Below are 102,937 nucleotides of genomic sequence, written 5' to 3'. Positions count from 1 at the left end.
TCTTTGCGACGAAGCTAGCGCAGCGATGCAGGAGCATTGGTCTAGTCTTTGCGACGAAGCTGGCGCAGCGATGCAACGCACTTTCATGTTTCGAAGCTAGCGCAGCGATGCAACGCACTTTCATGTTTCGAAGCTAGCGCAGCGATGCAGGAGCAGATGTTTATAGATGATTCCCTTACTGATTAACAATATCGTTAAACAGAACCAATTTACTAAATGACAACTGCCGATTTTCGCTGGGTAAGAGAAGCGATGAAGAAGCAAACAATCAATATAAGCGTGCCAGCCATATAAGGGAAGTTCATGTTGATGTCGAACAAAATTCCAGCCAAGGCCGGACCGACCATATTTCCTAAGCTCATATAAGCATTATTCATACCTGCTGCAAAACCTTGTTCAGTGCCAGCCTGTTTCGAAATCAGTGTATTCAATGCAGGTCTCAACAATGAAGCGGCTGTAAAGAATACACTCGACACAATCAAAATCGGCCAGAAACCATCAACAAATAGCACGGAAATCATAGCAAGAGCAGACACAAGTAGATTCACTAGAATCACTTTCAATTCGCCATACTTCACGAATAGTTTATTGATGACAAATGTCTGAACAATAACACCTACAAAGCCGCCTGCTGTAATTAATACGGCAATTTCACCTGGGGTAAATGCATATTTTTTATCCACATATAAAGCTATCGTTGACTGAAAATTTGCTAGACCAAATGAAAATACAAACATTACGATTAACATGACAAAATACGGTGTGGTCGTTGAATGTTTCATTTGTTTGAATAAGTTCTCTCGTTTAGTTGGCTTACCAGTTTGAACAGCTGGTGCTGTCTTAGGTAACACAAACATTGATATGACTGCTGCCACTAATGCTGCGCTAGTTGCCACATAAAAAGGAAAACGAAGGCTTACTTCTGCCAATAAGCCACCGATTGCTGGCCCAATCATAAAGCCAAGGGACATTGAAGCACCAAGCAATCCCATTCCTTTTCCACGCTCTTCTTCAGTCGTAATATCCGCGACGAATGCCATCATTGGCGGAACGATAAACGCCGAACCGACACCGCTAAAGAACCTTGCCAAATACAAAATCCATAAATCTGACGCTAATCCGAACATCAGTTGAGACAAACCGAATATGACAAGTCCAACAATAATTAAATACTTACGACCATATTTATCTGATAAGTCTCCGGCTAAAGGAGAAAATAAAAATTGGGAAAAGGCAAACATGGCGATCAAAAATCCAAGTGCCTGACCAGCCACACCAAAGGTTTCCAAGTAATCTGGCATTATTGGAATAATTAAGCCAATTCCTGACATGGCAATGAACATATTAAACATCAGCACAAAAAGTGCAAAGCGATTTGATTTACCTGCCATTATACATCCTACTTTCTTGCTCAAACTGTTTCGAGTATCTAAAATTTTAACACACAATTAATAAAAAGCCATTACAAAAACCTGCCCAAAAATGAGCAGGTTTCGTATAGCAAATAGAGGTTTTATCTCTATAAAAGGGAGTTGATTTAATGATTACTGGGCATCCATCTTAAATTCCAAGAACAACTCATTGTACCTACCGAGAGTTTCCAATCCCAGGTTTTTATAGACTTCCAAACGCTCCCGCATCTCCTTAGTTGGATAAAAACGCTCATCCCCAGTTACTTCAGGATCCATCAGTGGAATGGCATTTTCATTAGGTGTCGAGTATCCTACATAATCTGCATTTTGCGCAGCTACTTCTGGATCAAGCATGAAATTGATAAATTTATGAGCACCTTCTACGTTCGCTGCCGTTTTCGGAATAACCATATTATCAAACCATAAGTTTGATCCTTCTTTAGGAACAGCATAGTCAATATCTTCATTGACATACATAATGTCAGCAGCCTGTCCTGACCACACCAGAGCTACAGCTGCTTCACTGCGTCGCATCGTTTCCACAATTTCATCACCAAGAATGGCTTTAATATTGGGGGATAGGGTTTTTAATTTATCCGTAGCTTCTTGAAGTTGGTGCTCATCTTTTGTATTGAGTGAATATCCCAAAGTATTCAAACCCATACCCATTACTTCACGTGCACCGTCAACTAAAATGACTTCCTGCTTTAAAGATGGATCCCACAGATCTTCCCAACTTTCAAATGTTTGACCATCCAACAGTTTTGGATTGAAGGCGATTCCAACTGTTCCCCAAAAATAAGGAATGGAATATTCATTGCCAGGATCAAAAGGTAAGTCAAGGAAGTAAGGGTCTATGTTTGATAAATTAGGTATTTTACTATGATCTATCGGAATTAATAAATCGTTTTCTTTCATTTTTTCAATCGTATATTCGGAAGGCATGGCCACATCATAAGAAGTACCACCTTGTTCGATTTTGGTCATCATCGCTTCGTTCGATTCAAATGTTTCATAAACAACTGTGATACCTGTTTCTTTTTCAAATCGTTTGATGAGTTCAGGGTCAATATATTCTCCCCAGTTGTAAACGCTGATTGTATCGCTTCCAGCTCTTCCTGTGGATTTGTTCAGTTGGTTATTGACATAAAATAAAACTGTGCAAATGATGAGTATCGCTATAACTGCACGAATGATATCTTTCATTTAGAAACCCCCGTTCTAAGCGGGTTTTTTGTGCGATTCGTCACGAAGTAATAACCTAGTACCAATAGTAGTGTAACGATAAACAAAAGACCCGATAATGCATTAATCGTTAATGTGATGCCTGCACGTGCCATGGAATATATTTCAACGGACAGGGTGGAAAAACCATTCCCCGTTACAAAGAAGGTCACGGCAAAATCATCCAGTGAATATGTCAGGGCCAAAAAGAATCCCGCAAATATCCCGGGTTTAATATATGGAATGATTACACGGCTCAATACATCACGTTTTGAAGCGCCAAGATCGAGTGCTGCATCAATCAAAGTGCTGCTCATTTCCTGTAATTTTGGCAAGACCATAATGACCACAATTGGGACACTAAACGCGATATGTGATATCAATACCGAAGCAAAGCCCAATTTCACTCCGACCATTGTAAATAAGATCAAGAATGATGCCCCTATGATTACGTCAGGGCTGACAACCAGCACATTGTTAAGGGACAACAGTGCATTACGGGATTTACGGTTTTTTAAAAATATTATACCGATAGCACCGATTACCCCAATTGCAGTGGAAAGGAGTGCAGATAATAATGCAACAATAACCGTATTAATCAGAATCATGATGAGTCGTGTATCGGCAAAAACTGCCTTATAGTGTTCAAAGGTAAAGGATTTAAAACTTGACATGGTACCACCACTATTAAATGAGTAAAAGATCAAGTAAAAGATAGGCGTATACAGAATGACAAAAACAAGTGCTAAATAAACTTTTGATAATTTACTTGATCTGTCCATTTGAAAGCGCCCCCTTCTCTTTTTGACCAGTTAAAATCATGATGATAACCATAAATAAAATCAAGAATACGGCAATGGTCGAACCCATTCCCCAATTTTGAGTCACTAAAAATTGTTGTTCGATCGCTGTGCCAAGCGTAATGACCTTGTTACCAGCTATCAGTCTGGTAATCATAAATAACGATAGGGAAGGAATAAATACAGCCTGAATTCCAGATTTCACACCATTGATTGTTAATGGGAAAATCACTTTCGTAAATGTTGTCCATGTAGATGAGCCTAGGTCGCGGGCGGCATCTATCAGCGAATGATTCATTTTATCGAGAGAGTTAAAAATCGGTAAAATCATGAATGGAATAAAAATATAGACTGAAACGAAAATGAAACTGAAATCAGTATAGAGAATTTGTTTTGTGCCAATCCCCAATGTATCGAACAGTTGATTTATAGGGCCAATTACACCAAAAATACCAATAAAGGCATATGTTTTTAACAACAGATTAATCCATGAAGGAATAATGATAAGCAGTAACCATAATTGTTTATGTTTTGTTTTGGTCAACCAGTAAGCAGTGGGATATGCAATGACTAAGGTGAAAGCAGTAATAAGAAAAGCATACCAAAACGAGCTTAAGGTCATTTTCAAATATACAGAAGTAAAGAAATTCTGATAATTTACGAATGAAAAATTCCCATGTAAATCAAACAACGAAAAATAAACAACAAGTACAATTGGTGCAATGACAAAGAGCAGCATCCAGCCAATATAAGGAACTAAATAAAAGGAACGATTTGTGTTATTTTGCATGGTGCTCTTCTCCATACGATTCTAGACGCTTGTCGAATTCTTCTTCTGTTTCGTTCAAACGCATGACATGAATCGCTTCCGGTTCGAAATCCAAGCCGATTTCTTCCCCTACTGCTGCCTTTTTAGTCGAATGGACGAGCCATTCGTTGCCTTCTTTATCGAAGGTAGATAATTCATAGTGAACTCCCCGGAATAATTGTGTGTCTACTTTAACGGTCATTTTTCCTCGATCAACAGTAGTAATTTCCAAGTCTTCCGGACGGATGACGATATCTACTTTCTCGTTCGACGACAAACCTTTGTCCGCACATTCAAATTCTTTTCCGCCAAATTGTACATGGTAATCGGAAATCATCACTCCTGGAACGATATTGGATTCTCCAATGAAATCTGCCACGAATCTGTTGATAGGTTCATCATAAATATCCATGGGTGTACCGCTTTGTTGAATGACTCCTGCATTCATAACAAAAATTTCATCTGACATAGCCAAGGCTTCTTCCTGATCATGTGTAACAAATATAAAGGTCTTGCCGAGTCGCTGTTGCAATTCACGAAGTTCATATTGCATTTCCGTTCTCAACTTCAAATCAAGTGCAGACAATGGTTCGTCGAGTAAGATAACTTCCGGATCATTTACAATAGCGCGTGCGATTGCGACACGTTGTTTTTGTCCGCCAGACATTTCGATAATTTCACGGTTCTCATATCCTACTAAATTAACAAACTTAAGAGCTTCTAATACTCGACGATTAATCTCGTCTTTTTTTAACTTCTTGATACGTAATCCAAATGCCACATTCTCAAATACATTTAAGTGAGGGAAGAGGGCATAGTCTTGGAAAACCGTGTTGACTTGTCGTTCATTTGCGGGCACATGGTTGATTTTTTTGCCATTGAAATATATTTCGCCGCTGGTCGGTTCCATGAATCCGGCAATCAATCGCAATATCGTCGTTTTTCCACAGCCGGAAGGACCGAGTAATGTATAAAATTTTCCGCGTTCAATCTCAAAGCTCACATTGTTTAACACAGGTGTCGCGCTGTCGTATGATTTTGTGACGTTGTCAAAGCGGATAATCGTAGTGTCTGTCATGATTGACCTCCTGATTTATAAGTAAGAATGTGTAACAACAATTAATATTTCTGATTCCCCGTTGTGGTGATTGGATAATTGATGATGATCTGAAGCTTCAAAGTATAGGGATTGTCCTTCTTTTGCGTAAAATTCATGCGATCCAAGAACGAGACGTACATTGCCTGTTAAGACATACATAAAAGTTTCTGATAAAGAAGGTTCGAATTGCTTATATTCCCCTGCTTCAAAAAATTTCACGAGAACCGGTTCCATTTCTTTGTCGTTTGATTCAGGGACAAGCCACCGAATTTGATACTTCTTGTCTTCATCGCAATAAACGGTTTGGTCTTCTTCCAAATACACAACGCGTTGATTTTTTTCATCATCAAAGAAATCTTTCGGTTTAGTTCCGAGCACTTCCAGTAAAGTAAAAAGCGTTTCAATTGATGGGGAATTCAAATTTCGCTCCAGTTGTGAAATGTAGCCTTTACTCAAATCGGTACGTTCACCTAATTCTTCCTGAGTTAACCTTTTCTTGATGCGCAAACTCTTAATTTTGTTTCCAATTTGCATAAAGAGATGCTCCTCGCAGGTGTGATTAATAGCAACCAATGTTTATGTAAGTTTACTATCACAATACTTTAAGTTTACTATAAACGTCTTTTATTATACAAAATCCACCAATTTTTTCAAGTCTATTTATAAAAAAACTTCCCATCATAAGATGAGAAGTGAATTAATGCGTTATCTGTATTGATCGCGTTTCCATTTTCTGAATTTCTTCCAAAGACCTTTTCCGCCTGTTGTAGCCAATAAGATTGCTGATAGTGAAATACCAGCCAAAGCGGTAATGAGTGAGATCCATTCGAAAAATGAGTAGCCAGGGACCTTCGACCAATCTGTTTTTCCTTTCCAATCTTCGATGACCAAGTTCATTCCGTAAATACCGGAAACTACTGTAAAGACGGTAAGCATGAATAACAACATATTATGGCGTTTATTTGATTGATTTTCTTGGGCACGATAAAGCTCGTGCAATGTTTGTTTAACTTCTTCATATAAAGAATTCAAATGAAACGTATCACGGTATGTCCTGGTTAATTCTTTTCCTTCTGTACGTGCAGAAACTTCTCCAAAATAATACCTAGAGGAGAACTTTGATATCAGTTCAATCAACTCTTCCACATAATCTCCGTCCTGTTCCCACTGTACCTCACTATACTCAAATGACATACGCAACAACATGATTTTGTAAAAATAATGAAGTAGTAAATTATAGTGATGCGTTCCCATGAATTGGGATAGTGGTCTCGCCAGTTGTTCTCGTGATTTATTTGAAACCGTGATTTGGGCATGATCTGAAGTAACCGTATAAGAATCGGGTGCCCAACGGTCGTGCACATGATTTTGTACGTAACGCTCGATATACTCGGCATTTGTACTCGACATGAAGGGACGCCCTTCCGGATTTTTACCATCCAACTGACCCATTCGAAATAAGTGGTCCCCACTTATCGGATCTTCACCGTCCGTAATGAAAAAACCTGAAGAAAGCATTCGTTCATCTTCAAAGAAGGGAAGGCTTCCGAAGTAACCTGCACGTTTATCGTCATGAATGATGTAGGCTTTAAGGGAAGGACAGAGGTAGCTAAATACAAATTCATTTGTCGTGTTGAATTCACGATCACCTTTTCGAATTGTAGCCCCTTTTTCTTCATCGAGCTTCGGTTCCAACACTCGAAAATGATTCATATAATCTAGCACTTCACATAATTCTTCTAGTTCTTTATTCATCTCTGTCCGAATGGTTATGAGACCTATACCAAAAGGGCAAATCATGACATCAATACTGTTCACCAAAAAAGAAAACGATGTGTCATGAACATCCAAATTGAACGATTCATTGACTTTCTTCGAGAATCGAAGAAATCCTTGTTGATCAGTGCGTTTGGGAAATAGTTTTCGTTCAAGAAACGGTAAAAAATATTGATCCAGTTCTTCATGTTTTACTTCAATACCTTCACCATAAAACCCACTCTGTAAGTCTTTTTGATTTAATGAAAAGAAGGTGAAATGGTTTTTTCGTAAATGATCCGCAAGATTTTCCCGCTCTTTTTCATGGAATGAGAATGGAAAAAGAAAAGACATGTAAGCCTGCTTCAAAGTTAGAGGCTGTATTTTGGCAGTTGAATCCATTTTCAAGACCTCCACTATTTTTTCTTTCATATATATATGTTAACATGAAACACGGAAGGAGTGACGTTTATGGGAAGAACCATGATGTTATTTTTGGATCCTAAAGCAAGACAAAATAAAAAATCACAAAAACAAATTGAAGGCACCTTTCTATTGGTGAAAAACCGTGTTATTGCCAATGATGAAATCGTGGATTATTGTAATGATTGTTTTGAACCGTTGTCCTATCATGATGAATATGATGCTTGTTACTGCGAATCTTGCAATGCATGGAGAGAAGAAGCATGCACAGATCCAACTTGTGAATATTGTGAATTGCGACCTAAACGACCTTTAACATAAGGTTGCTGAGGGTCTTTTTTTTTGACTAAACCTGTTGATACTTTGAATGAAAAACGCAGTGTGCATTTGCACCTAGCGCAAATATAGGATAAACAACCGTATATGCTATAAAGAAGGATAGATCCTTAATTTAAGATAAAGATATTAAAGGTTTCTACTTTCTTCTTTGAATAGATTATCTCAAGGTGAACATACTAAGCATTCGACACGAATTAGACGAAAAAATTTTTTCCTAGTGCTAGTTGAAAGCCGATAAATTGATTTGCAGCAGGGACTTTGTTATCCTTTAAATTGTGCTAATAACGAATACAATTCGTTAGCAGATAAATATTTCTTGGAGGTTTTCACATGACTGAACGTATGGTAGGTAAACAAGCACCCCATTTTACAATGGACGCAGTGCTAGCAGATAAGTCTTTCGGTAAAGTAAGCTTGGAAGAAAACATGAAGCAAGACAAATGGACAGTTTTGTTCTTTTATCCAATGGATTTCACTTTTGTATGTCCAACTGAAATCACAGCAATGTCAGACCGCTATGATGAATTTGAAGATTTAGACGCTGAAATTATCGGTGTTTCTACAGATACTATCCACACTCATTTAGCTTGGATTAACACAGCTCGTCAAGACAACGGTTTAGGCGAATTGAAATATCCATTGGCTGCAGACACTAACCATGTGGTATCACGTGAATATGGTGTATTGATTGAAGAAGAAGGTATTGCTCTTCGTGGATTATTCATCGTAAACCCTGAAGGTGAAATGCAATATCAAACAGTGTTCCACAATAACATTGGTCGCGACGTGGATGAAACTCTTCGCGTATTACAAGCTCTTCAAACTGGTGGTCTTTGCCCAGCAAACTGGCGTCCAGGACAAAAAACTCTTTAATTGATTGAATGGGGCTCATGAATTTTGCCTTTGTCAATGCACTAGATTAATTAGACACCCACGATTCCCCACGCATACGATACGCAGTGGGGAATTTTTACATGTATCATTGAGGAGGAAATACAATGAAATTACGTTCACCAATGCCTGACTTAACAGGCGCAACTGCATGGCTCAATGGAAAAGTTGCTAAAAAACAATTGATTGGCGACAAGCCAACACTTATTCATTTCTGGTCTGTAAGCTGTGGACTATGTAAAGAGGCAATGCCAGAAGTAAATGCTTTCCGTGATCAATATAAAGGTGAATTGAATGTACTAGCAGTCCATATGCCACGTTCAGAGAAAGATATGGACCTGGAAGATATCAAGAAGAATGCTGCAGAACACGATATCACACAACCAATTTTTGTCGATAGTGACATGAAATTAACCGATGCTTTTGATAATCAATATGTACCTGCATACTACGTATTTGATAAATCTGGTCAACTGCGTCATTTCCAAGCGGGTGGTAGTGGAATGAAAATGCTTGAAAAACGTGTCAACCGCGTGTTAGATGAAATGCGTAATTCATAATCCATTTTAATTGAATGAAGAAGTGCTCAGCATAATCGAATTCAGGGATGTAAAGATCCTGGTAATTCTTTTATGTTGAGCACTTTTTTTATTGGGGATGATGTCCAATTTCGAAGATTTGATAATAAAAACCAGACAATAAAAAAGAAAATTTAAAGTTTTGTAAAATATCAGTCAAAAGGGGGTAGTCATTTATTTCGGAATCCGATATATTAAATACTATGTCTTTCGAATTAGGGGGAAACAGCTTGGGAATTTTCAAAAAATTGAAAGAGTATTACTGGCCAAATAAACATTTATTCTTTTGGTCCTTGTTCATGCTCTTGGTCACCTTGTTAATTACAGTTGCCTATCCAATCATCTTGCAACAAACCATTGACCGTGTAATTAAGGGGCAAGAATATGATTTGGCATGGAAACTTGCTGGGATTTTCATGGGTCTTATGATTATCAAAGGAATTGCCACGTACATTGGGCAATACACGGGGGATATGTTCGGAATTCGCTCGGTCTATGAATTGCGAAATGCGTTATATGCTAAATTGCAACGTTTGCCATTCTCGTATTACGATAATGCAAAAACGGGAGACTTAATGTCCCGACTGACAGCTGACGTAGAAGGATTCAGGTTCTTCTTATCGTTCGGATTCGTTGAGTTGTTCCGTTTGGTGTTTTTAGTATCCGTTTCGCTTTGCGTTATGTTTTATTATTCAGTTTCATTAACATTTGTGTCGATGGCCGCCATGCCTTTATTAGTTGTAGCAGTGCTACGATTCGATAAATTGGTGCATCCGGCTTTCAGGGACATCCGTAAATCATTCGGTAAATTAAATACGAATGTTCAAGAAAACATTAGCGGGATTCATACAGTGAAATCACTTTCCCGTGAATCGTTCCAAATTAACAAATTTAACAATTCAAACGGTGACTATAAAGATCGATATTTATTTACAACTGAAATCTGGGCAAAGTACTTTCCTGTGATGGAATTCCTCGGAAATATCAGCGTGGTCTTCTTATTCGGCTACGGGGGCTTCCTAGTTATGGAAGGTCAATTAAGTGTTGGGCGCTTAGTGGCATTCTACAGCTTATTGGGTTACATTATTTTTCCGATTATGAACTTAGGTTTCACGGTCAATCTTTTCTCTCAATCAAAAGCATCCGGAGAGCGTTTACTGGAAGTGCTGGAAGCACCCGAACCGATTACATCCAAAGAAAATGCAATCGATGGTTCAAGAATGAAAGGACATGTAGCGTTTGAAAATGTCACTCTTCAATATCGTGAAGAAGATCAATTAGCTCTTGAAGAAGTGAATTTGAAAGTGGAAGCTGGAAAACGGGTTGGGTTAATAGGTGCAACGGGTTCAGGTAAAACGAGTTTAACACAACTGTTAACGCGTTTTTACGAACCGACAACGGGAACAGTTAAAATTGATGGCATTGCTGTCGATGAATATTCGCTTACCTCACTGCGCTCTAACATTGGCTTTGTTCTTCAAGAATCATTTTTATTTTCATCTTCGATTAAAGCCAATATTTCATATGGTCGTCCTGATGCAACGATGGATGAAATTATCGATGCAGCTAAACGTGCCAATGCCCATGATTTTATAATGGAGCTACCTGAAACCTATGACACGATGTTAGGGGAGCGGGGACTCGGTTTATCAGGCGGGCAAAAACAAAGAATTGCAATCGCTCGGGCATTATGCCAGAATCCTGCAATTTTGGTGCTAGATGATGCAACAAGTGCTGTAGACATGAAAACGGAACTTCACATTCAAAAGGCTTTGGAAGAAGTGATGAAAGGCCGTACAACGTTTATTATTGCTCACAGGATTTCATCTGTGAAACATGCAGATGAGTTGATTGTATTTGAGCATGGGAAGATTGTTCAAAGAGGTACGCATGATCAATTGATAAAACAACAAGGTTTGTATAAGCGGATTTATGAAATTCAATACAAAGACCAACTTGAAAATATTTATGCATAGAAAGGCGGAATCACAATGACTAAACAAATCAATCCTAGTGTATTAAAACGATTCCGCTACTCTTCGGATGATGTAATTGATGCACCGTTTAACTGGTACCAACTCGCGCGACTCTTTACGTATGTGAAACCTTATGCAAAAACATTATTGCCAAAGGCTTTTATTGCTGTAACAATTACCACGCTGATTCGGCTTATCATCCCTATTTTGATAGGTGAGTATGCCATTGACCAAGCATTGGAAAACAAAGATGCTCAAATGCTATGGGTGGTGGTTGGTACTATTGCAGGATTATATATTGTCAACACTGTTGCGAATCGTTTCAGAATAAGGTGGATGAATGAACTCGGTCAAAATGTAATATACGATTTGCGTAAACATTTGTTTACGCATGTTCAATGGCTATCGCATCGTTTCTTCGATCAACGTTCAGCCGGCTCAATACTCGTCAGGATTATGAACGATATAAACTCGCTGCAAGAGTTGTTTACAAATGGTGTTATCAATCTATTGATGGATTTGCTACTTCTTATAGGGGTACTTATCATCCTGTTTACGCTCAGTCCACCACTTGCTTTAGCAGTTCTGGTCATCTTGCCCCTGATGTTTTTCATCTCGACGACGCTGCGTAAAAACATCCGTCGCTCATGGCAGGATGTGCGGATGAAACAAGCGAAAATCAACTCCCATCTGAATGAAAGTATTCAAGGAATGCGAATTACTCAATCATTCACACAGGAAAATGAAAACATGGCGTTCTTTAATGGAATTAATGAAGAAAGTTTTGAGTCTTGGCGTGTAGCCACTAAAAAGAATTCTATGTTCCGACCGTTCGTAGAAATGACGAATGCCGTTGGTTCGGTTGTTCTGATTTTGTACGGTGCATATTTAATCCAAAATGACCAGCTTGACCTTGGTGCATTCGTCGCATTTGCCTTTTACCTCGGCATGTTCTGGGAGCCAATTTCACGTTTAGGCCAGATATATAACCAATTACTGATGGGGATGGCGTCCTCTGAAAGAATTTTCGAATTCTTGGATGAGCAGCCTTTGGTACATGAAAAAGCAAATCCAACTAAAATTAATCAATTACAAGGTCATATCGAATTTGAAAATGTTCAATTCGGTTATGAAAAAGACCGTTTAGCTTTAAAAGGAATCTCTCTTGAAATGAATGCAGGGGAGACGGTTGCCCTGGTTGGTCATACGGGATCTGGTAAAACGACAATTGCCAATCTGGTTTCACGTTTTTACGATCCAACTTCTGGTGTGGTGAAAATGGATGGAATGGATATCCGTGATTTATCACTGAGTGCATTGCGTGAACAAATCAGCATTGTACTTCAGGAAACGTTTATTTTCTCAGGCTCCATCATGGATAATATTCGATTCGGCAATCCACAAGCTACGGATGAAGAAGTAATCAATGCAGCCGAAGCTGTTGGTGCAAACCGTTTCATCGAGCGTTTATCGAATGGGTATGATACCGAAGTGGAAGAGCGAGGGAATATTTTATCCGTTGGTGAACGACAACTGTTATCTTTTGCACGGGCACTTCTTGCAAATCCAAGAATTATCATTCTGGATGAGGCAACAGCTTCCATTGATACGGAAACAGAACTTCAAATTCAACAAGCGTTAAGAACGCTGTTGAAAAACCGGACAGCGATCATGATTGCTCATCGACTTTCTACCATCCGTGAAGCAAATCAGATTATTGTTTTGGAAAATGGACGTGTTTTGGAATCGGGGAATCATGATTCTTTAATGAAAGATCGTGGTCATTATCACCAGTTGGTGATGTCCCAATTTGGAGAAGCGTAAAAACATTTTGAGCGTCTATTAAAGTTGTGATACACTATGACCATTCGTTCCGCAACGGAGGTTGAAAGATGAAGAAAGAATTCGTAGTTATTGGGTTAGGTCGATTTGGTGGAAGTATAGTTCGTGAGCTGATTGAACAAGGTGCAGATGTTATGGCCATCGATAAGTTTTCAGACCGTGTCGATGAATTTGCATCAATCGCAACACAAGCTATTGTTGCAGATACGACAGATGAATCTGTCTTGAAATCACTTGGGATACGTAATTTTGAACATGTAATCGTTGCGATTGGAGAGGACATTCAATCCAGTATTTTAACAACGTTGATGTTGAAGGAAATTGGTGTCAATAAAATCACGGTAAAAGCTCAAAATGACTATCATGAAAAAGTATTACGTAAAATCGGTGCCGATCAAGTGGTCCATCCTGAACGCGATATGGGTATTCGAATTGCCAACAACATAATGACAAATAATGTACTTGATTATTTGGAGTTATCGGAAGAACATTCAATTATGGAGATAAAAGCGAATGAAATATTGGCTGGCTCTACTTTAATTGATCTAGATATCCGTGCGAAATATGGAATAAATATTGTTGCGATTAAACGGGGAGCTGATATTCTCGTTTCTCCGCAAGCAGATGAAGAAATCAAAATCAATGATGTACTGATCGTAATCGGTGCAGACGCAGATATTATCCGCTTTGAAAAGAAAGCAATGCATTAAAGAAAAGCGGAGAAGCCTGCGCTAGCTCGACTCCGGTGCTGGAAGGCTCGAAACGAAAGCTTGCTTTCGCTTGAGAGACTGAAGCTAAGGAGCGAGCTGGGCTTTGGAGCTTGACATGACGAAAAGCGGAAAGCGCTGGAAGAAAATAGCCTTCTAAAACAAAAGCTGTGCCACTAACACATTATGTGTTGGTGGCACAGCTTTTTGAATAGTATTAAACTTCCATTATAATTGGTAGAATCATTGGACGACGTTTTGTTTTTTCGTATAAATACGGTCCTAATACGTCGGTTATTTCATTTTTCAATTCTGACCAAGGGGTTGCCTTGGATTGAATTGTTTTTTGTAAATGGCGATTTAACATATGTTGTGCTTCATTGATCATCGCACCTGATTCACGCATGTAAACAAAACCACGAGAAATAATATCTGGACCAGAAACAATCTTCTGACGTTCTTGGTCTGTGCTTACAACAACAATGACTAAGCCTTCTTCTGAAAGAATTCGGCGATCGCGTAAAACAATATTACCGATATCACCAATGCCGCTACCATCGATATAAACATCACCTGAAGGAATGCGACCAGCGACTGCTGCTTGGTTTTGGCTAAGTGCCAATACATCACCGTTTTCCATGATGAAAGTATTTTCCGGCTCCACGTCACAATCAACAGCAAGTTCCGTATGCATTTTCAACATACGATACTCACCATGAATCGGCATAAAGAATTTAGGTTTCATTAAACGTAACATCAATTTCTGTTCTTCTTGAGAACCATGACCTGAAGTGTGAATGTTATTCAATGAACCATGAATAACATCTGCTCCTGCACGGAACAATAAGTTGATTGTTCGATTGACGCTTGTACGATTACCAGGAATCGGTGAAGAAGAGAAAATTACCGTATCCGCTGGTTGAATTTGAATTTGTCGGTGTGTACCGTTTGCAATTCTCGATAACGCTGCCATCGGTTCACCTTGGCTACCTGTACATAAAATCATAACTTCATTCGCAGGCAAACGATTTAATGATTGCGCATCGACGAATGTTTCTTTCGGTGCAGTAATATAGCCAAGTTCACGTCCGATTGTAATGGCGTTATCCATACTACGTCCAAAAACAGCAATTTTACGTCCGTGATGGACAGCCGCTTCCGTTACTTGTTGTAAGCGATGAATGTTTGACGCAAAAGTTGCGAAAATGATGCGACCATCAACTTTACGGAAAATTTCCGACAAGCTTTCGCCAACTTTTCGCTCTGACATTGTGAAATTTGGTACTTCTGCATTTGTACTATCAGAAAGCAAACACAGCACGCCGTCTCGGCCAATTTCAGCCATTTTGGTTAAGTTAGCTGGTTCACCAACGGGTGTGAAATCGAATTTAAAATCTCCTGTATGTACAACATTGCCGGGTGGTGTTTTAACTACGATGCCGTATGCATCCGGAATACTGTGCGTTGTACGGAAGAAACTCACTGAAGTTTTTCTGAATTTAATCACGTCTTCTTCAGCGATTACATGCATTTTAGTTGTACGCAATAAACCATGTTCTTCTAATTTATTTCGCAATAAACCTAGTGCAAGTTTGCCTCCGTAAACAGGGATATTTAATTGTTTCAGCAAATAGGGAATACCACCGATGTGATCTTCGTGACCGTGTGTAATAAATAGACCTTTAATCTTGTCTACATTTTTCACAAGGTACGTGTAATCAGGAATAACGTAATCAATCCCGAGTAAATCATCTTCAGGGAATTTAATACCTGCATCAATTAAAATTATTTCATCTTGGAATTGAACACCATAAGTGTTTTTACCGATTTCGCCCAGTCCGCCGAGTGCGAAAACCGCTGTTTGATCATTCTTAACAAATTTCATGTGGATTAAAGTTTCTCCACTTTGTAGTTTTCGCTAGCTTGTTCGTAAGATAAATGATTACCTTCTAGTAGCTGAACGAATTCGATATTATACTTGCGATCCTTTAAAGCGTAACGAACTTCACGTTCAGAGGATGCTTCGATATAAAGGCTTTTTGTGTTTTCGCGAACTGGCACTTCAAGCACGTTTTCTTGATAATAAACTTTGTAAATCATGTTTTGCTCTCCTTTTTCACGTTCAAAATAATTACATTCTCTTTATATTATCACGAGCGCCTTTTAAAATAAAGAAAAGCCCTACTATAAATAGCAGGGCAAAAAATTAAGCGATCGATTTTTTCCCGAGTATGCCGCCCAACCGTCTCAATAATTTCTTTTTTAGACGCTTTAACATGGCAAATCACTCCTTATACATCATTATACAGAAAATTGCAACTTTTGTAAAGGGTTCCCGTCTTTAGTAGACTGGAGGACAAAAGAAAGGATGAAAGTTTTGAGAAAAGTATTGTTTTTTGATATTGACGGAACCTTATATAATTCCGATAAAAAGTTACCAATCAAAGCGAAAGAAGCAGTATTTGAAGCTCGAAAAAACGGGCATGAAGTTTTTATCGCTACTGGACGAGCACCTTTTATGATTCAGGATGTTCTAAAAGAATTAGAGATTGACTCGTACATATGTTTTAACGGTCAATATATTGTCTATAAAGGTGAAGTGTTGTCCAAAACACAAATTGATCTTGAACTACTCAAGTCGGTATCGGCCTACGCGGAAATCAAAAATCATCCGATGGTATATATGAATGCCGAAAAAATGATTGCCTCTAGTACATATCATCCTCATGTGGAAGAAAGCATCAGTACCCTGAAGTTTCCTCATCCTGCTTTCGAGAAAGATTTTTATCTTAATCAAAAAATTTATCAAGCGCTTTTATTTTGCTCTTTAGAAGAAGAAAAGGCATACAAAGAAAATTTCCCGCTATTGAAATTCGTCAGATGGCATCGTGTATCTACGGATATTTTGCCAAAAGGGGCTTCAAAAGCCAATGCTGTATATTTTTTATGTGAAAAACTTCATATCGCAGTTGAAGACACGATTGCTTTCGGAGACGGGCTGAATGATATCGAAATGTTGGAGGCGGTAGGTTTTGGCGTTTGTATGGGGAATGGACATGAAGAAGCGTTGAAACGTGCTAAATATGTTACCACCCATGTTGACGAAGACGGTTTAGTAAATGCCATGAGATATTTAAAGCTTATTTAATTCAAATAAACAGCAAAAAGGTTCCCAAAATTTTTGGGAACCTTTATTATTTTCGTTCATAAGGAACGGCATCAGGGATTTCTTCAAATGGATTTTTCTTGTTGATGTGATCGAAAAACATAATCCCGTTCAAGTGATCCAACTCGTGTTGAAAAGCGATTGCTGGTAAACCTTTTAAACGCAGTTTGAATTCTTTTCCATCTGGATAAATACCTTTGGCGGTTATGCGTGCATATCTAGGAACATAACCTTCTATTGCACGGTCAACAGATAAACAACCTTCTCCAACAGTAATATACGTTTTTTCAACTGAGTGACTGATTATTTTTGGATTTATGGCAACTAGACTTAATTCATCGTCCGGTAAGTGAAGTGCAAACATACGCTTCGATACATTGACTTGGGGTGCAGCTATTCCGATTCCAGGACGCAAGTCATATCGTCCCACCATTTCCGAATCTTGACTGTTTTTCACATAGTCCAATAAGTCCTGTGCCAATTTGGCATCTTCAGCGGATAGCGGGAAATCTACTTCCTGCGCTTTTTTTCGCAAAGTTGGATGTCCTTCGCGGATAATATCTTTCATTACAAACATCGTGGTCTTCCTTTCCTACTTTCAGTCTTTAATTAGTATAGCGAAGGTTAGCCCTTGTGCAAACGAAAATGACGAATTTAGTGAAGTTGAAATTTTTCACTTGAAGGTCTATAGTAAAAAAAGATTTGGGAGGTTATGAAATGAAAAAAATTGTAATTGGTACCGTTTTGTCTACTTCACTATTACTTTCTGCATGTTCAATAGGAACATCTGTTGAGCAGCAATTATCCGATTCATTAACTAAAATATATGAAGAAGAACAAGGATATCGTGACGCACAAGCAAAATTGGCTGAATTAGAAAAGAAAGAACAACTGACTTTTAACCAAACGATGGAACTTACTCAAGAACAGAAAGAAAAAGTCGGTGCAAAAGTTGAAGAAATGAAATTATCATTAACTGAAAGATTAACTCTATTAAAAGAAGAGAATGATTCGATTAAAAGCGCTCAAGAATCACTTTCTTCATTAGATAAAATAGTAGAAGAGGCAAAAGAAGATCAAATCAAATCTTCGGTATCTGAATTACAAGCTACAATGGATGCGCGATATGAAGCACATGATGTCGTAAGTGATGAATATCAAAAATTAACTGACTTACAAAGTGATTTATATGAAATGCTAGCGAATGAAGAAACTCAACAAGAAGAACTTCAGGAACATGTAACGAAAGTCAATGTGCAAAACGAACTTGTTCAATCAGCGATTAATGCTTTCAATGATGCAACAAAAAAAATAAATGAACAGAAAGAGTCTGTATATGATTCATTACAAGAAGAAAAGTAAAACGACCTCGAGCTGAGGTCGTTTTAGCTTGTTGACAAAAGAATAATAATTAATATAAAGGTATAAAAATTGAGTTCTTATTTTTTGCACTCTATCGAAATAGATTGTGGTCGGCTATTTCTTTCGCTTTCCACGGACGAAACGCAAGCCTCCTCGGCTCAGCTGTCTATGACAGCTGAGCCTGTGGGGTCTAGCTTATTTCGTTTTTCCGCAGGAGTCTTCAGAAATAGCCGACCATCATCTTACTATTGAAATAAGTATGAAGAGATACGCAAACGGAAGCGAAATCCGTTGATTGGAGTGGAGGCGGCGGAAAACAACTGCTCCTGCGGTTACTCGTCGCAAAGATTAGGACCAAATTGCCTTTGGTCCCAATCTTTTCAGGGGGAACAGAACGAACTGAAGGCCCCGCAGGAAACGAATAGTGCAAATGTAGTTTGGACTATTTGTTTGCGACGAAGCTAGCGAAGCGATGCAACGCACTTTCATGTTTCGAAGCTAGCAGAGCGATGCAGAAACAGGAGCACCGGTTTTTCTAGTGACGAGGAGACTAAAGCCGTGCCCGCGAAACGCGTCCGCCGCAAAGGAAATCAACATTTTCTTGCATACTCTCTTTTTCATTAGTATACAGTTATATTCACTCTTTTTATTTTTTGTCTACAGTATGAAACGACCTCGAGCTGAGGTCGTTTTTTTGTGCGATATAGAGGTTTACAGTTGATTCTGTTTTATAATACAGAGTTTTATTTGTACTAGTACAGATTTAAGGAATGTGAATAGTCCGTCATTGGTAAGTTCATATTTCACTAGAGTTTCCAATGATTGACCACGAAAATAAAGTTGAGTATACTAGGAAAGAATGAACATTGTATCACTCGATTTTTATACTTGCTTTAATACAGTTACTTAAGGAGAGGTGTTAACATGGCTGCAAAAAATGCCAAGCAATTAGGACCAGTAGAAACACTTCAAGCGATCGAAGAAAAATTTGAAATGTTTCAGATTTTGAATGAAGAAGGCGAAATTGTTAACAAAGACGCAGATCCAAATTTATCAAATGATGAATTAGTCGAGTTAATGCGCCGCATGGTGTATACACGTATTCTTGACCAACGTTCTATTTCTTTAAACAGACAAGGTCGTTTAGGTTTCTATGCACCAACAGCTGGGCAAGAAGCTTCTCAATTAGCTTCTCATTATGCTCTTGAAAAAGAAGATTTCATCCTACCAGGGTACCGCGATGTACCTCAAATGATCTGGCACGGATTGCCACTTTCACAAGCGTTCCTATTCTCAAGAGGACACTTCATGGGGAATCAGATTCCTGAAAACGTGAAAGTATTCCCACCACAAATCATTATTGGTGCTCAAATCATCCAAGCTGCAGGTGTTGCTCTTGGTATGCAAAAACGCGGGAAAAAATCAGTTGCTGTGACTTATACAGGTGACGGTGGTTCTTCGCAAGGTGACTTCTACGAAGGTATTAACTTTGCAGGTGCTTTCCGCTCTCCAGCTATATTCATTGTTCAAAATAACCAATATGCAATCTCAACTCCACGTGAATTGCAAACTGCTGCTAAAACAATCGCTCAAAAAGGGATTGCAGCAGGTATTCCAAGTATCCTAGTTGATGGAATGGATCCATTGGCAGTTTATGTTGCAACACGCGACGCTCGTGAACGTGCAGTAAATGGTGAAGGCCCAACATTAATTGAAACATTATGTTACCGTTATGGACCACATACGATGGCTGGGGATGACCCGACACGTTACCGTACATCTGATACGGATTCAGAGTGGGAAAAGAAAGATCCATTAGTTCGATTCCGTGCTTATTTAGAAGCAAAAGATCTTTGGAATGAAGAAAAAGAAAATGAAGTGATCGAACAAGCTAAAGAAGAAATCAAAGATGCCATTAAAACAGCTGATGCTGCTCCGAAACAAAAAGTGACGGATCTAATGGAAATTATGTATGATCCAAACGTAGAAATGCCATATCACTTAAAAGAACAATATGAACTTTACAAAGAGAAGGAGTCGAAGTAACCGATGGCACAAATGACGATGATTCAAGCAATTACGGATGCACTCCGTACAGAGCTAAAGAATGATGAAAACGTCCTCGTCTTCGGTGAAGACGTTGGAAATAACGGCGGTGTATTCCGTGCAACTGAAGGTTTACAAAAAGAATTCGGTGAAGACCGTGTATTTGATACACCTCTTGCTGAATCAGGAATCGGTGGCTTAGCGGTTGGTCTTTCACTTGAAGGCTTCCGTCCAGTACCGGAAATCCAATTCTTCGGTTTCGTTTATGAAGTAATGGATTCAATCAGTGGTCAATTGGCTCGTATGCGTTTCCGCAGTGGAGGCAAATACAATGCGCCGGTAACTATCCGATCTCCATTTGGTGGAGGCGTTCATACTCCTGAAATGCATGCTGACAGCTTAGAGGGTCTAGTTGCTTCTCAACCTGGTTTGAAAGTAGTTATTCCATCTTCTCCTTACGATGCAAAAGGATTATTAATTTCTGCAATCCGTGATAATGACCCAGTTATTTTCTTGGAGCACATGAAATTATACCGTTCATTCCGTGAAGAAGTACCTGAAGAAGAATACACAATTCCTTTGGGTAAAGCGGAAGTAAAACGTGAAGGTACAGACTTAACAATTATTGCTTATGGTGCAATGGTACACGATAGCTTGAAAGCTGCAGAAGAACTTGAAAAAGAAAACTACTCAGTAGAAGTCATCGATTTACGTACTGTGCAACCTTTGGATATTGAAACAATCATTGCATCTGTTGAAAAAACAGGTCGAGCGGTTGTCGTTCAAGAAGCACAAAAACAAGCAGGTATTGCTGCTAACGTTGTAGCTGAAATTAACGAACGTGCAATCTTAAGTCTAGAAGCGCCAGTATTACGAGTATTTGCACCTGATACAATCTTCCCATTCGCTCAAGCGGAATCAGTTTGGTTACCAAACTCGAAGGATATTGTACTAACAGCAAAAAAAGTACTTACATTCTAATAAGAAGTTCAAAAAGTCGGTACAAGTTAGCACATAGAATTTCTTGACCGTCTTTTGGAATTGAAGATGATAGACACTCACAACTGAAAGGGTGAATTTTGTGGCATTTGAATTTCGATTACCGGATATCGGTGAAGGTATACACGAAGGCGAAATAGTGAAATGGTTTGTCAAAGCAGGCGACACCATTGGCGAAGATGATATTTTATGTGAAGTTCAAAACGATAAAGCAGTCGTTGAAATCCCTTCTCCTGTAGCAGGAAAAGTGGAGGAAGTGCTGATTGAAGAGAGTACAGTAGCGACTGTAGGCCAAGTCTTGATTCGCATCGACGCACCTGGCTATGAAGATCTTCAGTTTAAAGGTGATCACGAAGACGAACCGAAAGCAGAAGAGAAAACAGAATCTCAGGTTCAAGCAACTGCTGAAGCTGGACAAGCTGTAGCGAAAGATCAAGCTTCTGAAAAAGCATCTGCAGAACCAACGAAAGCTGCACCTAAAACAGAAGCAGCTCCTAAGGCTGAAAAAAATCCAAATGGTCGTGTAATTGCGATGCCATCAGTACGTAAATTTGCACGAGATAACGATGTTGAAATTTCTCTAGTCAACGGTTCAGGTAAAAACGGCCGTGTGATGAAAGAAGATATTGAAGCATATATGAATGGTGGGCAAACTTCTGAAGCAACTCCACAAGATGAAGTTGTTGCAAATGAAGAAACAACAAGCACTGAAAAAGTAGCGAAACCTGCAGCTCCAGCTTTAGAAGGCGAATTCCCTGAAACTCGTGAGAAGATGTCAGGAATCCGTAAAGCAATTGCTAAAGCAATGGTTCACTCGAAACATACTGCTCCACACGTTACATTAATGGATGAAGTAGATGTAACTGAACTTGTTGCACATCGTAAGAAATTCAAAGATTTAGCTGCTGAGAAGAATGTGAAATTAACGTATTTACCATACGTAGTTAAAGCGTTGGTAAGCACATTGCGTGAGTTCCCAGACTTCAATCGTTCACTTGATGACGAAGCTGGCGAAATCATTCAAAAACATTACTTCAATATCGGAATTGCAGCGGATACTGAAAAAGGCTTGTTAGTACCAGTCATCAAACATGCAGACCGTAAATCAGTATTTGCGATTTCAGATGAAATCAACACACTTGCAGGTAAAGCTCGCGATGGAAAATTATCACCTTCTGAAATGAAAGGTGCTTCTTGTTCAATCACGAATATTGGCTCTGCTGGTGGACAATGGTTCACGCCAGTTATCAATCATCCTGAAGTTGCAATTCTAGGAATTGGTCGTATTGCAGAGAAACCTGTCATAAAAAATGGTGAAATTGTAGCCGCTCCTGTGTTAGCATTATCATTGAGCTTTGATCATCGCATGATCGACGGTGCGACTGCTCAGCACGCATTAAATAACATTAAGCGTTTGCTTAGCAATCCAGAACTTTTATTAATGGAGGCGTAAAAACATGGTAGTAGGAGATTTCCCAATCGAAACAGATACGCTCGTCATCGGCTCAGGCCCTGGCGGATATGTTGCAGCCATCCGTGCTGCACAAACTGGTCAAAAAGTAACGATCGTTGAAAAAGAACACTTAGGCGGCGTTTGTTTAAACGTTGGTTGTATCCCATCTAAGGCGTTAATTTCAGTCGGTCACCGTTTTGAACAAGCAAAACATTCAGATGACATGGGTATTACGGCTTCTGAAGTAACAATAGACTTTTCTAAAGCGCAAGCTTTCAAAGACAGTGTCGTTAAGAAATTAACTGGTGGCGTTGAAGGTTTATTAAAAGGTAATAAAGTTGAAATCGTTCGCGGCGAAGCTTACTTTGTTGATACAAACACAGTTCGTGTAATGGACGAAAACTCAGCACAAACTTATAAATTCAAACATGCGATTATTGCAACTGGCTCACGTCCAGTTGAGATTCCATCATTCAAGTTCTCTAAACGTGTATTAAGTTCAACAAGCGCTTTAGCTCTTGAAGAGATCCCTGGTAAATTAGTCGTTATCGGTGGCGGTTATATCGGAACTGAATTAGGAACTGCTTTTGCAAACCTAGGTTCTGAAGTAACAATCATTGAAGGTGGCGGCGATATTTTAGCTGGTTTCGAAAAACAAATGACTCAAATCGTTAAAAAAGGCTTGAAGAAAAAAGGTGTCAATGTTGTTGTAAAAGCATCAGCAAAAGGCGTTGAAGAATCAGATTCAGGCGTAACAGTTACGTACGAAGCGGGCGGAGAAGAGAAAAAAGTCGAAGCTGATTATGTATTGGTAACAGTTGGCCGTCGTCCAAACACGGATGAAATGGGTCTTGAAGAAATCGGCCTTAAAATGGGCGAACGCGGCTTGATCGAAGTTGACAAGCAAGTTCGTACAAACATCGAAAACATTTTTGCAATTGGAGACGTAGTTTCAGGACCTCAACTTGCACACAAAGCTTCTTATGAAGGTAAAGTGGCAGCTGAAGTTATCGCTGGGCAAACTTCTGTAGTGGATTATTTAGCAATCCCTGCTGTATGTTTCACAGATCCTGAACTTGCAACAGTTGGTTTAAATGAAGAACAAGCTAAAAAAGAAGGCTTTGAAGTAACGGCTGGGAAATTCCCATTCGGTGCTAACGGTCGTGCTTTGGCATTGAACGCAACAGACGGTTTCGTGAAGCTTGTTTCACGTAAATCTGATGGCTTGTTGTTAGGTGCTCAAATTGTCGGACAGGGCGCTTCTGATATGATTGCTGAACTTGGTTTGGCAATTGAAGCCGGTATGACGGTAGAAGACATTGCTATGACTATTCATGCACATCCAACATTGGGCGAAATCTCAATGGAAGCTGCTGAAGTAGTAATGGGTCACCCAATTCATATCATTACGAAATAAGGTAATACTAGAGTCGTACAGGGCAACCTGTACGGCTTTTTTTGTCGTTTATGGAAAGATAGTGGGAAAACATGCTAAAATTACAATTGAAAGGGTCACGGTGATACATCATGAAATACACAAAATTAATGAGTATGAGTTTATTAGTATTAATGTTGGCAGCATGTGGTGACGTAGAAACGAAGACACCTACCTCAGCGCCGACACAACAGGAAGTCGATGAAGAAGTTGATGATGATAAAGGTACTGAAGAAGTTAATGAAGCAAATGAAGCAGAAGTTTCTGGGGAAGAAACTGCACCAGCAAAACCGCTCTATACATTGAATGAAGCCAATTGGTCGTTCAAACCAATTGCTAATGCGCCTTCCAAAGTTGTACTTTTGACCATTGATGACGCACCAGACAAGCGTTCACTTGAAATGGCAAAAACATTGAAATCTTTGAATGCACCTGCCATTTTCTTTGTGAATGGACACTTTTTGGATAGTGATGAAAAGAAAGCGGTATTAAAAGAAATACATAACATGGGCTTTGCTATTGGAAATCATACGCAAACGCATGCAGATTTGAAAAAACTCACTGAAGAAGAACAGCGTGCAGAAATCATGCAAGTAAGTGAAACTATCGAAGCTATTATCGGGGAGAAACCTAAGTTCTTCAGGGCCCCATTCGGATCAAACACTGATTTCAGTAAAGCTTTGGTAAAAGAACAAGGCATGCTTTTGATGAATTGGACATACGGCTACGACTGGGAATCAAAATATCAGGATGCCAATGCTTTGAAAGATATAATGGTCAACACGGAGTATTTGACGAACGGTGCGAACTTATTAATGCACGACCGAGTATGGACCGCAGAAGCCCTTGGTGGGATTGTGGAAGGTTTACGTGCAAAAGGATACGGCATGATTGATCCTGCGACAATTCAAGGTGTAACAGGGCAATAATGACCTACAATTAAGAAAAGGCTGAGCGCTCCTATTCAGAGGAGTCTCAGCCTTGTTGCATTAATAGAAAGCTTTATGTTCTTTAATGACACGAATCAACTTCAATTCGTCGTCTTCAGGACCTTGAACTGGTAAGCCCGCTTCGATATTCATATGAATATAGGCGATATTATCTTCCGTAATAATTTCCCCTGGAATGAAAATAGGGATACCAGGTGGATATACCATAATAAATTCAGCGGAAATACGTCCTACAGATTCTGCAAACGGTACAACTTCAGTTGTTGCATAAAAGGCATCTCGAGGCGTCATGGCTAAACGTGGAATATCTGGCATGGTTACAAAAGCTTCCACGATTTCAGCTTCATCTTCGAATGATTGGGACATGCGCTGAAGAGCATTGACAAGCAAGTTCACTTCTTTTTTGGAATCTGCAATCGTCACGATGCAGAGTATATTATATAAATCGGATAATTCAACTTCAATGTTTGCTTTCTCTCGCAACCATTCTTCGGCTTGATGACCTGTAATCCCTAAATTTTTGACACTGATTAATAATTTAGTAGGATCCATATCGTATGTTGCAGAAGTGCGCAAAATTTCTTCGCCCACACATCGTAGGTTTGGAATTTGATTGATTCGCTTTCGTGTATCTTTTGCCAATCGAATAGTCGTTGTTAATAAGTCATGACCATGAATAGCTAATTGGCGTCTAGCAGTATCAAGAGAAGCCAAGATCGGATACGATGTAGAAGTTGTAGTTAGCATGGACAAAATGGATTGAACACGCTTAGGTGAAACTAAACCTTCCCGAACATTCAAGACTGAGCTTTGTGTCATAGAACCGCCCAGTTTGTGTACGGAAGTAGCTGCCATATCCGCACCGGCAGCCATCGCTGAGACGGGCAAAGATTCATGGAAATGGATGTGGACACCATGTGCTTCATCCACCAATACCGGAATATTACGACTGTGGGATATTTCTACAATGCGTGCCAAATCAGCAGCAATGCCGAAATAAGTTGGGTTGATCACAAGTACAGCTTTTGCATCTGGATGAGCACCCAAAGCTTTTTCAACCGATTCAGCAGATATTCCGTGTGAAATGCCAAGTTCTGGATCCACTTCTGGGTGGATGAATACTGGAATTGCACCTGCAAAGACAATTGCAGACATGATGGATTTGTGAACATTGCGTGGTACCAGAATTTTATCGCCAGGACCGACAACACTTAAAATCATCGTCATGATGGCACCACTGGTTCCTTGCACAGAGAAAAATGTAAAGTCGGCACCAAAAGCTTCGGAAGCTAATTCCTGAGCTTTTTTAATCGCACCTTTTGGTGAATGCAAATCATCAAGTGGAGCAATATTAATTAAGTCTATGGAAAGAATATTATCGCCTACGAATTCACGAAAAGCAGGATCAACACCATTTCCTTTTTTATGACCGGGAATGTGAAATTGAATAGGATGTCGGTTGCGATGCTTCAGCAAGGCATCAAATAAAGGGGTTTCTAACTGAGACAATGGTCGTAACACCTCAACTTTCTTAATGACAGCATCCAAGAAGTCCTGAACACCGATTGAAAATGAAAAACAAGTGAATTATAGCATTTAGAACTGCAGATGACCATAAATATTAGAGGAATTTCGACAATAAAATCGAATATAATACAATTAATTATTTAGGGGGAATTGAAAAATGAACTGGCAAACACGGATTACGGACTTATTACATATTAAATATCCAATCATTCAAGGTGGACTTGCCTACCTTGCCTATGCAGATTTGGCAGCAGCTGTTTCGAATGCTGGCGGCCTTGGTCAGATAACGGCAATGAGCCTGGAATCACCAGAGGCACTTAGAAAAGAAATACATAAAGTACGAACAATGACCGATCAGCCATTCGGTGTAAACTTTGCAATTGGTGATCAGGGACGACCGTTTTCGCATATGCTTGAAGTTGCCATAGAGGAGAAGGTACCTGTCGTGTCAATGACTGGAGGGAATCCGACACCGATTTTTGATCAACTAAAAGGAACCGATATAAAAAAACTCGTGCTAGTTGCTGCTACAAGACAAGCACAAAAAGCAGAAGAACTCGGTGCTGATGCTGTAATGGTTGTGGGCCAGGAAGGTGGAGGGCATTTGGGCCGCGATGACGTTGGAACAATGGTTCTTGTACCGCGTGTTGTGGATGCTGTGTCCATTCCTGTCATCGCCTCAGGTGGAATAGGGGATGGTAGAGGTTTAATGGCTGCACTTGCTCTAGGAGCTGAAGGAATCGAAATGGGTACTCGGTTCATTGCGACCAAAGAATGCGTACATGCCTCAGACGTTTATAAGCAAGCATTAGTAAATAGTTCTGAAACTGGCACGACTGTTATCAAACGCTCGATAGGCGCTCCTGCACGCGCATTGATCAATCCGTGGACGGAAAAAATTCGTGACATCGAAGCTGTGACACCTACTTACGAGGCTTTAAAAGAGTATATTAGTGGGGAAGCAAACAAACAATATATTTATAAAGGTGATGCTTCACATGGGTTTGGTTGGGCTGGACAAGTAGCCGGATTAATTGATGATGTCCCATCTGTGGAACAACTAATTTCTAGAATGATTTCACAAGCGGAAGACTTCCGCGTAAAATGGAATTAAAGAAAGGGTGAAAAAAACATGAGTTTTTCATATCCATTTTCAAAAGATTGGTCGACGGAAGAGATTATTGCCGTTGTTCAATTTTTTGAAGTCATAGAATACGCATATGAACAAGGTGTAAACCGAGAAGTATTGATGGAAAAATATAGACGATTCAAAGACGTGGTTCCTTCAATGGCAGAAGAGAAAACCTACTTTAGAGAATTCGAAAAAGAAAGCGGATATATTTGTTATCCAATCATCAAAAAAATGAAAGAGACAACTAAAGGCGCAATTATAAAAGGAACAGGGAAATAATCCCCTGTTCCTTTATTTACTCGTAGTATTCTGTTGTTTATCGTACGCAACGCCTTTGTGGCCAACATCCTGTTGGTCCGAGGAGGCTTGTCTGTTCGTCCGCGGAAAGGGAACCGATTCCCTCATTTATTATAGGCTCTGTTAAACTATCATCCTATTGATTATTATCTATACGAGCTAGCCGCATAAGGACACTTGTAAATATGTTAAGTTATTTTTTAACCATCACATGATAAATTGGTAGTAATGCTTCGAACGTTTCTTCTGCAAATGAAGCAAATTCTTCTGCTGACATTTCAATTGCCTTTTCGCTAGGCAGATGGCGGCCGACTAAAAACTCAGCTTTTTTGACATCATGCAACCTCGTCAACAGTGAGGGCAATTGTTCTTTATGAGCACCTTTGAGTTGTATTGCTTCTGGCGACATGTGGTCGCCGGAAATGATAAAGTCCTGAGGTAGTTTTTTAAATAAACTTTTCTTTTTCAATAATCTCTCGGCTATTTGTACTTTATCGGGTGCTTCATAAATGACAGCCAAGATAATGAATGCATGCGTCCCCCATAAACCGATTTGAAAATGGGGAAGAGCTTTATAACCGCGTTTATATGGTGCGAATGCCACCCATGAATCCTTGGGCGGATTAACGGATCGTCTGGCGTGTTTAGCGACATGCGGATAGAATTCATCGCCCGTTTTACTTGAAAAGAATGATGCATATGTATGACCGAATGCTTCGAACTTTGGTCGGACTTTTTCAATTAAAGCTTGCATACGATGTTCTAATCCTTCTATCTGAAAGACCTCAAAATCTTCACTTTCCCACTTATATTTCATCTTTTTTTCCACCTTTCGTACTTCGTATGTTTAGTTTAATCAAAAAATGGGAAAAAATCTTGTAAGTAAGCTTTTTGAAGTTGACAAAACCAACTTCGTGCCATATTGTATAAAAAACATTCTGAATATTTAGATAAAAGAAAAGGGGTGTAAGACATGAAACAAGTTGTCCACATCATTCGTAAAGAGGATGTTGAGAAAAAAATGATTCTCGGATTAAAATTAGAGCTTGACTATGAACTTGCCTCTTTGTACGATGCGATGCAAGAAAAAAATCAAGCGGAAATCGACAAGAGCAAAGTAAGGCTTGGCGAAATTCATAAGCAACTGAAGGCTCTTCATGCTTTACATTAGTGAAATAACCAGTCCTTATACGTAAGCAGACCTGATCGTCTATTTCTGACATCAGGTCTTTTTTTGTTTATAATTGAAAGAGAATGATTTGGAAAGGCGGCTAATCCATTGGAACTTCAACAACTCGATCGCTATGCAAAAGCATTAATAAAAGAAGCAGGCAGAAAGATTCGCCACTCATTGACCAATGAATTGGTTATAGAATCTAAAGTGGATGCCAATGATTTGGTAACCAATATGGATAAAGAAATCGAACAATTTTTCATTCAGCATATCCGAAAAGATTACGCAGGCCACTCTATTTTAGGGGAAGAAGGTTTCGGTGATGCCCTTCAATCATTGGAAGGCTACGTATGGATGTTGGATCCTATAGACGGAACGATGAATTTTATTCATCAACAACGGAATTTTGCCATATCATTAGGGATTTATAAAGATGGCATCGGACTTTTCGGTTACATATATGATGTCATGCATGACGAATTATACAGTGCACAAAAAGGACATGGAGCTTATTTAAATGATGAACCGATTCCAATGTTGGAAGCCACTACGATTTCCAAAGCAATTATTGGAATGAATGCTAGTTGGGTAGTACCGAATCGTCATGTTGACAATGAAGGTCTTATACGATTGGTCAAAGATGTACGCGGAATCCGTTCATATGGGTCTGCAGCGCTGGAACTTGCATATGTTTCCACGGGACGTATTGATGCTTACATGTCCATGAGACTTTCACCGTGGGATGTTGCGGGAGGGGTTGTCATTGCCGAAGAAGTTGGCGCGATTGCCACTAATTTAAAAGGACAACCGTTAAAGTTTTTAGGACAAGATACATTTATTGTTGCACGACAAAGTTTGCACGATTCATTAATTGAGAATTATATTACGCTTAAATAAAGGTTATTTAATAAAATGCATTTAGGAGCATTGCTTAAAATAGCCAAATAAAAAGGAAGGAAAGGTGTAAATCCATTCCTTCCTTCCTTTAAATATTATTTGCAACGTAGTGTTTTTATAATGTACCTTCGTCACGCATTTTCTTTTTGGTTTTAAAACCGAATCCCATAACAAAGATCAATATTGCAATACTGGCGAATATACCGATTACACTGCGTAAACCAACAGATATTCCAATTGCAAACATCGATAATAAAGCTAATAGGGAATATAGTACAAATACCCATTTAATATTTTTCACAAAGTACCCTCCACAAAAGCGATAATATTCTTACAATTCTAAATCAGACAAATAGTTACAACATGTGCTATAATAACACAGTTAAGGACTCGAAAAAAGAATATGGAGTGAAACAATGACTAATTTACGTCAAGACTTAAGAAACATTGCAATTATTGCCCACGTTGACCATGGTAAAACAACTTTAGTTGACCAATTATTAAAACAATCCGGTACTTTCCGTTCAAATGAACATGTGGACGAGCGTGCAATGGATTCAGGTGATATCGAGCGCGAACGCGGTATTACGATTCTTGCTAAAAACACAGCGATTCAATATAAAGATGTGAAAATCAACATTCTTGATACACCTGGACACGCTGACTTTGGTGGAGAAGTTGAACGTATCATGAAAATGGTAGACGGTGTTCTACTTGTTGTGGATGCTTATGAAGGTTGTATGCCACAAACTCGTTTCGTATTGAAAAAAGCTTTGGAACAAAACTTGCAACCAATCGTAGTTGTAAACAAAATTGACCGTGACTTTGCTCGTCCTGAAGAAGTAGTGGACGAAGTTCTTGAACTTTTCATTGAATTGGAAGCAAACGACGATCAATTGGAATTCCCTGTTATTTTCGCATCAGGTATGAACGGTACTGCAAGTCTTTCTTCAGTTGCTGCAGAGCAAGATGAAAACATGCAAGTACTTTATGATGCAATCATCGAACACATCCCATCTCCAGTAGATAACAAAGAAGAGCCTCTTCAATTCCAAGTATCTCTTCTTGACTACAACGATTATGTTGGCCGTATCGGTATCGGTCGTGTATTCCGTGGAACGATGGAAGTTGGACAACAAGTTTCACTAATGAAGCTTGACGGCAAAATGAAAAACTTCCGTGTTACTAAAATGTTTGGTTTCATGGGTCTGAAACGTGTGGAAATCCAAAAGGCTTCTGCTGGTGATCTGATTGCCGTTTCTGGTATGGAAGACATTAACGTTGGTGAGACGGTTTGTCCTACTGAGCATCCTGAAGCATTACCAATTTTACGTATTGATGAGCCAACTCTTCAAATGACGTTCCTAGTGAACAACAGTCCATTTGCTGGACGTGAAGGTAAATGGGTAACATCTCGTAAAATTGATGAGCGTCTTCAATCTCAACTTGAAACAGACGTATCTCTTCGCGTAGATCCAACTGACTCTCCTGATGCATGGGTTGTATCTGGTCGTGGGGAATTACATTTATCAATCCTGATTGAAAACATGCGTCGTGAAGGTTTCGAATTACAAGTTTCTAAACCAGAAGTTATCGTTCGTGTTATCGATGGTGTTCGTTGTGAGCCGGTTGAACGCGTACAAATTGATGTCCCAGAAGAGCATGTTGGTTCAATTATTGAATCAATGGGTGAACGTAAAGGCGAAATGCTTGATATGGTCAACAATGGTTCTGGTCAAGTACGCTTGATCTTTATGGTTCCTGCTCGTGGATTAATTGGTTACACAACTGAATTCATGACGTTAACTCGTGGATACGGAATCATCAACCACACATTCGATAGCTACCAACCAATGCAAAAAGGCCGCGTAGGTGGACGTAGTAAAGGTGTTCTTGTTGCAATGGCTACAGGACAAGCATCTGAGTACGGAATTCTAGGAATTGAAGACCGCGGTACAATTTTCGTTGAACCAGGTACTGATATTTATGAAGGTATGATCGTTGGAGAACATACTCGTGATAACGACTTAACTGTTAATATTACGAAAATGAAAGCTGCCAATAACATCCGTTCTGCAAACAAAGAAGCGACAACTACACGTAAAAAACCACGTATCATGACGTTGGAAGAATCACTTGAATACCTAAACGATGATGAGTACTGTGAAATCACACCTCAATCAATTCGTTTACGTAAAAAAGTTCTTGATAAAAACGAACGTGAACGTGTAACGAAAAAAGCTAAAACGGCAGAAAATAATTAATCGTATGGAAAGAGGTTGAGAAATCTTGGAAGAACAGCAATTTGTCTATGACAATATGTACCCAGTTGCGCGTTTCCTTTATGAAATCCTTCCCAACTACGATGTGGCAGGGTACGCTTTGTACCTTGTCATCTTCTTGCTATCCGCGGTAGTATACAAATTAGGATTTGCCAAAAAATTAAGAGTTGGTCAAAACATCGTGATTTACTTATTCTTGTTAATCGGATGTATCATGCTTACTTTTTTAGCTTTCTTCCTGCCAATAGTAGAAGGATTAGTTATCGCCGCAATGATATTAATTTTGTATAAAATTCGTTTGCATAATGAAAAAAAGAGAAGCGCTAGCGCAAGCTAGTGCTTCTCTTTTTTTTTTTATATAACATGGGAAGTATCCAAACATAAAACAAATGTCCGAGAGTCCAATACGCAAAAGCATGCCAATCATCCCATTCAGGGACGTCTTTAATAGCAAGTTCACTTAGCAGAAAATATAAGCCAAAGGTCGGTAAACAAAGGGAAAAACTGAGTAACCATAGTTTTGGAAGACTATCTTCTACATGCAACCGATCCGCAAGTCCAACAAAGACAAACGTGATGACAATAGAGATGAGTACATGAAACAAGAACTCAATCGTTTCAGGCAAATGTACTTCACCGATAAATGGAATGAAGTCAACATTCAGTAATAAAGTATAGACTTTTATATTCGTTACAGATTGAATGAACTTCATTAAAAGTCCCAATAATATCCCGCTAAATATGCCAATGTAAAGAGAATTGACAAAACGGGGGAAGGTGAACATTAGAAATCTTCTTCAATTCTGCGTGAGCTTTTATAAAAAACAAAGTCACCAGTTGCCAATCTAGCTTGCGTTTTTTCTTCAATACGCTCGTGGCAGGGATCACACATATACGTATGAATTGGTCGATTGCGCAATTTTTTTGCTTGTGGTGAATCATCAGGCAATTGGTTGATGGTATCACAAATGACACATTTTACACGCATCGAAACGACCTCCTAATCTACTCGTACTGCTTGAACATGCTTGATGGGATTTTCCAAGTTGGATCCATCTGCAAGAAGGACATAAACAGGGCCATCCTCATTTAAAGGTTTGCCATCCTGGCTATACTTGAAAATCAGTGAATCTGCTTGTTCTAAGGTGAAAGAATGTTCTTCACCACTCTCAGTTTCAATAATTACTGATTTTGCGTTTTTATTTACTTCAGCATTTTTTAGAAAATGTTTTAAGTAAATACCAAAAGTTCCTGTCAGGATTTTTGTCTTCTCGTATTTCTTCTCGGTTTTCAACGTTGGAGGATAGGTTGCACCTTCCATGATTTCACGTGACCAATGAGCTGACATTTTTTTGGTGTATTCATCCAACTCGTTTTTTTCGAGTTGCTGTTCCGTGAAAAACGTTTTTAAGTCAATGCGTCGATCATCAAAAATCCATACACCTGGGTCTAAAGTTATTTTAAATTTCACATTCCCTTTAATAGGTATTATCGTTTCCATTCTATTGGTGCCTCCTTGCAAGCTGCGTTTCTTCTACTAGTATAACGCTTAGCCTATAGGTAAAAAAGAATTAAGTTCGGAAAGATTCACTGTGGAAGCGATACTTGCATTTTTGTCACTAGAAAGATACACTTTATTAAGACTATATTAGGTGATGGGGGCGTCCTCATGGATACTAAATCTCAGCAATCGTACCAGCAGAAAGCTATGGATTTATTAAAAGCTGATGCAGAAAAAATAGCAAAATTAATTAAGGTTCAAATGGACCATTTGACGATGCCGCAATGCCCACTTTACGAAGAAGTCTTGGATACCCAAATGTATGGTTTATCTAAAGAAATTGATTTCGCTGTAAAATTAGGGCTTATTGAGCGTGAAGAAGGAAAGTTGCTTCTTTCGACACTTGAAAAAGAATTATCTGTATTGCACGATGCTTATACAGAGAAATAGGTAAAAAACTCAAACTCAACATGTGTTTGAGTTTTTTTGCTAGAAAAAAAGAAAAAGAGGTTTCAAAATGATCCCATACATCAAGCGATATGCCAAAAACTTCGATTATTCATTATTTATTACATATATGTTTTTATGTCTTTTCGGTCTCGTAATGATATATAGCGCGAGCATGGTTTGGTCCGTCAATCGATACGGTTTCGAGCCGGACCACTTTTACAAAAAACAAATACTAAACTTAGTTTTATCGGTCCCAGCATTTTTAGTAGGGGCTTTATTTCCATACAAGCATTACCGCAAGAAGCCGATGATGATTGCCATGCTGGTTGTAATGTTCACCTTATTGGTGGCGGTTCATTTTGTCGGCTATGCTGCCGGTGGTTCTAAGAGCTGGATTGATCTTGGATTTGGGAACATTCAGCCTTCCGAGTTTGCAAAAATAATTATGGTGCTATATTTTGCCGGTGTATTTGCAAATAAAGCGAGAAAAGGTCCCATAGATAGTTTTAACCAATCTATTGCCCCGCCAGTGACAGTGCTTGTTATGGCCGTTGCCTTGGTATTGAGTGAAGTAGATATGGGTTCAGCTATGATTATCTTTTTTACGGCAATTTCTGTCATGGCCGCAAGTGGTATTCGAATCCGGACATTTGTGAAAATTAGTGGCATAATCGTTGGCGCACTTGCTTTGATTACACCAGTTTTGTATTTAGCCCGTGATAAGTTTATTACTGAACGTCGACTTGGACGTATTGAGGCTTTCCTGAATCCTTTTGAATATGAACAAGGCTTTGGATACCAAGTAGTAAATGGTTATTTGGCCATCGGTGCAGGGGGACTGAAAGGTCTCGGACTTGGACAGTCGGTACAGAAACTGGGTTATTTACCGGAGCCCCAGACAGACTTCATCATGGCCATCATTGCAGAGGAACTTGGATTAGTTGGCGTGTTAATTGTTATCGGTGGTCTTGGGTTTATTGTATTGCGTGCATTGGTTATTGCTTTAAGAGCAGAGGATCCGCACGCGCGTATGATTGCCGCAGGTTTTGCGAGTATCATAGGATTCCAGACTTTTATCAATTTAGGTGGCTTGCTTGGTCTCATTCCATTAACAGGCGTGCCATTACCATTTATAAGTTATGGCGGAACTTCTGTTATTTTGTTATCGTTAGCTATGGGCATACTGTTAAATGTGTCTATGTTTGTCAAATACGAAAAAACGCGAAGCTAAGGGGTGTCGTCTCATTATGAAAACGATTCAGAAGATATTAGTAGCTAACCGCGGAGAAATTGCCATTCGCATTTTCCGTGCTTGTACCGAATTAAACTTGCGTACCGTATCGATTTATTCAAGAGAAGATAGTGTTTCTTTTCATCGATACAAAGCAGACGAATCGTATTTAGTAGGAGATGGAAAGAAACCAATCGATGCCTATCTGGACATCGAAGGCATTTTACAGATTGCAAAAACAAGTGGAGCAGATGCGATTCATCCTGGATATGGATTTTTATCTGAGAACGTGGAATTTGCGAGACGTTGTGAAGAAGAAGGGATTATTTTTATCGGTCCTACTTCAGCTCATTTGGACATGTTTGGCGACAAAGTCAAAGCACGAGAACAAGCTGTTCTTGCTGGCATCCCAGTAATACCAGGAAGTGACGGACCTGTTCAATCCGTTCAGGAAGTAAAAGATTTCGGTGAAGCAAATGGCTATCCATTAATGATCAAAGCATCCTTAGGTGGCGGCGGTCGAGGTATGCGTGTTGTTCCCACTGCACAAGACTTGGAGTCGGCTTACGAACGCGCAAAATCAGAAGCAAAAGCCGCGTTTGGGTCGGATGAAGTCTATGTAGAGAAATTTGTTGATAAACCGAAACACATAGAAGTTCAAATTCTTGGGGATAAGCATGGCAATTTGGTTCACTTGTATGAACGTGATTGTTCGATTCAGCGAAGACATCAAAAAGTAGTGGAAATCGCCCCATCCAATTCCATAACAAAAGAATTGCGCGACCGCATTTGTGATTCCGCGGTTCAATTAATGAATAATGTTCAGTACATAAATGCAGGCACAGTTGAATTTTTAGTTGCAGGTGATGAGTTTTACTTCATCGAAGTGAATCCGAGAATTCAAGTAGAACATACGATTACCGAAATGATTACCGGTATCGATATCGTTCATACCCAAATTCACATAGCAGATGGATCAGCTTTATATGAAGAAGAAATTGGCATGCCGTTGCAACAAGACATTCCACTTTTCGGATTCGCTATTCAATCCCGTGTGACAACCGAAGATCCTTTAAATCAGTTTATGCCCGACACCGGGAAATTGATGGTATACCGATCTGGTGGTGGATTTGGGGTGCGTCTCGATGCAGGGAATGGTTACCAAGGGGCTGTGATTTCTCCATATTATGACTCGCTACTTGTCAAAGTATCGACATGGGGAAAAACGTTTAAAGAAGCAGCCGCTAAAATGGATCGGAACTTACAGGAATTCCGTATCAGAGGTATAAAAACGAATATTCCTTTTTTAGAAAATGTAGTAAAACATAAAAACTTCTTAACAGGAAATTTCAATACCAGCTTTATTGATTCCACACCGGAATTGTTCCTCTTCGCAACCCGAAAAGATAGAGGGACAAAGCTACTGAATTATATCGGTAATGTGACAGTGAATGGTTTCCCCGGTATCGAAAAAGCATCAAAACCTGTGTTTGGCTTGCCAAGAAAACCACAAATAGATTTGCTTGTTCCGCCTACTGAGGGTACTAAACAAATTCTTAATGAACGTGGAGCAGAGGGACTAGTCAAGTGGATACATGAACAAAAAGATGTTTTGGTGACAGACACTACGTTCCGTGATGCACACCAATCATTGCTTGCAACACGCGTCCGTTCTCATGATATGTATGAAATTGCAGAGCAGTCGGCAAGAGCCATGCATGATGCGTTTTCATTTGAAATGTGGGGTGGCGCCACATTTGACGTTGCATATCGATTCCTTAAGGAAAATCCATGGGATCGACTCATTAAAATGCGTGAAATGATTCCAAATGTGTTGTTGCAGATGCTGATTCGTGGGGCAAATGCTGTGGGTTATAAAAACTACCCTGACAATGTTATCCGTGAATTTGTACAGACATCAGCAGAAGCGGGAATCGATGTTTTCCGCGTATTTGATAGTTTAAACTGGATCAAAGGGATGGAAGTGGCCATTGATGCAGCTCGACAATCAGGCAAAATAGCGGAGGCGGCAATTTGTTATACGGGTGATATTTTAGATGACAGTCGTGACAAATATACGGTCGCTTATTACAAAGAAATGGCAAAAGAATTGGAAGCAGCAGGTGCACATATTTTAGCCATTAAAGATATGGCTGGTTTACTGAAACCCGAAGCGGCATACCGATTAATTTCAGAATTAAAAGACACAGTTTCACTTCCGATTCATTTGCATACACATGATACGAGTGGCAACGGAATTTACTTGTACGGTAGAGCGATTGATGCTGGCGTAGACATCGTTGACACAGCGTTAGGAACGATGGCAGGACTGACATCCCAACCGAGCACAAATACGCTTGCGTATGCATTAAAAGGCAGTAAGCGCGAAGTGCGAACTGATATTAAAGCTTTGGAGAAACTTTCTCACTACTGGGAAGATGTACGCAAATACTACCAGGATTTCGAGTCTGGCATGATGAGTCCACATTCTGAAATTTATGTCCATGAAATGCCGGGTGGTCAGTATTCCAATTTGCAACAACAAGCGAAAGCAGTTGGCTTGGGTGAGCGTTTTGAAGAAGTAAAAGATATGTATTCAACCGTTAACTTAATGTTTGGTGATGTTGTCAAAGTTACGCCTTCATCAAAAGTTGTCGGTGATATGGCGCTCTTCATGGTTCAAAATGATTTAACGGAAGAAACGGTACTTACCCGAGGACAAACAATTGATTTCCCTGATTCAGTAATCGAGTTCTTCCAAGGATATATTGGGCAGCCTTACGGCGGGTTCCCGAAAGAACTGCAACAGGTAATCTTAAAAGGACGCGAAGCTATTACTGTGCGCCCAGGTGAATTGTTGGAACCAGTCAATTTCGATAAGCTGAAAGAAGAGCTTTTCCATAAATTGAGTCGTCCGGTTACAAGTCATGAAGTACTGGCATATGCGTTGTATCCAAAAGTGTTCGATGAATACTCGGATATTGTGAAGAAATTTGGGGATGTTTCCGTATTGGATACTCCAACCTTCTTGTACGGTATGCGCTTAGGTGAAGAAATCCAAGTGGAAATTGAGAAAGGTAAAACGTTACTCGTAAAACTAGTATCGATTAGCCAACCTCAATCGGACGGAAATCGCGTCCTTTATTTCGAATTGAATGGACAGCCAAGGGAAGTAATCATCCAGGACTTGACGATTGAATCGGATATTACACAAAAACCGATAGCGGACGTCGGTAACCCTGATCATATTGGTGCTACGATGCCAGGAACTGTATTAAAAGTAGTAATAGATAAGGGTAGTCGAGTAAAGCGTGGAGATCATTTGCTTATTACTGAAGCGATGAAAATGGAAACAACTGTCCAGGCTCCGTATGATGGTGTTGTGAAAGAAATTCATGTCACTACCGGCTCTTCTATTACAACGGGTGACTTGTTGATTGAAATGGAAAAAGAGTAGATTTAACACGATACTGTTGACTGTCGTACATTTGCACTAGCATTGATAAAAATCAACATTAAAAGGGCATCAGCTGAAACCGTTAACGGTCGAAGTTGATGCCTTTTCTTATATCCATCTATACTAATTCCATTTCTATCGAAAAAAGCAGTTCCGCATGTACGCGGAACTGCTTTTAAAGTGATGTTTTTTTAGAACGGCTACGAGATAGGAGCAAAATCATATAACATAGCAATCCAAATAGTAGTGTGATGAGTAGAGAATGTAGTAAAGCGAAGAATAAGTTCAGCCTTGTCAACACTACTAGCATACCTGATATGACTTGAAGTGAGACGATAGCAAACGCAATAATCCACCCATAAGATAAAACTCGTTGGTCTCTATAATTCTTGAATGCATGCCATGCTATGAAACCAATCCAGAGGAAAATTAGTCCGGCCGCTGTACGATGTCCCATTTGCACCCATTCATAAAGGTTGGCTGGTAAAGAGAAATCTCCGTTACGACACATTGGCCAATCCGCACAGATTAAGCCTGAATCTGTATGGCGAACGAGGGCACCTGTGTAAACGACTATATAGGAGTAAAGGGCAACTCCTATTGTATGCCATTTCAATTTTTTCCCAATCTGTAACTTATCCGCATCAAATTTGCGATCGACTTCAAAAATCAGAAGCGTTAACAATAAAACTGAGGCGAATGATATTAAGGAAATACCAAAATGGAGGGCTAATATAAAGTCACCTTGTCCCCATAGAACTTGAGCTGCACCAATTAGCGCTTGTAAAATCAAGAAAAACATTGCCATAAAAGCTAAAAATTTTGTTTCGCGTATATGTCCCATTGCTTTCCATGACCAAACGGATAAGATCAAGATGAGAAAACCTACCGAACCAGTTACGAGACGGTGAGAAAATTCAATTAAAACTTCAGTAGTGATTTTGTCGGGAATTAGTTCTCCATTGCATCCCGGCCAGTGTCTGCCGCAACCCATGCCACTTTCTGTTTTCGTAACAAGTGCTCCACCAAGAATTATGAGCAACATGCCGATTGTAGAAGCAACAGCAAACCACTTTAAGTATTTACTTTGTTGCATGAATGACACCTACTTTGTCTATACTGATCGCGAAAATGCGATACCTGCATGTTTGATAATAGCTAAGAATATGACAAAAAACAATGTTTAACAGAGAAACAACAACAGTAAGGATACCCAATTCACAAATTGTTCATAAAATATTCTCTTTCCATTCACAAAACTTTTTAGAAAATGCTTTACTATAGATATGTTGTGTCAAATTGACAGGAAACCGCTATGGCTTTTTATCGAATTTGAACTTAAATATAGAATTAGCATAAGTTTTTCGATATAGTAAGTGTAGCGGAATATGCTTACAACTTTGAAAGGGGGAGTTATCATGTCAAACGGTCGCGCGATCAATGCAAGAACTGATGCGGATCTTGAAACAACATCATTTGTTAAAGACTTTCTTGCATTGATTAAGATTGGAATTGTAAACTCAAACCTTGTGACTACGTTTACGGGATTATGGTTGGCATTTCAATTTTCAAACCGTCACTTCTTAGATGAGATGGACCTCATGTTTTATACTCTTGTCGGTGCAGCGTTGATTATTGCCGGTTCAGCCGCAATGAACAACTACATCGATCAGGATATAGATCCAATTATGGCGAGAACAAAATCCAGACCGACTGTGACGGGACGATTCAAACCAACTGCCGTATTGTCCGTTGCTCTGTCCTTCATGGTTGTCGGTGAGATTTTGTTATTTATGGCATCGTTTTCAGCTGGTATATGGGGACTTGCTGGTATTATCAGTTACGTTGTCCTTTATACCATGTGGTCAAAAAGAAGGCATGTGAGCAATACAATCGTTGGGAGTATATCAGGGGCTATTCCTCCAGTAATCGGATGGGCAGCAGTTGAACCTACACTTGGATGGGGTGCACTTGCATTATTCCTCATCATGTTCGCATGGCAGCCTCCACACTTTTATGCACTTGCTATGAAACGAACGGAAGAATACCGGGCGGCAGGCATTCCGATGTTGCCGGTTATTAAAGGATTTGCACATACGAAGCGCTCCATGCTTCTGTGGATTTTAGTTCTTTTCCCACTTCCATTCTTACTCATGGAACTAGGAACATGGTTCCTCGTCCTCGCTACTGTGCTTAATATTGGATGGCTCGTACTTGCACTAAAAGGCTTTAAAGCGGAAGATGATTTAAAATGGGCAAAAGGCATGTTTATCTATTCCTTAAATTACATGACCATCATTTTTGTCTCGATGATTATTTTCTCGATTTTTAGCTAACTTTTGGGATTCTTTCTTTGAATTTAGAATTCATATAGAATGGAACCACAGTCCGATTTACACATGAATACAACTACGAAAGAGGGGTTTGATTAAGCTATGATGAAAGGGCTCAAAAAGTGGCGTCTCTTTTCTCTGCTGACAGCTCTAACGGTCTTTTTGTCTGGATGCGGTGAAGAACACTTATCTACACTTACTCCAGCAGGACAAGTCGGTAGAGATCAATTGGATTTAATGTTGCTTTCAACAGGAATCATGGTACTTGTTATTATTGTAGTAATGATTGTTTACGTTCTTGCAATCGTCAAGTTCCGTCGTTCTAAAGTGGGCGAACATGTAATTCCTAAGCAAGTAGAAGGAAGTCACAAATTAGAACTTATCTGGACTATCGTTCCGATTATTTTACTATTGATTTTGACAGTTCCTACTGTAGTCTCTACATATAAATTGGCGGATGTCAGTGGTATGGATGCAGTCGATGCAAAAGGCAATAAGACAGCAGTAACGGTTAACGTTAAAGCAAATCTTTACTGGTGGGAATTTGAGTATCCGGATTTGGGAATCGTTACATCCCAAGAATTAGTAGTACCGACGCAAGAGAAAGTTTACTTTAACCTTAAAGCAGCAGATGTTAAACACTCATTCTGGATTCCTGCAGCGGGCGGTAAAATGGATACAAACGTTGAGAACCTAAACACATTCTATTTAACATTCGACAATCCTTCAGATAGTCTTGAAGATGGTGTGTTTTATGGTAAGTGTGCGGAACTTTGTGGTCCTTCACATGCACTAATGGACTTTAAAGTAAGATCTTTAGACCGTGATGATTTTGATGCTTGGGTAGCAGACATGAAAGCATCAAAAGCAGAAGAAACACCAGAAGGTGACGTTGCTCAGCAAGGTCAGGAAATCTTCAACACTAGCTGTATTGCTTGTCATGCTGTATCAGGTGCGGGCACAACTGGTGGTGTAGGTCCTAACTTAGCGACCTTCGGAGATCGTAACCGAGTGGCTGGATTCATGGAAAAAACAGATGAAAACGTTAAGGCATGGATTAATGATCCTGAAGAGCATAAACCAGGTAACTTGATGCCTCAACCTGAAGATTTACCTAATAGAAATGGTAAAGAATTAACAGATCAAGAGCTCACAGCTCTGACAGAATACTTAATGGGACTATCTGTAGAAGATTAATCTTCTACAGAATGACAAGAAGGAGGTTAAAGTTGTGAGTTCAATCGCACAGAAAAAAGGCTTTGGTGCCACTCTTTGGGACTATTTAACAACAGTCGATCATAAGAAAATTGCCATCCTTTACCTCATTACCGGTGGATTCTTCTTTATCGTCGGCGGTATCGAGGCTATGCTTATACGTATACAACTAGCACAACCTGACAATGATTTTGTGAGTGCTGGTCTTTTCAATCAAATTATCACGATGCATGGTACAACCATGATTTTCCTGGCTGCCATGCCATTGTTATTAGGCTTTATGAATGCCGTTATGCCACTTCAAATCGGTGCGCGTGACGTTGCTTTCCCATTCTTAAACTCTTTAGGTTTCTGGTTATTCTTCTTCGGAGGAGTATTCCTTAACTTATCTTGGTTCTTGGGAGGAGCACCTGATGCAGGATGGACTTCATATGCATCGCTTTCATTAGCTTCACCGGGTCATGGGATTGACTTTTATGCTTTAGGTCTATTCATTTCCGGTTTTGGTACATTAATCGGAGGTATTAACTTCCTAGTTACAATTATCAACATGCGTGCACCAGGTATGACTTACATGCGTATGCCATTGTTCACTTGGACAACTTTTGTTGCATCAGCATTAATTCTATTCGCTTTCCCACCATTGACGATTGGGATCATTTTCATGATCGTTGACCGTATGTTCGGAGGAAACTTCTTTGATCATACAATGGGTGGTAATACTATTATTTGGGAGCATTTATTCTGGATCTTCGGACATCCTGAAGTATATATCTTGATTTTACCTGCTTTCGGTATCTTCTCAGAAATATTCCCTACGTTCTCACGTAAACGTTTGTTTGGTTATTCAGCTATGGTCTTCGCAACTGTATTAATCGGTTTCTTAGGATTCATGGTTTGGGCACATCATATGTTTACAGTAGGTATGGGACCAACTGCTAACGCAATCTTTGCTGTTGCGACAATGGCAATCGCGGTTCCTACCGGAGTAAAAATCTTTAACTGGTTGCTTACAATGTGGGGCGGAAGTATCATCTTTACAACACCTATGCTTTACGCGATTGGGTTTATCCCATCTTTCGTTGCTGGTGGTGTAACGGGGATCATGCAAGCTGCTGCACCTCTTGATTATCAATTGCACGATTCATACTTTATTGTTGCTCATTTCCACTATGTTATTGTTGGTGGGGTAGTACTTGGATTATTAGCTGGTTTACATTTCTACTGGCCATTAATGTTCAACACGATGTTAAATGAAACACTTGGAAAAGTAACTTTCTGGTTATTCTTCATTGGTTTCCACTTAACGTTCTTTATCCAACATTTCCTAGGTTTACTTGGGATGCCACGTCGTGTGTTCACGTATGGTGCAAACCAAGGATGGGACACTTACAATCTCATCAGTTCATTAGGTGCTATTTTCATGGCAGCCGGTGTTATTGTTCTAGTGGTGAACATCATCATGACGATCGTGAAAAACGAAAAAGTTGGTCGTGATCCATGGGGTGATGGTCGTACTTTAGAATGGGCTGTTCCACAACCTGTACCTTTCTACAACTTTAAACAAACACCACTTGTTCGTGGTCTGGATACATTCTGGATTGAAAAACAAGAAGGAAATAAAGAAGGAATGACTTACGCAGAGCCAGTAGGCGATATCCATATGCCTAACAATTCATTTATTCCTGTTGTTATTTCATTTGGTCTATTCGTAGGAGCATTTGGTGCTTTATACAATGGAGAAAAATCTTGGGCAGTGCCTGTGATGTTCTTGGGATTAGCTATCACATTCGGTTCAATGATCGTTCGTTCATTGAAAGATGACCATGGATATCATGTTCATAAAGAAGATTTATTGAATGAAAAAGGGGGTAAACACTAATGGACTTAAATACTAAGTACACCCCACAATCTTGGCCGGATCATCCGGAAAATTCCACTTTGGAAGGTAAAAATAAATTTGTTGGATTTTGGCTTTTCCTTGGTGGAGAAACTGTAACATTCGCTAGTTTGTTTGCTACTTATTTGGCTTTGAAAAACAAAGGTCCAAGTGGAATGGAATTCACGACACAAGGTTTGTTTGAATTACCGTTAGTATTCATCATGACAATGTTACTTTTGACTTCATCTTTAACAAGTGTTTATGCGATGTATCACATGAAAAACTATAACTTCAAAGCAATGCAAGCATGGTTAATGGTAACAGTATTACTGGGCGCTGCATTCCTAGGCTTTGAAATTTATGAGTTTAAACATTATGTACATGAAGGATTTACTTACGGTCAAAGTGCTTTCAGTTCATCTTTCTTTACACTAGTTGGAACACACGGAGCTCACGTCTTGGTTGGACTAGTATGGATTACCCTTCTTATGGTTCGAAATTCGAAGCGTGGCTTGAATCTTTATAATGCGCCTAAATTCTATTTAGCTTCTCTTTACTGGCACTTTATTGACGTAGTGTGGGTATTTATCTTCACGGTAGTATACTTGATGGGAGTGATGGGTTAAGATGGCACACGATGTACACAATCATGTAAAATCTCAAACCGAATATGAGTATAAACGTCGACGTTCTGCAAATGAGATGCGTGGACAATTGACAACGTTTGCGATTATGATTTTCTTAACTTTGATCGCATTCACGGCAGTCTATGCTGATTTCTCTCCAAATTTAGTTGCACCAATCATTTTGTTATTGGCAGCGATTCAGGTTGTTTTACAATTGTATTACTTCATGCATATGAGCCATAAAGGTCATGAAACTGCATCCATGTTTTTATACAGTGGGGTAATTGTAGGTTTCATTACCGTATTGACATTTGTTACAATTATTTGGTGGAATTAACGATCGAAGCGAGCAAGGAAAGTTTTGTTTTTCCTTGCTTGCTTTTTTTTATGGCAATTTTTTGTCGGAGATTCTAATCAGAGCGTTTACAAACTTTAGAAAAGCCATGTAATTGTTTTACAAAATCAAAATTTATTTAAGCCTATTTATAAGTAGAAATACGAAGATAGATTTCGAAGTGAACCGAATTCTACTCTATTTCAGTCTATTTAATCGCATTGTTCATAGTTCGTTCATTGATGTTATGGCAGATGGGATTTATAATGGGGGTACTGAAGAAAAAAGGAGCGAGTAACGATGCCTTTAAGTATATTTGGATTTCAAGCGTTATGGAGTCCGTTTTTCCTATTATTGACGCTAGTAGTTATAGGGCTTTATTTTTATATAACTTCAAAAAAACAGCATTGGTTTGAAGAGACTCAACCTGTAACTAAAAAAGAAATTACAGCTTTTGTCAGTGCCATGCTTTTGCTTTACGCAGTGAAAGGATCACCTATCGATTTAATGAGTCATATTTTATTTTCGATGCACATGACGCAAATGGCTTTATTGTTAATGTTAGTTCCGCCATTGCTAATCGTTGGAATTCCAACATGGGTATGGCATAAAATCATCAACAATCGATTTATTAAACCCATCTTCAGATTCCTTACCAAACCTTTGTTGGCTTTAATCGTGTTCAGTGGCTTGTTCTCTATATATCATATCCCACTTATTTTGGATAATATTAAACAAAACGAGCTTTACCATTCTGTATTCAATCTCTTTTTGTTCATATCTGCCGTACTTCTTTGGTGGCCAATCATGAATAAATTAAAAGGTGAACACCAAGTACACGGATTAAGTAAAATTGGTTATATTATTGGGAGCGCCATTTTGATTACGCCTGCCTGTGCACTGATTATCTTTGCAAGTCAGCCAATGTATGCGACTTATTCAAATGGTGACGCTTGGTTAAAAGCTATGGAACTCTGTGTGCCTACATCTACATTGTCCGGATTAACTTTGTCCGGTCCAGAACTGTTTACGAATATGCCAGTAATGGAAGACCAGCAATTAGGTGGTGTCATTATGAAAATTATTCAAGAAATCATTTATGGAGTCATATTGGCTATCGTGTTCTTCCAATGGTATCGTTCAGAACAAGATAATGCAGAAGAGATTACCCAAAAGGCATTACAAGATCGACAAGCTTATGCAGCAAACAAATAATCAACCTTCATAAATTGGTGAGTGTTAGGAGAAAAAGAGATGAATCCACTTGTATTGCCGACTATCAGTACGTTTTTTATTGCGTTAAGCGCCGTCCTTGTTGCGATTGGTTGGGCTTTAATTAAACAAAGAAAAATTGAAGCACATAAGAAAACCATGTTTGCAGCTGCAATTGCAGCACTGACATTCTTTATTATTTATGTTTCACGAACGTTGTTTATCGGAAACACAGCTTTTGGCGGACCCGATGAATATAAAATCTTTTATACTACTTTTTTAGTCTTTCATATTATATTGGCTACGACAGGTGCGGTATTTGGTCTCTTTACCATTTGGTCTGGCTATAAAGACAATTTGAAAAGACACCGCAAACTAGGTCCAATTACAAGTATTATTTGGTTTTTCACTGCCATTACTGGCGTAATGGTCTACTTATTGCTGTATATAATCTATGAAGGTGGAGAAACCACTTCTGTTTTTAAAGCGATATTAGGATTTTAATTAAAGACCCAGTTAAACAATGTCTTTAATATAAAGGGAGCGATTCCCTCTAATTTTTATCAAAATCAAAGATAATAAAAAATGCCAATCACCTTGTTATTGAGGTAATTGGCATTTTTTATAGTTTGAAATTGGTTTTGATAATACCGGCTTCTTTTGCTGTAGTGAAAATGATGACGACAAATGGACCGATGATTAATCCGAGGAAACCGAAAATTTGTAATCCGATAAACATGGCAATTAATGTGGCAAGAGGTGATAAACCAATCTGAGAGCCCATTAATTTGGGTTCTACAGCACGGCGAATGACCAGCAACACTAACGCCAGAATGGCAAGTTTTGTTCCCATGGCAATGTCCCCAATGACAAATTGGTACAATGACCATGGTCCGACAATGGCAATCGAACCAAGTATAGGAATAATATCGATGATCCAAATAACTATAGACATTATAATTGCATATTTTGGGGCAATGAATAATAATCCAATAAAGCTTCCTACTAAAATAAATAAACTGGCAAGCAATTGGGCTTTCAAAAAACCAAAAATGACAGAATTTAATCGGGAAGTCATAAAACGAACTTTTTCAGCAGTTGCAGGCGTCAGATGACGAAATACCATTTTCTTCAGTTCTGTTAAGTCCAACATAAACAGGAATAACGTGATAATGTAAACGATAAAACTGACTAAAAAATTTGGTATGCCTGTCAGCAGTTTGCTGATACTATTGTAGCTTACAATCCCCAAAATGGCTTTTTGCATAGTGTTTAAAAACTCATCTAACTCATTTTTAATCGAAGTTACCACTTCAATGGGCATGCCTTGCGTAAAACTGAATAATTTGCTTTGGACATTCATCCATGATAATGACAGTGTATTAAAATAATCGGGTGCAATTTTAGTCAATTGAATAATCTGACCAACTAATTGGGTGATAGTGAAATATAAGGTAGCGGTAATGAGTAATAAAAATAATATAAAAACGGTAATAACGGCAGTCTTTCGATTCCATTTAAACTTTTCTTTACACCATTTAACAATCGGTTCAAGGAAAAAAGCAGTAATTAAAGCTAGAAGAATTGGAACTGCGAGAGGGAGTACAAAGGTTAAAAAAAGGATGAGCAATACAATCAATAAAGCTAGTATTAAAAATTTCTTGGTAATCCACTTTGGCATCAGCATCACCTCATTTTTCCATATTGTATAAGTATAGACAACATTGTCACTTTTGAAAAGCAATAGAAAAAACGCCGAAGGAATATTATTCCTCGGCGTTTCCATTATGCACGAATTTCAAATGCATTGATATCTGCTTTAACAGCAGCCAATGTTTGCTGACATGATTTAACCAAATGTGCCGGGAAGACTTCTTGGTCTCCATATTCAACACCATGAGGGAAATAATGTTTACCTACAACTGGTTTCATCAAGGTAATGATTGCATCGTGAGCGCCAACATCGCCATCTTTTGTGAAGCCGAAAATACGTAAATAGAATGTGCCTTCTTTAATTTCGTATTTTTTGTCATAAGTAACACGTTCGTAATCCCATTGACCTTCACGTACAAGACCGTGGTTTAACATAATATCATCTAATAATTGTAAATCAGCTGCTGTATTTTCAATACCTGTGTTTTCAAAATACATAAAATCGTCCTCCTTATACATGCTTTACCCTAAGTAACGCGTTCCATTTTATAATAGTGCAATTTTGCATCTGTTGCAATGACAACATTGTGTCAATACGCTTTACACTGATATAATAGACTCATCATTTTCCTTATGAGGAGTTGTCTTATTGAAAGTATTGGTTAGAATCTTAATTTTATTAGCTATTATCATGACTGTCATTTTTTATTCCGACCAAACTGTTCAAGAAAATGATTTATTGGAAGCGCCCGGTCCAACAGGGCAAGCTTTGCCACAGGAAAACTTATTACCCCCATCTGGGGAAGAATCAGTCCCAAGACCAGAAAAAGGACTATCTACGCTTATTGGACAACATACTAAAAAAGTGGTGGAATCATTTGGGGAACCTAACCGAATCGAGCCTTCAGCTTACGGATATGAATGGTGGGTGTACAATAGGTCACTCGATTCTTATATGATGGTAGGCGTTAACGGGGACACCATAACTCAAATATATATTGCAGGAGAAAGCCTTGATGCCTCACCCTATCAAGTTGGGCAATCCATTGATGATTTATACCGCTTTACTATAATCGAGTCGGAAATTACCGTGCAAATCGATTCGAATGTTTATACATTCACCATCAACGACCAAGATATGACGAACCGATTATTAATTAAATTCGATGGGCTTTTTGCCCAAATTTATATGGATGAAGAAGACCAAGAAGTGGAAGCCATTCGTTTTACTGATCCAAAGACACTTGTTCTCCATCAGCCTTATGAAATGACTTACAAAGGTGACTACTTAGCACCTAAAGTACCTTCAACGACATTGCAAAAATCTATTGATGCATCAAATGAACGCCAATTATTTGAATTGACGAACGTGTATCGTTCACGTCATTCCGTAAATACAGTTATTGAAGATGATGCTCTTGGACTTGTTGCAAGCAAACATAGTGAAGATATGGCGATGCAAAATTATTTTTCTCATGAGTCACCGGATTTTGGGGATTTGGAAAACCGTTTGGAAGAGTCGCTTATTGTTTATGACAGTGCAGCTGAAAACCTTGCAGCGAATTATTATGATTCAGCAGAAGTTGTAAATGGTTGGTTAAATTCTTCAGATCATAGAGAAGTTTTGCTAAAAGAAGATTTTACCCACCTGGGCGTAGGAACATTTGGCAAATATTATACGCAAAACTTTGTAAAACGCGAGATGAATGTCAGAAAAGGTCAATGAGCAGCGGAGTTTATCCATGTTCCTTCTTCTGAAGAACCGAAAGGACGAATATGCAGTGGAATTTGGTGCTTAGCCGCCATGTCCACTGCTTTTTTTTGTATCAGTGGGTGTGTCTCAGTTTCACAAAGCTGCTGAAGCTTTTCATACGAAACTTTCGGTAATTTATATACATTTTCCGAGTTTTTTGGATCACCGGACATGACACCTGGTACATCTTTATAAAATTCAACCGCCTCGGCATCGAATAAATTGGCCATCACGATTGCAGTTAAATCACTGCCACCGCGTCCAAGTGTCGTAAAGCGATGATCTGTCGTAATTCCTTGAAACCCTGGTACAATTACACATGGTACATGCTGGAGCAATTCTTTAATGACTTTTTTAGATGTTTTAATAATTGAAGCATCTCCAAAATGGTCATCCGTGTAGATACCAGCCTGTATGCCATACGCTAATTGACACGGAATCTGTTGCTTTAAACATTCTGCTGATAGAACGGAAGAGGCCAGGAGCTCTCCGCAAATAGCGGCAACATCTTTTGATTCTGGTGCAATTTGAAATGCGTCCGTTATTCGAATCAGTGTATCGGTGGAATAAGGATCCCCATGACGCCCCATTGCTGAAACAACCACCAGAACCGATTTATATTTGGCTAAACCTTCTTTAATATGTTGAATACATACTGCCCGCGATGCTGCATCTCTCACCGCTATGCCTCCGAATTTTTGCACAATCATCAAACCCGCTCCTTATTAATCATGAGTGACATTTTCCCGCATGCTTACATACGATGAACGTACCTTGACTGTAATGTATTCGGTCAATTTCATTTTGTGTAGGAGGGGTACAATGACTTTGGTCATTGCCGATTTATTAAAAGACTGGCCGTGTACGTGGTTACACGGATCCTTTAATGAAATCATATGTGGGGTCAAAGAAAATTCCAAGGAAATTCAAGCCGGTGATGTCTTTGTAGTTATTAAAGGGAAAAATGCCAATGGTGCTACTTATATAAATGAGGCAATCGAAAACGGGGCGGTCTGTATTATTGCGGAAGATCGAGAACATGAAAAAATGTGTAGAGAGGTGGCGTTTGGCATCGTGCCAAACACTAGGACCTTTCTTTCTCATGCTTGTGCCCGTGTTCATGGGAATCCATCAAAACAATTGCACGTGGTGGCGGTGACTGGAACCAATGGTAAGACAACGGTAAGCCATATGATAGGTCAAATGCTCACGATGCTTGGCTACCAAACAGCAGTAATCGGTACATTAGGACTTTTTATAAATGGAAAAAAAGTTGATGAGAATTTTCCATCACTCACTACATGGTCTGCTTCACATCTCCATCAAACCTTTGCCCGACTGTTAAAAATGAACATTACACATGTCATAATTGAAGCTTCATCGATGGGATTAGCACAGCACCGACTGGACCATTGTTCAATCCAACAAGGGGTATTTCTAAATCTAGGACATGATCATCTTGAAGATCATGAAGGCATTGAGTCCTATAAAAAAGCAAAATGCAAATTAATGGATATAAGCCGAAAAGTTGTTGTGAATAAAGACGATTCTTTTTGGTTGGAAAAAGGAAAAGAATGCACGAAAGAACTGAATTGGTTTGGCGAAGAATTCATCCAGCTGAAAGAAATAAAGCCAGTATCAACGAATGTGACAATATTCGATGAAGGAGATTGTGATGGCTATGACGTGGAAGTTGGTTTTACAGGACTCTATAATATCTCAAATATAGCGGCTGCAATTGCGACTATACGACAATTGGATATTCCGATGTCATCAATTATTCCGCTACTCCCCAACATTACTTTACCCCCTGGCAGATTTCAATTCATCTTAAAAAAACCTTTTCAAGTAGTCATAGATTATGCGCATACACCAGAAGCTCTGCAACATCTACTTTCTTCAGCATCAAGAATTACTGAAGGACGATTACTTGTTGTATTCGGATGCGGAGGAAATCGCGACCAAGCGAAGCGAAGTGCTATGGGAGAGATTGCAGCATTTTACTCACATAGCATGTGGGTGACATCAGATAACCCCCGATTAGAGGATCCTCTGAAAATCTGCCAGCAAATCGTTGGAAATTTGCCGGAGACTTCCAAGATCCATATCGAAGTCGATCGAGCAGCTGCGATTCAACAAGCGCTTCGGTATTGCAAACCTGGAGATTTACTCTGTATAGCAGGGAAGGGTCATGAGTCCACTCAACATATTGGCGATCAAGTTATCCCTTTTTCAGACGAACAAACCGTTCTGCTAATATTATCGACGTTACCGATGGCGGGGAACCACGAAAAATGATCCATTGCCAACCGCAAGCTTCTTGCCATTGTCGTCCGTAATTTCACCGGTAACCACCATCGTCTGGCGTCCTTTATGTGAAAAAGTAGCACGTGCATGTAAATGACCTTCCGTGGCCGTCGCCAAATAGTTAATGGATAAGTTCATGGTTACAGCGGCAAATTCTTCAGATAGTGAATGATTTGCGAGGACACCCATCGCGGTATCAAGCATAACGGCCAGAATACCACCGTGAGGGATATGAAGAGTGTTATGAATATAAGGAGTTATTGGGATGGATATCGTGCAAGAATCATCGCTTAATTTCTTCTCCATATGCAAAGTAGCGCCTAAATAAGTGGAAAGATCACCACTTTGTTTCTTCTCAAAGCCTTCCAACCATTTTGATAACGTAGAGACATCTTCGGTTGATGCATGAATTAATATGTTTTCGAGTTGATTACGTACTGATTTTTTCATGTTGTTTCTCCTAACTTTTAGCAAATGCAGGTCTTTTATTTTATGAGTCCAATCTGTTATGATTAAAATAGATTGGAGGAATGTCCGATGATGATGACATCAGAATGGGCAAACATCATGGATGAAGGAGATAGTTTAACACAGATGATTTTATCCTCCGAGCAAGTAGAACGCTTCAAAGAAGCATATTTCGCCGTTTATACAGACGAATTATTAAATAGACAGATTGCTTCTTTTTCTCGTTTAAAAGAGCAGTATGAAGATGTTCAACGCTTCGGAAAGTATCATCCGGACTATCAGCACGTGATGAAGTCTATTCGAGTACAAAAACGCGCACTTGATATGAATGAACGTGTCGCTAATTTAAGACTGGCTGAAAACGAATTGCAAGATTTGTTGGATGAAGTCAGCTTATTAATAGGAAAAACTGTATCTGAATCTGTCAAGGTCCCTGTCAGCAATCCGTTCTTCGCTTCAGCTGCCTCTTCTTGTAGTACAGGAAGCTGTGGAACTGGTGGTTCTTGTGGCTGTTCAGCTTAAATAAAAGATTGTAGCTTGGGTGCGTAACTGCTCTTGAGCCGGACATAACAAAAGGATGTGCGCGTAATGTGCACATCCTTTTTCTTATTCTTAAAGAAAGTTTTAGCTTATACACATTTTCTTATGCAATATGTTCTGCCAGTAACGCAACGGCTAAATCTGGACGATCTGTAACAATTCCTTTTGCACCTGATTGCAACAAACGCTGCATTACTTGAGGATCATTGATTGTCCAGTAGTGAACGGGAACATTCAGTTTGCTCAGGAAGTTGATAAAACCTTCTCCATCAAGTGGGAAAACACCGGATTTCACTGGAATTTGAAAGACGTCTACACGAGGATGATACAAATGTCCGAACTGACTTGTGTAGGCAGAATACGCTTTACGCACTTCGTTTTCTCCTGCACCAAGTGCCACCGAATTTTGAGCATACAGGTTGAAACGATCGATTTGCTCGTCATGGAAGCTCGTGACAACCACACGGTTTTGAGCACCAAGTTCTTCTATCAAACGCCATAATTTTGAAGGAATCAAGCTACCTTCATACGTTTCAGGAGAATCCTTCATATCGATGTTAATCAACATTTGTGGGAATGCTTCAAATAGCTCACGTAGCGTGATAGCAGTTAAGCCTTGTCCACGATATTCATATTCTTGCTGCTCATTAATAAACTGATAACCCAGATCAAAAGCCTTAAGTTCAGAAAGTGTCATATCTGCAACACGTCCTGCACCGTCAGTGGTACGATCTACATATTCGTCATGGAAAACCACGATTTCTTCATCTTTTGTCAAGCGAATATCGATTTCAAATCCATGAACTCCAAGTTCAGCTGCTTTTTTGAAAGCTATCATGGAGTTTTCTGGAGCAATCAGAGAACCTCCACGATGAGCTAAGATAATCGGATGTTCATATTGAAGTGCTTCTTTATCAGGGCGTTTTTGAGGTTTTGAGATGGCTTTAGAGCCTGCCCAGGCAGCAGCACCAGCTGCGGCGATTGCGAATGCTACTTTCGTTTTCTTTCCCATGTCTAATTCCTCCTCATGCAAACTTGCTTTCCCCATTATAAAGGAAAGTATAGCAAACTGTCAGCTTCAAGCGGTTGCGAACGTTTTCTTTCATATGGTATTCTTTTAAGTAAGAAAAGAGGGAACTCGCATGAATGAACGACAAGGATTAATTGTATATGTACATCATTTAAAACAAGCGAAGTCGCTGAGGAAATATGGACATGTTCAATATATTTCCCGAAAATTAAAGTATGTCGTAATGTATTGCGACCTCGATCAAATTGAAGCGATTTCAACGAAATTACAAAAACTCCCGTTTGTAAAAGAAGTCAGTCCTTCCTACCGTCCGTTTGTCAAAACTGAATATGAAAATTCTAAACCGGACAAAGCAAAAGAATATGACTATAAAACGGGCTTATAACTTAGCTTAAAGGCGGCAAAATGTGATGCAATCTAAACAACCCGATTAAATATTGATGGTACAAAGCGGGCTCAGCAAAATAAGATGAATGCTTAACTTCGAGACGGTGTGGGGAATAATTTCTTTCCTGCAGCGTTTTTTCAATTAGTTGGATGCGTTTGCTCGGTTTTTCTTCCGAGTATTCAATCCCTTCGCGACAGAAGTAAATCGGCGTGAATTTACTATCATCTACAGGTTTTAATATAAGAGCGATGCTCAATTTTTTGACGTCTTTCGATACGGATGTCAAAATACATACACGATGAAAACGGTGCTCGTTGGTTTTTAATAATTCAATCCATTCATAAATATCGCTATAACCTTCTCCTAGTTCAATAAAGCGTTGAATCATGAGAAAATAACACATCCTTTCAATAGCCATCTTATCATGGCTTGTAGCATGAAGCATATGAAAATAAAGTCAGAAATGGCTTTTCAATAACCGATGAATCGGACAAGGAGGAACGTCATGAGAGTAATTTCCGGAGAACAAAAAGGACTCCCATTAAAAGCGGTGCCTGGTGCGGGTACACGACCAACAACTGATAAAGTGAAAGAATCAATTTTCAATATGATCGGTCCATACTTTGAAGGAGGGCTTGCTGTGGATTTATTCGCAGGAAGTGGGGGGCTCGGTATCGAATCGCTCAGTAGGGGCATAGATACGTGCATTTTTATCGAAAAAGATCCGCGTGCTATACAAACGATTCATGAGAATCTAAAGAAATGCAAACTAGATAATCGCTCGGAAGTATACAAAGCAGATGCTACACGTGCAATTAAAGCTTTGGAGAAAAGACAAGTACGAGTGGACTTGCTGTTTTTAGATCCACCCTATCAAAAAGTTGGGTATTATGAATTGATCGAGCAGTTTGTGGAAAAAAACTTATTGACTGATGATGCAATCATTTTGTGTGAACACGAAAAAGGTGTAGATTTGCCAAATACATATGGGTCATTTACTCTAACAAGACAAGAACTTTATGGCAGTACCATAATTTCGATTTATCGACAGGAAGAAGGAGAACACCATGACTAAAATTGCAGTCGTACCAGGGAGTTTTGATCCTGTTACATTCGGTCATTTAGATATCATCAAACGAGGTGCTTCCGTATTTGACGAAATACACGTGGTCGTACTAAATAACTCCTCTAAAAAACCACTTTTTACGATTGAAGAACGTATGGCATTAATTAGTGAAGTGACAGCAACTTTGCCTAATGTCCGTGTGGATTCTTTTTCTGGCTTACTTGTCGAGTACGCTAAAAGTGTCAATGCACATGCCATTGTACGTGGATTAAGGGCGGTATCCGATTTCGAATACGAAATGCAGATTACGTCCATGAACCGTGTATTAAATGACAATATCGAAACATTTTTCATCATGACGAATAATCAATATTCATTTTTAAGTTCGAGCATTGTTAAAGAAGTGGCGAAATATGGTGGCGATATTTCTGAACTTGTACCTAAACCTGTAGAAGAAGCCTTGAAAATGAAATTTGGATTAGAATGAATCACGCAATGATTTTGCGTGATTCTTTTCATATGTCCTGTTGCAAGCACCTTTTTTCAATAAAGCTTAGATTTCAGGAGAAGCTCTTGAGCATCTGCATCCAATGCCCTTTCTTTTAAAGTATTAAATAACAACACCCAACAAATAGAAGAAAATGAATCAGTCGATATACGACATAAGGTTTTAACGAAAGTTTGGCTGATTTCGCCAACACCATGATTTGCATATGTATGCTTAAACCATTGAAAGATAGAATGATTACTGCCAGAAGAGGAAAAAAGGGTGCCATATTAAATAATTGATGTGCAACTTCGAGCCCTGCAGTCATCTCAAATAGTGAATAAATGAAAACTGTTACCTGATGAGGGATACCATTGAACACGACCCCCATTATTTCCCTGATAACTGTACTGATAGTAGTGAAGAAGACTACCGTAGTAGCTACCAAAAGCAAAATGGAGGCAGCTTGGTGAATCCCTTCGCTTAAAGGGGAAGTAACTGGCTTGGCTATGTTATCATTTTTTGAGATGCTTGGTAGTGGAATGAATAAATGAAGGAAAACTAAAAATAACAAATTGATCGTATGTAAAAGTACCATTAATAGAATACCTGTGTTGGCGGATAACAGAAATTGACTCCCAACCACGCCTACCACAAACATGGGGCTAGGCGCATGGCAAATTCCAAGTAAGTGACTTGCATGACGCTTACTGATCATGCTTGCCTGCGACAAGGTCGAAATAGTTGCCGCACCGGTAGGGAATCCACCAAACGCTCCTATCGCATATACTTTGATGCTGTTGCCAACGTGGGATTGCCATTTATTTTTTTTGTAGAGTTCATACAGTAGCCATTGAGAAACGACTAAGTAAGGTAATAAATATGGTAAAAGACGTTTAAGAAAAACCTGAAGTCCGAGCTGTGAACCTTGATGAGCTATCCCAGGCATGAAGATAAACAAAATCATGAGAAACCAACAAATGAATAAATTGGTCTTATGTAGCATGTGAAATTTCCCCGTTTCAACCGTTTTGTCAGAAGTAAAGTGAAAGTGCTACACTATGTATATGCAAAAAGTAAGCTTGTCATCATGGAGGTGAGGGTACATGCCAAAGAAAAGTACAATTGGCTTTTTCATCGTTTGTATTTTACTTATAAGCGGGACAGTTTATCCCGTCGATGCTTACATCACAAAACCCGGAGGGGCGTATCCACTTGAACCGCTTGTAGATGTAGAAAGTGGAGATGAGGATGATACTGGGTCGATGAGTTTAATGACCATCGCTTTATCGAAAGCAACGCCTCTTACTTATGCATGGGCGAAAGTGTCCGACCAACAAGAGATATTACAAACCAATCAAGTTAGAAATCCTGACGAGGATGACGAAGAATATAATGTTCGTCAACTCCATCTTATGTCGCAATCACAATTTAATGCGATAGAAGTGGCATTCAAAAAAGCCGGTAAACCTTATGAAATTACAACCAAAGGTGTCTTTGTTTTAAATGTCTTGCCGAAAGGTGCGGCTGACGGCTTACTTAGTCCTGGAGATCGAATCTTGCAAATCGATGACGTCAAGAGTGATAATCAACAAGGGATTATCGATTATTTAAAACAGAAAAAATTAGGCGATATTGTCACACTGCATATTGAACGTGACGGAGAAAAAGATTCAGTTGAAGTTGAATTGAAGCCGATTCCTACTGATGAGAGCCGAGCTGGTCTAGGAATCACTTTTACTGATGATAAAGAAATCACGACTACACCGAAAGTAAATATTAAGGCAGACGAAATCGGAGGACCATCTGCAGGACTAATGTTTACATTGGAAATTTTGAACCAGTTACTGGATGAGGATCTAACAAAAGGTTATAAAATCGCGGGAACCGGAACCATGCAGGAAAACGGTGAGGTGGGACGGATCGGTGGAATTGACTTGAAAGTCATTGCTGCCGATAAAGAAGATATCGAGATTTTCTTTGCACCTGACGATGAGTTACCAGAGGAAGTATTGAAAAATAATCCTACACTGAGATCAAATTATTTGGATGCAAAAGAATCAGCAGAAAAAATAGGCTCGACGATGAAAATCGTGCCTGTGAAAACAGTTGATGATGCACTCGCTTATTTAGATAAGCTAGAACAGAAAAAGTAATCTAGTTCCACTAATGTGAAGTTGAATAGGTTCCGACTGTTCTATAAGTCTGTACGTAGCAATACCATAACCGAACAATTAAAAACTTGGCAAAGTGACAAAGTCACTTCGCCAAGTTTTTTTCGTAGGGCTATGGTGCAGTTGGTTAAAGTCCAACGCACCCGGTTATATATTACGAATGTTTATGAAAATTAATAAACTATAATATAATCGGTGGTTTGCGATAATCCATTCCAACCGGTTGTTTGATTTTTGGTGATTGCAATCCCAATTGATATAAATCAGATGCATGAATGTCTAAATCCAATAAAGAATCTTTTGTTGCAGCAACTCGACTGACGAGTGGCAATGAAAGATTCTTTTTCTTTTCACTCAAATACTTTTGTCCATTTTGAGTCATGCCAAGAACCCGTAAATACGTAGGCTTTTGATGTTCTTTCAATGATTCCCACGTAAAGCCTGTATAAATATGAGTAAGCATTCGTTGTATGCGTGTCCACGTATAACGCTTCGATTTTACCCGGCTCATAAAATCTTCAAATGTTTCGCATTCCCTTGCCGCTTCATGAATTAGATGCTCGATACCTTCTGTTACTTCAGCATATGAAGCAAGGTTTTTTGTTGATGAACGGATAATCGTATGTCGTAGAAGGGGCCAGAACTGTTGCCAACTGCCAAATACCCCTATAGAGTCTTTCCACTTCAATAGTTGTTCCAATGAGGTGTGTGGCATGAATTTTCCCAATGCTTCAATCGAGCCATCGTCGAATAGAGCCTTACGGATACCTGTAGCGCTTGCGATGGATTGGTCTTGATCAACATTATCATGATAATTCGCCACGATTCGTTGAATGGTTACAGGCTTGATATGTGCCTGCATCTGACAGGCTGCTTCAATATAGTGATAACCGAGAATATTATTTGGTTTTGATAAGTCAACTAATGGCAAGTTTAAGTGTGTTGTGATGTCTGAATAAGCTTCGTTTAATGCTTTTGGATAACTTAATCCAAGTTGCATGTATTGTTTAATCGAATTTTGGTAAGCCTCTTGTTGTGTAGTAAGGACATCATATGAGCGTGTAAAAGGCTCAATTGTCCCTTCCTCACTTCCAAAACAAAATGCTTCGCATTCAAGGGCTTCCAGCAGTGTAATTGAACCACGTGCAAAGTCACTGGCTTGTGCAGTTGCAAAAACGTAAGGGAGCTCGATTACGATATCTACGCCAGCTTTTAGAGCCATTTCTGTCCTGGACCATTTATCCACCAGGGCAGGTTCTCCTCGTTGCAAAAAATTCCCGCTCATAACAGCAATAATAATATCTGCGGCTGTCTTCTTGCGAGATTCTTTGATATGATAGAAGTGTCCGTTATGAAACGGATTATGTTCGACGACTACACCAGTTGCTTTCAAGCTTGTGACCCCCTTATATCATTTACTCTAGATTATACGGGTCAAAAAAAGGAGTGACAAGAAATTATCTTGACATCCAATTTTCTGCATTATATAATCAACTTTGTTGTCTTGAGGTGATAAACGAATGAAATGGGCAATTCATCAACTATCTAAATATCGCCATGACGGGATGCCAATTGATGAAACGATTCAATTGGATGAAGTGATGGAACGTAACCCGGACATCCGGAAAATTTCACCCGTTCATGTAAAAGGGCACTGCACATTTGGTGCAGCGCAAATGACTTGTCATTTTCAACTGACAGGCACCCTTACCTTACCATGTGCTCGCACGTGGGAAGATGTTGAGTATCCGTTTGATATTCAAACAGATGAGATTTTCAGCTGGTCGGAAACACATAAGGAAGACGATGGAGAAATTCATTATGTAGAAGGCGATGTTGTTAATGTCGACCCTGTATTTGAAGAATTGATTCTTGTCGAAATTCCGATACAAGTGTTTAAGGAAGATGCAGAGCATCAACCGATTCCGGGCGGAAAAAGCTGGTCATACTTAACTGATGAGGAATTGTCTGCTAAAGAAGAGAATGAACATAAAAAATTGGATCCTAGACTTGCTGATTTAGCAAAGTATTTTGATCAAACAGACGAATAAACGATCTGTAAGGAGGTGCCACCAATGGCTGTACCGTTTAGAAAGACTTCTAAAACAGTAAAAAGAAAACGTCGTACGCATTTCAAATTATCTCTACCAGGAATGGTAGCTTGCCCAAACTGTGGTGAATCAAAATTGGCTCACCATGTTTGTAAATCATGCGGACAATACAAAGGGAAAGAAGTATTGAGCAAATAATTCAGTATTTGTTCTATAAGGCTACCAGAGAGACCATGGCTCTCCGGTGGCCTTTTTCTCTATTTTCAAGGAGGAGCTTACATGACATTTGCAATTAATCGAGAAGATAATATTCTACGTTTTACTATTAAACGCCCTGAAATTCGAAATGCAATCAATCATGAAGTCATAGATGGTCTTGAGAAACTAGTTTCAAATGTACATAATGATTCAACTATACAATTTGTTGTTATTACCGGTGAAGGGGATGAAGCGTTTTGTTCTGGTGGAGATTTATCCGTCTTTCACGGTCTCCAGACGGCGCAAGAAGCCTTCCCAATGCTTGATCGGATGGCTAATGTTCTTTATCGAGTTGCCACTCTTCCTGTGCCTGTCATAGCACTTGTCAATGGGCACGCTGTAGGAGGTGGTTGCGAGATTGCTACCGCATGTGATTTCCGGCTAGTCTCGTCAAAAGCCAAAGCAGGGTTTATTCAAGGCTCTCTAGCTATTACAAGCGGCTGGGGCGGAGGAACCTATTTATTTGAAAAATTAGCAAGACAAGATGTAGCTATGCATATGCTGTGTGAATCAAAACCTTACTCAGCAGCTGTGTTACTTGCTAATGGGTGGGCTACACAAGTTTATGAAGGTGATAAGGAACAAGCTATGGAGAGATTTCTATCCGAGATGAAAAAAGTAGAGGCTTCTGTTCACCGTGCTTATAAACAAATGTTAATCCGTAAATGGATTGGTCAAAATCTACTGAGCCAAATTAATGAAGAAGTTAAAAACTGTTCACTACTTTGGGAAGCGCAGGAGCATCACGTGGCTGTTCAAAAATTCTTATCGCGGAAAAAATAACGTATTACTTAGATTTTTATACATAGGCTCTGTTATACGATGGTGTTGATAGTAAGGGAAACTGCGACAAACACCTGTGCTCCTGCGGTTACTCGTCGTATAGAAGCGGTCCAAATCAAAACCTTTGGCCCGCTTCTTTCCTGCGGAAAAACCTAAAAGCCTGTGCTTCTGTTTCTGTTTCTGCATCGCTACGCTAGCTTCGAAACATGAAAGTGCGTTGCATTGTTGCGATCATCAAAGTTACTTTAAAGACACATTTTTTGTACTTTTTAAACCTCAACTTCTATTCTTTCTATTTGCGCATATAGTAGAAAAAAACGCGAGGTGAAGAATCTATGACTCAAGTTAAAAGAAAAGATCAATGGACTGCTGAGGATGACCATAAATTAGCATCCACTGTTTTGGAAATAGTTAAAAACGGAGGCACGCAAATTCATGCATTTGAAGTGGCTGCTGAAAAACTATCTCGTACGAAACAGGCTTGCGGCTTCAGGTGGAATAAAACGCTGAGACATACTTATGGACAGGACTTGAACCATGCAAAACAAAAATATCAACATCCAATGCATACACACTTAAAACAAGCGATGACCAGTTATGATGAACTGCTGGAAGCGCATGATAGGCTACAAAAGGAACATGCGCAACTGAAAACATTCGTCCAGCAAATTCAGCGTGTTTGTCTGGAAAGTCCATTTATTAGTCAAAAGAATTGATAATAAAATATCGACCGTTTCTTTGAAGATTGTATCTTTAAAGGGGCGGTCTTTTTAAATTTGTTTGTCTAGTTTGAATATTTCTTCATTCAAAGGTTGAAATCGTTTTCATTTTTCGTATAGACTATTGAAGATGGGGTTTCATGTTCAAACAGCATAGGGGGACAACATATGAAGAAAATTTTAATTGCAAACAGGGGAGAAATTGCACGACGAATTATCGAAACATGTAAGAAGTTACATATTGAAACAGTGGCAATTTATGCAGAAGCGGACGCGGAATTACCTTATGTAAAAGAAGCTGATTCAGCATTCTTGATAGGTCCAAGCCAAGTTCAACAATCTTACTTGAAAGTGGATGATATTTTAGCCTTGGCTAAGCGTGAAGGGGTTGACGCCATTCATCCAGGCTATGGTCTGCTTTCAGAGAATGCAAGTTTTGCAAGGAAGATTGAAGAAGAGGGCATGATTTTCATTGGTCCCGAGCCAGAAACTATCGATAAAATGGGCGATAAAATTGGCTCACGTCAAACGATGCAAGCTGCAGGAGTGCCAGTGGTACCAGGGACGGATGAAGGAGTACTTACGTTGGAAGCGGCGTTGGAAGAAGCGCAAAGAATTGGCTATCCGATTATGCTTAAAGCAAGCAGTGGTGGTGGCGGAATTGGCATGATTCGCTGTGATGATGAGCAAGCGCTCAGTCAGAATTTCGTTTCTGTGAAAACTCGTGCGAAGGCTTACTTCGGAGATGACGTGGTCTTTTTGGAAAAATACATTTCCGGCGGGCGTCACATTGAAGTGCAGATTTTTGGTGACACTCATGGTAATATTGTTCATTTGTTTGAACGCAATTGTTCAGTACAACGACGTAATCAGAAAGTAATTGAAGAATCACCATCACCGAATTTCCCACAGCCTGCACGTGAACGGTTGCTTAAAGCTGCAGTTGATGCGGCAAAAGCGGTGAATTATCGCAATGCTGGAACTGTGGAATTCATCGTGGATGAAAACAATGAATTCTACTTCTTGGAAATGAACACTCGACTTCAAGTGGAGCATCCGGTGACGGAAGCCGTTACTGGACTTGATTTAGTGGAATGGCAATTGCAAGTGGCACAAGGGGAGGCTTTACCGATTCCCAATCAAGCAGACATTCATTCCTCCGGGCATGCTTTAGAATTCCGGATTTACGCAGAAGACCCAAAAACGTTCTTCCCTTCACCAGGAAAAATCAACAAGCTGGATTGGGGAACTAAAGAAGACATTCGTATTGATGCAGGTTATGAAGAAGGAAACACAGTAACTCCTTTTTACGATCCAATGATTGCTAAAGTCATCATTCAATCAGAATCTCGTGAACAGGCAGTAAAAAAAGCGCAAACATTCTTTTCATCGGTTACGATTGAAGGAGTAAAAACGAATGTTGCATTGTTCCAGGAATTTTTAGGAGCGGAAGCGTTTATGAACGGCACATATACAACAGCGGTATTACCACAATGGCTTGAACAACAAAAGGAGGAAAAATAACATGAAACAAATTCAATCAACAATGGCCGGTACAGTTTTCAATATTACTGTAGCAGTAGGCGAAGAAGTAACTGCAGGACAAACGGTTATGATTTTAGAATCAATGAAAATGGAAATTCCAGTTGAAGCAGAAACAGCTGGTAAAATTGCGAAAATTGATGCGCAAATTGGCGATTTCGTTAATGAAGGCGATGTACTAGTAACATTCGAATAAAAATTACATGGGGCAAGTGGGATTGAAACAAAGGGGGTAACATACATGACGGTTAAGACAACTTATAACGAACGCTTAGAAGAAAAACTGACTGGTATTTTTGCGGGAGGCCATTCAAAATATCATGAAAAAATGAAAGAGCAAAATAAATTATTTGTTCGTGAACGTTTAGCATTGCTTTTTGATGATGGTGAGTATTTAGAAGATGGTCGCTTTGCAAATTGTGAAGCAGGTGACTTGCCTGCAGATGGCGTCGTAACGGCGACAGGTAAGGTCGGAGGTCAACAAGTTTGTGTAATGGCCAATGATTCGACAGTAAAAGCGGGTTCATGGGGATCACGTACAGTTGAGAAAATCATTCGAATTCAGGAAATTGCAGAGAAAAACCGTGTACCGATGCTATATTTGGTCGATTCTGCTGGAGCGCGAATTACTGATCAACTAGATATGTTCCCAAATCGTCGTGGAGCAGGTAAGATCTTCCACAATCAAGTTCGTATGTCTGGTTTTGTACCTCAAATTTGTTTGCTATTCGGTCCATCAGCTGCAGGTGGTGCGTACATCCCGGCGTTTTGCGATATCGTCATCATGGTTGAAGGAAATGCATCCATGTATTTAGGTTCGCCGCGTATGGCTGAAAAAGTAATTGGGGAAAAAGTGACATTGGAGGAAATGGGCGGCGCACGCATGCACTGTTCAGTTAGCGGATGCGGAGACGTTTTGGCATCATCAGAACAAGAAGCCATTTCTGAAGCTCGTCGTTATTTAGCATACTTCCCAGCGAATTTTACGGAAATGCCAAAAGTGGTTGAACCAAAAGCGGTAAAAGATGGCCGTACGCTGGAAGCAATAATCCCTGAAAATCAAAATGCACCATTTGATATGTACGAAGCGATTGATCAATTAATTGACGAAGGTTCATTATTTGATATCAAGAAATTGTTTGCGACTGAAATCATCACTGGACTAGCACGAATTGAGGGTCAAGCTGTTGGGATTATCGCTAATCAACCGAAAGCCAAAGGCGGCGTATTATTCGTGGACTCGGCTGACAAAGCAGCAAAATTCATCAATTTGTGTGATGCGTTTGGTATTCCATTGTTGTTCCTGGCAGACGTACCAGGATTTATGATTGGTACAAAAGTTGAGCGTGCAGGCATTATTCGACATGGTGCGAAACTGATTATGGCCATGAGCTCAGCAACAGTGCCTAAAATTTCTGTTATCGTTCGTAAAGCATATGGAGCTGGTCTCTATGCAATGGCTGGCCCTGCATTTGAGCCGGATGTGTGTATAGCACTGCCAACTGCTCAAATTGCAGTAATGGGTCCCGAGGCTGCAGTGAATGCTGTATTTTCAAACAAGATAGAAGCCATTGAAGATCCGAAAGAGCGTTTGAAATTTGTTCAGGAAAAACATCAGGAATATAAAGAGCAAATTGATATTTACAAATTAGCTTCAGAAATGATTATTGATGAAATTGTGGCGCCTAGTAATTTACGTGAAGTGCTGGCGATGCGTTACCGTGCCTATAGTACGAAACATATTCCACAACCACCTCGTAAACATCCAGTTTATCCAGTATAATCATGAGAAAGACGAAAGGTCTGCCGTTTGTCGGTAGGCCTTTTCTGATAGATAATAGAAATAGACTAGCTAGAATGGCGCATTGCGCTTTTCATTTGGGAGTTGAATGTGCATTGAAAGTGGTCATTGTTGGAGCGGGTGCAATCGGTTTGCTGATTGGCTCATACTTGAGTGAACAAAAACATGAAATTACCTACATAACAAGAACTCATGAACAAGCAGTTACTCTATGTACCAAAGGAATTACTCGCATTCAACCTGATGGTGAAACTGTGCATACAAAAGTGTTTGCCAGTACAGAGTTCAACCAAGCTCCTACAGATGCTTTATGGATCATTGCGGTTAAATATCACCATTTATCTTCAATTGAACCCCATTTGAAGTCTTTGCCTGAGTCAACGGCTTTGTTATTTACTCAAAATGGACTTGCTCACTTACAGTGGGTTAACCAATTTAACAATCACCCGGTTTATATAGCGACCATTGAACACGGCGCCATGAAAGAGGATTCGTCGATAGTCGTCCATAAAGGAATCGGTGTCACAAAGATTGCTCCATACATAAAGAAAACAAACCATTTGGACTTTACCTTATTTGAAAGTCCTTTATTTCACATTGAGCTAGCAGAAGATGCTTATGGAATTGTATTACGCAAAGCAATATTAAACGCCTGTATTAACCCAATCACTGCGGTTTTACAAATAACGAATGGTGAACTGCTTACAAACTCTCATGCCTATTTCCTGATGAAAACAATATTTTATGAAATTGAAAGTGTTTTTGCAGAGATATCGCAACTGCTGACTTTTGAGGAAGTAAAAGCACTTTGTATAAAAACAGCCAAAAATAATTCTTCCATGTTACAAGATCGACTTAATCATCGAACAACTGAAATTGAACCAATCGTAGGGGCACTACTTCAAATGGCTGCAACTAGAGATAGAGATTTGCCGGTGTTGCGAACGCTATACCATTTAGTATTGGCGATTGATGAAATTGGTCAATCTCATGACTAATATTATTCAAGCAATGGTCAGTTTCCTTATCGTTATGCCTCTATTCATGTTCATTGTGGTTTATATCATTTCATTGAAATTGACAAAGAAAATGTCTAGAGCTTTTGGCCATGCAGCAGATATAACAACCTTTCTTCTGTTCATGTCAATTCCTGTAGCACTCAAATCTTTGTTTCATATAGAAACGATGGGTATTATAGTTGGTTTGGCCTTAATCACGAGTGTCTTGCTGACAATACTGGAATGGAAGTCGAAGAAGGAAATAGAATTATTGACCTTGCTCCGTAAAATTTGGAGAATTTTGTTTTTAGTTCTCAGCTTTTCTTATTTTATTATCTGGTGTGGAGGACTTGTGATAAAAGTAATAGAATACATGAATTAATGCTGATAAGTCGTTTGTTTTTCCAGGCGTGCCGTCAAATGCTATACTCGATTTGTATTTAGAAACAAAAGGAGTTACCACGATGAAATTTGACCAAATTGATCAACCGAATAGCAGTTCTTTCATGACTGATTTTTATGCTCAAAAGGAAGAGCTTTCTGCTTATTTTCATAATTTACCGAACCAAACATCTTTTGTGAATCGTGCAATGACATTAAAATCGCACCGTATAGACCGAACACAACTGACAAAAGTAATCCGTGACTATATGGCGAATTTGCTTCATAGCGAAAAAGTGGATTTTCATTTGAAAGAGTTGGAAGAAAATGCCCTTGTCGTTATTGGAGGACAACAAGCGGGATTACTTACTGGACCACTTTATTCTGTACATAAAGCGATATCAATTGTCCTGTTGGCCAAACAGCAACGGGAAGCTTTAGGTGTTCCAGTCGTACCTGTTTTTTGGATTGCGGGAGAAGACCATGACTTAGACGAAATAAACTCTACTTTCACGCCATTACGGGGGACTTTACAAAAACAAACCTATAATGTTCGACCTAATCGTAAACAAATGGCGTCTGAGAGTATGCTTGAGACCGGGAAATTACAGTCTTTTATTCGTGACGTCTTTAAACAATTCACGGAAACGGCTTATACGAAAGTATTGCTTCAAAAGTATTTGAAAGTTGCCGAACAAACTTCAACCTATAGTCAATTTTTCACCGTAATGATGCATGACTTTTTTGCCAATGAAGGCTTGTTGCTGATTGATGCAGCATTCGAACCCCTTCGACGCTATGAATCTCCTTATTTTGAGAAGATGATAGACCAAGCGCAAGAAATTGCATCACTTGTTGTCGAACAGGAAAATCGTTTTCAGCAAGCGGGATACGGTCAACCTATTCAAGCTTCCGAAGACAGTGGTAACTTATTCATCGTAGAAAATGGAGAACGATTTTTATTAAAGCACTTCGATGGGACGTTTAAAAATGAAGCTGCGGGTCTCTCTTTCACTAAACATGAATTATTGGACATTGCAAAAAATTATCCAGAACGCTTGAGCAACAATGTAGTGACACGTCCGTTAATGCAGGAAATGGTATTCCCTGTCTTAGCATTCATTGGTGGCCCGGGTGAACTGGCGTATTGGGCAACTTTCAAAACCATGTTCGAACATTTTGATATGGAATTACCTGTCATCGTGCCTCGCTTATCTATGACCATTATTGACAGAAAGTCCAAACAGTATTTGAATGAGCTTGATTTACCACTGGAAAGTGTTTTCAACGGACAAATGCAAATGCATAAACAGGACTTTATGGATGATGTTAAAGATGATGTGGCGGAAGAAATAATTCGGGAAATCCAGCAGACACTGGTTGAGCATTACGAAAAACTAACAAATCATTTAGCCACAACACAAGCATCTACTTCGCTTTCCGTTCTGACGGAGAAAAATTTGGCGATTCATAACAACCAATTTAGTTACTTGAGCCGTAAAATAGAAGATGCCAATTTGTTGCGTCATGAAGTGAAGCTTCGTAAGTACAATCATATTGAAGGGTTTCTTTTCCCGGAATATAAGTTACAGGAACGTTGGTTTAGTCCATTATTGTTCTTAAATGAAGTGGGCCCTACGTTAATTGATGATCTTTTATCTCAACCGTTTGAATTTAACGGAAAGCATAAAGTTATTTCGTATTAATTCTTAAGTCTGTTAACTATTAATGTTGATATGTATAAGAATTATTGTTACTCCAATCAACGGATTTCGCTTCTGTTTGCGTATCTCTTCATATTATTTCATTACTAAGATGGTCGGCTATTTCTGAAGACTCCTGCGGAAAAACGAAATAAGCTAGACCCCGCAGGTTCAGCTGTCATAGACAGCTGAGCCGAGGAGGCTAGCGTTTCGTCCGCGGAAAGCGAAAGAAATAGCCGACCATAATATTTTTTGATAGAGTGTAAAAGATAAGAATGCGGATTTTTATACTTTTATATTGATTAATATTCTTTTGTCAACAAGCTGAAGCCGTCTCGGTTAAAGAGACGGCTTTTTTCTATGGGGTAAAAGGCTTTTAGGTTGTTTCAGCAAGTACTATTTACACATTTCATCGTGTAATGAAAAAAAAATATAAAAATGGTGGAGGAAAGTGGGGGGATGTGGTACATTAATGACAATAAGTGGGGTGAGTAGGATGTTCATGGGAGAATATCAACATAGTGTTGATGCGAAGGGCCGTCTTATTATACCGGCAAAATTTCGTGAGCACCTTGAAGAGACGTTTGTAATTACAAGAGGTCTTGATAACTGCTTATTCGGCTATCCTATGAATGAATGGCGAAAACTTGAAGAAAAATTAAAGGCTTTGCCTGTAACTAAAAAAGATGCCCGTGCATTTACGCGATTCTTCTTTTCAGGAGCAACAGAAGTTGAAATCGATAAGCAAGGTCGCATCAATATCCCAAGTACATTACTATCCCATGCAAATGTGGAAAAAGAATGTATCGTTCTTGGCGTTTCAAATCGAATTGAGATTTGGGCAAAAGATTCTTGGACATCCTATTTTGATGAATCCGAGGACTCATTTAACGATTTAGCTGAAAATATGATTGGCTTTGATATCTAAGGAAAACAGATATGCCCATGTAAGCTCAACTCCAGCGATCGAAAGCTCGATGCGAAAGCCTGCTTTCGCATGAGAGACTGAAGCTTAGGAGTGAGTTGAGATTCGAAGTTAGACAAAACAAAATTTAGGAGGACGAACAGTTGTTCAACCATACAACCGTATTGCTTCAAGAAACCGTTGACGGATTGAACATTCGTCCAGACGGTACATATGTTGACTGCACCCTTGGTGGAGCGGGACATAGTGAATATTTAGTACAACAGTTAAACGATCAAGGAAGATTGATTTGCTTTGATCAAGACACAATCGCAATCGAAAATGCGAAAATTCGTCTGTCGGATCATTTGCACAAAGTAATCTTTGTACATGCGAATTTCCGCTTCATAAAAGAAAAGCTTCACGAACTTGGCATCGAAAAAGTGGATGGGATCCTGTATGACCTAGGTGTTTCATCACCACAACTCGATACGCCGGAACGTGGATTTAGTTACAACCATGATGCACCTTTGGACATGCGTATGGATACTTCTGCGCCACTTTCGGCCTATCACGTGGTCAACGAATGGGAATTCAATGATTTGGTTCGCATTTTCTATCGCTATGGTGAAGAGAAATTCTCAAAACAGATCGCTCGCAAGATTGAAGAAGCCAGAAAACATGCACCAATCGAAACAACAGGACAACTTGTAGAATTAATTAAAGATGGGATCCCTGCACCTGCCAGAAGAAAAGGCGGACATCCTGCGAAACGCGTATTCCAAGCAATTCGGATTGCAGTGAATGATGAACTAGGAGCTGCTGAACAATCACTCCAAGATGCACTCGATTTGCTTGCATTAAATGGACGTATCAGCGTTATCACTTTCCACTCACTGGAGGACCGCATTACGAAAACCATTTTCAAAGAAGCAGCCTCATACCCGGATCTACCACCAAATTTACCGGTCATCCCAGAAGGCATGGAACCTATGTTGAAATTAGTAACAAGAAAACCGATATTACCAAGTGAAGAAGAATTACTTCACAATAATCGCTCTCGATCAGCGAAGCTACGAATCGCAGAAAAAATAAAGGATGAAGGACGTGTCTAAATGGCAATGCACGCAAAAACACAAACAACTTACATAAAGCAGCCTGTCGTTAATCCACAGCCTGCCATCCATCCGTCCACTAAGCCGGAACGGAAAATTTTTACTAAAGGTGAGAAAATATTATTTGCAGTCTTCGTATCCATCGTTGCATTGTTTTGTGTGATGATTTTACAGACACAAGCAAGCATTCACACATCTGCTCAAGACATTCGATCAATTGAACAGCAAATCGATGAAACAAAAAAACAGAATACAGATTTGTCCATTCAAGTTAGTGAGCTCTCAAAGTATGAGCGAGTTTGGGAAAAAGCTAAAGCACTTGGCTTGAAACTGAACGAGCAAAATGTGAAGGTCGTACCGGGACAATGAAGAAGAAATTTCGATTTCAATGGGGAGCCTTTCTGATGTTATTGTTCTACGGAGGGCTCTTTTTTCTATTGTTGTCAAGGATGATATTTATTCAGGTCACGGGAGAAGCGGATGGGCAAGCGCTTGCAGCAAAAGCAGCCGCTAAATATGAAAGAGAACAAGTGATTACTTCGAGTCGAGGTAAAATTCTCGATAAAAACGGTGAAATTATTGCGGAAGATACATTGAGCTACCGATTAGTAGCGGTGCTCAGTCCAGAAGCAACGGCAGATGCAAAAAATCCACAACATGTAAATGATGTGGAGAAAACGGCAACTGTACTTGCTGAATACATTCCATTATCAAAAGAGAAAATAATGGAACGTTTATCGAAAGAAGGCGTTTATCAAGTTGAATTTGGTTCTGCTGGCAGAGATATCAGTCATGAAGTCATGACGAAAATTTCGGAGCATAAATTGCCTGGTCTCGTTTTTGTCAAAGATTTAAAACGTTTTTACCCAAATGGGACATTTGCGTCTCATTTAATTGGTTTTGCCGTGAAAGAAGAACAGGAAGATGGCACTTTCCAGACAGTAGGTAAAATGGGTCTTGAATCGATTTATAACAAGCAATTAACTGGGAAAAATGGGAAAGTGCAATACGAAAGTGATTTATGGGGGTATCTACTACCGAATTCTGAAGAAATGGTGACGCCTGCACAGGATGGGCATAACATTCATCTGACGCTGGATAAAACAGTCCAGAATTTCCTTGAAGATGCCATGAGTCGTGTTGAGGAACAGTATAATCCTGAGAAAATAGTAGCGATGGTCGCAGACCCGAAGACGGGTAAAATTCTGGCCATGAGCCAGCGTCCCTCTTTCGATCCGGAAACACGTGAAGGACTGACAACAAACTGGTTGAATGAAACTATTGAAAATACGATAGAACCAGGTTCCACGATGAAGACGTTTACGGTTGCTGCTGCCATGGAAGAAGGCAAATGGGATCCGAACGCTTGGTACCAATCGGGACAATATACATTACTCGACCGAACAATCCGTGACCACAATCGTACCGGATGGGGTACGATTACGTTTGAAGAAGGATTCCAACGATCCTCAAACGTTGCCATGGCTTATTTACTAGAGAGACTGGGTGACACCGTCTTCCTTGAATACTTGGACAAATTTGGCTTCGGCAAGAAAACAGGCATTGACCTGCCAAATGAAGCAAGCGGGGAAATTATCAGTAAGTGGCCGATCGACCGTCTGGTTTCTACGTTTGGTCAAGGATCCACTGTGACCCCTATGCAACTGATTCAAGCCGAAACAGCCATTGCTAATGATGGAGTCATGATGAAACCGTATGTTATCGAAAAAATAGTAAACCCCTCTACCAATGAGGTCATGCATGACTCAAAACCGGAACAAGCAGGTAAACCTATTTCTGCGGAAACTGCAAAAAAAATGCGGGAGTTATTGGCCTCTACGGTTACGGCTGAACACGGGACGGCTAAAAGATTTGAACTGACGGATTATACGGTGGCCGGAAAAACGGGAACTGCGGAAATTCCGGATGAGTTTGGACGCTATCAGAAAGGGTATGAAAACTATTTGTATTCATTCCTTGGCATGGCTCCCGCAGAAGATCCACAGTTGGTGGTATATGTAGCGGTTTCCAAACCGAAATTAAAAGATGGTGAAGTGGGGTCCATTCCTGTTTCGGAAATATTCAAATCCGTGACTGAAAATAGTTTGAAATACATGAACATCAAACCACAGCAAGTAAAATCCATTCCATCAGTGACACTGCCGGATGTGAAAGATAAAGATTTGGCGATGGCTCAAAGTACCATGCTTGAACATAAAATGAATGCAGTGACTATCGGAGAGAGTGGCAAAGTTCAAGAGCAGTTTCCAGCTGCTGGTACTGAAATTCTTCCAGGGAGTCTGGTCCTGTTGAAAACACAAGGTCCTATCACGATACCGGACTTTACGAATTGGTCTAAACGTCATATTTGGGTATACCAAAAGCTTTCCGGATTAAACATTGAAGTCGTCGGAGAAGGATATGTCGTAAGTCAAAGTGTTTCCAAAGGGTCGGTCGCAAACGAACAGACCCCGATCGTTATTAAATTGGAAACACCGGAAGAAACCAATAAAAAAATAGAACCACTGCCGGTTAAAGATGGAGAAGAAACACTTCCGCAAGATTAAATATTGAATAGGCACTCCATTCCTATCATACGTTGTTAAAAAACAAGGTGTGGTTAAAATGAAGGCAGGAGTGCCTCAGCAATTGAAAATCAGAGTTCGGACAATGGTTCTCCTCTTTTTTTGCTTAAGTATTGCATCATTGGGGAAATTGATTTACATGCAATTTTTTCAATATGAATGGCTTACTGAGAAAGCAGAAGAGAATTGGGATCGTGAAATTCCATTTTCACAGACAAGAGGCAACATTCGCGATCGTGATGGTGAATTAATTGTAGGAAGCAAGCTCTCACCGACGCTGTATTTTATGCCTGCTCAAAATGAAGATGTTGAGAGTGCTGCTGCAAAACTAAGCAAAGCTCTTAATATTGACGAAAATAAACTGGTTGAGCAGATGAGTAAAAAAACATTCCTAATAAAATTGGCGCCTGCAGGAAAGAATATAGAGCTCGGTAAAGCGATTGAAATCCAATCCTTAAAAATTCCTGGTTTATATACAGGGGTTGACTATGTTCGAGATTATCCCCATGATGAAATATTGTCTCGGTTATTGGGGTTCACTGGATACGATCATGAAGGTCTAGCCGGTATTGAATATCAATACAATGAATTTTTGACATCGACAGAATCAACGCTCAGATTATTTACAGATGCAAAAGGCACTTCCTTGCCCCATGTAAATGACGAATGGGGGAAAGGAAAGGATGGTTCGACGATCGATTTGACGATTGATTTAGATGTCCAAGAAGTGATAGAAAGAGAATTATCCCAGGCAATGAAGAAATATGATGCTGATCAGGCGATGGGAATTGCCATGAATCCAAAAACAGGAGCGATTCTGGGATTAGCTTCGTTCCCGACTTTCCATCCTTTACAATATGACAAAGTGAGTCCTAGCGTTTATAATCAGAACTTGCCGGTGTCGATGACATTTGAACCTGGTTCAACTTTCAAAATAATCACGCTTGCAGCTGCTCTTGAAGAAGGGAAAGTGGATTTAAAAAAAGAAGCTTTTTATGATCCGGGGTATGCGATTGTCGAAGGCGCAAGGTTGCGATGCTGGAAAAGGGAAGGTCATAAGCATCAGACTTTTTTGGAAGTGGTTGAAAACTCTTGTAACCCAGGCTTTATTGAACTAGGTCAACGTGTTGGACGTGACAAGCTGTCGCAATACATACGTGATTTTGGTTTTGGGCAAAAAACAGGATCATCCATTGCTGGTGAATCCTCAGGAATTCTGTTTTCTAAAGGAAGTTATGGACCAGTCGAACATGCGACTACATCGTTCGGCCAAGGAATATCAACAACACCCATTCAACAAGTTCAGGCAGTATCAGCTGCTGTCAATGGCGGTACTTTGTTTCAACCCTATGTTGTAAATCGAATTTACAATGAACAAACGAACGAAGTGATAAAGGAAAACAAACCAACGAAAGTAAGACAGGTTATTTCTGAAGAAACATCCAAACAAGTTCGTGAAGCATTGGAATCAGTTGTGGCGAACGGCTCAGGCCGAAATGCATTCCGCGATACGATGCGCATTGGAGGGAAAACAGGGACTGCTCAAAAGGCTGTTAACGGTCGCTATGTAGAAGGGCAATACATTGTTTCGTTTATTGGCTTTGCACCGGCTAACGACCCTGAAATCGTAGTATATATCGCCATAGATAATCCAAAACACGTGTTGCAGTTCGGTGGAGTTATTGCTGCACCGATTGTAGGACAAATCATTGAAGATAGTGCTCCTTTTATTGGATTCAAGAATTCTGCCAAAGATCAACTTGAAAAAGAGTATCGTTGGGGAGATGCAATGCAATTGCGAGTACCTGAACTAGTAGGTCTCGAGAAAAATAAAGTGATTAAAATGGAAGAGCCTTTCAGAATTGAATGGCACGGGACGGGAAATAAAATCATCTCCCAGCTTCCAAAAGCAGACAGTTTACTGTCTGTAGACGGTACGGTTCATTTATACTTAGGTGAATAATAGTAATAACGACAACCATCGTTTATTTGAAGGAGAATACATATGACACTCGCAACAACACTTATGATTGTAGGGATTGGCTTTTTCCTTACGATACTGTTAACTCCACTTTTCATTCCGGCATTAAAGCGAATGAAGTTTGGTCAAAGTATCCGTGAGGAAGGTCCTCAATCCCATATGAAAAAAGCCGGCACCCCTACGATGGGAGGGCTTGTTTTTATTGTTTCCATTGTCCTCACGACTCTAGGCGTTGCTTTTTATTTGGAAATGTTAACCACACAAACGATTGTTTTAGTCATCGTGTTTGTCGGTTTTGGCGTCATTGGCTTTTTGGATGACTTTATTAAAGTTGTATTAAAAAGAAATTTAGGATTAACATCCTTACAAAAATTGATAGGGCAAATCGTTATTGCCGTAGCCTCTTTCTTCTTGTTAAAGCAAGGTCCATTTGAAACTACAGTAGGTATACCGTTCACGGACTGGTCAGTTGATCTTGGCTTTGCCTATGTATTATTCATGGTGTTTTGGCTGGTAGGATTCTCGAATGCAGTCAATTTGACAGATGGACTGGACGGCTTAGTTTCAGGAACAGCCTCCATTGCTTTTACGACATTTGGCGTATTGGCCATGTATTACAATCAACAAGATATTGCGATTTTCGCGTTTGCCGTAACAGGCGCACTTCTTGGTTTCTTAATTTTCAATGCAAATCCTGCTAAATTATTTATGGGGGATACTGGTTCGCTCGCACTAGGTGGAGCTCTGGCGATGGTTTCGATTTTAGTTAAGCAAGAGCTTTTGTTGCTGCTTGTTGGGATCATATTCGTTGCAGAGACGCTGTCAGTAATTTTACAAGTCATCAGTTTTAAAACGACTGGAAAACGAATATTTAAAATGAGTCCTCTTCATCACCATTTTGAATTATCCGGCTGGTCTGAATGGAAAGTTGTCGTCGTCTTTTGGTCAACGGCATTCCTTGCAGCCTTTATTGTCGTTATGATGGAGGTATTATAAATGAAAAGCATTACACAATTTACATCTAAAAAAGTACTGGTACTGGGACTTGCAAAAAGCGGCGTCGCAGCTGCGGAGCTGCTCCACAAATTAGGTGCTTTTGTTACCGTCAATGACGCGAAACCGTTTGAGGAAAGTCAAGATGCACAGAATTTATTGAGTAAAGGAATTACCGTCATTTGCGGAAGACATCCTGAGGATTTGCTGGACGAAGGATTCGAATATGTAATTAAAAATCCTGGTATTCCTTATCACAACCCGATTGTCAGTGACGCTATTTCCCGGGGAATACCGGTTTGGACAGAAATAGAACTTGCCTATTTAATAAGCGAGGCTCCGTTTATCGGCATTACAGGTTCGAATGGTAAAACAACCACTACTACCTTACTTTTCCATATATTGAATCAAGGTGGTCAAAAGCCATTAATCGCTGGCAATATCGGTACGGTAGCTTGTTCAGTTGCGCAAGAGGCACAGACGGACCAAATCATCGTAACAGAATTATCATCATTCCAATTGATGGGTATTGATCAATTCAAACCGAAAATCTCGATTTTGACTAATTTATATGAAGCCCATTTGGATTATCACGGATCTTTCGAAGAATATGGCGAAGCAAAATTTGCAGTCACCAAAAATCAAACGTCTGAAGATATTTTCATTTACAATGCAGATCAACCAGCAGTGGTTAATTATGCAAGCAAAACTAAAGCAAAACTTTTGCCGTTTTCAACTAAAGGACGTCGTCAAGATGGAATCAGTGCGGATGCTGAACGTATCTATTGGCTCGGCGAACCATTCCTTGAAAGAAAATCAATTGCTTTGCCTGGAGAACACAATCTAGAAAACATTTTAGCTGCAGTTGCTACATCCATTTTAATGTCTTGTCCAAAAGAAACAATTGAGCATGTCTTGACGTCCTTTACTGGAGTAAAACATCGCACACAATTCGTACGCGAATGGAAGCAACGCAAGTTCTTCAATGATTCGAAAGCAACGAATACTTTAGCAACCAAGAGTGCGCTCGCAGCCTTCAAGGAACCTATCATATTAATTGCTGGTGGATTAGATCGCGGCCATTCATTTGAGGAAATGCGTGAGTATATGGGGAACGTGAAAGTTATCGTGACATTTGGAGAAACTGCTGAGCGTCTTATTGAATTTGCCGAATCATGTGGAGTTAAAGGTTTGGAAAAAGTCGAGAATATTCAACAAGCCGTTCATGTCGCAACTGAGTTATCAAAACCACATGATGTCATTCTGCTTTCACCAGCTTGTGCGAGTTGGGATCAATATGCAAACTTTGAGTTGCGTGGAGACGATTTCATCCAAGCAGTCTTTCAAATCAACTAATAAGAATAACAGACGAAGGGATGCCAAAACTGCAGAAAAGACCGACAAATGTTTTTCTGTTTACTAGTTTACTATTAACTGTCATTGGCTATTTTTTTGTTTACTCTGCCGGCTCTTACTGGGGGAAAGTGCATTACCAAGACAGTTTGCCATTCTTCTGGAAACAGGCAATGTTCGGCACCTTGGGGATGTTATGTGCACTTGTTATGTCGAAAATGACGTTCCTGAGCAATCGGAAATTCTGGAAGATTGCTTATATTTTATCCATTCTTCTGCTTTTTTCGGTGTACATCCCCGGTCTAGGGATTGTAAGGAATGGATCCCAAAGCTGGATTCAAATCGCCGGTTTCAGCTTGCAACCTGCTGAATTCGTCAAGATTTCAGTCATTGGATTTCTAGCTTGCATGCTGGCACAAAAGTCTACTGGACTCAAAAGACGCTATGTTCAGCCCATACTGATTTGTTTGGTTCCCGCTGGAATCATATTGGTCCAGCCGGATTTTGGTTCAGCTTTTCTGTTAATTGTGGGTGGATTTTCCCTGTTGTTCATCGCGGGGTTTCCGGTGCGCTTCTTCGTTGGTATTGGGTCCATTGGCGTATTGGCTCTCGTTGGCTTGATCATTTCTGCACCTTACAGATTAAAGCGTATATATGCCTTCCTCGATCCATGGGAAGATGCATTGAATAGCGGTTTTCAAGGTACCCAATCTTTAATGGCGATCGGACCATCGGGATTGTTTGGTCACGGCTTCGGCCAAAGTCGACAGAAGTTCCTTTATTTGCCCGAACCACAAAATGATTTCATTTTCTCAATTATTGTGGAGGAAATGGGCTTTATCGGTGCTTTCTTGTTAATTGGGTTGTTCTGCCTGTTCTTGTACACAGGATATAGACTAGCCGTATTGGCGCCAACCAAAGTAGGTTTTTATGCGATTGCAGGAATTCAATCGATGATTGGTTTCCAAATATTTTTAAATATTGGGGTGGTCATTGGCTTATTCCCAGTAACAGGTGTAACATTACCATTTATTAGTTACGGTGGCTCATCTTTACTTTCAACCTGGCTCATTGTCGGGCTAATTCTACGATTTTCAAAAGACTGATAGATAGGAAGGAGTGAATAACGTGGATAAAATTATCGACATTGAAGACCGTATACCGACGCTGAGAGAGCGCAGAAAAAAGAGAACAAATCGCAAGTTCACGTTATTGCTCGTCTTTTTCCTATTAACTTTACTTGGTCTCCTCTATTTTCAATCTCCGTATAGTCACGTTCAAACCATTGTCGTGAAAGGGTCTAATTTAGCGACAAGTGACGAATATATTGATCGAAGTGGTATTCAAAAAGGACAATCCATGTGGGAAATCCGGACAAGTAATGCCGAAGAAATTTTACAAAAAAATGAATGGATTCAAGATGTCACAGTTAAGCGAAGCGGTTTAACGGCGGTAACAATTGAATTAAAAGAGTGGAAAAAAGCAGCCTATGTACAAACAGAAGATGGCTTTGATTTGGTACTTGAAAATGGAACTGTGTATCATACCTCTGAAAACATGGCGCCGGTCGATGCACCTGTATTAAGTGCGTTTGATAATCCAAAAGCATTGACTCGTATGGTGAAGGAACTTGCCAAATTAAACGGTGAAGTTTTGTCCATGATTTCACAGATAGAATCTGTTCCATCTAAGGCAGACCCTTACCGCATTCGATTATTTATGAATGACGGATTTGAAGTTAGGGCCGTAATTCCGTCATTTGCTGAAAAAATGAATTATTATCCATCAATCATTGCTCAAATCGGTGAATCTGAAAAAGGTGTCATTGATATAGAAGTGGGATCCTTCTTCCAGACATATGCAGATATGTATAATCCACAGTCAAAGGAGGAGGAGGAAGTTGAAGAAACTCCAGAATAAGCCTAATCGTTCGGTTGTGAACAAACGCATTATCTTTTCTTTAGTGTGCCTAGTGCTAGGCTTTATTTTAGCCTATTCCTATAGTCTTTCGAGCAGTAAAAAGATGAGCGGAGAGCCTACCAGCAGCAAGTATTTTGAACATGAGGAACGCTACAGGGAAGACCTTATTCAGCAAAAAGAACGAAATAAAGAGTTGGAAACAGAATTAGTGGCGAGACAACAACAAGTTCGCGAGATTGAAAAATCACTGTCAGGAAGTGAAGAGCAGTACGAGAGTCTGATAGATGAAGCGGAAGATTTACGATTACTTCTAGGAATTCTTCCTTCCACAGGTGAAGGGGTAATAGTTCAGCTTGAAGATGCCGAGTACGATCCGGCTTCAGTCAATCCAAATGACTATATTGTTCACGAAAGTCATGTATTCCAGGTGCTGAATGAACTGAAAATATCTGGAGCACAAGCAATATCCATCAATGGACAAAGATTGCAAGCCAATTCGTACATAAAATGCAACGGTCCGGTCATAACGATTGATGGAAAACAGTTCCCTGCTCCATTCGTTATTGAGGCAATAGGTGATCCAACTGTATTAATGCCATCATTGAAACTCACTGGTGGTGTGCTGGATCAATTGCTTAATGATAATATTGTGGTAACAATCGAAGAAAAATCAAAAATACAAATGCCAGCGTTATAAGAAAAGCGGAAAGCGCCACTCTAGCCTGACTCCGGCGCTGGAAGACCCGATTCGAAGGCTTGCTTTCGCATGAGGGTCTGAAGCTTAGGAGCGGGCTGGCGTTTGGAGTTAGACCTAGAAAAGCGGATAGCGCCACTCTAGTACACCACCGCTACTTTTAGAATGGCATGGACAAGCAAGCATGGACAACCTCTTTACATGAAAGGAAGGAGCGGTTCAATGAAACAAGGTGTTTATGTCCGCTTCACGTTTATCTTATTAATTGTAGGTTTTATGGTTGCGGTACAATACAATACGGTACAAAAACCAGAATCACGGGATACGCGTGATATTTGGGAAATCAGGCAAGAGCTGTCCACAGAAAAACAACTGCATTCAGAGCTTTTGTCAGAAATTAGAGATGTTAATGAAACCATCACAAAGTATGAAAATTTGCAGTCCGAGAGCCCTGCGCAAGCATTGAACGAAACGCTTGAAACGTTAAGAGCAAAAGCGGGTTTGACCGTAGTGACAGGACCTGGATTGGAACTAGTAATTGAACCTTCTTTGGAAGGAATTGCACTTGGTGACAATGTAACGGGTATCTCACCAGATTTACTCGTTCGCTTGCTTAATGAAATTAACCGTTTTAACGGGCATGCTGTTTCAATCGATGGTAAACGCATTATTCATTCCTCACCAATCAGGGATATTAATGGGCAGACTACAGTTAATAGTTTAAATGTCAGAACTCCGCCATTTAAAATTAGAATTGGAACGGAGACCATGGATGACGCTGAAAAGCTATACAACCATCTACAATCTTCTATGATTGCTGACGACTTCTTTATCGATAATCTGACTTTAAAGATAGGCGAACCAAAAGAGCAAATAAGTATTCCAGCTTATGATCAGTCCATTGAAAATGACTACTTGAAAAATACATCGAAAGGGGACTAACATATGTGGCTACCATTACTAGGATTAATCTTGGGTATATCTCTCGGATTACTAACTGATATTCAAATCCCTTCGGTGTATGAAAACTATTTATCAATAGCAGTTTTAGCAGCGCTTGATACATTGTTTGGAGGTATTCGAGCACAACTTCAACATGTATATGATGACAAAGTGTTCGTATCTGGATTTTTCTTCAATATTGCGCTAGCTGCGGGACTAGCTTTTCTTGGCGTACATTTAGGCGTTGACTTGTATTTGGCAGCTATTTTCGCTTTCGGAGTAAGACTATTCCAAAATATAGCAGTGATTCGACGGATATTATTGACAAGATGGACGGAAAGAAAAGGGACTATTGACTAAAAAACAGTCGAATAGAAGGAAAATTTACAACTTTTGACGATTTTACTTAGACAAGCTTGATAGAATGCAATAGAATGATGAGTAAAGAGTTGTTGAAGGAGGTGCCACGGATTGAATCAGACAGAATTATATGTTTCTCTCGATATTGGTTCTTCATCAATTAAGGTCCTTATCGGAGAGATGACGAACGGTTCCCTAAACGTTATTGGCGTTGGGAATGTAAAATCAAACGGAATTAGAAAAGGTGCAATTGTCGATATTGATGCGACCGTGCAGTCCATTAAAAAAGCAATCGACCAAGCTGAACGAATGATCGGAATGTCTATAAACGAAGTCGTGTTAGGAATTCCTGCAAATCAAGCCATGTTGCATCAAGTTAAAGGCGTGGTGGCAGTTAATAGTGAGAATCGTGAAATTACCGATGATGATTTAGATCGCGTGATAGACTCGGCCCAAGTGATGTCGATTCCGCCTGAAAGAGAATTAGTCAATTTAGTACCCAAACAATTTATTGTGGATCATCTGGATGAAATTAAAGATCCTCGCGGCATGATTGGTATCCGTCTAGAAATGGATGGAACAATGATGACGACATCAAAAACGATTTTACATAATGTTTTACGTTGTGTGGAGCGTGCGGGTCTTCAAATCCGTGAAATATATTTGCAACCACTCGCTTCTGGCTATTTTGCATTATCAGAAGATGAAAAAAATCATGGAACCGCATTCATTGATATTGGTGGCGGTTCAACTACGATTGCTGTCTTCCAAGATGGTCATTTAACACACACATCCGTATTGCCGGTCGGTGGGGATCATTTAACTAAAGATTTATCGATTGTCTTGAAAACACCAACTGAACAAGCGGAAAAAATTAAACATCAATATGGACATGCCTTTTATGATGATGCATCTGACGATGAATTGTTTGAAGTTCCTGTGATTGGTGCAGAAATGAAAGAACAATATAGTCAAAGATACATATCTGAGATTATTGGCGTTCGTTTAGAAGAGTTATTTGAATTAGTCTTAGAAGAATTCTATCGTATGGGTCTTCAAGATTTACCTGGTGGAGTGGTCATTACGGGTGGGGTTGCAAAATTAGAAGGGCTTTCCCAATTGGCTCGCCATATTTTGCAAACTCGCGTCAGACTTTATACACCTGAGTATATCGGAGTACGTGAACCGGGTTACGCTACAGCAGTCGGGTTAATACGCTACGCTTATATGGAAGATCAATTCTTTAACCGATTCGGTGGAAACAGTGCGTTAGGGCAACCAAAAAAACCTGAACAACATTCACCAGCTCCCAAAAAACAAAAACAGCAAACACAGACAAAAGAAGAAGACAAAGAAGGCGTGATGGGGAAAGCTCGCAAATTCCTCGATAAATTTTTCGAATAATAAACTTAGAGACTATTTGTAATTGAAGGAGGAAATGCGATGTTGGAGTTTGATACAAGTGTAGACCAACTTGCCGTCATCAAAGTCATTGGTGTCGGTGGTGGCGGAAATAACGCTGTAAACCGTATGATTGAACACGGAGTTAAAGGTGTAGAATTTATTGCAGTCAATACAGATGCACAAGCATTGAATTTATCAAAAGCAGAAGTGAAGTTACAAATCGGCGCGAAATTGACGCGTGGACTTGGTGCAGGAGCGAACCCTGAAGTAGGTAAAAAAGCTGCTGAAGAAAGCAAAGAACAAATCGAAGAAGCTTTACGTGGTGCTGATATGGTTTTCGTTACAGCTGGTATGGGTGGCGGAACTGGAACAGGTGCTGCACCTGTAATTGCACAAATTGCACGTGAAATTGGTGCTTTGACAGTAGGTGTTGTAACTCGTCCATTCACATTTGAAGGTCGTAAGCGTTCTACTCAGGCAATTGGCGGTATCGGATCGATGAAGGAAGCGGTTGATACATTAATCGTTATTCCTAATGATCGATTACTTGAAATTGTTGATAAAAACACACCGATGTTGGAAGCATTCCGTGAAGCGGATAACGTTCTTCGTCAAGGTGTACAAGGTATTTCGGATTTGATTGCCGTACCTGGTTTAATTAACTTGGACTTTGCTGACGTTAAAACTATTATGTCAAACAAAGGTTCTGCTCTTATGGGTATCGGTATTTCTTCTGGTGAAAACCGTGCTGCTGAAGCTGCGAAGAAGGCCATTTCAAGTCCTCTTCTTGAAACATCAATTGACGGAGCTAAGGGTGTTTTAATGAACATCACTGGCGGTTCAAACTTAAGCTTATTTGAAGTTCAAGAAGCGGCTGATATCGTTGCATCTGCGTCTGATGAAGATGTTAATATGATTTTCGGTTCTGTAATCAATGATAATTTGAAAGATGAAATTATCGTAACAGTAATTGCTACTGGATTTAACGAAGAACAAATTACTCATCGGACAACAAGAAGTGGTGGATTTGGTGCAGGGCGTGCTCAACAAGCTCAAGCTCCTCAACAACCACAACATGTTCCAACTCGTGAATCTAGACGTGAGGAAGCACCTTCTTACCAACAAGAAGCACCAAGAAGAGAGCAACAAACTTCACATCAAGAAGATACGTTAGATATTCCTACGTTCTTGCGCAACCGTCAAAAGAGAAACTAATAACGAAAAGTGAAGAAGAATATAAATTAGAAGCCCAACTTAAGTAGCTTAAATTGCTACTAAGTTGGGCTTTTTTTGTCGTAGATTTTTTTAATAGAGATACAAGAACTGACATGTTTTGCGACGGACAAGTGATACCTTATTTGTAGGAGGTGAGAAAATGTATGCTGAAGTCTTGATCTCGATTAATACACTCATTAATTTTTCATTACTTTCCTTTTCAAACAAAATGGGTTCGTTTCATCAAAAGTCTTGGCGATTATGGCTCAGTGCATTTATTGGTGGTGTAAGTGTTGTTCTGTTTGGTGGTAGTTTCCTTTCAATCGTTGCAACCTTTGTAGTTATGACGACAATTGCTTTTGGAATGAATCGCACCAATTGGATACTGGCAGCAACAAATACTTTAATTGGGGCTTTGTTTGCCGGTGGTCTACTGACAGTCATACAGCCACTTTTAGCCAATGCCAGCTGGTATGTAGTTTTGATGGTTGCAGGTAGTGTGTTGGTGTTTAGTTTAATGGGTGTCAGAAAAAATTGGTTCCGTGTCAATCTGACGGCCTTGAAAGATTCGTATGTCGGTCAAGTGACCATTCGCTTGTTTCAACAAGAATTTCAACTCACCTCATATTCAGACACTGGCAACCAATGCATAGAACCGTTGTCAGGCAATCCTGTTCATTTTATTTCTGCAGAAAAAATGAAATCATACCTCCCAATGGATTTGTGGCAGTATCTTTACGATTTTGAAGGAAGTTCATCTGAAAATTTTAAAGATGTTCCTTTACCATTTCGCTCTCAATTGAGATTGATTCGTCTCCAGACCGTTCAAAATGAATCGACATGGGCAATTGGCATTAAAGTTGATCATATCCGTTTGAAAACAAAAATTGAGCAATCATTGGCGCCGTGTTATATCGTTCTGACTAAAAACAGCAAACATTTTCCACGTCAAACAGATGTTATTTTGCATGCTTCAACATTATTCAGCTAATCATGGGAGGGCGAATGCTATGTTAATGAAAATTTGGAACAGACTGATCGAGCTATGGAGTCGATGGCGTAGTAAAGGAACATACTATATTGGCGGTAGTGAGTCATTGCCACATCCAATGAATCGTGAAGAAGAAGCAAAAACGATTGATGCGTTTATGAATGGCAGTCTTTCTGCTCGTGACACGTTGATTGAGCGAAATTTGAGGCTTGTTGTCTATATTGCAAGACGTTTCGAAAATACTGGTACACATATTGAAGATTTAATCAGCATTGGCTCGATTGGACTTATTAAAGCGATTGAGACATTCAATACAGAAAAGAAAATTAAGCTCGCCACATATGCTTCACGTTGTATTGAAAATGAAATTCTGATGCATCTTCGAAAAACGAGCAGATTAAAATCTGAAGTTTCTTTTGACGAACCATTAAACTCGGATGCTGATGGCAATGAATTGTTACTTTCGGATATTTTAGGCACTGATGAACATATTATTGCAGAGGACGTTGAGAAAAAGATTGAACGTCAATTTATGTTTTCTGCAATTGATTTATTAGAAAAGAGGGAAAAATATATTATGGAATGTCGTTTCGGATTAAATGGTCAAGAAGAAATGACTCAAAAAGAAGTTGCAGATATGCTTGGGATATCTCAGTCTTATATTTCCCGATTGGAAAAGAAAATTATTCATGATTTGAGAGAAGAATTAAATCAACCAACAGCTTAATGGATGAAATTGGACGTATTGCAAAACGCATAGTTTCTTACGAGGCGGACACACTGATATGTATCACAGTGTTAAACAGTTCGGAGGAAAAAGCGATGGTACGTACAAAAGTCGAATTATGTGGTGTAGATACGTCAAAGCTACCTGTTTTATCAAACGAAGTGATGACACAAACTTTTATAAGGTTTCAAAGTGGAGATGAATTAGCAAGAGAAGAGCTTGTGATGGGTAACTTACGATTGGTCCTCAGTTTAGTCCAGCGTTTTGCCTACAGAGGAGAACAAGCTGATGACTTGTTTCAAGTGGGCTGTATAGGCCTGATCAAATCAATTGAAAACTTTGATTTAAAACACAATGTGCGTTTTTCAACGTATGCAGTGCCTATGATAATTGGAGAAATCAGAAGACATTTGCGTGATCATCATCCGGTACGTGTATCAAGGTCTTTGCGAGATATTGCATATAAGTCAATGAAAGCCAAAGAGCAGTATATCGCAGAACATTTACATGAACCCACTTTACAGCAATTGTCAGAGATGATTGATATTCCCCATGAAGATATTCTATTTGCTTTGGATGCCATTCAAGAACCCATTTCGTTGCAGGAGCCTATTTATCACGACGGGGGAGACCCGGTATTCATGCTCGATCAGTTAAAAGATGAGCAAGTGTCAGAAGAATCCTGGTCCACTTATGTTTTTATGAAAGAAAGCATAAGCAAGCTAGACATTCGGGAGCAAAAAATATTAGCTAAACGTTATTATTATGGTGAAACCCAAACTGAAATCGCTAAAGAATTGGGAATTTCCCAGGCTCAGATTTCAAGGTTGGAGAAACACGCCATCCGTGTCATAAAAGAAGAATACAACATTGATTACAGATGAATCAATAAAGCTTTTATTCCTTTTCTGGAATAAAAGCTTTATTTTTTGTTTATGAACATAAACTGTAGAAAGGGGGAATGACCGTTGAAATTTACTGATATCCAACAGAAGGAATTTATTGAGGCAAGTGATGGCCGCATGCTCGGCTTCGTTAATGACGCTAGAATTTCAAAAGAAAATGGAACGATTGAATCTTTTTTCCTGGCAGAACCGAAAAAGATGCTAGAATTGTTTTCAGGCAATCGTCCAACAATTGTTATCAGATTATCAGATATTAAAGTCATTGGTAAAGATGTTGTCATCGTTCAGTCCAGAGGTTCTGAACAGGGATAAGCATTGAATATTCAACGCTTGATTGGTACAATATATAGACAATACCCATATCAAAAAGTTAGGAACTTCTAAAAATGCCAATACAGCGTAAACTTCAACAAATACAACAGCAAATCAGTCAGGCATGTGCCCGTGCCAATCGTTCTATCAACGATGTTCATATTATAGCAGTCACTAAATCTGTTACTGTAGAGAGAACGCAGGAAGCCCTATATGCAGGACTTAATCATCTTGGAGAAAATCGTCCGGAGGGTTTGCTGGCAAAACAAGCTGAAATTGACACGCCCGCAATCTGGCATTATATCGGCTCATTACAAACACGCAAAGTTAAGCAAGTCATAAACAATGTTCAGGTTTTGCACTCATTGGATCGAATGAGCCTAGCTGACGAAATTCAAAAAAGGGTAACCCAAAAGATTGATTGCTTTGTTCAGGTCAATGTTTCCGGTGAACAAGCTAAGCATGGCATTGAATTGAGGGATGTTCATTCATTCATTGAATCTTTAAGTGACCATCATCAAATACGCATCATTGGATTAATGACTATGGCACCAAATACGTCTGATGAACAAGTGATTCGCAATGTCTTTAAATCTCTCAAGGACATGCAAATGAATATAGCCAGCAAAGGCTATGTACATGCACCTTGTACAGAATTATCTATGGGCATGTCGAATGATTTTGAAATCGCAATAGAAGAAGGCGCCACATACGTCCGAATCGGTACAGCACTAGTCGGAGATGAAAGTGAGGATCTTACATGAGTATGAAAAATAAATTCAAAAACTTTTTTTACTTAGATGAAGAAGAAGAAATTCCAACAACGAATGAACGCAGAAAAGAGTCTCAGCCAATGCCTCAACCGACTGTTCGCAAAACGACAAAGGAAAGAAGAGTTGTGCAAGCAGAGTCAAATACAACGCCAAACATTGTGAGCCTCCAAAACTTACAAAAATCTTCAAAAGTAATCTTGGTGGAACCACGGGTGTATGCTGAAGCACAAGATATTTCGGAGCATTTGAAAAACAAACGTGCAGTTGTGGTCAATTTACAACGTATCGATAAAGATCAGGGAATTCGGATTGTGGATTTTTTAAGTGGAACCGTGTATGCTTTAGGCGGAGATATTCAGCGAATTGGCACCGATATTTTCTTGTGTGCACCCGATACCGTTGAAGTGGCTGGAGCCATTTCCGACTACTTTTATGATGACATACAATAATTGAGGTGTAATTAGTTCTTATGGATTTTGTAATTTATATACTTAATGAAGCAATTTATGTGTATTCAATTTTACTGATCATCTATATTTTCATGTCTTGGGTACCAAGTGTGAAAGAATCGAGTATCGGTCGGATGTTTGAAAAAATATGCGAACCGTACTTAGAAGTGTTCAGACGCTTTATCCCACCTTTTGGAATGATTGATGTATCGCCAATTGTGGCTATACTTGTTTTAAACCTCGCACGTGGAGGATTGGCAACTTTAAGTGGACTTGTCTAACAGATTGCCTCACTTTCGTGGGGCTTTTTTTGACCATTGAAAGGAAGAGCAAAGATGGAACAAGTTTTGCAACATTTCCGTAAAGACGAACAATCATTTATCGAACAAGTCAGCGGATGGCTTAGGGAGACACAGGATCGCTATGCGCCAAAGTTGACTGATTTTTTAGATCCAAGACAGCAATTTATCGTACATGCCCTTATCGGTCAGAATGGAGATGTGTTAACGACGGCTTTTGGTGAATTTCCGGAAGCTGAAAGAAAACGTATGCTTATTTCCCCTTCATATTTCGCTGCGACTGATGATGACTATGACATCACAATGTTTTCGATTAAATACCCTTCGAAATTCATCAACATTGAGCACCCCGATGTTTTAGGCTCCCTTATGTCATTAGGATTGGATCGATCAAAATTCGGAGATATTCGCGTTGACGACAATCGAATTGAATTTGCGGTAGCTTCGGAAGTTGCAGATTTTGTGCGGATGCATCTTACCTCCATTGGCAAAGCCAAAGTTCATGTTGAAGAACTGCAACCTGATCATTCCTATTTAGAAAACCAGGATGTTTGGGTGGAGGAAACGCATACGGTAAGCTCAATGCGAATTGATACCATCATCGCTTCTCTATTTAATGTTTCCAGACAGAAAGCATCGCTGTTGGTTCATGGCGGAAAAGTGAAAGTGAACTGGACTGTTCGCGAACAACCATCATTCGAACTGCATGAATCCGATTTGCTATCTATTAGGGGCTATGGGAGAATTCGGATTGGCATGATTGAAGGACGTACAAAGAAAGACAAAATACGACTACAAATAGGGCGAATCGAACAAAATTCGTGAAATATATTCAAGAAAATTCGAATTATTGATGTCATCAACCACAATGAACGGTATAATAGTGGGAAATGATGCAGTAAGTAAAGGGGAGATTTTTGAAATGCCGCTATCACCACTAGATATTCATAACAAAGAGTTTGGTCGGGGGTTCCGAGGCTATAATGAAGATGAAGTCAACGAATTTTTGGACCAAGTGATTAAAGATTTCGAACTTCTAATCAAAGATAAAAAAGAATTGGAAGAGAAATTGAAGTCGTCAAGTGAGCGAGTTGGCCATTTCACAACTATTGAAATGACACTTCAGAAGTCAATCGTGGTTGCACAAGAAGCTGCAGAAGAAGTACGTCGAAACTCTCAAAAAGAAGCAAAGTTAATTGTTAAAGAAGCTGAGAAAAATGCGGACCGTATCGTAAATGAAGCGTTGACGAAAGCTCGCCGCATTGCCCTCGAGATCGAAGATTTGAAAAAGCAATCAAAAGTTTTCCGTAATCGTTTCAAAATGTTGGTGGAAGCACAACTTGATTTAATTAACACTGATGATTGGGATCACTTGATGCAATATGAAGTGGACACAACTCAGCTGGAAAGAATGGATTCAAAAGAAGACTAAGCACAGCTTGACGATTATGGAATCATTCCCTATAATATCTACATATTATAAGAAAAGCGAAGAACGTCTATATAGCAGGCGTTTGTAGCTAGACATAGTGAAACTATACACATTATTTTATATTAATACGCTGAAAGAGACAGTAGTTTGAAAGCACAGAAAAGCGATCCGGGGATGGTGGAAGCCCGGACAGGCGGCAATCAAATGAAAATCACTCTTGAGTAAAATCGCTGAACTTGATTTTGTAAGTGATTTCGGATTCACACCGTTAACGTGATCTAAGCTGGCAACTTCTTCATGTTGCAATTAGGGTGGTACCGCGAGTTATAACTTCTCGTCCCTTCATTGGGATGAGGAGTTTTTTTGTTTAGTTTAAGTTGATTGTCCCTGCAAGCATTGCGCTTGTCACATTAAAAGGAGGTTTTTTAATTGGAATATAAAAATACGTTATTGATGCCAAAAACTGAGTTCCCAATGCGCGGTGGTTTACCTACACGTGAACCGGCGATGCAAGAAAAATGGAATGAAATGAAACTTTATGAAAAAGTACTGGAGCGTACCAAAGACCGCCCGAGTTTCATTTTACATGACGGTCCTCCATATGCGAACGGCGATATTCACATGGGTCATGCTATGAACAAAGTGCTTAAAGACATGATTGTACGACACAAATCTATGACTGGTTATTATGCACCGTATGTTCCTGGTTGGGATACGCACGGTCTTCCGATTGAGCAAGCTTTAACGAATAAAGGTGTCAATCGCAAAGAAATGACTGTAGCAGAGTTCCGGAACTTGTGTGAAACATATGCTTATGAACAAATTGACCGTCAACGTGAACAATTTAAACGTCTTGGTGTGCAAGGTGATTGGGAAAATCCATATGTGACATTGAAACCAGCGTATGAATCCCGTCAAATTGAAGTGTTCGGTGAAATGGCACGTAAAGGCTATATCTATAAAGGTTTAAAACCAGTTTATTGGTCTCCATCAAGTGAATCTGCTTTAGCAGAAGCTGAAATCGAATACCAGGACAAAAAATCTCCTTCTATCTACGTAAGTTTTGAAGTGACAGATGGTAAAGGCGTAGTTGCTGAAGGTACTAAAATTATTATTTGGACGACTACACCTTGGACAATTCCAGCTAATCTTGGAATTTCAGTCAATCCGGAATTCGACTATGTAATTGTGGAAGTTGCATCAACGCGCTACCTTGTAGCAAAAGCATTACTGGAGACTGTGGTAACTGCGCTTGAATGGGATTCTTATGAGATTGTTCAGACATTAAAAGGTGAACAAATGGATCGCATGGTAGCCAAACACCCTTTATATGATCGTGATTCGCTTGTAATGCTCGGGGACCATGTAACGGACGAGGGCGGTACTGGATGTGTTCATACAGCTCCTGGACACGGGGAAGAAGACTTCCAAGTTGGTAAAGCGTATGGACTTGAAGTACTTTCACCGATCGATGACCGTGGCGTATTGACTGCTGAAGCACCTGGCTTCGAAGGGTTATTCTATGATAAAGCCAATAAAGTTATCACAGAAGCTTTGGATGCTGCTGGTGCATTAGAAAAACTTACATTCTTTACACACTCGGCACCTCATGACTGGCGCACTAAAAAGCCGGTTATTTTCCGTGCAACAGCTCAGTGGTTTGCTTCAGTTGAAGCATTCCGCGACCAATTATTAAAAGCAATTAAGGATACATCATTCACTCCAGCATGGGGTGAGACTCGTCTCTTCAACATGGTCCGTGACCGTGGAGACTGGTGTATCTCACGACAACGTGTATGGGGTGTTCCAATCCCTGTCTTCTATGCGGAAGATGGAGAACCAATTTTAACAGAAGAAACGATTGCCCATGTTTCAAAAATGTTCCGTGAACACGGTTCAACGGTGTGGTTCGAACGTGAAGCGAAAGACTTGCTTCCAGAAGGATTCACACACCCAAATAGTCCAAACGGCCGCTTCACAAAAGAAACGGATATTATGGATGTTTGGTTTGATTCAGGATCTTCTCACCAAGCTGTACTTGATGAGCGTGAAGATCTTTCGTATCCTGCTGACTTATATTTGGAGGGATCGGATCAATATCGTGGATGGTTTAATTCCTCGTTAACGACAAGTGTTGCCATCAGCGGCCACGCTCCGTACAAAGGATTATTGAGTCATGGTTTCACACTTGATGGAGAAGGGCGCAAGATGAGTAAGTCGATCGGAAACGTAATCGACCCTGCTAAAGTCATGAATCAACTAGGTGCTGACATTCTTCGTCTATGGGTAGCATCTGTCGATTACACTGCAGACGTTCGCGTAACGGACTCGAATTTCAAGCAAGTTGCTGAAGTTTACCGTAAAATCCGTAATACCTTCCGTTTCCTTCATGGGAATGTATCGGACTTCAATCCACAGACCGATCGCGTTGCTTATGAAGATTTACGTGAAGTAGATCAATACATGTTCATGAAACTGCAAGATTTGATCGAAACTGTTCGCAAAGCTTATGACAAGTATGACTTCCCAAGCGTTTACCATGCTGTAAACAATTTTGTATCGTCTGATTTGAGCTCATTCTACTTGGATATTGCAAAAGATGTTGTTTATATCGAAGGTGAAGACAATTCACATCGTCGTGCGATGCAAACTGTCATGTACGATACTTTGATCGCATTGTTGAAAGTGACAACACCAATTTTACCGCATACGACGGATGAGCTATGGGTCTTCATGACACAAGAAACAGAAGAAAGTGTACAACTGACTGACTTCCCTGAAGCGACAACTCATGATTCATTTGCAGGTTTACGTACGAAGTATCAACAATTGATGCTGGTGCGTGACGATGTATTGAAAGCTTTGGAAGAAGCGCGTAATGCGAAAGTTATCGGTAAGTCACTTGAAGCAAAAGTTACGCTTTATGTGAAAAAAGAATTAGTGGAAGCATTTGATGCAAGCAAAGTGGACTTTGCACAATTCTTTATCGTGTCGGACTTTACACTTGCAGGTTCAAAAGAAGATGCACCAGCGGATGCTTTAAACCTTGAAGTTTCTTCTGTTGTCGTTACTAAAGCACAAGGTGAAAAATGTGAACGATGCTGGACGATTTCTTCCAAGGTGGGAGAAAACGAAAAACATCCAACATTATGTCCACGATGTGCAGATGTAGTAGAAAAATATTACGTATAAAATATAGGAGGAGCTGGCTTTCGAACATAGCCGGACAAAGTAATCCTCCATTTGAAAGAGCTGCCCTTTTCGGGCAGCTCTTTCTGTCTGTTCATGTTATGTGTTAAACTAGCTAAGATACTTGCGTAACGGAGGAACATACGTGTACATTTTTTATTTAGTAGCAATTGCCGTTGTGGCGATTGATCAATGGACAAAATGGTTAGTTGTAAAAAATATGGAGATAGGTGAACGAATTGTCTTAATGGACCCTACATTTGCTTTACTTTCCCATCGCAATCGTGGAGCGGCGTGGGGAATGTTGGAAGGGCAGATGTGGCTATTTACAATCGTCACCATCGTCGTGGTCATTGGTATTTTGTATTACTTTCATAAAGAAGCAAAAGGAAAGCCATACTTTCAATTAAGTTTGATGGTTTTACTTGGTGGTACTCTTGGGAATTTTATTGATCGTGTGTTCCGTGGTGAAGTAGTGGATTTTGCTGACGTTCTTATCCCGGTCATTAATTATGAATTCCCGATTTTTAACGTTGCTGATGCAGCATTAACCATCGGCGTGATTATGCTCATCATCGTATTGTATTTTGAAGAAAAAGCAGAAAAAGCTGCAAAGAGAAAAGGTGAATAGATGGAAGATTTTACGTATAAGATTTCAGAACAACAAAAAGGTGAACGAATCGATAAAGCATTGGCAACACTTGAAGCGGATTGGTCTCGCAGTCAAATTCAAATTTGGCTGAAAGACGGAGCGGTTCTGGTCAACGGCGAATCAGCAAAATCGAATTACAAAGTAAAACCAAATGATGTTATTAATGTTACTGTACCGGATGCAGAAATTCTGGATATCGAAGCAGAAGACTTAAACCTTGAAATCGTTTATGAAGATGAAGATGTTTTAGTGGTGAATAAACCACGCGGCATGGTCGTACATCCTGCTCCTGGCCATACTTCAGGGACACTTGTAAATGGTTTGATGCATCAAGTGAAGGATTTGTCGGGTATTAATGGTGTTATGCGTCCAGGAATTGTACACCGTATCGATAAAGATACTTCAGGCTTATTAATGGTTGCAAAAAATGATAAAGCGCATGAATCATTAGTAGATCAATTGGTGAAAAAGACAGTTACTCGAAAATATACAGCTTTAGTCCATGGGCATATTCCACATGACAAAGGAACTGTTGATGCACCAATCGGACGTGATGCACGTGATCGTCAAAGCATGGCTGTCATTGATAAAGGTAAACATGCCGTAACGCATTTCCGTGTTTTGGAACGCTTTGGCAACTTCACATTGGTTGAGTGCCGTCTGGAAACAGGCCGTACACATCAGATTCGTGTGCATATGAAATACATTGGTTTCCCGCTTGCAGGTGACCCTAAGTATGGACCGAAAAAAACGATTGATTTTGACGGTCAAGCGTTGCATGCCGGGGTTCTAGGTTTCATTCATCCTCGTACGGAAGAGTACTTGGAATTTGAAGCGCCGTTGCCTGCAGTGTTCCAGGCTTTGCTAGAAGAAATGAAATCAGATGTTGACAGCAAAGAAAAGTAAATCTATACTTATAAAAAGTGTAGAGCGTAATTCAAAGCTCATACTCGAAATTCCTAAACAATACAAAATTTAATAGAACACCTTTAAAAACAGTCCAGAGAGGCTGAGAAGGTAACAGTGAACGTATATAAACACATGCTGTGTGTTACTATACGCCTAATTTTCTGCATTCACACCCTCTCATCCATTTTCGGACGAGAGGGTTTTTATTTTGAAAAAAATAATGACTAGCTACAAGCGGCAGCCCGAGAAAGACGCTTTACGCTTTTCTAATTAAAGGAGAATCTGCAATGGTTGAAAAAGCGAATATTTTGGATGAACAAGCAATTAACCGTGCTTTGACACGGATTGCTCATGAAATTATTGAACGCAACAAAGGAATAGAGAATTGCATTCTCGTCGGCATCAAAACTAGAGGCGCTTATTTGGCGAATCGGCTGGCTGCCAAAATTGAAAAAATTGAAGGAAAGTCAATCAAAGCAGGCGAGCTGGATATTACATTATACAGAGACGACCTATCCATGAAAACTGAAAACAAAGAGCCACTCGTTCAACAAGTGGATATTCAACATGTTGTGACCAACCAGAAAGTTATTTTGGTTGATGATGTATTGTATACTGGCCGAACAGTAAGAGCCGCAATGGATGCGGTCATGGATTTGGGAAGACCATCACAAATTCAATTGGCAGTCTTAATCGATCGGGGTCATCGGGAATTGCCAGTACGCGCAGACTATGTCGGGAAAAATATCCCGACGGCAAGCTTGGAAAGAATCGTGGTCCGTTTGCAGGAAACAGATCATGAAGACAGTGTGACAATTTACGAATAGATGATTGGAGGAGAATGGGATGGCAAACACACAAACAGTTTTGGACATACATGATAGGCCGTCTGCAGGTAAGCTGACAACACTAAGTATCCAACATATGTTCGCCATGTTTGGGGCGACAATACTGGTTCCACAATTGGTTGGTCTAAGTCCAGCGATTGCGTTATTGACTAGCGGTATTGCGACACTGATCTTTATGTTCGTAACGAAATTTCAAGTTCCAGCTTATCTAGGTTCTTCATTTGCCTTCATCTTACCGATTCAAATGGCTACAAAAGAAGGTGGAATCGGAAGTGCCATGGTTGGCAGTCTATTCGTCGCAATCGTCTACTTTATCGTGTCTTTGATAATTTGGAAAACAGGCTATAAATGGATTATGAAAATTTTACCGCCAATCGTGGTTGCGCCCGTGATCATAGTTATCGGCTTGGCATTATCTCCTGTTGCCATCGATATGGCGATGAACATCGATCCGGATTTGGACGGAATAAAAGAATACAGCATGTTGCACTTCTCTGCTGCTTTGGTGACATTGGCTGCAGCCGTTGTCGCGACATTGTTCTTCAGAGGAATCATCAGCTTAATGCCGGTTCTAATCGGAATCATCGTTGGTTACGTGTACTCCTTGATTATCGGTATTGTCAACTTCGAACCAGTAACAAAAGCAAACTGGTTGTCAGCTCCTGAATTCCTGATTCCCGGAGTTCACTATGAATTTATCATCACACCGACATTGCTTTGGTTGATGGTACCAATCGCGATTGTGACCATTTCAGAACATATCGGTCATCAATTGGTTTTAGGGAAAATCGTAAACCGCAATTACATAAAAGAGCCAGGACTTCATCGTTCATTGCTCGGTGACGGTCTTGGTACTTTCATCAGCGGTCTGTTGGGAGGACCTCCGAAAACAACCTACGGTGAAAACATCGGAGTGCTAGCGATTACCCGAGTATACAGCGTGTATGTCATTGGGGGAGCGGCTATTCTTGCTATCGTCTTTTCATTCTTCGGCAAAGTCATGGCACTCATTGCAACGATTCCAACTCCAGTGCTTGGCGGAATTTCGATTTTGCTCTTCGGGATTATTGCGTCCTCAGGCCTGCGTATGTTGGTTGATAACAAGATTGATTTTGGAGACAAGCGTAACTTGGTCATTTCATCCATCATCCTGGTAATCGGGATTGGAGGAGCGAAATTACATTTCACCGAAACGTTTGAAGTCGGTGGAATGGCATTGGCTGCCTTGGTGGGTGTTCTACTAAACTTAGTCCTACCAGGTAGACCGCAAGAAGCCATCGATTCATTAGATGATAAATCAAATACAACATCCTTTTAATACCTAGTCCAGAGAGGCAGGAAAAGGGAAACCAACTGGTAGAGTTCCGTGACAACATGGATCTTTGCTTGAAGGTACCCCTACAGCCTCTCAACACTTGTTGAGAGGTTTTCTTTTAGAAATACGGGAGGCTATAAAAGTGAAGCATCTATTAAGCATGAAAGACCTAAACAATACGGACATACAAACGATATTAAGTCGTGCATCACAATTTCAACAGCAAGTTTCCGCTGATTGGACTAAACAATACACGGTAGCGAATTTATTTTTTGAACCGAGTACACGAACAAAAATGAGTTTTGAGATGGCAGAGCGGAAACTCGGACTGCACGTACTACCATTCGAAGCGGGAACATCGAGCACGCTAAAAGGTGAAACTTTATACGACACAGTAAAAACATTAGAAGCAATCGGTGTGGATGCAGTGGTCATAAGGCATGAACAAGATGGTTTCTATGAAGGGCTACTAGATGGAGTCAACGTAGCGATCATCAATGGTGGAGATGGCTCGGGTCAGCACCCTACTCAATGTTTGCTTGATCTTTTTACCATCCAACAAGAGTTTGGAAAGTTTGAAGGGCTACAAATAGCAATCGTTGGGGATATTGGACATAGTCGGGTAGCCAAATCGAATGCGGAAGCGCTGACAAGATTAGGTGCTCATGTCACGTTCCTTTGTCCCCCTGAATGGCAAGGCAACTTCGATGCAGCAAACACATGGGACAACATACTACCGAGTGCGGATGTAGTGATGCTTTTACGAGTGCAACATGAGCGGCACGATACCCAGTCTGATTTTTCAAAGGAAAGATATCATCAAACATATGGTTTGACTCAATCACGTTATGAAAAATTGAAGCCGACGGCCATCATCATGCATCCTGCGCCAATTAACCGGGATGTGGAAATAGCAGACGAGCTAGTGGAAAGTGAAAAATCACGCATATTTAAACAAATGCATAACGGTGTGTTCATACGCATGGCCATACTGGAATCCGTTTTGAAGGGGAGATCATGATGAAAAAATTCATACAAAACATTAAATTGCTCAATGACAATAACGAATTGATGGAGGGATCCATCCTGATCGACAATGGACGTATTATAGAAGTGAATCCTAAAGCAACACCAGAAGCGGATGAAATCATAGACGGCAAAGGACATTTCGTTTCTGCAGGATTCATCGATGTCCATGTCCACTTACGCGAGCCGGGTGGCGAGCAAAAAGAAACGATTCAAACGGGTACACATGCCGCGGCAAAAGGCGGTTTCACTACCATTTGCGCAATGCCAAATACTAGACCAGTACCGGATACGGTAGAAAATCTGAGTCATGTCAACCGTCTGATTGAAGAGAATGCAGTGATTCGCGTACTGCCTTATGCCTCGATTACGATTCGAGAAGCCGGGAAAGAACGAACAGATTTGGCTGCCTTGAAAGAACATGGTGCATTTGCTTTTACGGATGATGGAGTAGGTGTACAACAGGCTGGCATGATGTTTGAAGCAATGAAGGACGCAGCGAAGCTGAATATGCCGATTGTTGCCCATTGCGAAGACAATACATTGATTTACGCAGGCGTCATGCACGAAGGGACGAAAAATAAAGAATTGGGTCTTAAAGGGATTCCATCCATCGCGGAATCTGTGCATATTGCGAGAGATATTTTACTAGCTGAAGCAGCAGGGGCACACTATCATGTTTGCCACGTAAGTACGAAAGAATCTGTCCGAGTAATCAGAGATGCCAAAAAGGCTGGGGTTCGAGTAACTGCTGAAGTCAGTCCACACCACCTACTATTATGTGAAGACGACATTCCAGGAAACGATGGGAACTGGAAAATGAATCCACCACTGCGAGCTAAAGAAGATTTGCAAGCTTTAATCAAAGGATTGGAAGATGGGACACTTGATTTTATCGCCACAGATCATGCCCCTCATACAGAACAGGAAAAAGGCAACGGCATGGAACAAGCACCATTTGGAATCGTCGGATTGGAAACAGCTTTCCCGTTGCTGTATACCCATTTTGTGAAAAGTGGAAAATGGACGTTAGCTCAATTGGTTGAATGGATGACGAGAAAACCGGCAGATGTTTTCGGACTGCCTTATGGTCGTCTGCATATGGGCGAATCAGCGGACTTAGTATTCATAGACTTGTCGAGAGAACAAAATATTGAAACTGCAACATTTGTGTCAAAAGGAAAAAATACACCGTTCCAAAATTGGACATGTACTGGTTGGCCGGTTATGACGATGTTTGAAGGTAATGTAATTTGGCAGGAGGAGAAATAATGATGAAAAGAAGCCTCATTTTAGAAACTGGAGATGTGTTTAATGGAACTGCATTCGGAAGTTTGAATGCCAGTGAAGGAGAAGTCGTTTTCACGACGGGTATGACAGGCTACCAGGAGACTCTATCGGACCCATCTTACTGCGGTCAAATTGTTACGATGACTTATCCATTGATCGGCAATTACGGAATAAATCGAGATGATTTTGAATCAATCGAACCGGCAATCAAAGGAATGGTTGTCCGTGAACTGGCAAACACACCATCCAACTTCAGAAGCGATGCGACACTCAATGACTTGTTCGTAGTGAAAAACATTCCCGGCATTGAAGGAGTGGATACACGTAAACTGACGCGAATTATTCGTGAATTTGGTTCGGTAAAAGGCCATATCAGTGAAGCGGGTGCTGATATACAAGTGGAAGAAGTAGTCGCACGATTAAAGAATACGACATTCCCGACGGATCAAGTGAAACAAGTGTCAACGAAACGTCCTTATCCAAGTCCTGGACGAGGTAAGCGTGTAGTACTCGTCGATTTCGGAATGAAACATGGGATTTTACGTGAACTGAACAAACGGGACTGTGATGTGGTCGTTGTACCGTATAACACAACTGCTGAAGAAATCATGGCAATTTATCCCGACGGCATTATGCTTTCAAATGGCCCTGGAGATCCAAAAGACGTTCCAGAAGCAATCACGATGATACAGAATTTAATCGGGAAGATTCCGATATTCGGAATTTGCCTCGGTCATCAACTCTTTGCCCTTGCAAGTGGCGGAGATACATTCAAACTGAAATTTGGACACCGTGGAGCAAATCATCCAGTAAAAGATTTGGAGTCTGGCAAAACGGAAATGACTTCCCAAAACCATGGCTATGCAGTGGATCCTGAATCACTGAAAGAAACGCGTTTGAAAGTTACGCACACTGCCTTGAATGACGGCACAGTGGAAGGCTTAAAACATTTGGATGCTGCCGCTTTTACAGTGCAATACCATCCTGAAGCATCACCTGGACCAGAAGATTCCAATCACTTATTTGATCGATTCATCGAATTAATGAACGCCAATGTGAAAGGGGAAAAAAAACATGCCTAAACGTAAAGATATAGAAACCATTCTCGTCATCGGATCCGGTCCGATTGTCATCGGTCAAGCAGCTGAATTTGACTATGCTGGAACACAAGCTTGTCTAGCTTTAAAAGAAGAAGGCTATCGTGTCATTCTCATCAACTCAAATCCAGCAACTATCATGACTGATACTGAAATTGCGGACAAAGTCTATATCGAACCGATTACATTGGATTTCGTAAGTCGAATTTTACGCAAAGAACGTCCAGATGCCCTTCTACCTACTTTAGGTGGACAAACTGGCTTGAACATGGCGATTGAATTGGACGAATCAGGAATTCTGCAAGAGTTGAACATTGAAATACTAGGCACGAAATTGGAAGCTATTCATAAAGCGGAAGATCGTGATTTATTCCGTACACTGATGAACGACTTGAACGAACCCGTTCCAGAAAGTGACATCATTCATAACATGCAGGAAGCCGAGGCATTCGTTAAACGAATCGGTTACCCTGTCATCGTCCGTCCTGCATTTACGCTTGGGGGAACTGGTGGAGGAATATGCCACAACGACGAAGAGCTTCTTGAAACAGTGACGAGTGGTCTGAAATACAGTCCTGTTACTCAGTGTCTACTTGAAAAATCAATCGCTGGCTTCAAAGAAGTAGAATACGAGGTTATGAGAGACTCCAATGACAATGCCATCGTAGTCTGTAACATGGAAAACGTTGACCCGGTAGGTATTCATACAGGAGATTCCATCGTCGTTGCGCCAAGTCAGACTTTATCAGACCGTGAGTATCAAATGTTGCGCAATGTCTCCCTTAAAATTATCCGCGCATTAAAAATCGAAGGTGGCTGTAATGTTCAATTAGCACTGGATCCATACAGCTTCAACTACTACATCATTGAAGTGAATCCAAGGGTAAGCCGTTCGTCTGCACTGGCTTCAAAAGCGACAGGTTACCCAATCGCCAAACTGGCTGCTAAAATTGCTGTCGGTTTGACACTGGATGAAATGATGAATCCGGTTACCGGCAAAACTTATGCATGCTTTGAGCCTGCGCTCGATTATGTCGTTACTAAAATTCCGCGCTGGCCATTTGATAAATTCGAATCGGCTAAACGAAATTTAGGTACACAAATGAAAGCAACAGGAGAAGTAATGGCGATGGGAAGAACGTTCGAGGAATCTATTCTGAAAGCCGTGCGTTCACTTGAGACAGGTCAATTCCATTTAGATCTGAAAAACGCGGATGCCATGTCAGATGAATGGATTGAAAAACGTATCCGACGTGCAGGTGATGAACGACTGTTCTTCATCGGGGAAGCTTTAAGACGAGGAGTCACGATTGACACCATACATGAGTGGAGTCAAATCGATTTATTCTTCCTCAATAAATTTCAAAATATCGTGAAGTACGAAGAAGTGGTTTCTAGCCATCCGTTTGATTTCGAAGTGGCGAAAAAGGCGAAGCGCATGGGGTTTGCAGATGCGACGCTAGCAGCATTATGGAATAGCGATGAATTGACTATCTACAACTGGAGAAAAGAAATGAACTTGATTCCAGTCTTTAAAATGGTGGATACATGTGCGGCAGAATTTGAATCGGAAACACCTTATTTCTACGGAACATACGAAGATGAAAATGAATCAATCAAGACAGATAAAGAAAGTGTCATCGTGCTTGGTTCAGGACCAATCCGAATCGGTCAAGGTGTCGAGTTTGACTATGCAACCGTACATTCTGTATGGGCAATCAAAGAAGCAGGTTATGAAGCCATCATTATCAATAGCAACCCAGAAACAGTATCAACGGATTTCTCCATCTCGGACAAGCTTTATTTTGAACCTTTAACAATTGAAGATGTCATGCACATAGTGGATCTGGAACAACCAAAAGGCGTTGTCGTTCAGTTCGGAGGACAAACAGCCATCAACTTAGCGGATAAACTGCAGGAACGTGGTGTTCAAATCCTGGGAACTTCTTTGGAAGATCTGGACCGTGCAGAAAATCGCGATAAATTTGAACGTGCACTGCATGAAATCGGTATCCCACAACCAATGGGCAAGACAGCTGTTTCATCAGAACAAGCAGTGGCAATCGGCAATGAAATCGGCTATCCGGTACTAGTTCGTCCTTCATACGTCTTAGGCGGACGTGCTATGCAAATTGTTTACAATCAAGAAGAACTTGCTCATTACATGGAGCATGCAGTTCAGGCAAGTCCGGAACATCCAGTATTGGTCGACCGTTATTTAACTGGTACCGAAATTGAAGTCGATGCCATCTCAGACGGAGAAAATGTATGCATTCCAGGAATTATGGAACATATCGAACGAGCGGGTGTTCACTCGGGTGACTCGATTGCAGTCTATCC

103 protein-coding genes and 1 other annotated feature (1 of these 104 only partly in view) are annotated in these 102,937 nt (G+C 39.9%); of the genes, 78 read left to right on the top strand and 25 right to left on the bottom strand.

The features are described 5' to 3' along the window. Positions 1-212: 212 nt before the first annotated feature. The 7 genes from HMPREF1210_RS06575 to HMPREF1210_RS06545 all read right to left on the bottom strand — a co-directional run bounded on the left by HMPREF1210_RS06575 (position 213) and on the right by HMPREF1210_RS06545 (position 7,500). Complete coding sequence (locus HMPREF1210_RS06575; RefSeq protein ID WP_016427849.1) at positions 213-1,391, bottom strand: tetracycline resistance MFS efflux pump; 1,179 nt, start codon at positions 1,389-1,391, stop codon at positions 213-215. 153 nt (positions 1,392-1,544) lie between these two features. Continuing rightward, complete coding sequence (locus HMPREF1210_RS06570) at positions 1,545-2,618, bottom strand: PotD/PotF family extracellular solute-binding protein (RefSeq protein WP_016427848.1); 1,074 nt, start codon at positions 2,616-2,618, stop codon at positions 1,545-1,547. After that, positions 2,615-3,418: an ABC transporter permease gene (locus tag HMPREF1210_RS06565; RefSeq protein WP_016427847.1), complete on the bottom strand. Its 804-nt coding sequence runs from the start codon at positions 3,416-3,418 to the stop codon at positions 2,615-2,617. Before HMPREF1210_RS06565 ends, HMPREF1210_RS06570 begins: the two co-directional genes overlap by 4 nt. After that, positions 3,402-4,226 (bottom strand): ABC transporter permease, encoded by an 825-nt coding sequence (locus HMPREF1210_RS06560; protein WP_016427846.1) that lies wholly within the window; start codon positions 4,224-4,226, stop codon positions 3,402-3,404. The genes HMPREF1210_RS06565 and HMPREF1210_RS06560 overlap by 17 nt, the downstream gene beginning before the upstream one ends. Next, the gene (locus HMPREF1210_RS06555) at positions 4,216-5,322 is read right to left on the bottom strand and encodes an ABC transporter ATP-binding protein (RefSeq protein ID WP_016427845.1); all 1,107 of its coding nucleotides are present in this window, start codon (positions 5,320-5,322) and stop codon (positions 4,216-4,218) included. Before HMPREF1210_RS06555 ends, HMPREF1210_RS06560 begins: the two co-directional genes overlap by 11 nt. Positions 5,323-5,337: 15 nt before the next feature. Continuing rightward, on the bottom strand, positions 5,338-5,877 hold the full coding sequence (locus HMPREF1210_RS06550; protein WP_016427844.1) for a helix-turn-helix domain-containing protein: 540 nt from the start codon (positions 5,875-5,877) through the stop codon (positions 5,338-5,340). 171 nt (positions 5,878-6,048) lie between these two features. After that, the gene (locus tag HMPREF1210_RS06545) at positions 6,049-7,500 is read right to left on the bottom strand and encodes a hypothetical protein (RefSeq protein WP_016427843.1); all 1,452 of its coding nucleotides are present in this window, start codon (positions 7,498-7,500) and stop codon (positions 6,049-6,051) included. 69 nt (positions 7,501-7,569) lie between these two features. Between HMPREF1210_RS06545 and HMPREF1210_RS06540 the strand changes: the two genes are divergently transcribed. From HMPREF1210_RS06540 to HMPREF1210_RS06515, 6 genes are all read left to right on the top strand, one after another. Then, positions 7,570-7,842, top strand: coding sequence for a hypothetical protein (locus HMPREF1210_RS06540; RefSeq protein ID WP_016427842.1), 273 nt, complete (start codon positions 7,570-7,572; stop codon positions 7,840-7,842). Between the two features lie 348 nt (positions 7,843-8,190). Beyond that, on the top strand, positions 8,191-8,733 hold the full coding sequence (locus tag HMPREF1210_RS06535) for a peroxiredoxin (protein WP_016427841.1): 543 nt from the start codon (positions 8,191-8,193) through the stop codon (positions 8,731-8,733). 125 nt (positions 8,734-8,858) lie between these two features. After that, positions 8,859-9,311, top strand: a complete 453-nt coding sequence (locus HMPREF1210_RS06530; protein WP_016427840.1) for a TlpA disulfide reductase family protein — start codon at positions 8,859-8,861, stop codon at positions 9,309-9,311. Positions 9,312-9,559: 248 nt separating this feature from the next. Beyond that, entirely contained in the window at positions 9,560-11,305 is a 1,746-nt protein-coding gene (locus tag HMPREF1210_RS06525) for an ABC transporter ATP-binding protein (protein WP_016427839.1), read from the top strand. A gap of 15 nt (positions 11,306-11,320) precedes the next feature. After that, on the top strand, positions 11,321-13,129 hold the full coding sequence (locus HMPREF1210_RS06520; protein WP_016427838.1) for an ABC transporter ATP-binding protein: 1,809 nt from the start codon (positions 11,321-11,323) through the stop codon (positions 13,127-13,129). A gap of 68 nt (positions 13,130-13,197) precedes the next feature. Further along, complete coding sequence (locus tag HMPREF1210_RS06515; protein WP_016427837.1) at positions 13,198-13,857, top strand: TrkA family potassium uptake protein; 660 nt, start codon at positions 13,198-13,200, stop codon at positions 13,855-13,857. A gap of 214 nt (positions 13,858-14,071) precedes the next feature. On the opposite strand, the gene rnjA is transcribed toward HMPREF1210_RS06515, so the two are convergent. Continuing rightward, positions 14,072-15,739 carry a ribonuclease J1 gene (rnjA, locus tag HMPREF1210_RS06510; RefSeq protein ID WP_016427836.1) on the bottom strand — a complete coding sequence of 556 codons (1,668 nt, stop codon included), beginning with the start codon at positions 15,737-15,739 and terminating at the stop codon, positions 14,072-14,074. Positions 15,740-15,744: 5 nt separating this feature from the next. Beyond that, a complete protein-coding gene (locus tag HMPREF1210_RS06505; protein ID WP_016427835.1) occupies positions 15,745-15,954 on the bottom strand; it encodes a DNA-dependent RNA polymerase subunit epsilon in 210 nt (69 codons plus the stop codon). A 277-nt stretch (positions 15,955-16,231) separates the two neighbouring features. On the opposite strand from HMPREF1210_RS06505, the gene HMPREF1210_RS06500 reads away from it, so the two are divergent. Beyond that, the gene (locus HMPREF1210_RS06500) at positions 16,232-17,002 is read left to right on the top strand and encodes a Cof-type HAD-IIB family hydrolase (RefSeq protein ID WP_036659765.1); all 771 of its coding nucleotides are present in this window, start codon (positions 16,232-16,234) and stop codon (positions 17,000-17,002) included. A 46-nt stretch (positions 17,003-17,048) separates the two neighbouring features. On the opposite strand, the gene def is transcribed toward HMPREF1210_RS06500, so the two are convergent. Continuing rightward, positions 17,049-17,597 (bottom strand): peptide deformylase, encoded by a 549-nt coding sequence (def, locus tag HMPREF1210_RS06495; protein WP_016427833.1) that lies wholly within the window; start codon positions 17,595-17,597, stop codon positions 17,049-17,051. Positions 17,598-17,737: 140 nt separating this feature from the next. On the opposite strand from def, the gene HMPREF1210_RS06490 reads away from it, so the two are divergent. The 6 genes from HMPREF1210_RS06490 (at position 17,738) to HMPREF1210_RS06465 (ending at position 25,244) form a co-directional block, all read left to right on the top strand. Continuing rightward, entirely contained in the window at positions 17,738-18,382 is a 645-nt protein-coding gene (locus tag HMPREF1210_RS06490; RefSeq protein WP_016427832.1) for a YkyA family protein, read from the top strand. 924 nt (positions 18,383-19,306) lie between these two features. Then, entirely contained in the window at positions 19,307-20,428 is a 1,122-nt protein-coding gene (pdhA, locus tag HMPREF1210_RS06485; RefSeq protein ID WP_016427831.1) for a pyruvate dehydrogenase (acetyl-transferring) E1 component subunit alpha, read from the top strand. Positions 20,429-20,431: 3 nt separating this feature from the next. After that, positions 20,432-21,409: an alpha-ketoacid dehydrogenase subunit beta gene (locus tag HMPREF1210_RS06480; protein ID WP_016427830.1), complete on the top strand. Its 978-nt coding sequence runs from the start codon at positions 20,432-20,434 to the stop codon at positions 21,407-21,409. 100 nt (positions 21,410-21,509) lie between these two features. Continuing rightward, positions 21,510-22,880: a dihydrolipoamide acetyltransferase family protein gene (locus HMPREF1210_RS06475; RefSeq protein WP_016427829.1), complete on the top strand. Its 1,371-nt coding sequence runs from the start codon at positions 21,510-21,512 to the stop codon at positions 22,878-22,880. A 4-nt stretch (positions 22,881-22,884) separates the two neighbouring features. Continuing rightward, on the top strand, positions 22,885-24,297 hold the full coding sequence (gene lpdA / locus HMPREF1210_RS06470; protein ID WP_016427828.1) for a dihydrolipoyl dehydrogenase: 1,413 nt from the start codon (positions 22,885-22,887) through the stop codon (positions 24,295-24,297). Between the two features lie 110 nt (positions 24,298-24,407). Then, positions 24,408-25,244, top strand: coding sequence for a polysaccharide deacetylase family protein (locus tag HMPREF1210_RS06465; RefSeq protein ID WP_016427827.1), 837 nt, complete (start codon positions 24,408-24,410; stop codon positions 25,242-25,244). Positions 25,245-25,304: 60 nt separating this feature from the next. On the opposite strand, the gene HMPREF1210_RS06460 is transcribed toward HMPREF1210_RS06465, so the two are convergent. Continuing rightward, entirely contained in the window at positions 25,305-26,774 is a 1,470-nt protein-coding gene (locus HMPREF1210_RS06460; protein ID WP_036659763.1) for an aminotransferase class I/II-fold pyridoxal phosphate-dependent enzyme, read from the bottom strand. Between the two features lie 175 nt (positions 26,775-26,949). On the opposite strand from HMPREF1210_RS06460, the gene HMPREF1210_RS06455 reads away from it, so the two are divergent. After that, positions 26,950-27,906 (top strand): nitronate monooxygenase family protein, encoded by a 957-nt coding sequence (locus tag HMPREF1210_RS06455; RefSeq protein WP_016427825.1) that lies wholly within the window; start codon positions 26,950-26,952, stop codon positions 27,904-27,906. Positions 27,907-27,924: 18 nt separating this feature from the next. Then, positions 27,925-28,203, top strand: a complete 279-nt coding sequence (locus tag HMPREF1210_RS06450) for a UPF0223 family protein (RefSeq protein ID WP_016427824.1) — start codon at positions 27,925-27,927, stop codon at positions 28,201-28,203. A gap of 211 nt (positions 28,204-28,414) precedes the next feature. Here HMPREF1210_RS06450 and HMPREF1210_RS06445 read toward each other — a convergent pair whose 3' ends face one another. Continuing rightward, a complete protein-coding gene (locus tag HMPREF1210_RS06445) occupies positions 28,415-29,038 on the bottom strand; it encodes a YktB family protein (protein WP_016427823.1) in 624 nt (207 codons plus the stop codon). A gap of 156 nt (positions 29,039-29,194) precedes the next feature. Here HMPREF1210_RS06445 and HMPREF1210_RS06440 point away from each other — a divergent pair, with 156 nt between their 5' ends. Beyond that, the gene (locus HMPREF1210_RS06440) at positions 29,195-29,392 is read left to right on the top strand and encodes a hypothetical protein (protein ID WP_016427822.1); all 198 of its coding nucleotides are present in this window, start codon (positions 29,195-29,197) and stop codon (positions 29,390-29,392) included. A 108-nt stretch (positions 29,393-29,500) separates the two neighbouring features. Then, positions 29,501-30,292, top strand: coding sequence for an inositol monophosphatase family protein (locus tag HMPREF1210_RS06435; RefSeq protein WP_016427821.1), 792 nt, complete (start codon positions 29,501-29,503; stop codon positions 30,290-30,292). Positions 30,293-30,407: 115 nt separating this feature from the next. On the opposite strand, the gene HMPREF1210_RS06430 is transcribed toward HMPREF1210_RS06435, so the two are convergent. Further along, the gene (locus HMPREF1210_RS06430) at positions 30,408-30,593 is read right to left on the bottom strand and encodes a YlaF family protein (RefSeq protein ID WP_016427820.1); all 186 of its coding nucleotides are present in this window, start codon (positions 30,591-30,593) and stop codon (positions 30,408-30,410) included. Positions 30,594-30,708: 115 nt separating this feature from the next. Here HMPREF1210_RS06430 and typA point away from each other — a divergent pair, with 115 nt between their 5' ends. Together typA and HMPREF1210_RS06420 are read left to right on the top strand one after the other, a co-directional pair. After that, positions 30,709-32,556: a translational GTPase TypA gene (typA, locus tag HMPREF1210_RS06425; RefSeq protein ID WP_016427819.1), complete on the top strand. Its 1,848-nt coding sequence runs from the start codon at positions 30,709-30,711 to the stop codon at positions 32,554-32,556. Between the two features lie 25 nt (positions 32,557-32,581). After that, entirely contained in the window at positions 32,582-32,911 is a 330-nt protein-coding gene (locus tag HMPREF1210_RS06420; RefSeq protein WP_016427818.1) for a YlaH-like family protein, read from the top strand. Here the strand turns inward: HMPREF1210_RS06420 and HMPREF1210_RS06415 are convergent. The 3 genes from HMPREF1210_RS06415 to HMPREF1210_RS06405 form a co-directional block, all read right to left on the bottom strand. Further along, positions 32,898-33,287, bottom strand: a complete 390-nt coding sequence (locus HMPREF1210_RS06415) for a hypothetical protein (RefSeq protein WP_231391058.1) — start codon at positions 33,285-33,287, stop codon at positions 32,898-32,900. The genes HMPREF1210_RS06420 and HMPREF1210_RS06415 overlap by 14 nt on opposite strands. Before the next feature lie 71 nt (positions 33,288-33,358). Next, positions 33,359-33,562, bottom strand: a complete 204-nt coding sequence (locus HMPREF1210_RS06410; protein ID WP_016427816.1) for a YlaI family protein — start codon at positions 33,560-33,562, stop codon at positions 33,359-33,361. A 12-nt stretch (positions 33,563-33,574) separates the two neighbouring features. Beyond that, the gene (locus tag HMPREF1210_RS06405; RefSeq protein ID WP_016427815.1) at positions 33,575-34,075 is read right to left on the bottom strand and encodes a hypothetical protein; all 501 of its coding nucleotides are present in this window, start codon (positions 34,073-34,075) and stop codon (positions 33,575-33,577) included. A 168-nt stretch (positions 34,076-34,243) separates the two neighbouring features. Here HMPREF1210_RS06405 and HMPREF1210_RS06400 point away from each other — a divergent pair, with 168 nt between their 5' ends. The 3 genes from HMPREF1210_RS06400 to pyc all read left to right on the top strand — a co-directional run bounded on the left by HMPREF1210_RS06400 (position 34,244) and on the right by pyc (position 39,213). Further along, positions 34,244-34,525 carry a YlaN family protein gene (locus tag HMPREF1210_RS06400; protein ID WP_016427814.1) on the top strand — a complete coding sequence of 94 codons (282 nt, stop codon included), beginning with the start codon at positions 34,244-34,246 and terminating at the stop codon, positions 34,523-34,525. Positions 34,526-34,592: 67 nt separating this feature from the next. After that, positions 34,593-35,756 (top strand): FtsW/RodA/SpoVE family cell cycle protein, encoded by a 1,164-nt coding sequence (locus HMPREF1210_RS06395; RefSeq protein ID WP_016427813.1) that lies wholly within the window; start codon positions 34,593-34,595, stop codon positions 35,754-35,756. A gap of 16 nt (positions 35,757-35,772) precedes the next feature. Continuing rightward, entirely contained in the window at positions 35,773-39,213 is a 3,441-nt protein-coding gene (gene pyc / locus HMPREF1210_RS06390; protein WP_016427812.1) for a pyruvate carboxylase, read from the top strand. 175 nt (positions 39,214-39,388) lie between these two features. Here the strand turns inward: pyc and HMPREF1210_RS06385 are convergent, their stop codons facing one another. Then, a complete protein-coding gene (locus HMPREF1210_RS06385) occupies positions 39,389-40,309 on the bottom strand; it encodes a heme A synthase (RefSeq protein WP_016427811.1) in 921 nt (306 codons plus the stop codon). Positions 40,310-40,631: 322 nt separating this feature from the next. On the opposite strand from HMPREF1210_RS06385, the gene cyoE reads away from it, so the two are divergent. The 7 genes from cyoE to HMPREF1210_RS06350 all read left to right on the top strand — a co-directional run bounded on the left by cyoE (position 40,632) and on the right by HMPREF1210_RS06350 (position 47,319). Beyond that, the gene (gene cyoE, locus HMPREF1210_RS06380) at positions 40,632-41,549 is read left to right on the top strand and encodes a heme o synthase (RefSeq protein ID WP_016427810.1); all 918 of its coding nucleotides are present in this window, start codon (positions 40,632-40,634) and stop codon (positions 41,547-41,549) included. A 99-nt stretch (positions 41,550-41,648) separates the two neighbouring features. After that, the gene (gene coxB / locus HMPREF1210_RS06375; RefSeq protein WP_016427809.1) at positions 41,649-42,743 is read left to right on the top strand and encodes a cytochrome c oxidase subunit II; all 1,095 of its coding nucleotides are present in this window, start codon (positions 41,649-41,651) and stop codon (positions 42,741-42,743) included. A gap of 34 nt (positions 42,744-42,777) precedes the next feature. Further along, complete coding sequence (gene ctaD, locus HMPREF1210_RS06370; RefSeq protein ID WP_016427808.1) at positions 42,778-44,643, top strand: cytochrome c oxidase subunit I; 1,866 nt, start codon at positions 42,778-42,780, stop codon at positions 44,641-44,643. Then, on the top strand, positions 44,643-45,269 hold the full coding sequence (locus tag HMPREF1210_RS06365) for a cytochrome (ubi)quinol oxidase subunit III (RefSeq protein WP_016427807.1): 627 nt from the start codon (positions 44,643-44,645) through the stop codon (positions 45,267-45,269). Before ctaD ends, HMPREF1210_RS06365 begins: the two co-directional genes overlap by 1 nt. 1 nt (position 45,270) lies before the next feature. After that, positions 45,271-45,606 (top strand): cytochrome c oxidase subunit IVB, encoded by a 336-nt coding sequence (ctaF, locus tag HMPREF1210_RS06360; RefSeq protein WP_016427806.1) that lies wholly within the window; start codon positions 45,271-45,273, stop codon positions 45,604-45,606. A 297-nt stretch (positions 45,607-45,903) separates the two neighbouring features. Continuing rightward, entirely contained in the window at positions 45,904-46,818 is a 915-nt protein-coding gene (ctaG, locus tag HMPREF1210_RS06355) for a cytochrome c oxidase assembly factor CtaG (protein WP_016427805.1), read from the top strand. Between the two features lie 39 nt (positions 46,819-46,857). Further along, positions 46,858-47,319, top strand: coding sequence for a DUF420 domain-containing protein (locus tag HMPREF1210_RS06350; protein WP_016427804.1), 462 nt, complete (start codon positions 46,858-46,860; stop codon positions 47,317-47,319). A gap of 118 nt (positions 47,320-47,437) precedes the next feature. Here HMPREF1210_RS06350 and ytvI read toward each other — a convergent pair whose 3' ends face one another. Further along, the gene (ytvI, locus tag HMPREF1210_RS06345; RefSeq protein WP_016427803.1) at positions 47,438-48,496 is read right to left on the bottom strand and encodes a sporulation integral membrane protein YtvI; all 1,059 of its coding nucleotides are present in this window, start codon (positions 48,494-48,496) and stop codon (positions 47,438-47,440) included. A gap of 104 nt (positions 48,497-48,600) precedes the next feature. Then, positions 48,601-48,966, bottom strand: a complete 366-nt coding sequence (locus HMPREF1210_RS06340; RefSeq protein WP_016427802.1) for a YugN family protein — start codon at positions 48,964-48,966, stop codon at positions 48,601-48,603. 151 nt (positions 48,967-49,117) lie between these two features. Between HMPREF1210_RS06340 and HMPREF1210_RS06335 the strand changes: the two genes are divergently transcribed. Further along, positions 49,118-50,194 carry a CAP domain-containing protein gene (locus HMPREF1210_RS06335; protein WP_016427801.1) on the top strand — a complete coding sequence of 359 codons (1,077 nt, stop codon included), beginning with the start codon at positions 49,118-49,120 and terminating at the stop codon, positions 50,192-50,194. Here the strand turns inward: HMPREF1210_RS06335 and HMPREF1210_RS06330 are convergent. After that, a complete protein-coding gene (locus tag HMPREF1210_RS06330; RefSeq protein ID WP_016427800.1) occupies positions 50,188-50,931 on the bottom strand; it encodes an aspartate kinase in 744 nt (247 codons plus the stop codon). The two genes, HMPREF1210_RS06335 and HMPREF1210_RS06330, sit on opposite strands and share 7 nt — an antisense overlap. A 112-nt stretch (positions 50,932-51,043) precedes the next feature. On the opposite strand from HMPREF1210_RS06330, the gene HMPREF1210_RS06325 reads away from it, so the two are divergent. Further along, positions 51,044-52,519, top strand: a complete 1,476-nt coding sequence (locus HMPREF1210_RS06325) for a UDP-N-acetylmuramoyl-L-alanyl-D-glutamate--2,6-diaminopimelate ligase (RefSeq protein WP_016427799.1) — start codon at positions 51,044-51,046, stop codon at positions 52,517-52,519. On the opposite strand, the gene HMPREF1210_RS06320 is transcribed toward HMPREF1210_RS06325, so the two are convergent. Next, complete coding sequence (locus HMPREF1210_RS06320; protein ID WP_016427798.1) at positions 52,490-52,978, bottom strand: PaaI family thioesterase; 489 nt, start codon at positions 52,976-52,978, stop codon at positions 52,490-52,492. The genes HMPREF1210_RS06325 and HMPREF1210_RS06320 overlap by 30 nt on opposite strands. An 87-nt stretch (positions 52,979-53,065) precedes the next feature. Here HMPREF1210_RS06320 and HMPREF1210_RS06315 point away from each other — a divergent pair, with 87 nt between their 5' ends. Beyond that, a complete protein-coding gene (locus HMPREF1210_RS06315) occupies positions 53,066-53,518 on the top strand; it encodes a YlbF family regulator (RefSeq protein WP_016427797.1) in 453 nt (150 codons plus the stop codon). A gap of 121 nt (positions 53,519-53,639) precedes the next feature. On the opposite strand, the gene HMPREF1210_RS06310 is transcribed toward HMPREF1210_RS06315, so the two are convergent. Further along, positions 53,640-54,548, bottom strand: a complete 909-nt coding sequence (locus HMPREF1210_RS06310) for a glycerophosphodiester phosphodiesterase (protein ID WP_016427796.1) — start codon at positions 54,546-54,548, stop codon at positions 53,640-53,642. A gap of 130 nt (positions 54,549-54,678) precedes the next feature. Between HMPREF1210_RS06310 and HMPREF1210_RS06305 the strand changes: the two genes are divergently transcribed. Continuing rightward, entirely contained in the window at positions 54,679-54,951 is a 273-nt protein-coding gene (locus HMPREF1210_RS06305) for a YlbG family protein (RefSeq protein WP_016427795.1), read from the top strand. A gap of 1 nt (position 54,952) precedes the next feature. Here the strand turns inward: HMPREF1210_RS06305 and HMPREF1210_RS06300 are convergent, their stop codons facing one another. Next, positions 54,953-55,342, bottom strand: coding sequence for a hypothetical protein (locus HMPREF1210_RS06300; protein WP_016427794.1), 390 nt, complete (start codon positions 55,340-55,342; stop codon positions 54,953-54,955). A 117-nt stretch (positions 55,343-55,459) separates the two neighbouring features. On the opposite strand from HMPREF1210_RS06300, the gene rsmD reads away from it, so the two are divergent. Both rsmD and coaD read left to right on the top strand, forming a co-directional pair. Then, entirely contained in the window at positions 55,460-56,029 is a 570-nt protein-coding gene (gene rsmD / locus HMPREF1210_RS06295) for a 16S rRNA (guanine(966)-N(2))-methyltransferase RsmD (protein WP_016427793.1), read from the top strand. Then, complete coding sequence (gene coaD / locus HMPREF1210_RS06290; RefSeq protein WP_016427792.1) at positions 56,022-56,507, top strand: pantetheine-phosphate adenylyltransferase; 486 nt, start codon at positions 56,022-56,024, stop codon at positions 56,505-56,507. Before rsmD ends, coaD begins: the two co-directional genes overlap by 8 nt. A 115-nt stretch (positions 56,508-56,622) precedes the next feature. Here coaD and HMPREF1210_RS06285 read toward each other — a convergent pair whose 3' ends face one another. Further along, positions 56,623-57,513 carry a hypothetical protein gene (locus HMPREF1210_RS06285; RefSeq protein ID WP_016427791.1) on the bottom strand — a complete coding sequence of 297 codons (891 nt, stop codon included), beginning with the start codon at positions 57,511-57,513 and terminating at the stop codon, positions 56,623-56,625. Between the two features lie 100 nt (positions 57,514-57,613). Between HMPREF1210_RS06285 and HMPREF1210_RS06280 the strand changes: the two genes are divergently transcribed. Further along, positions 57,614-58,663 carry a SepM family pheromone-processing serine protease gene (locus HMPREF1210_RS06280; protein WP_016427790.1) on the top strand — a complete coding sequence of 350 codons (1,050 nt, stop codon included), beginning with the start codon at positions 57,614-57,616 and terminating at the stop codon, positions 58,661-58,663. Between the two features lie 199 nt (positions 58,664-58,862). On the opposite strand, the gene HMPREF1210_RS06275 is transcribed toward HMPREF1210_RS06280, so the two are convergent. After that, complete coding sequence (locus tag HMPREF1210_RS06275) at positions 58,863-60,074, bottom strand: nucleotidyltransferase (protein WP_016427789.1); 1,212 nt, start codon at positions 60,072-60,074, stop codon at positions 58,863-58,865. Between the two features lie 127 nt (positions 60,075-60,201). On the opposite strand from HMPREF1210_RS06275, the gene HMPREF1210_RS06270 reads away from it, so the two are divergent. From HMPREF1210_RS06270 to carB, 42 genes are all read left to right on the top strand, one after another. Continuing rightward, positions 60,202-60,732 (top strand): DUF177 domain-containing protein, encoded by a 531-nt coding sequence (locus tag HMPREF1210_RS06270; protein ID WP_016427788.1) that lies wholly within the window; start codon positions 60,202-60,204, stop codon positions 60,730-60,732. Between the two features lie 24 nt (positions 60,733-60,756). After that, positions 60,757-60,930, top strand: a complete 174-nt coding sequence (rpmF, locus tag HMPREF1210_RS06265; RefSeq protein ID WP_016427787.1) for a 50S ribosomal protein L32 — start codon at positions 60,757-60,759, stop codon at positions 60,928-60,930. 81 nt (positions 60,931-61,011) lie between these two features. Next, the gene (locus HMPREF1210_RS06260; RefSeq protein ID WP_016427786.1) at positions 61,012-61,773 is read left to right on the top strand and encodes an enoyl-CoA hydratase/isomerase family protein; all 762 of its coding nucleotides are present in this window, start codon (positions 61,012-61,014) and stop codon (positions 61,771-61,773) included. 335 nt (positions 61,774-62,108) lie between these two features. Then, complete coding sequence (locus HMPREF1210_RS06255; RefSeq protein WP_016427785.1) at positions 62,109-62,489, top strand: RsfA family transcription factor; 381 nt, start codon at positions 62,109-62,111, stop codon at positions 62,487-62,489. A 171-nt stretch (positions 62,490-62,660) separates the two neighbouring features. Next, on the top strand, positions 62,661-64,016 hold the full coding sequence (locus tag HMPREF1210_RS06250; RefSeq protein ID WP_016427784.1) for an acetyl/propionyl/methylcrotonyl-CoA carboxylase subunit alpha: 1,356 nt from the start codon (positions 62,661-62,663) through the stop codon (positions 64,014-64,016). Between the two features lies 1 nt (position 64,017). Further along, positions 64,018-64,230, top strand: a complete 213-nt coding sequence (locus HMPREF1210_RS06245; RefSeq protein WP_016427783.1) for an acetyl-CoA carboxylase biotin carboxyl carrier protein subunit — start codon at positions 64,018-64,020, stop codon at positions 64,228-64,230. 45 nt (positions 64,231-64,275) lie between these two features. Continuing rightward, the gene (locus HMPREF1210_RS06240; RefSeq protein WP_016427782.1) at positions 64,276-65,817 is read left to right on the top strand and encodes an acyl-CoA carboxylase subunit beta; all 1,542 of its coding nucleotides are present in this window, start codon (positions 64,276-64,278) and stop codon (positions 65,815-65,817) included. A gap of 119 nt (positions 65,818-65,936) precedes the next feature. Further along, complete coding sequence (locus HMPREF1210_RS06235) at positions 65,937-66,833, top strand: 2-dehydropantoate 2-reductase (protein WP_231391113.1); 897 nt, start codon at positions 65,937-65,939, stop codon at positions 66,831-66,833. After that, positions 66,826-67,215 (top strand): DUF3397 domain-containing protein, encoded by a 390-nt coding sequence (locus HMPREF1210_RS06230; protein WP_016427780.1) that lies wholly within the window; start codon positions 66,826-66,828, stop codon positions 67,213-67,215. The genes HMPREF1210_RS06235 and HMPREF1210_RS06230 overlap by 8 nt, the downstream gene beginning before the upstream one ends. 82 nt (positions 67,216-67,297) lie before the next feature. Continuing rightward, the gene (gene bshC / locus HMPREF1210_RS06225) at positions 67,298-68,920 is read left to right on the top strand and encodes a bacillithiol biosynthesis cysteine-adding enzyme BshC (RefSeq protein WP_016427779.1); all 1,623 of its coding nucleotides are present in this window, start codon (positions 67,298-67,300) and stop codon (positions 68,918-68,920) included. A gap of 493 nt (positions 68,921-69,413) precedes the next feature. Continuing rightward, entirely contained in the window at positions 69,414-69,845 is a 432-nt protein-coding gene (gene mraZ, locus HMPREF1210_RS06220) for a division/cell wall cluster transcriptional repressor MraZ (protein WP_036659407.1), read from the top strand. A 140-nt stretch (positions 69,846-69,985) separates the two neighbouring features. After that, positions 69,986-70,936, top strand: a complete 951-nt coding sequence (gene rsmH, locus HMPREF1210_RS06215) for a 16S rRNA (cytosine(1402)-N(4))-methyltransferase RsmH (protein WP_016427777.1) — start codon at positions 69,986-69,988, stop codon at positions 70,934-70,936. Further along, on the top strand, positions 70,937-71,305 hold the full coding sequence (gene ftsL / locus HMPREF1210_RS06210; RefSeq protein ID WP_016427776.1) for a cell division protein FtsL: 369 nt from the start codon (positions 70,937-70,939) through the stop codon (positions 71,303-71,305). Further along, positions 71,302-73,503 (top strand): penicillin-binding protein, encoded by a 2,202-nt coding sequence (locus HMPREF1210_RS06205; protein ID WP_036659405.1) that lies wholly within the window; start codon positions 71,302-71,304, stop codon positions 73,501-73,503. The genes ftsL and HMPREF1210_RS06205 overlap by 4 nt, the downstream gene beginning before the upstream one ends. 58 nt (positions 73,504-73,561) lie before the next feature. Continuing rightward, entirely contained in the window at positions 73,562-75,484 is a 1,923-nt protein-coding gene (locus HMPREF1210_RS06200; RefSeq protein ID WP_016427774.1) for a penicillin-binding transpeptidase domain-containing protein, read from the top strand. 42 nt (positions 75,485-75,526) lie between these two features. Then, positions 75,527-76,498, top strand: coding sequence for a phospho-N-acetylmuramoyl-pentapeptide-transferase (gene mraY, locus HMPREF1210_RS06195; protein WP_016427773.1), 972 nt, complete (start codon positions 75,527-75,529; stop codon positions 76,496-76,498). Next, positions 76,499-77,851: a UDP-N-acetylmuramoyl-L-alanine--D-glutamate ligase gene (murD, locus tag HMPREF1210_RS06190; protein ID WP_016427772.1), complete on the top strand. Its 1,353-nt coding sequence runs from the start codon at positions 76,499-76,501 to the stop codon at positions 77,849-77,851. It begins immediately after the preceding gene. Positions 77,852-77,871: 20 nt separating this feature from the next. Continuing rightward, complete coding sequence (gene ftsW, locus HMPREF1210_RS06185) at positions 77,872-78,954, top strand: putative lipid II flippase FtsW (protein ID WP_016427771.1); 1,083 nt, start codon at positions 77,872-77,874, stop codon at positions 78,952-78,954. 22 nt (positions 78,955-78,976) lie between these two features. Then, the gene (locus HMPREF1210_RS06180) at positions 78,977-79,768 is read left to right on the top strand and encodes a cell division protein FtsQ/DivIB (protein ID WP_016427770.1); all 792 of its coding nucleotides are present in this window, start codon (positions 78,977-78,979) and stop codon (positions 79,766-79,768) included. Then, complete coding sequence (locus HMPREF1210_RS06175; protein WP_016427769.1) at positions 79,749-80,465, top strand: DUF881 domain-containing protein; 717 nt, start codon at positions 79,749-79,751, stop codon at positions 80,463-80,465. The genes HMPREF1210_RS06180 and HMPREF1210_RS06175 overlap by 20 nt, the downstream gene beginning before the upstream one ends. Before the next feature lie 219 nt (positions 80,466-80,684). After that, complete coding sequence (locus tag HMPREF1210_RS06170; protein WP_016427768.1) at positions 80,685-81,404, top strand: DUF881 domain-containing protein; 720 nt, start codon at positions 80,685-80,687, stop codon at positions 81,402-81,404. Between the two features lie 3 nt (positions 81,405-81,407). Next, complete coding sequence (locus tag HMPREF1210_RS06165) at positions 81,408-81,764, top strand: small basic family protein (RefSeq protein ID WP_016427767.1); 357 nt, start codon at positions 81,408-81,410, stop codon at positions 81,762-81,764. Between the two features lie 111 nt (positions 81,765-81,875). Continuing rightward, positions 81,876-83,168 carry a cell division protein FtsA gene (ftsA, locus tag HMPREF1210_RS06160; protein ID WP_016427766.1) on the top strand — a complete coding sequence of 431 codons (1,293 nt, stop codon included), beginning with the start codon at positions 81,876-81,878 and terminating at the stop codon, positions 83,166-83,168. A 39-nt stretch (positions 83,169-83,207) separates the two neighbouring features. Beyond that, positions 83,208-84,383, top strand: a complete 1,176-nt coding sequence (gene ftsZ / locus HMPREF1210_RS06155; RefSeq protein WP_016427765.1) for a cell division protein FtsZ — start codon at positions 83,208-83,210, stop codon at positions 84,381-84,383. 160 nt (positions 84,384-84,543) lie between these two features. Beyond that, complete coding sequence (locus HMPREF1210_RS06150) at positions 84,544-85,374, top strand: sigma-E processing peptidase SpoIIGA (protein ID WP_016427764.1); 831 nt, start codon at positions 84,544-84,546, stop codon at positions 85,372-85,374. A gap of 19 nt (positions 85,375-85,393) precedes the next feature. Then, positions 85,394-86,101, top strand: a complete 708-nt coding sequence (gene sigE, locus HMPREF1210_RS06145; protein WP_016427763.1) for an RNA polymerase sporulation sigma factor SigE — start codon at positions 85,394-85,396, stop codon at positions 86,099-86,101. A gap of 95 nt (positions 86,102-86,196) precedes the next feature. Further along, positions 86,197-86,985: an RNA polymerase sporulation sigma factor SigG gene (gene sigG / locus HMPREF1210_RS06140; RefSeq protein ID WP_036659758.1), complete on the top strand. Its 789-nt coding sequence runs from the start codon at positions 86,197-86,199 to the stop codon at positions 86,983-86,985. An 84-nt stretch (positions 86,986-87,069) separates the two neighbouring features. Further along, positions 87,070-87,318, top strand: coding sequence for a YlmC/YmxH family sporulation protein (locus HMPREF1210_RS06135; protein WP_016427761.1), 249 nt, complete (start codon positions 87,070-87,072; stop codon positions 87,316-87,318). Between the two features lie 74 nt (positions 87,319-87,392). Continuing rightward, the gene (locus HMPREF1210_RS06130; RefSeq protein ID WP_016427760.1) at positions 87,393-88,082 is read left to right on the top strand and encodes a YggS family pyridoxal phosphate-dependent enzyme; all 690 of its coding nucleotides are present in this window, start codon (positions 87,393-87,395) and stop codon (positions 88,080-88,082) included. Beyond that, a complete protein-coding gene (locus HMPREF1210_RS06125; protein ID WP_016427759.1) occupies positions 88,079-88,540 on the top strand; it encodes a cell division protein SepF in 462 nt (153 codons plus the stop codon). The genes HMPREF1210_RS06130 and HMPREF1210_RS06125 overlap by 4 nt, the downstream gene beginning before the upstream one ends. A 20-nt stretch (positions 88,541-88,560) precedes the next feature. Further along, on the top strand, positions 88,561-88,821 hold the full coding sequence (locus tag HMPREF1210_RS06120; RefSeq protein WP_016427758.1) for a YggT family protein: 261 nt from the start codon (positions 88,561-88,563) through the stop codon (positions 88,819-88,821). Between the two features lie 54 nt (positions 88,822-88,875). Beyond that, positions 88,876-89,664, top strand: coding sequence for an RNA-binding protein (locus HMPREF1210_RS06115; RefSeq protein ID WP_016427757.1), 789 nt, complete (start codon positions 88,876-88,878; stop codon positions 89,662-89,664). Between the two features lie 97 nt (positions 89,665-89,761). Continuing rightward, complete coding sequence (locus HMPREF1210_RS06110) at positions 89,762-90,271, top strand: DivIVA domain-containing protein (protein WP_016427756.1); 510 nt, start codon at positions 89,762-89,764, stop codon at positions 90,269-90,271. A gap of 121 nt (positions 90,272-90,392) precedes the next feature. Next, positions 90,393-90,616, top strand: a binding site (T-box leader). Between the two features lie 84 nt (positions 90,617-90,700). Then, positions 90,701-93,463, top strand: coding sequence for an isoleucine--tRNA ligase (gene ileS, locus HMPREF1210_RS06105; RefSeq protein WP_016427755.1), 2,763 nt, complete (start codon positions 90,701-90,703; stop codon positions 93,461-93,463). 142 nt (positions 93,464-93,605) lie between these two features. Further along, complete coding sequence (gene lspA / locus HMPREF1210_RS06100) at positions 93,606-94,091, top strand: signal peptidase II (protein ID WP_016427754.1); 486 nt, start codon at positions 93,606-93,608, stop codon at positions 94,089-94,091. Beyond that, entirely contained in the window at positions 94,092-95,018 is a 927-nt protein-coding gene (locus HMPREF1210_RS06095) for an RluA family pseudouridine synthase (protein WP_016427753.1), read from the top strand. 290 nt (positions 95,019-95,308) lie between these two features. Continuing rightward, a complete protein-coding gene (gene pyrR / locus HMPREF1210_RS06090; protein ID WP_016427752.1) occupies positions 95,309-95,848 on the top strand; it encodes a bifunctional pyr operon transcriptional regulator/uracil phosphoribosyltransferase PyrR in 540 nt (179 codons plus the stop codon). 19 nt (positions 95,849-95,867) lie between these two features. After that, positions 95,868-97,187, top strand: coding sequence for a solute carrier family 23 protein (locus HMPREF1210_RS06085; RefSeq protein WP_016427751.1), 1,320 nt, complete (start codon positions 95,868-95,870; stop codon positions 97,185-97,187). A 139-nt stretch (positions 97,188-97,326) separates the two neighbouring features. Then, positions 97,327-98,205 carry an aspartate carbamoyltransferase catalytic subunit gene (locus HMPREF1210_RS06080; RefSeq protein ID WP_016427750.1) on the top strand — a complete coding sequence of 293 codons (879 nt, stop codon included), beginning with the start codon at positions 97,327-97,329 and terminating at the stop codon, positions 98,203-98,205. Continuing rightward, complete coding sequence (locus HMPREF1210_RS06075) at positions 98,205-99,482, top strand: dihydroorotase (protein ID WP_016427749.1); 1,278 nt, start codon at positions 98,205-98,207, stop codon at positions 99,480-99,482. The genes HMPREF1210_RS06080 and HMPREF1210_RS06075 overlap by 1 nt, the downstream gene beginning before the upstream one ends. Then, the gene (locus HMPREF1210_RS06070) at positions 99,482-100,582 is read left to right on the top strand and encodes a carbamoyl phosphate synthase small subunit (RefSeq protein ID WP_016427748.1); all 1,101 of its coding nucleotides are present in this window, start codon (positions 99,482-99,484) and stop codon (positions 100,580-100,582) included. The genes HMPREF1210_RS06075 and HMPREF1210_RS06070 overlap by 1 nt, the downstream gene beginning before the upstream one ends. Further along, positions 100,575-102,937 carry the 5' portion of a carbamoyl-phosphate synthase large subunit gene (gene carB, locus HMPREF1210_RS06065; RefSeq protein ID WP_016427747.1) on the top strand. It continues 835 nt past the right edge of the window, so the window shows 2,363 of its 3,198 coding nt (coding positions 1-2,363); it begins with the start codon at positions 100,575-100,577; its stop codon lies beyond the right edge, outside the window. The genes HMPREF1210_RS06070 and carB overlap by 8 nt, the downstream gene beginning before the upstream one ends.

This window comes from Paenisporosarcina sp. HGH0030 (assembly GCF_000411295.1).
Classification (GTDB): Bacteria; Bacillota; Bacilli; order Bacillales_A; family Planococcaceae; genus Paenisporosarcina.
The sequence above is the reverse complement of the archived record's forward strand: the minus strand, read 5'-3'. Positions and strand labels throughout refer to the sequence as shown.

Bases quoted from the DNA above. Each gene is read 5' to 3' on its own strand.
- HMPREF1210_RS06125 (WP_016427759.1), top strand. From the start codon at position 88,079: ATGAGTATGAAAAATAAATTCAAAAACTTTTTTTACTTAGATGAAGAA.
- HMPREF1210_RS06440 (WP_016427822.1), top strand. From the start codon at position 29,195: ATGAAACAAGTTGTCCACATCATTCGTAAAGAGGATGTTGAGAAAAAA.
- ftsW (WP_016427771.1), top strand. From the start codon at position 77,872: ATGCCAAAACTGCAGAAAAGACCGACAAATGTTTTTCTGTTTACTAGT.
- ctaF (WP_016427806.1), top strand. From the start codon at position 45,271: ATGGCACACGATGTACACAATCATGTAAAATCTCAAACCGAATATGAG.
- HMPREF1210_RS06465 (WP_016427827.1), top strand. From the start codon at position 24,408: ATGAAATACACAAAATTAATGAGTATGAGTTTATTAGTATTAATGTTG.
- HMPREF1210_RS06150 (WP_016427764.1), top strand. From the start codon at position 84,544: ATGTATGCTGAAGTCTTGATCTCGATTAATACACTCATTAATTTTTCA.
- HMPREF1210_RS06115 (WP_016427757.1), top strand. From the start codon at position 88,876: ATGGAACAAGTTTTGCAACATTTCCGTAAAGACGAACAATCATTTATC.
- HMPREF1210_RS06570 (WP_016427848.1), bottom strand. From the start codon at position 2,618: ATGAAAGATATCATTCGTGCAGTTATAGCGATACTCATCATTTGCACA.
- mraY (WP_016427773.1), top strand. From the start codon at position 75,527: ATGACACTCGCAACAACACTTATGATTGTAGGGATTGGCTTTTTCCTT.
- HMPREF1210_RS06165 (WP_016427767.1), top strand. From the start codon at position 81,408: ATGTGGCTACCATTACTAGGATTAATCTTGGGTATATCTCTCGGATTA.
- HMPREF1210_RS06530 (WP_016427840.1), top strand. From the start codon at position 8,859: ATGAAATTACGTTCACCAATGCCTGACTTAACAGGCGCAACTGCATGG.
- HMPREF1210_RS06410 (WP_016427816.1), bottom strand. From the start codon at position 33,562: ATGCGTGTAAAATGTGTCATTTGTGATACCATCAACCAATTGCCTGAT.
- HMPREF1210_RS06395 (WP_016427813.1), top strand. From the start codon at position 34,593: ATGATCCCATACATCAAGCGATATGCCAAAAACTTCGATTATTCATTA.
- bshC (WP_016427779.1), top strand. From the start codon at position 67,298: ATGAAATTTGACCAAATTGATCAACCGAATAGCAGTTCTTTCATGACT.
- HMPREF1210_RS06245 (WP_016427783.1), top strand. From the start codon at position 64,018: ATGAAACAAATTCAATCAACAATGGCCGGTACAGTTTTCAATATTACT.
- def (WP_016427833.1), bottom strand. From the start codon at position 17,597: ATGTTTGTAATGAAAGATATTATCCGCGAAGGACATCCAACTTTGCGA.
- rsmD (WP_016427793.1), top strand. From the start codon at position 55,460: ATGAGAGTAATTTCCGGAGAACAAAAAGGACTCCCATTAAAAGCGGTG.
- HMPREF1210_RS06365 (WP_016427807.1), top strand. From the start codon at position 44,643: ATGGACTTAAATACTAAGTACACCCCACAATCTTGGCCGGATCATCCG.
- HMPREF1210_RS06555 (WP_016427845.1), bottom strand. From the start codon at position 5,322: ATGACAGACACTACGATTATCCGCTTTGACAACGTCACAAAATCATAC.
- ytvI (WP_016427803.1), bottom strand. From the start codon at position 48,496: ATGCCAAAGTGGATTACCAAGAAATTTTTAATACTAGCTTTATTGATT.
- HMPREF1210_RS06270 (WP_016427788.1), top strand. From the start codon at position 60,202: ATGAAATGGGCAATTCATCAACTATCTAAATATCGCCATGACGGGATG.
- HMPREF1210_RS06505 (WP_016427835.1), bottom strand. From the start codon at position 15,954: ATGATTTACAAAGTTTATTATCAAGAAAACGTGCTTGAAGTGCCAGTT.
- HMPREF1210_RS06560 (WP_016427846.1), bottom strand. From the start codon at position 4,226: ATGCAAAATAACACAAATCGTTCCTTTTATTTAGTTCCTTATATTGGC.
- HMPREF1210_RS06130 (WP_016427760.1), top strand. From the start codon at position 87,393: ATGCCAATACAGCGTAAACTTCAACAAATACAACAGCAAATCAGTCAG.
- pdhA (WP_016427831.1), top strand. From the start codon at position 19,307: ATGGCTGCAAAAAATGCCAAGCAATTAGGACCAGTAGAAACACTTCAA.
- mraZ (WP_036659407.1), top strand. From the start codon at position 69,414: ATGTTCATGGGAGAATATCAACATAGTGTTGATGCGAAGGGCCGTCTT.
- HMPREF1210_RS06075 (WP_016427749.1), top strand. From the start codon at position 98,205: ATGAAAAAATTCATACAAAACATTAAATTGCTCAATGACAATAACGAA.
- cyoE (WP_016427810.1), top strand. From the start codon at position 40,632: ATGTCAAACGGTCGCGCGATCAATGCAAGAACTGATGCGGATCTTGAA.
- HMPREF1210_RS06300 (WP_016427794.1), bottom strand. From the start codon at position 55,342: ATGATTCAACGCTTTATTGAACTAGGAGAAGGTTATAGCGATATTTAT.
- HMPREF1210_RS06450 (WP_016427824.1), top strand. From the start codon at position 27,925: ATGAGTTTTTCATATCCATTTTCAAAAGATTGGTCGACGGAAGAGATT.
- HMPREF1210_RS06575 (WP_016427849.1), bottom strand. From the start codon at position 1,391: ATGGCAGGTAAATCAAATCGCTTTGCACTTTTTGTGCTGATGTTTAAT.
- HMPREF1210_RS06110 (WP_016427756.1), top strand. From the start codon at position 89,762: ATGCCGCTATCACCACTAGATATTCATAACAAAGAGTTTGGTCGGGGG.
- HMPREF1210_RS06285 (WP_016427791.1), bottom strand. From the start codon at position 57,513: ATGCTACATAAGACCAATTTATTCATTTGTTGGTTTCTCATGATTTTG.
- HMPREF1210_RS06405 (WP_016427815.1), bottom strand. From the start codon at position 34,075: ATGGAAACGATAATACCTATTAAAGGGAATGTGAAATTTAAAATAACT.
- HMPREF1210_RS06545 (WP_016427843.1), bottom strand. From the start codon at position 7,500: ATGGATTCAACTGCCAAAATACAGCCTCTAACTTTGAAGCAGGCTTAC.
- HMPREF1210_RS06400 (WP_016427814.1), top strand. From the start codon at position 34,244: ATGGATACTAAATCTCAGCAATCGTACCAGCAGAAAGCTATGGATTTA.
- HMPREF1210_RS06415 (WP_231391058.1), bottom strand. From the start codon at position 33,287: ATGAAGTTCATTCAATCTGTAACGAATATAAAAGTCTATACTTTATTA.
- rnjA (WP_016427836.1), bottom strand. From the start codon at position 15,739: ATGAAATTTGTTAAGAATGATCAAACAGCGGTTTTCGCACTCGGCGGA.
- pyrR (WP_016427752.1), top strand. From the start codon at position 95,309: ATGGTTGAAAAAGCGAATATTTTGGATGAACAAGCAATTAACCGTGCT.
- HMPREF1210_RS06205 (WP_036659405.1), top strand. From the start codon at position 71,302: ATGAAGAAGAAATTTCGATTTCAATGGGGAGCCTTTCTGATGTTATTG.
- HMPREF1210_RS06260 (WP_016427786.1), top strand. From the start codon at position 61,012: ATGACATTTGCAATTAATCGAGAAGATAATATTCTACGTTTTACTATT.
- HMPREF1210_RS06550 (WP_016427844.1), bottom strand. From the start codon at position 5,877: ATGCAAATTGGAAACAAAATTAAGAGTTTGCGCATCAAGAAAAGGTTA.
- HMPREF1210_RS06455 (WP_016427825.1), top strand. From the start codon at position 26,950: ATGAACTGGCAAACACGGATTACGGACTTATTACATATTAAATATCCA.
- HMPREF1210_RS06250 (WP_016427784.1), top strand. From the start codon at position 62,661: ATGAAGAAAATTTTAATTGCAAACAGGGGAGAAATTGCACGACGAATT.
- HMPREF1210_RS06385 (WP_016427811.1), bottom strand. From the start codon at position 40,309: ATGCAACAAAGTAAATACTTAAAGTGGTTTGCTGTTGCTTCTACAATC.
- rpmF (WP_016427787.1), top strand. From the start codon at position 60,757: ATGGCTGTACCGTTTAGAAAGACTTCTAAAACAGTAAAAAGAAAACGT.
- HMPREF1210_RS06280 (WP_016427790.1), top strand. From the start codon at position 57,614: ATGCCAAAGAAAAGTACAATTGGCTTTTTCATCGTTTGTATTTTACTT.
- HMPREF1210_RS06325 (WP_016427799.1), top strand. From the start codon at position 51,044: ATGACTTTGGTCATTGCCGATTTATTAAAAGACTGGCCGTGTACGTGG.
- HMPREF1210_RS06310 (WP_016427796.1), bottom strand. From the start codon at position 54,548: ATGGGAAAGAAAACGAAAGTAGCATTCGCAATCGCCGCAGCTGGTGCT.
- ctaG (WP_016427805.1), top strand. From the start codon at position 45,904: ATGCCTTTAAGTATATTTGGATTTCAAGCGTTATGGAGTCCGTTTTTC.
- HMPREF1210_RS06490 (WP_016427832.1), top strand. From the start codon at position 17,738: ATGAAAAAAATTGTAATTGGTACCGTTTTGTCTACTTCACTATTACTT.
- lpdA (WP_016427828.1), top strand. From the start codon at position 22,885: ATGGTAGTAGGAGATTTCCCAATCGAAACAGATACGCTCGTCATCGGC.
- HMPREF1210_RS06535 (WP_016427841.1), top strand. From the start codon at position 8,191: ATGACTGAACGTATGGTAGGTAAACAAGCACCCCATTTTACAATGGAC.
- ftsZ (WP_016427765.1), top strand. From the start codon at position 83,208: ATGTTGGAGTTTGATACAAGTGTAGACCAACTTGCCGTCATCAAAGTC.
- HMPREF1210_RS06445 (WP_016427823.1), bottom strand. From the start codon at position 29,038: ATGAAATATAAGTGGGAAAGTGAAGATTTTGAGGTCTTTCAGATAGAA.
- HMPREF1210_RS06170 (WP_016427768.1), top strand. From the start codon at position 80,685: ATGAAACAAGGTGTTTATGTCCGCTTCACGTTTATCTTATTAATTGTA.
- HMPREF1210_RS06085 (WP_016427751.1), top strand. From the start codon at position 95,868: ATGGCAAACACACAAACAGTTTTGGACATACATGATAGGCCGTCTGCA.
- sigG (WP_036659758.1), top strand. From the start codon at position 86,197: ATGGTACGTACAAAAGTCGAATTATGTGGTGTAGATACGTCAAAGCTA.
- sigE (WP_016427763.1), top strand. From the start codon at position 85,394: ATGTTAATGAAAATTTGGAACAGACTGATCGAGCTATGGAGTCGATGG.
- HMPREF1210_RS06330 (WP_016427800.1), bottom strand. From the start codon at position 50,931: ATGATTGTGCAAAAATTCGGAGGCATAGCGGTGAGAGATGCAGCATCG.
- coaD (WP_016427792.1), top strand. From the start codon at position 56,022: ATGACTAAAATTGCAGTCGTACCAGGGAGTTTTGATCCTGTTACATTC.
- HMPREF1210_RS06350 (WP_016427804.1), top strand. From the start codon at position 46,858: ATGAATCCACTTGTATTGCCGACTATCAGTACGTTTTTTATTGCGTTA.
- HMPREF1210_RS06340 (WP_016427802.1), bottom strand. From the start codon at position 48,966: ATGTATTTTGAAAACACAGGTATTGAAAATACAGCAGCTGATTTACAA.
- pyc (WP_016427812.1), top strand. From the start codon at position 35,773: ATGAAAACGATTCAGAAGATATTAGTAGCTAACCGCGGAGAAATTGCC.
- typA (WP_016427819.1), top strand. From the start codon at position 30,709: ATGACTAATTTACGTCAAGACTTAAGAAACATTGCAATTATTGCCCAC.
- HMPREF1210_RS06200 (WP_016427774.1), top strand. From the start codon at position 73,562: ATGAAGGCAGGAGTGCCTCAGCAATTGAAAATCAGAGTTCGGACAATG.
- HMPREF1210_RS06095 (WP_016427753.1), top strand. From the start codon at position 94,092: ATGGAAGATTTTACGTATAAGATTTCAGAACAACAAAAAGGTGAACGA.
- HMPREF1210_RS06320 (WP_016427798.1), bottom strand. From the start codon at position 52,978: ATGAAAAAATCAGTACGTAATCAACTCGAAAACATATTAATTCATGCA.
- HMPREF1210_RS06515 (WP_016427837.1), top strand. From the start codon at position 13,198: ATGAAGAAAGAATTCGTAGTTATTGGGTTAGGTCGATTTGGTGGAAGT.
- HMPREF1210_RS06305 (WP_016427795.1), top strand. From the start codon at position 54,679: ATGAATGAACGACAAGGATTAATTGTATATGTACATCATTTAAAACAA.
- HMPREF1210_RS06565 (WP_016427847.1), bottom strand. From the start codon at position 3,418: ATGGACAGATCAAGTAAATTATCAAAAGTTTATTTAGCACTTGTTTTT.
- HMPREF1210_RS06540 (WP_016427842.1), top strand. From the start codon at position 7,570: ATGGGAAGAACCATGATGTTATTTTTGGATCCTAAAGCAAGACAAAAT.
- ftsL (WP_016427776.1), top strand. From the start codon at position 70,937: ATGGCAATGCACGCAAAAACACAAACAACTTACATAAAGCAGCCTGTC.
- HMPREF1210_RS06255 (WP_016427785.1), top strand. From the start codon at position 62,109: ATGACTCAAGTTAAAAGAAAAGATCAATGGACTGCTGAGGATGACCAT.
- coxB (WP_016427809.1), top strand. From the start codon at position 41,649: ATGATGAAAGGGCTCAAAAAGTGGCGTCTCTTTTCTCTGCTGACAGCT.
- HMPREF1210_RS06230 (WP_016427780.1), top strand. From the start codon at position 66,826: ATGACTAATATTATTCAAGCAATGGTCAGTTTCCTTATCGTTATGCCT.
- HMPREF1210_RS06240 (WP_016427782.1), top strand. From the start codon at position 64,276: ATGACGGTTAAGACAACTTATAACGAACGCTTAGAAGAAAAACTGACT.
- HMPREF1210_RS06120 (WP_016427758.1), top strand. From the start codon at position 88,561: ATGGATTTTGTAATTTATATACTTAATGAAGCAATTTATGTGTATTCA.
- HMPREF1210_RS06070 (WP_016427748.1), top strand. From the start codon at position 99,482: ATGATGAAAAGAAGCCTCATTTTAGAAACTGGAGATGTGTTTAATGGA.
- HMPREF1210_RS06315 (WP_016427797.1), top strand. From the start codon at position 53,066: ATGATGATGACATCAGAATGGGCAAACATCATGGATGAAGGAGATAGT.
- HMPREF1210_RS06480 (WP_016427830.1), top strand. From the start codon at position 20,432: ATGGCACAAATGACGATGATTCAAGCAATTACGGATGCACTCCGTACA.
- murD (WP_016427772.1), top strand. From the start codon at position 76,499: ATGAAAAGCATTACACAATTTACATCTAAAAAAGTACTGGTACTGGGA.
- HMPREF1210_RS06520 (WP_016427838.1), top strand. From the start codon at position 11,321: ATGACTAAACAAATCAATCCTAGTGTATTAAAACGATTCCGCTACTCT.